Annotated in this window: 112 protein-coding genes and 2 pseudogenes (2 of these 114 running past the window's edge); 56 read left to right on the top strand and 58 right to left on the bottom strand. The window is 72.6% G+C overall.

The genetic code is table 11. The annotated features are described in order from the left end of the window. Positions 1 to 214, bottom strand: the 5' portion of a protein-coding gene (locus tag ACMXN5_RS29590; protein WP_439677809.1) for a HipA family kinase. It extends 620 nt beyond the left edge of the window; 214 of the gene's 834 nt are visible here — the first part of the coding sequence; it begins with the start codon at positions 212 to 214; its stop codon lies beyond the left edge, outside the window. A 74-nt stretch (positions 215 to 288) separates the two neighbouring features. Here ACMXN5_RS29590 and ACMXN5_RS29585 point away from each other — a divergent pair, with 74 nt between their 5' ends. From ACMXN5_RS29585 to ACMXN5_RS29555, 7 genes and pseudogenes are all read left to right on the top strand, one after another. Further along, positions 289 to 1092, top strand: coding sequence for an ATP-grasp domain-containing protein (locus ACMXN5_RS29585; protein ID WP_439677808.1), 804 nt, complete (start codon positions 289 to 291; stop codon positions 1090 to 1092). 108 nt (positions 1093 to 1200) lie between these two features. Then, positions 1201 to 1695 carry a MarR family winged helix-turn-helix transcriptional regulator gene (locus ACMXN5_RS29580; protein WP_439677807.1) on the top strand — a complete coding sequence of 165 codons (495 nt, stop codon included), beginning with the start codon at positions 1201 to 1203 and terminating at the stop codon, positions 1693 to 1695. 81 nt (positions 1696 to 1776) lie between these two features. Next, positions 1777 to 2760, top strand: a complete 984-nt coding sequence (locus ACMXN5_RS29575) for an SDR family oxidoreductase (RefSeq protein WP_439677806.1) — start codon at positions 1777 to 1779, stop codon at positions 2758 to 2760. Between the two features lie 371 nt (positions 2761 to 3131). Next, a pseudogene (locus tag ACMXN5_RS29570) lies at positions 3132 to 3494 on the top strand (NUDIX hydrolase); the annotation flags it as partial. Positions 3495 to 3548: 54 nt separating this feature from the next. After that, a complete protein-coding gene (locus ACMXN5_RS29565; RefSeq protein WP_439677805.1) occupies positions 3549 to 4079 on the top strand; it encodes a flavoprotein in 531 nt (176 codons plus the stop codon). 67 nt (positions 4080 to 4146) lie between these two features. Beyond that, positions 4147 to 4425, top strand: coding sequence for a hypothetical protein (locus ACMXN5_RS29560; RefSeq protein WP_439677804.1), 279 nt, complete (start codon positions 4147 to 4149; stop codon positions 4423 to 4425). Between the two features lie 93 nt (positions 4426 to 4518). After that, complete coding sequence (locus ACMXN5_RS29555; protein WP_439677803.1) at positions 4519 to 4662, top strand: hypothetical protein; 144 nt, start codon at positions 4519 to 4521, stop codon at positions 4660 to 4662. Between the two features lie 190 nt (positions 4663 to 4852). Here ACMXN5_RS29555 and ACMXN5_RS29550 read toward each other — a convergent pair whose 3' ends face one another. Beyond that, positions 4853 to 6091, bottom strand: a complete 1239-nt coding sequence (locus ACMXN5_RS29550; protein ID WP_439677802.1) for a cytochrome P450 — start codon at positions 6089 to 6091, stop codon at positions 4853 to 4855. 138 nt (positions 6092 to 6229) lie between these two features. Beyond that, positions 6230 to 6808: a TetR/AcrR family transcriptional regulator gene (locus tag ACMXN5_RS29545; protein WP_380028738.1), complete on the bottom strand. Its 579-nt coding sequence runs from the start codon at positions 6806 to 6808 to the stop codon at positions 6230 to 6232. A gap of 264 nt (positions 6809 to 7072) precedes the next feature. Between ACMXN5_RS29545 and ACMXN5_RS29540 the strand changes: the two genes are divergently transcribed. After that, positions 7073 to 7678 (top strand): hypothetical protein, encoded by a 606-nt coding sequence (locus ACMXN5_RS29540; RefSeq protein WP_439677801.1) that lies wholly within the window; start codon positions 7073 to 7075, stop codon positions 7676 to 7678. Positions 7679 to 7694: 16 nt separating this feature from the next. On the opposite strand, the gene ACMXN5_RS29535 is transcribed toward ACMXN5_RS29540, so the two are convergent. Both ACMXN5_RS29535 and ACMXN5_RS29530 read right to left on the bottom strand, forming a co-directional pair. Then, positions 7695 to 8177, bottom strand: a complete 483-nt coding sequence (locus ACMXN5_RS29535) for an NUDIX domain-containing protein (RefSeq protein ID WP_439677800.1) — start codon at positions 8175 to 8177, stop codon at positions 7695 to 7697. A gap of 94 nt (positions 8178 to 8271) precedes the next feature. Continuing rightward, positions 8272 to 8838: a TetR/AcrR family transcriptional regulator gene (locus tag ACMXN5_RS29530; protein ID WP_439677799.1), complete on the bottom strand. Its 567-nt coding sequence runs from the start codon at positions 8836 to 8838 to the stop codon at positions 8272 to 8274. 226 nt (positions 8839 to 9064) lie between these two features. Here ACMXN5_RS29530 and ACMXN5_RS29525 point away from each other — a divergent pair, with 226 nt between their 5' ends. Further along, positions 9065 to 9979, top strand: a complete 915-nt coding sequence (locus ACMXN5_RS29525; RefSeq protein WP_439677798.1) for a TIGR03620 family F420-dependent LLM class oxidoreductase — start codon at positions 9065 to 9067, stop codon at positions 9977 to 9979. Positions 9980 to 10004: 25 nt separating this feature from the next. On the opposite strand, the gene ACMXN5_RS29520 is transcribed toward ACMXN5_RS29525, so the two are convergent. From ACMXN5_RS29520 to ACMXN5_RS29505, 4 genes are all read right to left on the bottom strand, one after another. Further along, entirely contained in the window at positions 10005 to 10307 is a 303-nt protein-coding gene (locus ACMXN5_RS29520) for a hypothetical protein (RefSeq protein WP_439677797.1), read from the bottom strand. Positions 10308 to 10528: 221 nt separating this feature from the next. After that, on the bottom strand, positions 10529 to 11179 hold the full coding sequence (locus ACMXN5_RS29515; protein WP_439677796.1) for a hypothetical protein: 651 nt from the start codon (positions 11177 to 11179) through the stop codon (positions 10529 to 10531). After that, positions 11176 to 11892, bottom strand: coding sequence for a 2OG-Fe(II) oxygenase (locus ACMXN5_RS29510; protein WP_439677795.1), 717 nt, complete (start codon positions 11890 to 11892; stop codon positions 11176 to 11178). The genes ACMXN5_RS29515 and ACMXN5_RS29510 overlap by 4 nt, the downstream gene beginning before the upstream one ends. Continuing rightward, positions 11889 to 12395 carry a methylated-DNA--[protein]-cysteine S-methyltransferase gene (locus tag ACMXN5_RS29505; protein WP_439678115.1) on the bottom strand — a complete coding sequence of 169 codons (507 nt, stop codon included), beginning with the start codon at positions 12393 to 12395 and terminating at the stop codon, positions 11889 to 11891. Before ACMXN5_RS29505 ends, ACMXN5_RS29510 begins: the two co-directional genes overlap by 4 nt. 249 nt (positions 12396 to 12644) lie before the next feature. Between ACMXN5_RS29505 and ACMXN5_RS29500 the strand changes: the two genes are divergently transcribed. Further along, positions 12645 to 13196, top strand: a complete 552-nt coding sequence (locus ACMXN5_RS29500) for a GNAT family N-acetyltransferase (RefSeq protein WP_439677794.1) — start codon at positions 12645 to 12647, stop codon at positions 13194 to 13196. A gap of 139 nt (positions 13197 to 13335) precedes the next feature. After that, positions 13336 to 14547: a serine hydrolase domain-containing protein gene (locus ACMXN5_RS29495; RefSeq protein WP_439677793.1), complete on the top strand. Its 1212-nt coding sequence runs from the start codon at positions 13336 to 13338 to the stop codon at positions 14545 to 14547. A 28-nt stretch (positions 14548 to 14575) separates the two neighbouring features. Here the strand turns inward: ACMXN5_RS29495 and ACMXN5_RS29490 are convergent, their stop codons facing one another. Together ACMXN5_RS29490 and ACMXN5_RS29485 are read right to left on the bottom strand one after the other, a co-directional pair. Continuing rightward, on the bottom strand, positions 14576 to 14911 hold the full coding sequence (locus ACMXN5_RS29490) for a VOC family protein (RefSeq protein ID WP_380001652.1): 336 nt from the start codon (positions 14909 to 14911) through the stop codon (positions 14576 to 14578). A 75-nt stretch (positions 14912 to 14986) separates the two neighbouring features. Further along, a complete protein-coding gene (locus ACMXN5_RS29485; RefSeq protein ID WP_395790337.1) occupies positions 14987 to 15673 on the bottom strand; it encodes a TetR/AcrR family transcriptional regulator in 687 nt (228 codons plus the stop codon). Positions 15674 to 15785: 112 nt separating this feature from the next. On the opposite strand from ACMXN5_RS29485, the gene ACMXN5_RS29480 reads away from it, so the two are divergent. Both ACMXN5_RS29480 and ACMXN5_RS29475 read left to right on the top strand, forming a co-directional pair. After that, positions 15786 to 16421 carry an NAD(P)-dependent oxidoreductase gene (locus tag ACMXN5_RS29480; protein WP_439677792.1) on the top strand — a complete coding sequence of 212 codons (636 nt, stop codon included), beginning with the start codon at positions 15786 to 15788 and terminating at the stop codon, positions 16419 to 16421. Between the two features lie 111 nt (positions 16422 to 16532). Next, entirely contained in the window at positions 16533 to 16916 is a 384-nt protein-coding gene (locus ACMXN5_RS29475) for a DUF488 domain-containing protein (protein ID WP_439677791.1), read from the top strand. Positions 16917 to 16948: 32 nt separating this feature from the next. Here ACMXN5_RS29475 and ACMXN5_RS29470 read toward each other — a convergent pair whose 3' ends face one another. Then, positions 16949 to 18139, bottom strand: coding sequence for an amidohydrolase family protein (locus ACMXN5_RS29470; protein WP_439678114.1), 1191 nt, complete (start codon positions 18137 to 18139; stop codon positions 16949 to 16951). A 105-nt stretch (positions 18140 to 18244) separates the two neighbouring features. Continuing rightward, entirely contained in the window at positions 18245 to 18874 is a 630-nt protein-coding gene (locus tag ACMXN5_RS29465; RefSeq protein WP_439677790.1) for an NADPH-dependent F420 reductase, read from the bottom strand. Positions 18875 to 18980: 106 nt separating this feature from the next. Between ACMXN5_RS29465 and ACMXN5_RS29460 the strand changes: the two genes are divergently transcribed. Then, positions 18981 to 19352, top strand: a complete 372-nt coding sequence (locus ACMXN5_RS29460; protein WP_439677789.1) for a winged helix-turn-helix transcriptional regulator — start codon at positions 18981 to 18983, stop codon at positions 19350 to 19352. A 63-nt stretch (positions 19353 to 19415) separates the two neighbouring features. Here ACMXN5_RS29460 and ACMXN5_RS29455 read toward each other — a convergent pair whose 3' ends face one another. Further along, entirely contained in the window at positions 19416 to 20792 is a 1377-nt protein-coding gene (locus ACMXN5_RS29455; protein WP_439677788.1) for an MFS transporter, read from the bottom strand. Between the two features lie 101 nt (positions 20793 to 20893). Between ACMXN5_RS29455 and ACMXN5_RS29450 the strand changes: the two genes are divergently transcribed. Then, entirely contained in the window at positions 20894 to 21850 is a 957-nt protein-coding gene (locus ACMXN5_RS29450) for a helix-turn-helix transcriptional regulator (RefSeq protein WP_439677787.1), read from the top strand. Between the two features lie 83 nt (positions 21851 to 21933). Here ACMXN5_RS29450 and ACMXN5_RS29445 read toward each other — a convergent pair whose 3' ends face one another. Both ACMXN5_RS29445 and ACMXN5_RS29440 read right to left on the bottom strand, forming a co-directional pair. Further along, a complete protein-coding gene (locus tag ACMXN5_RS29445) occupies positions 21934 to 22731 on the bottom strand; it encodes an exodeoxyribonuclease III (RefSeq protein ID WP_380028773.1) in 798 nt (265 codons plus the stop codon). Between the two features lie 124 nt (positions 22732 to 22855). Then, positions 22856 to 23371, bottom strand: a complete 516-nt coding sequence (locus ACMXN5_RS29440) for an NUDIX domain-containing protein (protein ID WP_439677786.1) — start codon at positions 23369 to 23371, stop codon at positions 22856 to 22858. A gap of 111 nt (positions 23372 to 23482) precedes the next feature. Between ACMXN5_RS29440 and ACMXN5_RS29435 the strand changes: the two genes are divergently transcribed. After that, positions 23483 to 25249, top strand: coding sequence for a VWA domain-containing protein (locus ACMXN5_RS29435; protein WP_439677785.1), 1767 nt, complete (start codon positions 23483 to 23485; stop codon positions 25247 to 25249). Positions 25250 to 25508: 259 nt separating this feature from the next. Further along, entirely contained in the window at positions 25509 to 26501 is a 993-nt protein-coding gene (locus ACMXN5_RS29430) for an asparaginase (RefSeq protein ID WP_439677784.1), read from the top strand. Positions 26502 to 26552: 51 nt separating this feature from the next. Here ACMXN5_RS29430 and ACMXN5_RS29425 read toward each other — a convergent pair whose 3' ends face one another. The 3 genes from ACMXN5_RS29425 to ACMXN5_RS29415 form a co-directional block, all read right to left on the bottom strand. Then, entirely contained in the window at positions 26553 to 27068 is a 516-nt protein-coding gene (locus ACMXN5_RS29425; RefSeq protein WP_439677783.1) for a DUF6228 family protein, read from the bottom strand. 132 nt (positions 27069 to 27200) lie between these two features. Then, positions 27201 to 27779: a S1 RNA-binding domain-containing protein gene (locus ACMXN5_RS29420; RefSeq protein WP_439677782.1), complete on the bottom strand. Its 579-nt coding sequence runs from the start codon at positions 27777 to 27779 to the stop codon at positions 27201 to 27203. 125 nt (positions 27780 to 27904) lie between these two features. Next, positions 27905 to 29590: an ABC-F family ATP-binding cassette domain-containing protein gene (locus ACMXN5_RS29415; protein WP_439677781.1), complete on the bottom strand. Its 1686-nt coding sequence runs from the start codon at positions 29588 to 29590 to the stop codon at positions 27905 to 27907. A gap of 319 nt (positions 29591 to 29909) precedes the next feature. Here ACMXN5_RS29415 and ACMXN5_RS29410 point away from each other — a divergent pair, with 319 nt between their 5' ends. Further along, entirely contained in the window at positions 29910 to 31121 is a 1212-nt protein-coding gene (locus ACMXN5_RS29410; protein ID WP_439677780.1) for an LLM class flavin-dependent oxidoreductase, read from the top strand. Further along, positions 31118 to 31951, top strand: coding sequence for an SDR family NAD(P)-dependent oxidoreductase (locus ACMXN5_RS29405; protein ID WP_439677779.1), 834 nt, complete (start codon positions 31118 to 31120; stop codon positions 31949 to 31951). Before ACMXN5_RS29410 ends, ACMXN5_RS29405 begins: the two co-directional genes overlap by 4 nt. 498 nt (positions 31952 to 32449) lie before the next feature. On the opposite strand, the gene ACMXN5_RS29400 is transcribed toward ACMXN5_RS29405, so the two are convergent. Together ACMXN5_RS29400 and ACMXN5_RS29395 are read right to left on the bottom strand one after the other, a co-directional pair. Continuing rightward, positions 32450 to 33955 carry an MFS transporter gene (locus tag ACMXN5_RS29400; protein WP_439677778.1) on the bottom strand — a complete coding sequence of 502 codons (1506 nt, stop codon included), beginning with the start codon at positions 33953 to 33955 and terminating at the stop codon, positions 32450 to 32452. Between the two features lie 179 nt (positions 33956 to 34134). After that, positions 34135 to 34953, bottom strand: coding sequence for a histidine phosphatase family protein (locus ACMXN5_RS29395; protein ID WP_439677777.1), 819 nt, complete (start codon positions 34951 to 34953; stop codon positions 34135 to 34137). Positions 34954 to 35163: 210 nt separating this feature from the next. Here ACMXN5_RS29395 and ACMXN5_RS29390 point away from each other — a divergent pair, with 210 nt between their 5' ends. The 3 genes from ACMXN5_RS29390 (at position 35164) to ACMXN5_RS29380 (ending at position 37524) form a co-directional block, all read left to right on the top strand. Then, on the top strand, positions 35164 to 36042 hold the full coding sequence (locus ACMXN5_RS29390; RefSeq protein ID WP_439677776.1) for an ATP-grasp domain-containing protein: 879 nt from the start codon (positions 35164 to 35166) through the stop codon (positions 36040 to 36042). A gap of 168 nt (positions 36043 to 36210) precedes the next feature. Then, positions 36211 to 36585 carry a hypothetical protein gene (locus ACMXN5_RS29385; RefSeq protein WP_439677775.1) on the top strand — a complete coding sequence of 125 codons (375 nt, stop codon included), beginning with the start codon at positions 36211 to 36213 and terminating at the stop codon, positions 36583 to 36585. 84 nt (positions 36586 to 36669) lie between these two features. After that, positions 36670 to 37524 carry a hypothetical protein gene (locus tag ACMXN5_RS29380; RefSeq protein WP_439677774.1) on the top strand — a complete coding sequence of 285 codons (855 nt, stop codon included), beginning with the start codon at positions 36670 to 36672 and terminating at the stop codon, positions 37522 to 37524. Between the two features lie 41 nt (positions 37525 to 37565). On the opposite strand, the gene ACMXN5_RS29375 is transcribed toward ACMXN5_RS29380, so the two are convergent. The 3 genes from ACMXN5_RS29375 to ACMXN5_RS29365 all read right to left on the bottom strand — a co-directional run bounded on the left by ACMXN5_RS29375 (position 37566) and on the right by ACMXN5_RS29365 (position 39855). Further along, positions 37566 to 38144, bottom strand: coding sequence for a dihydrofolate reductase family protein (locus ACMXN5_RS29375; RefSeq protein ID WP_439677773.1), 579 nt, complete (start codon positions 38142 to 38144; stop codon positions 37566 to 37568). Between the two features lie 108 nt (positions 38145 to 38252). Further along, positions 38253 to 39296: a phosphotransferase gene (locus tag ACMXN5_RS29370; protein WP_439677772.1), complete on the bottom strand. Its 1044-nt coding sequence runs from the start codon at positions 39294 to 39296 to the stop codon at positions 38253 to 38255. 64 nt (positions 39297 to 39360) lie between these two features. Beyond that, a complete protein-coding gene (locus ACMXN5_RS29365; RefSeq protein WP_439677771.1) occupies positions 39361 to 39855 on the bottom strand; it encodes a hypothetical protein in 495 nt (164 codons plus the stop codon). 274 nt (positions 39856 to 40129) lie between these two features. On the opposite strand from ACMXN5_RS29365, the gene ACMXN5_RS29360 reads away from it, so the two are divergent. Next, entirely contained in the window at positions 40130 to 41440 is a 1311-nt protein-coding gene (locus tag ACMXN5_RS29360; protein ID WP_439677770.1) for an MFS transporter, read from the top strand. Between the two features lie 174 nt (positions 41441 to 41614). Further along, entirely contained in the window at positions 41615 to 42970 is a 1356-nt protein-coding gene (locus ACMXN5_RS29355; protein WP_439677769.1) for an NAD(P)/FAD-dependent oxidoreductase, read from the top strand. 31 nt (positions 42971 to 43001) lie between these two features. On the opposite strand, the gene ACMXN5_RS29350 is transcribed toward ACMXN5_RS29355, so the two are convergent. Next, entirely contained in the window at positions 43002 to 43421 is a 420-nt protein-coding gene (locus tag ACMXN5_RS29350; RefSeq protein ID WP_439677768.1) for an SRPBCC family protein, read from the bottom strand. A 164-nt stretch (positions 43422 to 43585) separates the two neighbouring features. On the opposite strand from ACMXN5_RS29350, the gene ACMXN5_RS29345 reads away from it, so the two are divergent. Continuing rightward, positions 43586 to 44722, top strand: coding sequence for a methyltransferase domain-containing protein (locus tag ACMXN5_RS29345; RefSeq protein ID WP_439677767.1), 1137 nt, complete (start codon positions 43586 to 43588; stop codon positions 44720 to 44722). 34 nt (positions 44723 to 44756) lie between these two features. On the opposite strand, the gene ACMXN5_RS29340 is transcribed toward ACMXN5_RS29345, so the two are convergent. Together ACMXN5_RS29340 and ACMXN5_RS29335 are read right to left on the bottom strand one after the other, a co-directional pair. Then, positions 44757 to 45455, bottom strand: a complete 699-nt coding sequence (locus ACMXN5_RS29340) for a hypothetical protein (protein WP_395790393.1) — start codon at positions 45453 to 45455, stop codon at positions 44757 to 44759. A gap of 329 nt (positions 45456 to 45784) precedes the next feature. Continuing rightward, positions 45785 to 46561 (bottom strand): SDR family oxidoreductase, encoded by a 777-nt coding sequence (locus tag ACMXN5_RS29335; protein ID WP_439677766.1) that lies wholly within the window; start codon positions 46559 to 46561, stop codon positions 45785 to 45787. A gap of 162 nt (positions 46562 to 46723) precedes the next feature. Here ACMXN5_RS29335 and ACMXN5_RS29330 point away from each other — a divergent pair, with 162 nt between their 5' ends. Next, on the top strand, positions 46724 to 47566 hold the full coding sequence (locus ACMXN5_RS29330; protein WP_439677765.1) for a helix-turn-helix transcriptional regulator: 843 nt from the start codon (positions 46724 to 46726) through the stop codon (positions 47564 to 47566). Positions 47567 to 47605: 39 nt separating this feature from the next. On the opposite strand, the gene ACMXN5_RS29325 is transcribed toward ACMXN5_RS29330, so the two are convergent. Beyond that, positions 47606 to 48775 (bottom strand): winged helix DNA-binding domain-containing protein, encoded by a 1170-nt coding sequence (locus tag ACMXN5_RS29325; protein ID WP_439677764.1) that lies wholly within the window; start codon positions 48773 to 48775, stop codon positions 47606 to 47608. Positions 48776 to 49030: 255 nt separating this feature from the next. On the opposite strand from ACMXN5_RS29325, the gene ACMXN5_RS29320 reads away from it, so the two are divergent. After that, entirely contained in the window at positions 49031 to 49465 is a 435-nt protein-coding gene (locus ACMXN5_RS29320; protein WP_439677763.1) for a hypothetical protein, read from the top strand. On the opposite strand, the gene ACMXN5_RS29315 is transcribed toward ACMXN5_RS29320, so the two are convergent. The 4 genes from ACMXN5_RS29315 to ACMXN5_RS29300 all read right to left on the bottom strand — a co-directional run bounded on the left by ACMXN5_RS29315 (position 49402) and on the right by ACMXN5_RS29300 (position 54403). Next, complete coding sequence (locus tag ACMXN5_RS29315) at positions 49402 to 50781, bottom strand: acyltransferase (RefSeq protein ID WP_439677762.1); 1380 nt, start codon at positions 50779 to 50781, stop codon at positions 49402 to 49404. The two genes, ACMXN5_RS29320 and ACMXN5_RS29315, sit on opposite strands and share 64 nt — an antisense overlap. A gap of 322 nt (positions 50782 to 51103) precedes the next feature. Further along, positions 51104 to 52153: a terpene synthase family protein gene (locus ACMXN5_RS29310; protein WP_380001576.1), complete on the bottom strand. Its 1050-nt coding sequence runs from the start codon at positions 52151 to 52153 to the stop codon at positions 51104 to 51106. Continuing rightward, positions 52150 to 53802 carry a prenyltransferase/squalene oxidase repeat-containing protein gene (locus ACMXN5_RS29305; protein WP_439677761.1) on the bottom strand — a complete coding sequence of 551 codons (1653 nt, stop codon included), beginning with the start codon at positions 53800 to 53802 and terminating at the stop codon, positions 52150 to 52152. The genes ACMXN5_RS29310 and ACMXN5_RS29305 overlap by 4 nt, the downstream gene beginning before the upstream one ends. Before the next feature lie 307 nt (positions 53803 to 54109). Beyond that, a complete protein-coding gene (locus tag ACMXN5_RS29300; RefSeq protein ID WP_439677760.1) occupies positions 54110 to 54403 on the bottom strand; it encodes a YciI family protein in 294 nt (97 codons plus the stop codon). 464 nt (positions 54404 to 54867) lie between these two features. On the opposite strand from ACMXN5_RS29300, the gene ACMXN5_RS29295 reads away from it, so the two are divergent. Next, positions 54868 to 55140, top strand: coding sequence for a hypothetical protein (locus ACMXN5_RS29295; protein WP_439677759.1), 273 nt, complete (start codon positions 54868 to 54870; stop codon positions 55138 to 55140). Positions 55141 to 55269: 129 nt separating this feature from the next. Further along, a complete protein-coding gene (locus ACMXN5_RS29290) occupies positions 55270 to 55803 on the top strand; it encodes a DinB family protein (RefSeq protein ID WP_439677758.1) in 534 nt (177 codons plus the stop codon). On the opposite strand, the gene lipB is transcribed toward ACMXN5_RS29290, so the two are convergent. Further along, the gene (lipB, locus tag ACMXN5_RS29285; RefSeq protein WP_439677757.1) at positions 55781 to 56563 is read right to left on the bottom strand and encodes a lipoyl(octanoyl) transferase LipB; all 783 of its coding nucleotides are present in this window, start codon (positions 56561 to 56563) and stop codon (positions 55781 to 55783) included. The genes ACMXN5_RS29290 and lipB overlap by 23 nt on opposite strands. Next, positions 56544 to 57293, bottom strand: a complete 750-nt coding sequence (locus tag ACMXN5_RS29280) for a class I SAM-dependent methyltransferase (RefSeq protein WP_395790416.1) — start codon at positions 57291 to 57293, stop codon at positions 56544 to 56546. The genes lipB and ACMXN5_RS29280 overlap by 20 nt, the downstream gene beginning before the upstream one ends. Positions 57294 to 57575: 282 nt before the next feature. Between ACMXN5_RS29280 and ACMXN5_RS29275 the strand changes: the two genes are divergently transcribed. The 6 genes and pseudogenes from ACMXN5_RS29275 to ACMXN5_RS29250 all read left to right on the top strand — a co-directional run bounded on the left by ACMXN5_RS29275 (position 57576) and on the right by ACMXN5_RS29250 (position 65717). Next, positions 57576 to 58379 carry an enoyl-CoA hydratase gene (locus tag ACMXN5_RS29275; protein WP_439677756.1) on the top strand — a complete coding sequence of 268 codons (804 nt, stop codon included), beginning with the start codon at positions 57576 to 57578 and terminating at the stop codon, positions 58377 to 58379. Positions 58380 to 58671: 292 nt separating this feature from the next. Next, positions 58672 to 61695 (top strand): AAA family ATPase, encoded by a 3024-nt coding sequence (locus tag ACMXN5_RS29270; protein ID WP_439677755.1) that lies wholly within the window; start codon positions 58672 to 58674, stop codon positions 61693 to 61695. Between the two features lie 106 nt (positions 61696 to 61801). Next, positions 61802 to 61936, top strand: a pseudogene (locus ACMXN5_RS29265) (TetR family transcriptional regulator); the annotation flags it as partial. A gap of 258 nt (positions 61937 to 62194) precedes the next feature. After that, the gene (locus tag ACMXN5_RS29260; RefSeq protein ID WP_439677754.1) at positions 62195 to 63100 is read left to right on the top strand and encodes a hypothetical protein; all 906 of its coding nucleotides are present in this window, start codon (positions 62195 to 62197) and stop codon (positions 63098 to 63100) included. A 263-nt stretch (positions 63101 to 63363) separates the two neighbouring features. Beyond that, positions 63364 to 64113 (top strand): response regulator transcription factor, encoded by a 750-nt coding sequence (locus tag ACMXN5_RS29255; protein ID WP_439677753.1) that lies wholly within the window; start codon positions 63364 to 63366, stop codon positions 64111 to 64113. Next, positions 64110 to 65717 carry a sensor histidine kinase gene (locus ACMXN5_RS29250; RefSeq protein WP_439677752.1) on the top strand — a complete coding sequence of 536 codons (1608 nt, stop codon included), beginning with the start codon at positions 64110 to 64112 and terminating at the stop codon, positions 65715 to 65717. The genes ACMXN5_RS29255 and ACMXN5_RS29250 overlap by 4 nt, the downstream gene beginning before the upstream one ends. Before the next feature lie 621 nt (positions 65718 to 66338). Here ACMXN5_RS29250 and ACMXN5_RS29245 read toward each other — a convergent pair. The 3 genes from ACMXN5_RS29245 to ACMXN5_RS29235 form a co-directional block, all read right to left on the bottom strand. Further along, complete coding sequence (locus ACMXN5_RS29245; RefSeq protein ID WP_380001553.1) at positions 66339 to 66983, bottom strand: response regulator transcription factor; 645 nt, start codon at positions 66981 to 66983, stop codon at positions 66339 to 66341. A 56-nt stretch (positions 66984 to 67039) separates the two neighbouring features. Further along, positions 67040 to 68332 (bottom strand): sensor histidine kinase, encoded by a 1293-nt coding sequence (locus ACMXN5_RS29240; RefSeq protein ID WP_439677751.1) that lies wholly within the window; start codon positions 68330 to 68332, stop codon positions 67040 to 67042. Between the two features lie 223 nt (positions 68333 to 68555). After that, positions 68556 to 69863 (bottom strand): aminotransferase class I/II-fold pyridoxal phosphate-dependent enzyme, encoded by a 1308-nt coding sequence (locus tag ACMXN5_RS29235; protein WP_439677750.1) that lies wholly within the window; start codon positions 69861 to 69863, stop codon positions 68556 to 68558. Positions 69864 to 69982: 119 nt separating this feature from the next. Between ACMXN5_RS29235 and ACMXN5_RS29230 the strand changes: the two genes are divergently transcribed. Next, on the top strand, positions 69983 to 70642 hold the full coding sequence (locus ACMXN5_RS29230; protein ID WP_439677749.1) for a pyridoxamine 5'-phosphate oxidase family protein: 660 nt from the start codon (positions 69983 to 69985) through the stop codon (positions 70640 to 70642). Between the two features lie 39 nt (positions 70643 to 70681). Here the strand turns inward: ACMXN5_RS29230 and ACMXN5_RS29225 are convergent, their stop codons facing one another. The 5 genes from ACMXN5_RS29225 to ACMXN5_RS29205 all read right to left on the bottom strand — a co-directional run bounded on the left by ACMXN5_RS29225 (position 70682) and on the right by ACMXN5_RS29205 (position 76232). Beyond that, complete coding sequence (locus ACMXN5_RS29225; protein WP_439677748.1) at positions 70682 to 71359, bottom strand: ABC transporter; 678 nt, start codon at positions 71357 to 71359, stop codon at positions 70682 to 70684. Beyond that, positions 71356 to 72183: an ATP-binding cassette domain-containing protein gene (locus ACMXN5_RS29220; protein ID WP_439677747.1), complete on the bottom strand. Its 828-nt coding sequence runs from the start codon at positions 72181 to 72183 to the stop codon at positions 71356 to 71358. Before ACMXN5_RS29220 ends, ACMXN5_RS29225 begins: the two co-directional genes overlap by 4 nt. Positions 72184 to 72358: 175 nt before the next feature. Then, positions 72359 to 73753, bottom strand: coding sequence for an alpha/beta hydrolase (locus tag ACMXN5_RS29215; RefSeq protein WP_439678113.1), 1395 nt, complete (start codon positions 73751 to 73753; stop codon positions 72359 to 72361). A 522-nt stretch (positions 73754 to 74275) separates the two neighbouring features. Further along, positions 74276 to 75037 carry a group II truncated hemoglobin gene (locus tag ACMXN5_RS29210; RefSeq protein WP_439677746.1) on the bottom strand — a complete coding sequence of 254 codons (762 nt, stop codon included), beginning with the start codon at positions 75035 to 75037 and terminating at the stop codon, positions 74276 to 74278. Between the two features lie 424 nt (positions 75038 to 75461). Then, on the bottom strand, positions 75462 to 76232 hold the full coding sequence (locus ACMXN5_RS29205) for a dienelactone hydrolase family protein (protein WP_439677745.1): 771 nt from the start codon (positions 76230 to 76232) through the stop codon (positions 75462 to 75464). A 206-nt stretch (positions 76233 to 76438) separates the two neighbouring features. Between ACMXN5_RS29205 and ACMXN5_RS29200 the strand changes: the two genes are divergently transcribed. After that, the gene (locus ACMXN5_RS29200) at positions 76439 to 77311 is read left to right on the top strand and encodes a helix-turn-helix transcriptional regulator (protein WP_439677744.1); all 873 of its coding nucleotides are present in this window, start codon (positions 76439 to 76441) and stop codon (positions 77309 to 77311) included. A 30-nt stretch (positions 77312 to 77341) separates the two neighbouring features. Here ACMXN5_RS29200 and ACMXN5_RS29195 read toward each other — a convergent pair whose 3' ends face one another. Beyond that, a complete protein-coding gene (locus ACMXN5_RS29195; RefSeq protein ID WP_439677742.1) occupies positions 77342 to 79012 on the bottom strand; it encodes an amidohydrolase in 1671 nt (556 codons plus the stop codon). Continuing rightward, complete coding sequence (locus tag ACMXN5_RS29190) at positions 79009 to 80550, bottom strand: APC family permease (RefSeq protein WP_439677741.1); 1542 nt, start codon at positions 80548 to 80550, stop codon at positions 79009 to 79011. The genes ACMXN5_RS29195 and ACMXN5_RS29190 overlap by 4 nt, the downstream gene beginning before the upstream one ends. Positions 80551 to 80805: 255 nt before the next feature. Here ACMXN5_RS29190 and ACMXN5_RS29185 point away from each other — a divergent pair, with 255 nt between their 5' ends. Then, entirely contained in the window at positions 80806 to 81438 is a 633-nt protein-coding gene (locus ACMXN5_RS29185) for a TetR/AcrR family transcriptional regulator (protein WP_439678112.1), read from the top strand. 209 nt (positions 81439 to 81647) lie between these two features. Continuing rightward, positions 81648 to 82322: a lysophospholipid acyltransferase family protein gene (locus ACMXN5_RS29180; protein ID WP_439677740.1), complete on the top strand. Its 675-nt coding sequence runs from the start codon at positions 81648 to 81650 to the stop codon at positions 82320 to 82322. On the opposite strand, the gene ACMXN5_RS29175 is transcribed toward ACMXN5_RS29180, so the two are convergent. Continuing rightward, entirely contained in the window at positions 82295 to 82573 is a 279-nt protein-coding gene (locus ACMXN5_RS29175) for a hypothetical protein (RefSeq protein ID WP_439678111.1), read from the bottom strand. The genes ACMXN5_RS29180 and ACMXN5_RS29175 overlap by 28 nt on opposite strands. Here ACMXN5_RS29175 and ACMXN5_RS29170 point away from each other — a divergent pair. Then, entirely contained in the window at positions 82526 to 82729 is a 204-nt protein-coding gene (locus ACMXN5_RS29170) for a hypothetical protein (protein WP_439678126.1), read from the top strand. The genes ACMXN5_RS29175 and ACMXN5_RS29170 overlap by 48 nt on opposite strands. A 110-nt stretch (positions 82730 to 82839) precedes the next feature. Further along, positions 82840 to 83235, top strand: coding sequence for a nuclear transport factor 2 family protein (locus ACMXN5_RS29165; protein ID WP_439677739.1), 396 nt, complete (start codon positions 82840 to 82842; stop codon positions 83233 to 83235). Between the two features lie 32 nt (positions 83236 to 83267). Here the strand turns inward: ACMXN5_RS29165 and ACMXN5_RS29160 are convergent, their stop codons facing one another. Then, a complete protein-coding gene (locus ACMXN5_RS29160) occupies positions 83268 to 84140 on the bottom strand; it encodes a spermidine synthase (RefSeq protein ID WP_395790448.1) in 873 nt (290 codons plus the stop codon). A gap of 155 nt (positions 84141 to 84295) precedes the next feature. Here ACMXN5_RS29160 and ACMXN5_RS29155 point away from each other — a divergent pair, with 155 nt between their 5' ends. From ACMXN5_RS29155 to ACMXN5_RS29145, 3 genes are all read left to right on the top strand, one after another. Next, positions 84296 to 84952: an MBL fold metallo-hydrolase gene (locus ACMXN5_RS29155; protein WP_439677738.1), complete on the top strand. Its 657-nt coding sequence runs from the start codon at positions 84296 to 84298 to the stop codon at positions 84950 to 84952. An 83-nt stretch (positions 84953 to 85035) separates the two neighbouring features. Beyond that, positions 85036 to 85425 (top strand): hypothetical protein, encoded by a 390-nt coding sequence (locus ACMXN5_RS29150; RefSeq protein WP_439677737.1) that lies wholly within the window; start codon positions 85036 to 85038, stop codon positions 85423 to 85425. A gap of 74 nt (positions 85426 to 85499) precedes the next feature. Beyond that, positions 85500 to 86489, top strand: coding sequence for a hypothetical protein (locus ACMXN5_RS29145; protein WP_439677736.1), 990 nt, complete (start codon positions 85500 to 85502; stop codon positions 86487 to 86489). Here the strand turns inward: ACMXN5_RS29145 and ACMXN5_RS29140 are convergent. After that, positions 86455 to 87597, bottom strand: coding sequence for a winged helix DNA-binding domain-containing protein (locus tag ACMXN5_RS29140; RefSeq protein WP_439677735.1), 1143 nt, complete (start codon positions 87595 to 87597; stop codon positions 86455 to 86457). The genes ACMXN5_RS29145 and ACMXN5_RS29140 overlap by 35 nt on opposite strands. 115 nt (positions 87598 to 87712) lie before the next feature. Between ACMXN5_RS29140 and ACMXN5_RS29135 the strand changes: the two genes are divergently transcribed. The 3 genes from ACMXN5_RS29135 (at position 87713) to ACMXN5_RS29125 (ending at position 90795) form a co-directional block, all read left to right on the top strand. After that, entirely contained in the window at positions 87713 to 88297 is a 585-nt protein-coding gene (locus tag ACMXN5_RS29135; RefSeq protein WP_439677734.1) for a TetR/AcrR family transcriptional regulator, read from the top strand. A gap of 153 nt (positions 88298 to 88450) precedes the next feature. Beyond that, positions 88451 to 89956, top strand: coding sequence for an MFS transporter (locus tag ACMXN5_RS29130; RefSeq protein WP_439677733.1), 1506 nt, complete (start codon positions 88451 to 88453; stop codon positions 89954 to 89956). A gap of 77 nt (positions 89957 to 90033) precedes the next feature. Then, positions 90034 to 90795, top strand: a complete 762-nt coding sequence (locus tag ACMXN5_RS29125) for an SDR family NAD(P)-dependent oxidoreductase (RefSeq protein ID WP_439677732.1) — start codon at positions 90034 to 90036, stop codon at positions 90793 to 90795. An 87-nt stretch (positions 90796 to 90882) separates the two neighbouring features. Here the strand turns inward: ACMXN5_RS29125 and ACMXN5_RS29120 are convergent, their stop codons facing one another. Then, a complete protein-coding gene (locus ACMXN5_RS29120) occupies positions 90883 to 91503 on the bottom strand; it encodes a TetR family transcriptional regulator (protein ID WP_439677731.1) in 621 nt (206 codons plus the stop codon). A gap of 134 nt (positions 91504 to 91637) precedes the next feature. Here ACMXN5_RS29120 and ACMXN5_RS29115 point away from each other — a divergent pair, with 134 nt between their 5' ends. Continuing rightward, positions 91638 to 92588 (top strand): zinc-binding dehydrogenase, encoded by a 951-nt coding sequence (locus ACMXN5_RS29115; protein WP_439677730.1) that lies wholly within the window; start codon positions 91638 to 91640, stop codon positions 92586 to 92588. 20 nt (positions 92589 to 92608) lie between these two features. On the opposite strand, the gene ACMXN5_RS29110 is transcribed toward ACMXN5_RS29115, so the two are convergent. Then, complete coding sequence (locus tag ACMXN5_RS29110; RefSeq protein WP_439677729.1) at positions 92609 to 93472, bottom strand: helix-turn-helix transcriptional regulator; 864 nt, start codon at positions 93470 to 93472, stop codon at positions 92609 to 92611. Between the two features lie 145 nt (positions 93473 to 93617). Between ACMXN5_RS29110 and ACMXN5_RS29105 the strand changes: the two genes are divergently transcribed. Further along, positions 93618 to 94094, top strand: coding sequence for a VOC family protein (locus ACMXN5_RS29105; protein ID WP_439677728.1), 477 nt, complete (start codon positions 93618 to 93620; stop codon positions 94092 to 94094). A gap of 8 nt (positions 94095 to 94102) precedes the next feature. Here the strand turns inward: ACMXN5_RS29105 and ACMXN5_RS29100 are convergent, their stop codons facing one another. Further along, on the bottom strand, positions 94103 to 94636 hold the full coding sequence (locus ACMXN5_RS29100) for a DUF6817 domain-containing protein (RefSeq protein WP_439677727.1): 534 nt from the start codon (positions 94634 to 94636) through the stop codon (positions 94103 to 94105). A 248-nt stretch (positions 94637 to 94884) separates the two neighbouring features. Between ACMXN5_RS29100 and ACMXN5_RS29095 the strand changes: the two genes are divergently transcribed. Continuing rightward, a complete protein-coding gene (locus ACMXN5_RS29095) occupies positions 94885 to 95430 on the top strand; it encodes a hypothetical protein (protein ID WP_439677726.1) in 546 nt (181 codons plus the stop codon). A gap of 53 nt (positions 95431 to 95483) precedes the next feature. Here ACMXN5_RS29095 and ACMXN5_RS29090 read toward each other — a convergent pair whose 3' ends face one another. The 3 genes from ACMXN5_RS29090 to ACMXN5_RS29080 form a co-directional block, all read right to left on the bottom strand. After that, positions 95484 to 95906 carry a hypothetical protein gene (locus ACMXN5_RS29090; RefSeq protein WP_380001491.1) on the bottom strand — a complete coding sequence of 141 codons (423 nt, stop codon included), beginning with the start codon at positions 95904 to 95906 and terminating at the stop codon, positions 95484 to 95486. Positions 95907 to 96077: 171 nt separating this feature from the next. After that, the gene (locus ACMXN5_RS29085) at positions 96078 to 96749 is read right to left on the bottom strand and encodes a response regulator transcription factor (protein ID WP_439677725.1); all 672 of its coding nucleotides are present in this window, start codon (positions 96747 to 96749) and stop codon (positions 96078 to 96080) included. Beyond that, a complete protein-coding gene (locus ACMXN5_RS29080; protein ID WP_439677724.1) occupies positions 96746 to 98011 on the bottom strand; it encodes a sensor histidine kinase in 1266 nt (421 codons plus the stop codon). The genes ACMXN5_RS29085 and ACMXN5_RS29080 overlap by 4 nt, the downstream gene beginning before the upstream one ends. 345 nt (positions 98012 to 98356) lie before the next feature. On the opposite strand from ACMXN5_RS29080, the gene ACMXN5_RS29075 reads away from it, so the two are divergent. Further along, the gene (locus tag ACMXN5_RS29075) at positions 98357 to 98650 is read left to right on the top strand and encodes a type II toxin-antitoxin system PemK/MazF family toxin (protein WP_126640024.1); all 294 of its coding nucleotides are present in this window, start codon (positions 98357 to 98359) and stop codon (positions 98648 to 98650) included. A gap of 37 nt (positions 98651 to 98687) precedes the next feature. Here the strand turns inward: ACMXN5_RS29075 and ACMXN5_RS29070 are convergent, their stop codons facing one another. Both ACMXN5_RS29070 and ACMXN5_RS29065 read right to left on the bottom strand, forming a co-directional pair. Beyond that, a complete protein-coding gene (locus tag ACMXN5_RS29070; protein WP_439677723.1) occupies positions 98688 to 99575 on the bottom strand; it encodes a TIGR03854 family LLM class F420-dependent oxidoreductase in 888 nt (295 codons plus the stop codon). A gap of 31 nt (positions 99576 to 99606) precedes the next feature. Continuing rightward, positions 99607 to 100470 (bottom strand): helix-turn-helix domain-containing protein, encoded by an 864-nt coding sequence (locus tag ACMXN5_RS29065; protein WP_439677722.1) that lies wholly within the window; start codon positions 100468 to 100470, stop codon positions 99607 to 99609. Between the two features lie 131 nt (positions 100471 to 100601). Between ACMXN5_RS29065 and ACMXN5_RS29060 the strand changes: the two genes are divergently transcribed. Continuing rightward, the gene (locus ACMXN5_RS29060) at positions 100602 to 101813 is read left to right on the top strand and encodes a cytochrome P450 (RefSeq protein WP_439677721.1); all 1212 of its coding nucleotides are present in this window, start codon (positions 100602 to 100604) and stop codon (positions 101811 to 101813) included. Positions 101814 to 101880: 67 nt separating this feature from the next. On the opposite strand, the gene ACMXN5_RS29055 is transcribed toward ACMXN5_RS29060, so the two are convergent. After that, positions 101881 to 103299 (bottom strand): ATP-binding protein, encoded by a 1419-nt coding sequence (locus ACMXN5_RS29055; RefSeq protein ID WP_380001478.1) that lies wholly within the window; start codon positions 103297 to 103299, stop codon positions 101881 to 101883. Continuing rightward, on the bottom strand, positions 103296 to 105044 hold the full coding sequence (locus ACMXN5_RS29050; RefSeq protein WP_439677720.1) for an FAD-dependent oxidoreductase: 1749 nt from the start codon (positions 105042 to 105044) through the stop codon (positions 103296 to 103298). Before ACMXN5_RS29050 ends, ACMXN5_RS29055 begins: the two co-directional genes overlap by 4 nt. A 209-nt stretch (positions 105045 to 105253) precedes the next feature. Here ACMXN5_RS29050 and ACMXN5_RS29045 point away from each other — a divergent pair, with 209 nt between their 5' ends. From ACMXN5_RS29045 to ACMXN5_RS29035, 3 genes are all read left to right on the top strand, one after another. Further along, entirely contained in the window at positions 105254 to 105451 is a 198-nt protein-coding gene (locus ACMXN5_RS29045; RefSeq protein ID WP_439677719.1) for a hypothetical protein, read from the top strand. Positions 105452 to 105557: 106 nt separating this feature from the next. Next, positions 105558 to 106208, top strand: a complete 651-nt coding sequence (locus tag ACMXN5_RS29040) for an ArsR/SmtB family transcription factor (RefSeq protein ID WP_439677718.1) — start codon at positions 105558 to 105560, stop codon at positions 106206 to 106208. After that, the gene (locus ACMXN5_RS29035) at positions 106205 to 107479 is read left to right on the top strand and encodes an MFS transporter (RefSeq protein ID WP_439677717.1); all 1275 of its coding nucleotides are present in this window, start codon (positions 106205 to 106207) and stop codon (positions 107477 to 107479) included. Before ACMXN5_RS29040 ends, ACMXN5_RS29035 begins: the two co-directional genes overlap by 4 nt. A gap of 85 nt (positions 107480 to 107564) precedes the next feature. Here ACMXN5_RS29035 and ACMXN5_RS29030 read toward each other — a convergent pair whose 3' ends face one another. Next, positions 107565 to 108875: a nitrate/nitrite transporter gene (locus ACMXN5_RS29030; RefSeq protein ID WP_439677716.1), complete on the bottom strand. Its 1311-nt coding sequence runs from the start codon at positions 108873 to 108875 to the stop codon at positions 107565 to 107567. A gap of 297 nt (positions 108876 to 109172) precedes the next feature. Between ACMXN5_RS29030 and ACMXN5_RS29025 the strand changes: the two genes are divergently transcribed. Further along, a protein-coding gene (locus ACMXN5_RS29025) for an FAD-binding oxidoreductase (protein WP_439677715.1) crosses the window boundary here: on the top strand, positions 109173 to 109705 show its 5' end (the start). 895 nt of this gene lie beyond the right edge of the window; only the first 533 of its 1428 coding nucleotides appear in the window; its start codon is at positions 109173 to 109175; its stop codon lies off the right edge, out of view.

The following is a 109705-nucleotide window of genomic DNA, read 5'->3' as shown; positions in this document are numbered from 1 at the left end:
CCACCTCGACCCGGACCAGCGCCGGCACCGGCAGCCCGAGCCGACGCGCCAGTTCGCCCACCACGACCTCGGCGACCAGCACCTTGGGCCCCTGCCCGGCACTGCGGAACTTGACGACGTACGTACCGAGGTCGTCGGCCTCGACGAGCCCGGGCAACGAGCCGCCCTCACGCATGGGCGTGACGTAACGAATGGCATGGACCAGGGGAAGCATGCCCGAAACAATGCCACGCCCTCGACGCCGAAAAACACTCGCCCCGCCGCGCCCGTCCCCGACACCCTGGGCCGATGACCCACACCGACCGCGTCCTGGTCCTGTCCCCGCGCAGCACCGACACCGACCGAGCCCTGGCGAGCGCCGCCCACCGCCGCGACCTGCCGGTACGCCGCCTGCACACCTGGCAGGCGCCGGCCGACCTGATGGGCACGCGGGCGCACCTGTACGCGGGGCCGCTGTTCGCCGACGCGACCGCGCGTGATCTGGACCTGGGTCTGCTGGAGGCGCCGGAGGACTGGTTGGCGCGGCTGCCGGTCGAGCTGACCCGGCGGGAGATCACCGCGACCACGTTGGCGCACGCGTGGACGCTGCGTCGGCCGATGTTCGTCAAGCCGCCGAACGACAAGTCGTTCCCGGCCCGGGTGTACCGGGACGGCACCCAACTGCCGGGCAGCGACGCGGCGGACCCGGACACCGCCGTGCTGCTCAGCGAGACCGTCGTGTTCCGGGCGGAATACCGGCTGTTCTGCCTGGACGGGGCGGTGCACGCGGCGTCGCGGTACGCCGTCGACGGCGACCTCGACATCGCGCCCATCGCGGCGTGCCGGCGCGGTCCGGACGCGCTCGCGTTCGGCGCCGACGTGCTGGCGGCGGCCGGGGCGGACCTGCCCTCGGCGATCGTGGTGGACGTGGGGAGCACCGACGCGGGCTGGGCGGTCGTCGAGGCCAACGCGGCCTGGGCCTCGGGGGGCTACGCGTGCGAGATCGACCGGGTGCTGGACGTGGTGCTGCGCGCCGGTGGGCCGCGCCGGGAACTCGCGGCGCGGGACGCGGCGTTTGTCCGGCACGCCCCCGTCGTTCGGGACCGGGGGTGACGGTTCGGGGCCGGCGGGCGACACGGGGATGAGGGCCGGGCGACGGGTCCGGAGACAATGGGTGTACCCGGGTCCATCAGGATCCCCGCTCCTCGGGACGTGACACGCGTGAGTTCGCCGGAATCCAGCTCGGCGCCGATCGGCGACCTGTTCATGCGCCTGGCCAAGCGCATCCGGATCCGCGCCGGCCGCGAACTCGCCCCGTTGGGCCTGACCCCCGCCCAGGCGCACGCGATGAAGGTGCTCGTGCACGCCGGTGAGCCGCTGCGGATGGCGGACCTCGCCGCGCGCCTGGAGATCGTGCCGCGCTCGGCGACGACGGTGGTGGACGACCTGGCGGCGCGCGGATTGGTCCGGCGCAGCGCCTCGGCGGTGGATCGGCGGGCGACGTTGGTGGAGCCGACGGAGCAGGGGCGCGCCGAGGTGCGTCGGATCCGGGCGATTCGTCAGGGCGCGGGGGCGGCCGTGTTCGACCGGCTCGGCGAGGCGGACCGGGCCGAGCTGCTGCGGCTGTTGCGCCTGCTGGATCGGGAACTGGCCGAGCAGGAGTCGGCGGACCGGGACGGGGCGGGGCATCCGTGCGCGCGCGGGTCGGCGCGGTGAGTGGGGGTGCGGGGGCTCGGGTGATTCTGCCGAGAGCAGAGGGTCCTTCCCGTGGCGGCCGTACGCGGGCAGAGTCTGATCATGAGAACTTTGATCCTGGGTGGTTCCGAATTCGTCGGCCGGGCCCTGACCGACGCCGCGCTCGCCAGGGGATGGGACGTCACCGTATTCAACCGAGGTCGGTACGAACTCCCGCCCGAGGTAAGCCCGTTGGTCGGCGATCGCACCGTCGAGGGCGGTCTGGCGGCGCTGGCCGACGGTGAGTGGGACGTGGTCCTGGACACCTGGAGTGCCGCGCCCAGGGCGGTGCGGGACACGGCCGACCTGCTGGCCGACCGGGTCGGGCGCTATGTGTACATCTCCACGTGCTCGGTGTACGCGGAGCCGACGGCCCCCGGGGCGGGCGAGGAGGCGCCGTTGGTCGAGGGTTCGCCCGACGACGGCGACGTGGCGTACCCGATCGCCAAGCGCGGCGCCGAGGTCGCCATCGAGCGGGCCTTCGGCGATCGGTACGTGCACGCGCGCGCCGGCCTGATCCTGGGCCCGCGCGAGAACATCGGCCGCCTCCCGTGGTGGCTCAACCGGATCGCCCGGGGCGGCCCGGTGGTCGCACCCGGCCCGCGCGAGTCCCCGCTGCAGTTCATCGACGCGCGCGACCTGGCCGAGTGGTCGGTGCACGCCGCCGAGGCGGGCCTGAGCGGCCCGTACAACCTGATCTCGCCGACGGGCCACACCACGATGGGCGAACTGCTCGACCTGTGCGTGCGGGTCACCGGCTCCACCGCCGAACTGCGCTGGATCGACCCGGAGACGATCCTGGCCACCGGCGTCCAGCCGTGGATCGAACTGCCGGTGTGGGTCCCGCCGGGCGAGGACTACAACAGCATCCACCGCCGCGACGTGAGCAAGGCCCTGGCCGCCGGCCTCCGCATCCGCCCGACAGCGGAAACCGTGGCCGACACCTGGACCTGGCTCCGCGCCCTGGGCGGAGTGGCCCCCCAACGCCCCGACCGCCCGGTGGTCGGCCTGCCCCCGGAAAAGGAAGCCGAACTCCTCAAGTCCTGACAGGCCAAGGCGCCGTCGGCAACCCGGACCCGACGGCGCCCCCGGGGTTTCGCGAGCCCACCCCGCGCCCCGAGCCGAAGCGTTGGTACATACCCCGGCGCACCTTGCGGTGTGCCCACAGCCCTTGTGCGCCGGCTACCGATCCCCACTCAGCGAACCTGTCACCCTTCCCGGCACCCTCGCGGCCATCCGCGCGGCCCTCCCCGAAGACCGGCGCGCCGCGTTCGACGAGGAGATCGAAAACACCCCGCCTCGGCAGGTCGCCGCCATCGCGGCCCAGCGAGCCACGCCCCCCGAGACCCGCGCCCGCATCGACGCCGACGCTGCCCGGATCCGATCCGGCGACCTGTCCGGCCTGGTCAACGCCGCGGCGCCATCGGTTCATCACCGACACCTGGGGCTGGGAACTAGCCGCCGGGGTCGTCGAGGAACAGGTGGGCGAGGCGGTCGAGGAAGCCGCCGCGCGGGAAATGTTGGAGGAGACCGGTTGGCGGCCGGGCCCGCTTCGCCACCTGCTCAGCGTCGAGCCTTCGAATGGTCTCTCGAATGCCGTTCACCACGTCTACTGGTCGGACAGCGGCGAGCATGTCGGTGAGCCCGAGGACGCGTTCGAGTCGGATCGGGTCGAGTGGGTGCCACTGAAAGAAGTGCCGGACCTGATCGCGCGCGGGGAGATTCGTTCCGCCAACGCCGTGGCCGCGCTGCTCATGCTGCACCGGCGCCGTGGACTGTGACGCCGGCCCGAGGCGGTGGCGGTGGAAGCCGTGAGGCGCACCTAGGCTTCCCGCATGACGCATCGTGTGCTGTACGTCGTGGCCGGGGCTGCTCCTGCGCTGCGCGAGCTCAGGAGTCTGGTCCTCGCCCTGCGCGAGGGCGCCTGGGACACGTGTGTCACGCTCACCCCGACCGCTGCGGCATGGCTCGACGCGGGCCTCGACGACTTGGCCGCCCTTGCCGGGCGCCCGGTGCGCGCCCGCGAGCGCGGGCCCGACGATCCGCGGCCGTTCCCGGCTGCGGATGCCCTGCTCGCCTGTCCGTTGACGTTCAACAGCCTGAACAAATGGGCGCTCGGCATCTCCGACAACGTCGCCCTCGGCACCCTGAACGAGGCGCTTGGCGCAGGCATCCCGGTGGTCGCCGTACCCTGGTTCAAGAGCGCCCTGGCTGCGCATCCGGCCGCCACCCGGAGCCTGGACACCCTGCGCGCCTGCGGTGTCGACGTGATCCTCGCCAAGGACGGCGCACCGCTCGACGGCCACGACAAACGCGACTGGTCCACGGTAACCAGTCGCCTACCCACCGTCGCCCCAGGCGCATAACCGGCGCGGGCTCCACCCGGGTGCGCCGGCGACCGATCACGACCGCGGCGCTGCCACTCTGGAGCGCATGAGCGACCGACCCGTCATCCACGCCCATCACAACGGCCGGACCATCGAGCTGCCCGGAACCCTTCACGACATTCGCAGCGCCCTCCCCGAACACGAACGCGCCCAGTTCGACCGCGACATCGCCCACGCCCACATCGACAACCTCCCCGCCGTCGCCTCCGCCTGGGCCAAGACACCCGAGATGCGCGCCCACGACGACGCCATCGCGACCCGAGTCGCCGCAGGCGACAACACCGGCCTGTTCAACGCCGACGGCACGCCGGCAGGTGAGACGTGACCAAACCGGGTCCAGTACACCGACGCCGCGCTGACCGGCTACAAGGCCCTGTCCGCCGGAACCCGGCAAGCATTCGACCGGGCCGTCGACGCCATGTCCTACTCCCCGCGCACGCACGGCGACGCCATACGCAACAACCCGGACCGGCGCACCGCCGTCCTCGCCGGGGTGATCACCGAGTACGAGGTCAGCTCCGGCGTCCTCGTCGTCACCATGCTCCACGTCCGCGGATACTGACCCGCACCGCCGGACACCGGCCGCGCCCACCGGCTCGGTGGTTCGGGCCCGGCGGGCGGCTTTGCGCGGATGACGACGGGCGCGCGGGCGCGGGAAGGCGCCGCCCGCTGCTCCCGGGAGCGGGCGGCGCCTGCCATGTTCGGCCGGGTCGGAGGCGGGTTCCGGTGGCCCTCGGCCGAGTCCTGGGCGGTTACTTGGTCGTGTAGTGGACCTGGAGTTCCTTGATGCCGTTGATCCAGGCGTGGCGGAGGCGCCTCGCGTCGGCGGCCTTGGTGATGTCGGGCATCGCGTCGGCGATGGCGTTGAACATCAGGTTGATCTCCATGCGCGCGAGCGAGGCGCCGAGGCAGAAGTGCGGGCCGCCGCCGCCGAAGCCCAGGTGCGGGTTGGGGCTGCGGGTGATGTCGAACTTCGTCGGGTTCTCGAACACGTCCGCGTCGAAGTTGGCCGAGCTGTAGAAGATGCCGACCCGCTGGCCCGCCTTGATCTCCTGGCCGCCGAGCACGGTGTCCTGCGTGGCGGTGCGCTGGAAGGACATCACCGGCGAGGAGTAGCGCACGATCTCGTCCGCCGTGGTCTCCGGGCGCTCCGCCTTGTACAGCTCCCACTGGTCGGGGTTGTCGAAGAACGCCAGCATCCCGTGCGTGATCGCGTTGCGCGTGGTCTCGTTGCCGGCCACGGCCAACAGCAGGACGAAGAAGCCGAATTCGTCGGAGGACAGGCTGCCGTCGGACTCGGCGGTGATCAGCCGGGTGACGATGTCCTGCGCCGGGCACGCCTTGCGCTCCTCGGCCATGCCCATCGAGTACAGCATCAGCTCGGCGGCGGCCTGCGCGCCCGCCTCCTGCGACTCCGCGTACTCGGGGTCGTCGTAGCCGAGCATCTTGTTCGACCACTCGAAGATCTTCCGGCGGTCCTCCTGCGGTACGCCGATCAGTTCCGCGATCGCCTGTAGGGGCAGTTCGCAGGCGACCTCGGTGACGAAGTCGCCCGAGCCCTTGGCCTTGGCGTCCGCCACGATCTGCGCGGCGCGTTCGGTCAGTGCGGCCTGGAGGGCGTTGATCGCCCGGGGCGTGAAGCCGCGCTGGACGATGCTGCGCAGCCGGGTGTGCTCCGGCGGGTCTATGTTGATCATGATGAGCTTCTGCGCGTCGATGTTGGACATGTCCATGCCCTCGGCGAAGCGGATGATCGCGGTGTTCTTGTTCGTCGAGTAGATCTCCGGCTTGGTGGAGACCTCCTTGACGTCCGCGTGCCGGGTGACCAGCCAGTAGCCGTCGTCGCCGAAGTTGGACACCTCGGGCGTCTGCGGGACCCACACCACCGGGGACGTCTTGCGCAGCAGCGCGAACTCGTCGAGCGGGATGCGCGTGGTGTACAGGTCGGGGTCGGTGGGGTCGAAGCCGTGGTCGAGGACCGGACACGTCATGGTGGAACTCCCGTTGCCGGAGGGTGTGCGAGGTCGCCGCGGGATCCGGCCGGGGACGGGTGCCGAACGTCGCGGTGGAGCGGTGGTGCCGTGAAGCGGTGGCGGGGTCGTGCGGTCGTGCGGTGAGCGCGTGCTCGGTCAGACCCCGGCGACCGGGCCCGGCGCCCTGCGGCGCGGGCCCAGGAGCTTGCGGACCACACCGCGCAGGATGCGGCCCAGCTCGTCGTCGGGCAGTTCGGGGAAGGCGGCGACGGCGGAGTAGATGCCACCCATCGCCACCGCCGTCGACACGCGGTATTCGATCGAATCGTCGACGTCGTCGAGGACTTCGCGCACCCGCGCGGTGATCGAGGCGAGCCGGGGCTGAATGGCGGGATGGCGGCCTATCGCGACGTCCCGGTCGAGGATGACGGCGAGGGTGCGATACCGGATGAGGAAGTCGACGTAGCCCTCGAACAGCAGGCGTTGGCGAGCGGTGGTGCCGCGCCTGCTCTCGGCGACCTCCAACACCCGGTCCAGATCGTTCAGGGCCGGGCGCAGCAGGGCGTCGAGCAGTTCGTCCTTGGTCCGGAAGTGGTAGTACAGGGCCGCCTTGGTCACCCCGACACGGTCGGCGATGGCCTGCAGCGAGGTGCCGGCGAAGCCGTGTTCGCCGAACAGCTCCTCTGCCGCCAGGAGCACCCGGTCGTAGGTGTCCTCCGGTGCCGGAATCGCCACGGGTCCCCCTTCCTGTTGGCCATGAACATACGTCGACCTTTGCCAATCGACAAGGCTGATGGACCGTCAATTTTGATCTCGGAGCGGTTGTTCGCAAGGGAATCGGCTTGCCGATCGGCCAGGAGCGAACCCGGACGGGCTGACGATCGGGCCGGTGTGGTGATCACGCGTCGACCGCGACCCGAGCACCCGCCGATCACGCCTCGACCGCACCCGCCCACCCGAAGCGCCCCGCCGCACACGACGTGCCGGTAGGTTGCCGCCATGAGCGACTTCGAGGCCCGCATCGAGGCCGAGCGGCGGCGGTCGGCCGGTCCGGCATCCGGCACCGGCCCGACCTCGCCCGCACGTCGACCCGCCGACTGGGCAGCGATCGCCGAGCGCGTCGAGGCGCTGCTGGCCGCGACGGCCGCCGAGTTCGACCGCCGGGGCATCGCGGCACTACCCGTACTCGGCTACCCGCCGCCCGGAATACGCTCGCGACTCACCGGCCGCCGACCGACCGTCGTGGCCCACCGCCGACCGGTCCGGGACCTGTTCTCGCTCGACCACGCGGGTCGCCCGTTCCTGGAGCGCGACCCGTTCCCGGCCCGGCAGATCTGGCTGCGCACATCGCATCCGGGCCGGGCCAGGACCCTGGAGGCGGCCGTACTGCGCGCCGGCCTGACCCCGGACACCCTCATCCTCGACGAGGGCCCGCCCATCCCCCTCGACCCGGAGGAGGCCGCCCGCGAGGGCCGGTTGGGCGGCCGCTTCGCCGTCGCGGCCGACGGCACCCTGCTGGTGTACCCGACGGCGGCGGACGCCCCACCGATCCCGCTCGTCGAAGCGCTGACGGCGGCCGTGACCGGCGGCGACACGCACCGCTAGCCCACGCCCGCCCGATTCACTCCACGCCCTCGACGTACATCCCCCCACCACTGGCCCGCGCCCGCAGCGCCGCCCGCAGTCGCGCGGCCCGCCCCGCCGGCATCGCCGCCGCGCCCTGATCCGGCGTCAGCAGGTGCCACGCCCGCAACTCGTCGGCTTGGAGCCGGATTTCCCCGATCCGCTCGGCCGTCAACACACCCCCGTCGAACAGCCAGCGCATACCGCCGCGATGCCCGCCCGCCGGCGCCACCCATTGCGCCACGAGCAGGTTCGGCGCACCGTCGAGCACGAGCCCCAACTCCTCGCGCACCTCCCGGACGCAGCCCTCCCACGGCGACTCCCCCGGTTCCAGGATCCCGCCGGGAAACTCCAACCCCGGCTTGTAGTCCGGCTCGACGAGCAGCACCCGCCCCTCGGCATCGAAGAACAACGCCCCCGCGGCGCCGGTGATCCGCACGTCCGCCGCGTCTTTCGCACGCCCAATCGCCTGACTGTCCATGCCCCGCAGTCTGGCCGAGCCGACGGCACGCGCTCCGAGCGGGTCGCCGCGCATCCCACCCGCGTGTTCACCCCGCCACCGGGGCGGCGCGTACTCAGCCGCGCGTCGCCAGCCCGAAAACCACCACGTCGAGCAGCCGGGGCAACCGCTCCGGATCGTCCACCTCACGCTGTTCGTGCGCCCACGCGATCCCGTGCGCGAGGGTGAACAACCCGTCCGTGTCGATGTCGGCGCGCACCTCCCCCACCGCCTGCGCGCGGGTGAGCAGAGCGGCGCCGGCCTCGCGCATCGCATGGCAGGAGGCGTACAACTCCGACGTCTCGTCGGCGAGTGTGGCCATCAGCGTCGCGCTCATCCCCCGGAACGTACCGGCCCCCTCGATCAGCAGCCGCAACCACGTGGCCAGCGCGTCCCGCGCGCCGTCGGCGTCGCGCAACGCCTCGGCCCGCGCGGTGAGGCCGTCGTACCGGTCCCGCACCACCGCCTCGACCAGCGCGTCGCGCGTCGGGAAGTGCCGGTACAGCGTCCCGATCCCGACCCCGGCCCGCCGGGCCAACTCCTCCAGCGACGCGTCGACGCCCTGTTCGCGGAACACCACCCGGGCCTCGGCGAGCAGCCGCTCGTAGTTGCGCCGCGCATCGGCGCGCATCGGCCGGCTCATCGGCACTCCCTCTCGAACGACACCACGATTGTCAAACGGAGCCTGCCTCCATATGGTGGAAGAGGCAAACCGGAGGGCCCCTCCGGAATACCGGGCGGAGCCGTGCCCCAGGGCGGTGCCCTGCCTGAAGGCCGAACCCTGCCCACTGGGCGGAGCCGTGCCACGAGGCCCCGTCGGCGCCGCCCGCGCCCCACCCGCACACCCCGACGAACCGAAACGGAACCCGATGACGCACGACAAGACCGCCCTCGGCCGACTCGGCCTGTGGACCTTCGCGTTCGACGGTCGACCCGCCGGCGCGGTACGCGACGCCGCCGCCGAGATCGAGGCCCTCGGCTACGGCGGCCTGTGGGTCGGCGAGGGCATCGGCCGCGAGGCCACGACGCATGCCCAACTCCTGCTGTCGGCCACGCGTACGCTCCCGGTCGCCACCGGCATCGCGATCATGTCCGAGCGCACCCCGCGCCTGATGGCCGCCGCCGAGGCCACGCTCAACGAGGCGTATCCGGGCCGCTTCGTGCTGGGCCTGGGCGGCCACCGCGCCGCCGGGCAGGCGGACATCCCCGGCATGCCCAAGGCGAACACCGCCCCCGCCGTCGCGGGCGTCGGCGCGTACCTCGACGAGATGGACGCCGCCGTACTCGTCGGCGACCCGCCCGAGCGCCCCGCCCGCCGCGTGCTCGCCGCCCTCGGCCCCGGGATGCTCGCCCTCGCCGGCCGCCGGACCTGGGGCGCGCACACCTACCTGGTCACGGTGGACCACACCGCGCTCGCCCGGGAGACGATGGGCCCGGACCCGTACCTGTCCGTGGCGCTGACCGTGGTCCCTTCCCCGACCGCCGACCACACCCGGGCCCTGGAGGTGGCGCGCGGCTTCGTGGCCGGCTACCAGGCCGCCCGGCACCAGGTGAACAACCTCCGCCGACTCGGCTTCAGCCAGGCCGAACTCGACGGCGAGGGCACACGCGTGGTCGACTCCCTGTTCGCGATCGGCGACACCGAGACCATCGCCAAGCGCATCCGCGAACACCTCGACGCGGGCGCCGACCACGTTTGTCTCCAGATCCTCACCCCGGACCAGGACCGCATCCCGCTCGACGAATGGCGCGAACTGGCGGCGCTGATACCGGAGTTCGCCTGAGCCAGCCGGGCGCTTGCCGGCGCCCCTACCGTGGGGCGTAGACCACGTGCTCGAAGGGCCACCGGGCGGCGAGCCACGCGGACACCTCGTGGTGGAGCGGCGCATCGAGGTCGGCCCGGTCGGCCCGCACCCACGAGCGCACGTTGGTGATCGACGGATCGTCCCGGTCGGGATAGATGTACACACACCCGATGACGTCCTCGACGCCCTCCGCACTCCCGGCGCCGTCCGCGCCCTCGACGGCGAGCACCGTATAGGTGAACCCCACCCGCCGCGCGAAGTCGTCCGTGTGCTTGACCAGGTCGCGCAGGTTGTCCGCCGGGGCCATGCCCTCCGGCGGCGGCCAGTGGCGGCCGGCGAAACCCGGCGTGGCGCGGATGTGGTCGATGCTCGAGGTCCACGCGGCGAGGTCGGCCTCGTTGTGCCGGGCCGCCAGGGGTTCCAGCCGGAAGGACGGCGTGCTCGGCGGCGGGGGATCACGAAGTCGTCGGGGACGAAAGTGCGTTCGGCCATGATCGGAGCGTACGACAGGACGCCGGTGGTCGCGCCCTACTCCTCTCCCACGTCCCTGATCGCATCCGCCAACGACGCGAACGCAAACGTGCGTTCCGGGTCCCAATCGGTACTCCGCACCAACCGCTCCCGCATCCCCGCCCACCCCCGCGCCGCGCCCGCCACCACCCAGGCGTCCGGCGCCTGGGCGGTCAACCGCAGTGCCGGGCGCAGCCACGAGGCGGCCTGTTCGGGCCAGGACACGACGCTCACCACCTCGCCAGGCCAGGCCGCCGCGAGCGCGTGTGCGGCGGCGGTGGACGCGCGGTCCCGGCCGTGTCCGATCGCCAGCGTGCGTCGACCGGCCAACTTCCGGAGCAGGTCGGCCAGTTCCGCCTCGGTGTGCGGAGCGGGCGGGCAGCCCTTCCAGCGGGCGTACTCGGCCGGCAGGCACACCGCGCAGGGCCGGAACCCCGCCGCCACCGCGTCCGCCTCGGTCGCGAAGAAGACCCGGCTCGCCACATAGCCGCCGCGCGCGATCGCCCGCAACGCGCTGCGGCAGTCCAGCCGCCCGTACAGCCGGCCGTTCGTGGTTCCGCCCAGGGTGCCGGGGGTCGCACTGCGGTATGGTTGCCCGTCCGGCCCGATGAGCGTGTACCCGCCACCCGCGCCGGCGGCACCGGCGTTCACGGCACGCACGTCGCTCACGCCGCGTCGTGGAAGACGAGGCCGAGGGTGCGGCGCCGGCCGGAGTGGACCGTGCTGACCCCGTGCCGGATCGGGGCGGCCGACCAGCCCCGGGCCGAGCGGATCGGCCGGTCCCGGGTGGTGAAGACCAGCCCGTGCCCCTGCGGCAGGCTGATCGCGGTCCCGCGCGACTGCGCCCGGAAACGCTGTTCGGCCAACAGGAATTCGCCGCCCGTGTAGTCGACGCCGGGCTCGTCGAGGCCGATCACCACCTGCAGCGGGAAGACCAGATCGCCGTACAGGTCGCGGTGCAACGCGTTCCAGTCCCCCGGCCCGTAGCGCAGCAGGATCGGCGTCGGCCGGGTCTGGCCTGCCGCATGACACATCGTCAGCCACTCGTCCAGGGTGTCCGGCCAGGGTGCCGGCCGGCCCAGCCGTTCCGCCCACGCGCGGGCGATCGGCAGCAGGTGCGGGTAGCAGGACGCGCGCAGTGCCGCGATCGGCTCCGGGACGGGTGCGGCGAAGTAGCGGTACTGCCCGGCGCCGAACCGGTGTCTGGCCATGTCGATCGTGGCCCGGAACAGTTCGGGTCGGTCGTACAGATCCGCGATCTCCCGGCAGGTGTCCGGGTCCAGGATCCGGTGGGTCAGCGCGTGGCCGTGCTCGTCGAGGCGCGCGGCGAGGTCGGTGCCGGTCGCCGGTTCGGCGGCGAAGAGGGTGTCCACGGCGCTCACCCCAGCCGCGCCGGCAGCGCGCCCTCGTGGTCGAGCAGGTACTCCTTGCGGTCGAGCCCGCCGGCGTAGCCGCGCAGCGCGCCGTCCGCGCCGATCACCCGGTGGCACGGGCGGATCAGCAGCAGCGGGTTGGCGCCGATCGCGGTGCCCACCGCGCGAACGCCCGCCCGCGAGGTGCCCACACGTTCGGCGATCGCACCGTACGTGGTCGTGGTGCCGTACGGGATCTCGTCGACCGCGGCCCAGATCCGCTCCTGGAAGGCCGAGCCGCGCGGGGCCAACGGCAGCTCGAAGTCGCGCAGTTCGCCCGCGAAGTAGGCACCGAGTTGGCGCACCGGCTCGGCGAACACGGTCGCGTCGGCCCGCGAGTGGGCGGGCACCCGGGCCCCGCCCTTCTGGCCGGGTACGGACAGCGAGGTCAGCACGACCGTGCCGTCGGCTCGCTCCTCGCCGATCAGCAGCAGCTCGCCGAGCGGGCTGTCGAGGGTGGTGTGGACGGTCATCATGGCACCTTTCGCCAAGACCGCGGCCGCAGGCCGCGAGTACCGATCCCGGTGCGACACCGGGGCTTCCACCACCCACTGTGCGCGATCCGCGGCGCACCGTCCGGCGGGAATCGGACATGGCGTTGAGGCCCGAAGGCACGTCGCGTCGAGGGCCCCGGGAACGTCGCGTCGCGGCCCGATCCGGCGGCCTGCGGAAACCCGAAAATACGTTCCCCGACCCGCCGTCGGATCATGCACGATGGTTCCATGATCGAAACCGACCGCCTCCTGCTCCGCCGCTGGCACGACGACGACCTGCCCGCACTCACCGCGATGAACGCCGACCCCGAGGTGATGCGCTACGTCGGCCGCGGGCTGCCGCTTACCCCCGAAGAGAGCGCAGCGGCCCTGGCCCGCTACGAACGCGACTGGGAGGCACGCGGGTTCGGCCTGTTCGCGATCGAGTTGCGTACGCCCGACCCGGGTCCGGTCGGCACGGTCGTCGGCTGGGCGGGCCTGGCCGTACCGGAGTTCCTGCCGGAGATCCTGCCCGCCGTCGAGATCGGCTGGCGACTGGCCCGGCCGTACTGGGGTCACGGCATCGCCACCGAGGCCGCCGTCGAGGTGCTGCGCTTCGCGTTCGAGTACGCCCGCGTCCCGCGCCTGGTGAGCGTGTGCCACGTCGACAACGCCGCCTCGGCCAACGTGATGACGAAGCTCGGCATGACCGAGGAGCGCCGAACCGTCGTCCCGGGCCGCGAAAATCCGGTCCTGGTCACCGAACTCTCCCGGGGTCGCTACCTGCGCGGCCGGGTCTGACCGCCCGGCGCGTGCCGCTCGCGTCGTCCCGTGCGTCGATGCTCTACTGATGCGCGGCCGGCTCCGGCCACCGCCCGGTCCGATCCGGTGCGATCCGATCCGATCCGATACGAGTGCGCACAACAGGGAGAGTGGCGTCGTGGGTTCTGCTTCGGGTATGCCGCGCTGGGGTCGGACCGTGCCGGCCCTGGCCGGGGCCGCGGCCGGGGCGGTGTGGCTCTGGCGGCATCAGGGCGATCTGATGATGCGGCGTCCGGTGAACGAGTGGACCTTCACCCACATGCACGCGCTGATGCCCAAGACCGTCGTCCCGCGCGCCGCCACGCCGTCCCCGTGGCCGGAGCGGCCCGAGTCGATCGAGGCGACCTACGTCCTCGACCGGGTCGAGCGCCCGCTCGCGGACCTGCACGCGCGCACCTTCACCACGTCGTTCCTGGTGCTGCATCGCGGGGCGATCGTGCACGAGAGCTACCCGGGCCGCTGCGCCGGGCCGGGTGTGCGCTTCCAGGCGTTCTCTCTGACCAAGTCGGTGACCTCGATCCTGGTCGGCATCGCGCTGGCCGAGGGCGCGATCACCAGTCTGCACGACCCGGTCGTGACGTACTGCCCGGACCTGGCCGGGACCGCGTTCGAGGGGCCCACCGTCGAGCAGGTGTCGGACATGTGCAGCGGCGTGGGCGCGGTCGAGGACTGGACCGTCCCGGACAGCGCGATCAACCGCTTCGAACGCGCGGTCACCGGCGGCGGATCGATCCTGGACGTGATCCGCTCGCTGCCGCGGATGAGCCCGCCGGGCACCGCGTTCAACTACTCGACGATCGACACGCAGGTGCTGGGGTGGGTCCTGGAGGGCGCGACGGGGATGCCGATCGCGGACTACGCCGCAAGCCGGCTGTGGTCCCGGATCGGCACCGAGGACGACGCCTACTACTTCCTCACCCGGGCCCGCCCGCGCACCGCGCTCGGCGGCGGCTCGCTCAACGCGAGCACCCGCGACCTGGCCCGGATCGGCCTGCTGATGGCCCGCGACGGCGAGTGGGCGGGCGAGCGGATCGTGCCGAAGGAGTGGGTGGCGCGCGGCCGCGGCCGCGATGTCCCCCACATCGCGGTCGGCGCACTCGGCCCGAGCGGCCGACCGCACTACGGCTATTCGAGCCAGTGGTGGACCCTCGGCGGCGCGCGGCGCGCCTTCACCGGCATCGGCGTCTTCGGCCAATACCTCTACGTGGACCCCGAAGCCGACGTCGTCATCGTCAAGACCAGCGCCTGGCCCTCCGCCGACGACGAGTCCCTGGACCGGGAAACCATCACCGCGTTGCGGGCGGTGGCGGACCACCTGCACCGGGGCTGAGTCCGGGCGCCGCCGGCGGCGCGTCGGGCTACCCCGAGACGCAGAACTCGTTGCCGTCCGGGTCCTGCATGGTGGTCCAGTTCAGCCCGGGCGCGCTGCGATCCCCCACCACCGTGGCGCCGAGCCCGACCAGCCGGTCGACCGCCGCGACGCGGTCGGGGGCGGAGAAGTCGATGTGCAGCCGGTTCTTGCCGACCCGCGGCTCCGGCACCTGCTGGAAGCCGAGGACCAGCGGCTCGGCCGCCACCATGACGAACTCGCCGAAGTCCTGGGCGATCTCCACGCCCAGCGCGTCCGCCCACCAGGCGGCGAGCCGGCCCGCGTCGGCGCAGTCGATCGTGATCATGTGAGGTGTCAGTTCCATGCGCGCACGATATGAGCCGGGGCCGACATCGCGGGCGCACCTCCGCTGCCCGGAGTGTCGCAGCCCGCGCCGACATCAGGTGCGGGCGATGCCGCGCATCAGCGTGCGGGCGGTGCTCGCGGCGAATTCGGCCACGGGCGGGCCGTCCTCGACGCCCATGAAGTGCCGCAGGAACGCCCGCTGGTAGCACGCGCCCAGGAGCAGCGCGGCGGCCGCGTCGGGGTCGGCATCGGGCGCGATCCGGCCCCGATCGCGCTCCACCGCGAGGTAGTCGGCGAGCATGCGCAACGGTACCTGCGGACCGGCGCCGATGCCGCGCAGCGCCTCGCGGTGCCGGTGCAGCAGCGCGGGTTCGGCGAACAGGGACGAGGCGATCGGCATGCTCTCCTCGTAGAACTCCACGGCGCGGCGCACGATCGCCGCCAACCGCCGCTCCACGTCGCCGCCGGCCACGTCCGCACCCGCTCCGGACTCGCCCGTACCGCCCGCCTCGCCCGACTCGACCGCCTCGCCGGAGAGTTGCGCGAGCAGCGGCCCCAGTGGCGGCAGCCGCTCCTGGAGGACCGCGACGAACAGTTCCTCCTTGCCGGTGAAGTGCTTGTACAGCGCGGCCTCCGAGCACCCGGCGGCGCGCGCGATCTCCTTCGTGGTGGTCCGCGCCAGACCGAGCGTACGCATCAGATGCTCGGCGGCGTCGACGATGCGCTGCCGGGTGGGCGCCGGCGCCTGCCGGTCCGCGCCCGAGTGGGGCGAGTGGTGCATCGGGGCGGTCGTCCGTTCGTCGTGGGCGGTCCGGGCCGGGCTTGACGTAGTGGTGAGCAAGTATTCACCATGGAGGGGTGAGTGAACACTCACCCACCTTGGGAGGCAACACATGAGGCTCACCGTTCTCGGCGCGACGGGCACCACCGGCGGACACGTCCTGCGGCAGGCCGCAGCAGCCGGACACAAGATCACGGCCGTGGTGCGGGCGCCGTCCCGGCCCGACTTCGAACACCCGAACATCGACGTCGTCCGGGCCGACGTGACGAATCCGGCCGAGCTGCGCGAGGCGATCGACGGGCACGACGCGGTGCTCTCCGGCATCGGCCCGCGCAACCGCAAGGCCACCGGGATCGCCGCCGCCGCGACCGCCGCGATCATCACCGCGATGGCCGACACGGGCGTGCGGCGCCTGGTGACGATCAGCGCCGCGCCGGTGGGCCCGACACCGTCCGAGGACTCGATCCTCGTCCGCAAGGGCCTGATCCCGATCCTGCGCTCGATGCTCAAGGACGTATACGCGGACCTGGCGGCGGTGGAGGCCGAACTCGCCCGCAGCGACACCGACTGGACCGCGATGCGACCGCCGAAGCTGACCAAGGCGGCCGTCACCGGCGTGTACCGCACGCAGATCGGCGGCAGCGTGCCACGCGGCGCCACGATCGCCCGAGCCGACGTGGCACACGCGATGCTCGCGGTCATCGACGACCCGGCGACCTACCGCCAACCGGTCGGCATCGCGTACTGAACCCGCGCCGAACACGCACACGCGAGCGCACGCGCGGCCCGATGGTGGGACCACCCGGCGGCGGGGTACACGGGGGCATCCGGCACCGACCCCCACCCGGAGGCAGCCACCATGGCCCAGCGCACCACGGCCGGCGGACCCACCATCAGCGTCCGCCGCGTCTACGACCCCGTCGACTCGGACGACGGCCTGCGGGTCCTGGTCGACCGCCTGTGGCCGCGCGGAATCACCAAGGCCGACGCCGAGCTCGACGACTGGGCCAAGGAGTTGACCCCGTCCACCGAGCTGCGCCGCGCGCTGCACGGCGGCAGTCTCACCGAGGCCGAGTTCGGCGCCCGCTACCGCGCCGAACTCGACTCCCCGGCAGCCGAATCCGCCCGCACCGCGCTACTGACCCGAGCCGGCACCGGGCGGGTAACCCTGCTCACCGCCGTCCGCGATCCATCCCACAGCCACGTCCCGGTCCTGATCGCATACCTGACCGAAAAGATCTGAAAGACCTGAAAGACCTGAAAGGTCTGCAAGTCCTAAGCCAGGTCCGCCCAGGTCCCGCCCACCATGACCGCCGTGACGGCGGTGAGTGCCCCGATGTGCCTGACGGGGTCGCCCTCGCACAGCAGCAGGTCGGCGTCGTGGCCCGCGCGGAGGCGGCCCTTGCGGGTGCCGAGGCCCACCGCGTCGGCGGCGAGGGAGGTGGCGGACGCGAGGGCGTCGGTCGCCGTGACGCCGCCGGAGACCAGGTCGGCGACAGCCGCCGGCAGGCTTCCGTGCGGCTTGGCGGCGCTGATTCCCGAGTCCGCTCCGGAGACGATGCGGACCCCGGCGCGGTGGGTGCGGGCCACGTGGGCGAGCCGGACCTCCCGGGTCGCTCCGATGCGCTCCAGCAACTCCCGTGCCGCCGGCGGCGGGAGCGCGTCGGGGTCGGTTCCGAGCGTGGGGCACACGGGGATGCCCCGAGCCGCGAGTCGGTCCAGCAGGTCGTCGGAGATCCGCACGCCCTGCTCGGTCAGGCAGGTCAGGTGCTCGATCCCGTCGGCGTGCGCGGCGAGGGCCTGTTCGACGGCGGGCAGGTTGTGCGCGTGCACCGTCACCGGCAAGCCGGCGGCGTGTGCCTCGTCCACGATCAGGCGCAGCTCCGCCTCGGTGAACTGACAGTGCATCAGATCGGTGCCCGGCGTCATCGTGCCGCCGCTGCCCATCACCTTGACCACGTCCGCCCCGCGCTCGGCCCGCTCGCGCACCGCCGCGCGCAGTTGCTCCGGCCCGCCGGCCTGGGTACCGAATCGCCAACAGTGGCCCCCGGCACTGGTGATCGGCGGCCCCGCGGCCAGGATCGTCGGCACGGCCCGCCCGCCCGGCGCCCGATCGCGCCGGCGCAGCACCGACCAGTCGCGGTCGCCGAGATCACGCACCACGGTCACCCCGACGGCCAGTTCACGCCGGAGCGAGTCCTCGATCACGGCGTCGAGTTCGGTGGCGGAGTACTCGGGCAACCGGTCGAGCGCGCCGTCACGACCGTCGCCGCCGAGGTGGCTGTGCAGGTCGAACAGGCCGGGAAGGATGGTCGCCGTGGGGTGGTCGACCACCTCCCAGCCGTCCGGCACGTGGGCCTCGCCCGGCTCCAGGCCGACGATCCGGCCGTCCGCTACGAAGACCGATACCGGCCCGGGCAGTGCGTGTTCGCCGTCGAAGGCGCGTGCGGCTCGGATCACCAGCATGTCGTTCACGTCCCTTCGGGCCGATCCCTGACACGGCAAACCCTAGGCCCTGTCCGGGACACGGCCGAAGAGACCGGAACACCGACCGGGAGGCACGGGACCGGCCTACCCGTGGGCGTTCTCCGGCAGTGGCAACATCGTCCTCGGGTCCTGGCCCGCGAACCACATGCCGATCACGATCGCCGCGGTCGCCTCCAGGTAGCCCGCCCGGTCCAGGCCGCCGACCGGCAGCGGTACCGATCCGATGTCGGCGACCAGGGTGTGTACCACGGCCAGTGCCGTCGGGTCGTCGCCGCACAGCGGTACGCCGAGGCCGGTGGCGTGCGGGCCCGCCCACACCTCGGCCGCGCCCAGGTGGAACGCCTTGACCACGTGCGCCCGGGGGGCCGCCGCCGCGAGCGCCTCGGCCGCCGCCGGGCCGCCGTCCGTGGTCAACATCAGGCCGCCCGGTCCGGGCACGATCGGGTTCGAGCAGTCGAGGAGGGCCTTGCCGACCAGGCTCGGCGCCAGCGGCGGGACCACCTCCCCGACCGCCGCGTGCCCGACCGCCACCAGCACCGCCTCCCCGTGCCCGGCGGCCTCGGCGAACGTGCCCGCCCGCGCCCCGATCCGCTCGGCGAGCACCCCGGCCCGCTCCGCCGACCGGGCCCCGATCAGCACGTCGTGCCCGGCCCCGACCCACTTGGCCCCCAGCGCCGCCGCCATGTTGCCCGCGCCCAATATTCCGATTCGCATCGCGCTCTCCCCATACGACCTACGACGTGTGCCTTTCCGACTCCACGACGCTAGGCGCGCCGATGCACACCGTTCGGTAAGTGACGGCCGGGTGAGAATGGGTGCCATGACCGAGCACGAAGGCGAGTACGTCGCCGACTGCCGCGCCCGCGTCGCCTTCGACCTGCTCACCAACCGCTGGAACAGCGTGGTCGTCTACGCGCTGGCCGACGGCCCGAGGCGGCCGGGCGCGCTGGCCGCGCGGATCGGCGGGATCAGCGCGAAGGTGCTCACCGAGACGTTGCGCCGGCTCGAATACCACGGCCTGGTCGAGCGCCGTACCTACGCCGAGGCGCCACCGCGCGTCGAGTACGCGCTGACCGACCTCGGCGAATCCCTCCTGGTCCCGTTCCGGGCGCTGGGCGCGTGGTCCCTCGAATACGGCCACCGCGTCCTGGCCGCCCAGGACGCGGCGGAGGCCGCGGCGAACACCGGATAGCACCCGCCGCGGCCCCGACCTCGTCGACGAACACCGGAGGGCACCCCCGCGGCCCCCCGAACCTCACCGACGCAGGCGCGCCGCCGGCACGGTGGTGACCAACACCGTCGCCGCGATCCACAGCGCCGTCACCTCGCCCGCGTGGTGGAAGTCGCCGCCGACCGACAGGTACAGCGTGCCGAACACGGCCACCCCGAGCACCTGGCCGAGCTGGATCATCGTCACCATCAAGCCGGACGCGTCCGACGCCTGCGGCAGCGGCACCCGACGCAGCGCCAACGTCATCACCGGGGCGTACGCCACGCCAAGACCGAAGCTGCCCGCCGCCATCGTGGCCAGCAGTACCGGCAGTGGTTGCCCGGTGCGGAACGTCCACGCGTTGGCCGCGAAGCCGAGCGCGCCGATCGGCATCCCGATCATCGGCAACCGCGGATGCCACGCGGCGGGCAACACCTGCCAGCGCAGCGACACCGTCGCGAACACCAGCGAGGCCGGGATGAAGGTCAACCCCGCCTCCAGCGCCGAGTAGCCCAGGCCGCCCTGGACGTACAGCGCGGTGGAGAACATCAACCCGCCGAACGCCGTCATCGCGAGCAGCAGCGTCACCGCCCCCGGCAGCACCCCGGGCACCCGCAACAACGACGCCGGGATCAGCGGATGCGACGCGCGCCGTTCGACGAATCCGAACAGCACGAACAACACGACGCAGCCGGCCAGGCTCACCCACCCCCAGGTCGGCCAGTCCAACTCGTGCCCCATCACCAGCGGGACGACCAGGGCCAGCAGGGCGGGGGCGAGCAGGGCCAGTCCGGGCAGGTCCAGTCCGCGCGCCGAGGGGATCCCGCCGTCGGGCAGCACCCGCCGCGCAAGCACGTACAGCACGATCCCGACCGGGATGTTGATCAGGAACACCGGCCGCCAGGACAGCCCGAACAGGTCGGCGCTGACCAGGAGTCCGCCGAGCACCTGCCCGGCGACCATGCCGCCGGCGATGGTCGCGGCATAGCGCCCCATCGCCCGGGCCCGGTCGGCCCCGGCGTAGGTCGCCTGGATCAGATTGAGCACCTGGGGCACCATCAGCGCGGCGCCGCCGCCCTGGACGGCGCGGGCCGCGATCAGCGACGTGTCGTCCCAGGCGAGTCCGCACGCCAGCGACGCGGCGGTGAAGACGACCAGGCCGACGCCGAAGACCCGGCGGAAACCGAGCCGTCCGCCGAGCCGGGAGCCGGTGACGATGAGCATCGCGTAGACGATGGTGTAGCCGGAGACGACCAGTTGCAGACCCGCGCCGCTGGTGTCCAGATCGGTACGGATGGTGGGGCCGGCGACGTTGACGACCGACGTGTCGAGCAGGGCCATGAACTGTGCGGTGAGCAACGCCGTCAGCAGGAGCGGATGGGCGCGCCGTGCCGTGGCCGGCGCGGCTGTTGTCGTGGTCATGCAAGGAGCGTGCGGGGGCGGCGATCCTGTTGCCGAGAGCCTGTCGATCCTGGTACCGAGAGCACCTGGCAGCCCGGCGGGAGAGCGGCGAGGATGGCCGCATGAGCACCAACACCGCCAGCCGGCGCACCGAGTTGGGCGCATTCCTGCGCAGTCGGCGCGAGCGCCGCACCCCGGAGGAGGTCGGCCTGCCCCCGGGCCTGCGCCGACGCACGCCGGGGCTGCGCCGCGAGGAGGTGGCGCTGCTCGCCGGGGTGGGGGTGACCTGGTACACCTGGCTCGAACAGGGTCGGCCGATCAACGCGAGCGTCCAGGTGCTGGACGCGGTCGCGCGCACCCTGGGTCTGGACCCGGCCGAGCGCACCCACCTGTACCGCCTCGCGCAGGTGCCCTGGGAGGTCGCGCCGCCGCCGGGGGCGACGCTGCCGGCGGAGATCCAGGAGATCCTGGACACGCTGGTCCCGCATCCGGCGGCGGTGTACAACGCCCGCTACGACGTGTTGGCCTGGAACGGCGCGTACTCCAGGCTGTTTCCGAGCCTGGCCGACATGCCGATCGGGGAGCGCAACGCGATCTGGGCCACGTTCACGTCGCGGGAGACGTGCAATCCGTTCATCGACCGGGCCTTCGAGGAACCGCGCATGGTCGCCGAGTTGCAGACCGCGTTCGCCCGGCACGTCGGTGAGCCGGAGTGGGAGTCGTTCGTCAGCCGACTGACCGACGCCAGCCCGGAGTTCGCCCGATTGTGGGCTCGCCGCGAGGTCAATTCGGGCAGTCGGCACATCAAGCGGCTCCTGCATGTCGCGGTGGGCCGGCTGGATCTCTCGGCCACCCGGTTGCAGTTGAACGTCCCGGAGACCCGGATGATGGTCTACACCCCGGCCGACGACACGACCCGCGCCCGGCTGGCCGAGTTGATGGCGATGCCGGTCACGCCCTGGTGCTGCGACGAATGCCATACGAAGGCCGTGCGGCGGCGCCGCGAAACGCGCCACGGCACGCCGAACGCACCCGGCACGGGCCCGGACCCGATCCCGGAGCCGGCGCGGATGTCGTAGGGGCCGGTCCGCGCGGACGTCAACGGGCAGGCCCGCGCGAATGCCGTGGGGCCGGCCCGGGTGGATGCCGTGGGGACCCCCGCTCAGATGTCGTACGCCACCGTCACCGGCGCGTGATCGGACCAGCGCGCGTCGTAGCTGTCCGCCCGCTCGGTCACCGCCGTGAGCGCCACGTCGGCCAGTTCCGGGGTCGCGACGTGGTAGTCGATCCGCCAGCCGGCGTCGGTGTCGAACGCCTTGCCCCGGTACGACCACCACGAGTACGGCCCGGGGCCCTCGGGGTGGATCCGGCGGACCACGTCGTGCCAGTCGGCCGCGCCGAACAGGTCGGTGAGCCAGGCCCGCTCCTCGGGCAGGAACCCGGACTTCTTGACGTTGCCCTTCCAGTTCTTGATGTCGTGCTCGGTGTGCGCGATGTTCCAGTCCCCGCACACCAGCGACTCGCGCCCGCCGATCGCGGCCGTCGCGCGCATCACCTTCAGGTGCGCGAGCAGGTCGGCCATGAACCGGTTCTTCTCCTCCTGCTTCGGCGTCTCCGCCTCGCCGGTGGGCAGGTACAGGCTGGCCACGGTCACCTTGGGCAGGTCGACCTCGATCCACCGCCCGGACGCGTCGAACTCAGCCGACCCGAAGCCGATCCGGACCGCGCTCGGCCGGATCCGGCTGTACACCGCGACGCCGGCCCGGCCCTTGGCGGTGGCGGGCGCGTAGTAGGCGTACCAGCCCTCGGGGTCGCGGACCTCGTCGCTGAGCTGGTCGGGCGTGGCCCGTACCTCTTGGAGGCACACCACATCGGCCTCGGTGGCGCCCAGCCACTCGGTGAAGCCCTTACCGGCCGCGGCCCGCAGCCCGTTCACGTTGGCGGTGGAGACGGTGATCATCGGTGCAGATTAGCCCGTTTCGACCGGGGGGTGCGGCGGGGGGTAGGCCGGGACCGGCCGTCGGACGCGGCGCGGGGGCGGGGTGGGGTGGGCCCGGCCGGCCGTCGGGCGCGGCGGCCCCCGGTCAGCCGAACAACGTCGCGTGCAGCGGCAGCCAGGCGGCGCCCGGACAGCGGGCGGCGACCTCGACCCGCCCGACCCACTCGGCCGCCCCGCACTCCGAGCCCGACTCCGGGCGGGTGGGCGCGCCCGGGTCCGGCAGCCGCACCGCGTGGAAGGCCTGGAACGCCCGGGCCGGATACCGGTAGCCGGCCGGCGGCGGGTCCGACAGGGTGATCCGCTGGCCGCCGAGCAGCGTCAACCGGTCCGCGTCCAGGCGCAGCCCCGTCTCCTCGGCGAGCTCCCGTGCCGCCGCCAGGGCCGGCGTCTCGCCCGGATCCAGGTGTCCACCCGGCACCTCCCAGCCGCGCCCCGGCCGGTCGACGCGGGTGAGCAACGTACGTCCCAGCGCGTCCACGGCGAACACGAAGCCGGTGGTCACGGTGTAGCCGGCGGGCACCTCGTCGCAGCGCAGCAGTTCCATGCGATGCGCGACGGGGATCCAGCCCACGGTGAGCGATGCCAACACGATCGACGCCATGGGCCCATCCTGGCGGACCGCTTCCCGGCGAGTGCCGGCGGCGTCCTGGTCCGCCCGTACCGAACTCGCGCGAACCGCACCGCAGCTCGGGCGCTGTGGCACGGTGAGGGCATGACGAAGCTCGCCAAGGGAGCGAACGCCCCGCTGTCGACCGGGAATCTGCACGCCACCCTCAGCTGGCGACCGGGTCCGGGCGTGCCGGACGTCGACGTGTCGGCGCTGCTCCTGAACGGCGAACGCCGGGTGGGCGGCGACGCGGACATGGTCTTCTACAACCAGCCGGCCCACCCCTCGGGCGCGGTCGGCCATCGGGGCAAACGGCCCGGCTCCGACACCGTGGCCCTCGACCTGGACCGGGCGCCCGACGACCTGGCAGCGGTGATCCTGGCGGCCTCGGCGGACGGCGGCACGTTCGGCCGGGTGCCGGGCTTGCGGCTGGAGCTGACCGACGCGGCCACCGGCGCCTCGGTGGTCTCGTTCGACATCGACGACGCCACGACGGAGACGGCGTTCGTGTTCGGCGAGGTGTACCGGCGGGCCGGCGGGTGGCGGTTTCGCGCGGTCGGGCAGGGCTACGACTCCGGACTGGCGGGCCTGGCCACGGACTTCGGGATCAGCGTGGCCGCGGAGGAACCTTCGGCGCCCGTGGTCGACCTCAAGAAGCAGCGCCTGATCTCGATGGAGAAGCGGCTCGCCCGCGACGGCCACGACACGCTGCTCTCGCTGACCAAGAAGGCCGCGATCGGTCTGGAGAAGCACGGCCTGGCCGAGCACACCGCGCGCGTCGCGCTGGTTTTGGACATGTCCATCTCGATGGACGAGATGTACGAGAGCGGCCAGGTACAGGCGCTGGCCGAGCGGGTGTTGTCGCTGGCCCTGCGCTTCGACGACGACGGCGAGGTGGACGTGTTCCCGTTCGCGGCCTTCGCCCGGCGGTTCGGCGGCATGGACCTCGACAACTATCGGGGGCGGGTGGCGACCGTGTACGCCGAGGCCGACGTGGGCCCGTGGACCGACTACGGCGAGGCGATGCGCGCGGTGCGGGAGTACTACTTCGGCTCCGGCGAACCACGGTCGACACCGCTGCCCGCGGCCGCGCCGCCCGAGCCGCCGGTGTTCGTGATGTTCGTGACGGACGGCGCGACGAGCGAGGAGGACGCGGCCCGCGAGCACATCCGCTCCTCCGGTTACGAGCCGGTGTTCTGGCAGTTCATGGCGATCGGCGAGCCGGACGAGTTCGAGTTCCTGGCCGAATTGGACGACCTGTCCGGCCGCTTCCTCGACAACACGGCCTATTTCACGGTCGCCGACCTGAACAGCCTGAGCGACGACGAACTCTTCGAGCGACTGGTGGGCCAGTACCCGCAATGGCTCGCCGCGGCCCGGAGCCGGGGCCTTATTCGCCGACCACGGCCGGCGGTGTTGTCCGCCTCGCGTTCGCCCAGGTCAGGGCGTTGTCGTAGGTGTCCCGGCGGACCCCCCTTAGAGGACCTTAGGAGACCTTGGACCGCCTTACGTCGGCTTAGGCCGGCTCGGATCGGCTTAGGCATCCGGGGGGCGACGGATCCCCGGATAGATGCGGCATCCGCCTCATGCCCCGACCCCCACTGGGGCGCGAAGCTGTTACCACGAGCCGGGGAGACCGGGTCGAAACAGCAGAAGGTGGACACAGTGATCGAGTACGAGCTTTACAAGAACCGTCAGCAGGAGCTTCTCGCCGTCGCCGGTCGGGACCGGATGGTCGTGGCGGCCCTGCGCAGCCGGCGCGCCGCCGCCAAGGCCCGTCGGGCCGAGCGGGTGCAGCAGGAGGCGGTACAGAGCGCCGCGGCGATCGAGTCGCTGCGCATGCGTCGGAACCTGCAGCTGCTCACCCGGTGACGGCGGCGATGACCCCCGACCCGCAGGCCGGCCCGACCGCACGATGTCGAATCCGGCCCGAGGAGCGGCACCGTCGCACGACGGCACCGAGAAGCACCCGGCGACCCCGAGTGGACATACGTCCCTCGGGGTCGTTTCACGTGTGCCCCCGATCGCCGAGACCTCCGCCGACGGGCGATCCGGCGAGTCGGGCCGCTCCTCGGCGCGGGCGGATACCGTGTCGGGGTCCATCGCAGTGATCCACGGGAAGGTCCGACCGATGCACGTCGCGCTGTTCACACTCGGGGGCACGATCGCCATGGCGGGCACCGACGGGTCCGCCACCGGCCCGGTGGTGAACCGGCTCACCGGCGCCGACCTGACCGCCGCCGTCCCCGGCCTGACCGAGTCGGGCGTGCGGTTGCACGTAGCGGACGTCCGGGCCGTACCCAGCGCCGACCTGACCTTCGCCCGGATCCTCGACGTGGTCGCCGCCGGATCGCGCGCGGTCGCCGAGGGCGCGGCGGGCATCGTGGTCACCCAGGGCACCGACACCCTGGAGGAGACCGCCTACCTGGTCGACCTCGTGTGGCCGCACCCGGAGCCGTTCGTCCTTACCGGGGCGATGCGCAACCCGACCCTGGCGGGCCCCGACGGGCCGGCCAACCTGCTCGCCGCCGTGCGGGTCGCGGCGGCCGAACCGGCGCGCGGGCTCGGCGCGTTGGTGGTCCTGGGCGACGAGATCCACGCCGCGCGCCGGGTCCGCAAGACGCACAGCAGCAGCACGAGCGCATTCGCCTCGCCCGACACCGGGCCGCTGGGCCGGGTGGTCGAGGAGCGGGTCCGGATCCTGACCGCTCCCCCGCGACACAGCCCGCTGCCGACGCCCTCGGCCGATGCGCTGGCCGAGGCCCGCGTGGCGCTGTACCCGGCCACGTTCGACGACGACGGCGCGCTGCTCGCGGGCCTCCCGGGCAGCCATCGCGGGCTGGTGGTGGCCGGATTCGGCGTCGGCCACGTCTCGTCGGCGCTCGCCCCGACGCTGGGTGCGCTCGCCGAACACATCCCGGTCGTGCTGACCTCGCGCACGGGGGCCGGCCCCGTGCTGCGCCACACCTACGGCGCGATCGGTTCGGAGACCGACCTTCAACGCCGCGGCCTGCTCGACGGCGGCCTGCTCGACCCGTACAAGGCCCGCGTACTGCTGCGCCTGCTCCTCGCATCGGGCGCGGACCACTCGACGATCACGGCGGCCTTCGCCGAGCACGGCTGAGCGGGGCGGGCACGAGGGACGGACGGCCCGTATCGGCCGAGTGCGGCGCCGTCACCCTCCCGCGCCGGCAAGGAAGTGCCTGACGTCGGCCGCCAGCACCGACAACTGCTCCCCCGCCGCCAACACCGTCGTCGCCGAGGCCGTCCACCGGCCGTCGGCGCTCCGCCACGGACGCAGTTCCCAGGTGAGTTCCACCCGGCCCCCCGACCGGAACACCGCCTTGACGGTCAGATCCCGATCGTCCGTACGCCAGGTCCGCTCACCGTCCCACCCCCCGAAGTCCCGGGCGAGGTCGGTCAGAAAGCCGTCGATCTCGGTCGCCTCACCACTCCAACCCACCACCCGCTCCAGGCGGGCGGCCAGCCCCGGCCCACACAACTCGACGGTGTAGTTCACCAGTCGCGACGCCGGGGAGTGCGCGACGGCGACCTCGTCGTCCGGACTGAACGCGTCCCGAAGACATATCCGGGTATCCCGGTCGTCGGCACACCGAACAACCACGTCGCGCGCGGCGCTCGACTCGTTCGGCTCGTTCGTTTCATTCGCCGCGTCGAAGTGGGGATGCATCCGCCGAACCGTAGGGCAGACCACCCGCCCCCGTCATTCCGGTTACCCCGAAGCCCGACCCGGACGGGGACCTTGCCCCCGCGCCGCGTGGGCGCGGCGGTCCCGACCTGCGGACCGCCGCGCCCACGCGGGTCACCGGGGTTGTGCATCACCTGCCGGCGGCGGGCCGGAGGCCGCGGGCAGCGTCAGCGCGACGCGGCGGCGGACCAGGTCCATGTCCAGGATTTCCACCCGCAACACGTCGCCTTCGCGGCGGATGGACTCCGGCGAATCGGCCGCGTTCTCCGGGAGTTCCGCGTTGTGCAGCAGACCCTCGATGCCGTCGGCGATGCGTACGAACGCGCCGAACGGGACCACCTTGGTGACCGTCCCCGACAGGGTCCGGCCTCTGGTGTGGGTTGCCGCGAACTCTTGCCACGGGTCGGGCAGGAGTGCCTTCAGCGACAGGGAGACGCGTTGTCGGTCGAGGTCGACGTCCAGGATTTCGACGCTGAGTTCGTCGCCGACCGAGGCGAGCTCCGAGGGATGGGAAAAGTGCTTCCAGGAGAGTTCGGCGACGCTGATCAAGCCGTCCACTCCGCCGATGTCGACGAAGACGCCGAAGTTCACGATCGCGGAAACGATGCCGGTCCTGATCTCGCCCCGACGCAGACCGCGCAGGACGTGGAGCCGGGCTGCTTCACTGATTTCTTCTCGGTTGTGGCCCGTCATCTACCGGGCTCGCAGGGAATCATCACGTCCGGGACCGTACCCCCAGCAGGCACGATTCGTCCACCGTCGACCGGGGCGGGCCGCGAACTCCCTTGCCCGCCCCGGGACTTGGTTTACTTTTCGACTCAGGTCCGGGCGCGTTCCACGCGGCCCTCGTCCCATACCGGGCCGTCGGTTTCGCGGACTCGGCCGTCTTGGCCGAAGACCATGAAGCGGTCGAACGACGAGGCGAACCAGCGGTCGTGGGTGACGGCCAGGACCGTGCCGTCGAATGCCTCCAAGGCGTCCTGGAGGGCCTCGGCCGAGACCAGGTCCAGGTTGTCCGTCGGCTCGTCGAGCAGCAGCAGGTTGGCACCGGAGAGTTCGAGCAACAGCACCTGGAATCGGGCCTGTTGGCCGCCGGACAGGGTGTCGAACGGCTGCTCCGCGCCATAGGCCAGCTCGTACCGGTCGAGCACCCTGGCCGCGCCCTCCCGGCCCAGGCCGCTGCGATGTTCGTCGCCCCGGCCGAGGATGTCGACCAGGGTCTTGCCCGCGAACTCCGGATGGTCGTGCGTCTGCGCGAACCACCCGGGTCGCACCCGCGCGCCGAGCCGGGCCCGACCCGTGTGTGCGACCGGCGCGATCACCGTGTCGCCGACCGGTTCGTGCTCGGCCTCCGGGTCTGTGCCGCCGGCCGCGAGGAGTCGCAGGAAGTGCGACTTGCCCGAGCCGTTCGAGCCGAGCACCGCCACCCGGTCGCCGTACCAGATCTCCGTGTCGAACGGCTGCATCAGGCCGGTCAGTTCCAGTGCTTCCGCGACCACCGCACGCTTGCCGGTGCGCGATCCGCGCAACCGCATCTTCACGTCCTGCTCGCGCGGGATGTTCTGCGGCGGGCCGATCTCCTCGAACTTGCGCAGTCGGGTCCGGGCCGCCTGCAACCGCGAGGCCAGGCCGTCGTTGTACGCCGCCTTGGTCTTATACATCAGGACCAACGCCTTGAGCTTGGCGTGCTCTTCGTCCCACCTGCGGCCCAACTCCTCGAAGCGCTCGAACCGCGCGCGCCGGGCCTCGTGGTAGGTGGCGAACGAACCCCCGTGGATCCACACCGTGTTGCCCGCCGCGCCGAGTTCGATCGTGACGATGCGGTCGGCCGCGCGGGCGAGCAGTTCGCGGTCGTGCGAGACCAGCAGGACCGACTTCTGGCTGTCCCGCAGCGACTGCTCCAGCCAGCGCTTGCCGGGTACGTCGAGGTAGTTGTCCGGCTCGTCGAGGATCAGCACCTGGTCCGGCCCGCGCAGCAGCGCCTCCAGGGCCAGCCGCTTCTGCTCGCCGCCGGACAGCGTGCGCACCTCGCGCCACTTCGCGATGTCGTAGGTCGTGCCGAGCGCCGCCTGGCAACACTGGTCCCACGCCGGCTCGATGTCGTAGCCGCCGGCGTCCCCGAACTCGGCCAGCGCGCCGGCGTAGCGCATCTGGTGCTTCTCGTCGTCGTGCTCCATCAGCGCGAGTTCGGCGTCGTCGACGGCGCGCATCGCGTCGCGGATCCGCGGCGGGGCCAGCGAGACCAGCAGGTCGCGCACGGTGGACGCGTCCCGGATCCGCCCGACGAACTGCGGCATGATGCCGAGCCCGCCCGTGCGGGCCACCGCGCCGCCGTCCGGTTTCAGCTCACCCGTGATGATCCGCAGCAGCGTGGTCTTGCCCGCGCCGTTCGCGCCGATCAGCGCCACGGTGCTGCCGTCGCCGACCCGGAAGCTCACGTCATCGAGCAGCACACGTCCATCCGGCAAGGTGAATGAGATGGCGTTGACATCGATGTAGCCCATGGCGTGCGCGCGTCCTTCGTCCTGCGGTCGGGGTGGAGCGGTCGGGGGTGAGCGGTCGGAGTGGATCCGGGGTGACATCCCTTACTACCGGCTCGGCGCCGGACGGGCCAATACATTTCGGGCTCCGTCACCACCGTGGCGCCTCTGGGCCGCGCTCCGTACCCGATCGAGCGACCGACCCACCCGCCGACCGGCGCCCGACTCGGGACACCCTTTTCGCATAGTGCGTCTCTTGCTTCGCGCATCGCGTCATGGAACGTTGACGGCCGACCGGTTTCCGGCCGGTCGTCCGCTCCCCCCGTCCAGTCAAGGAGTCGCAGTGGCGCACACGGAAGCGCAGCAGATCGCCCGACAGGTGGCCCTCGGCGAGCGCGGTCCGCTGAGGTTCGGGGTGTTCCTGGCCCCGTTCCATCAGGCGGGACGCAATCCGACCCTGCTGCTCGAACAGGATCTGGCCCTGGTCGAACATCTGGACCGGCTCGGCTACGCCGAGGCGTGGATCGGCGAGCACCACTCGGGCGGCTGGGAGATCGTCGCCTCCCCCGAACTGTTCATCGCGAGCGCCGCGGCCCGAACCCGGCACATCCGCCTCGGCACCGGCGTGGTCTCGCTGCCGTACCACCACCCGCTGCACGTCGCGGACCGCATGGTCCTGCTCGACCACCTCACCCGCGGCCGGGTCATGCTCGGCGTCGGTCCCGGCCAACTCGCCTCCGACGCGCACATGCTCGGCATCGACACCGCGCGCCAGCGGGCCATGATGGAGGAATCCCTCGAAGCGATCGTGGCCCTGCTCGCGGGCCGCGAACCGGTGACCCGGGAGAGCGACTGGTTCACCCTGCGCGACGCCCGGCTGCAACTGCGGCCGTACACCCACCCGTCGTTCGAGATCGCCGTCGCCGCGACCTTCTCGCCCGCCGGACCGCGCACCGCCGGCCGGTTCGGCGCGGGCATGCTGTCGATCGCCGCGAGCCAGGAGGGCGGGTTCGACGCGCTCGGCTCGCACTGGGGCATCGCGAACGAGGTGGCCGCACGCCACGGACGGACCATGGACCGGTCCGCGTGGCGGCTGATGGGCATGATGCACATCGCCGAGACCGAGGAGCAGGCGCGCCGCGAGGTCGCGTACGGCCTCGAAGGCATCCAGAACTACCAGGCCAAGGTGCTGCCGGTCCCGCTCGACGCGGACACCCCGCTCGCGCAGCGCATCGATCGGGGCAACACGACCGGTTCGTTCATCTGCGGCACGCCGGAGATGGCGATTCGCCAGATCGAGCGGTTGTGGCAGAAGTCCGGCGGTTTCGGCACCTACCTGTTCATGGGCGCCGACTTCGCCGACCCGGCGGCGACCAGGCGGTCGTACGAGCTGATCGCGCGCGAGGTGATCCCGTACTTCACCGGCGCGGCACACGGCCCGATCGCGTCGCAGGACTGGCAGGTGGGCCTGTCCGAGACCTGGCGGGACCAGACGGCGCAGGCGGTCGGCGGAGCCGTGAAGGACTACGAGAGCTCGAAGGGGGCCTCGACGTGAGCGGGCGGACGAACGGGGTGGGGCCGGCCGGCGGGGGTCGGATCGAGGGCAGGGTCGCGCTGGTGACCGGCGCCGCGGCGGGTATCGGGCGGGCCGTCGCGCGCCGGTTCGTGGCCGAGGGGGCCGTGGTGGTAGCCGGCGACGTGGACGCGGGCGCACTGGCCACGCTCGCCGAGGAGTTGGGCCCGGAGCGCTGCCGCACCCGGTTGTGCGACGTGACGGTCGAGGACGACGTGGCCGCGCTGGTACGGGCCGCCGTGGACGATTTCGGCGGCCTGGACATCGCGGTGGCCAACGCGGGCGGCGGCACCGCGGCCGAACTGGTCGACCACGACTACGCGGCCTGGCGCCGGGTCGTCGACCTGTGCCTGAACGGCGCGTTCCTGACCGTCAAACACGCCGGCCGCGCGATGCGGGCCCGGCCCGGCGGGGGCGGCTCGATCGTCACCATGGCCTCGCTCAACGCGGTCCAGCCGGGCCGGGGCATGGCCGCGTACTGCGCGGCCAAGGCCGGCGTGGTCGCGCTGACCGAGGTGGCGGCGCTGGAGTTGGGGTCGGCGGGCATCCGGGTGAACGCGGTGGCGCCGGGCCTGATCCGCACGCAGGCCACCGCCGGCATGTGGCATGTCCCGGGCGTGGTCGAGGAGTACGTGGCCAACGCCCCGCTGGGCCGCTTCGCCGAACCGGAGGAGGTGGCCGCCGTGGTGCTGTTCCTGGCCTCCGACGAGGCGGGCTTCGTCTCGGGCAGCACGTACGGGGTGGACGGCGGCGCCCGGACCCGCCGCTACCCGGACCTGATCGCGGCACTGGAGCGGCTGCCGGGGACGTGAGCCGGGGTGGGGGCGGGCCGGGGCCCGGCGAAGGCCGAGCGAGCGCCGACCGGGAGCCGATCGGGCGCCGATCGAGGACGGGCCGCGAGCCGATCGAGGACCGGCCGGGGACCGTTCCGACCGGCGCGCACCCTCCCCGCCACATCCGTGATCAAGCGGCTGATCAGGGATGAAACGGATCCCGGGGGTTCCCGTTCCGGTTGCTGACGCAGCGTCAAGTTTCTGTTCGGTAATGGCGCTATCGCCTCCGAATGGTCGTCCGCGCGATCGGTTGGCAGCCTGGTCCGGCCGGGTTCGACCTCTTCGATCCGAGGCGGTTTTCCGGCCTCGAACCCGGGCAACCAAAGGGCACCGAACGGGAGCGGGAGGGGACCTGACACCCCCGATGCGCGACGGCGCACCCCCCACCCCGTGGGTATGAAGGGCGCCGGCGGCCGGGTCCACTCCCCCGTGCCCGGCCGTCGGCCGCCGGCTCTCCACCAAGCGCCCCACGCGGCGTCAGGGCCCCGGCGATTCGGCCCGCGTGGCGATCGGCACACGACCGGTCACCGGCACCGTCCGGGAGCACGCCGCACCGCGCCGACGATGCACGGCGGCAAGCACCGCGACCCCCAGACCGAACAGCACCAGGATCCCCACACTCCCGCGGAAGGCGATCTCCCACCGGGAGTCCGCTCGTTCGTCGCCGAGCAGGGCGAAGAAGACCGAGGTCGCGAGCGCACCGCCGAGCACGCCGCCCATCTCCTGCGCCGTACCGATCACCCCGGACGCGGCGGCCACCCGCCCCGGACCGACCCCCGCGAGCACCGCCGAGGTCAACGGCGCCAGCACCAGGCCCATCCCGGCGCCGGCGCCCAGCAGGCCCATCGGCAACACCGCGACCGTCCCCGTCGCCGACGCGCACCCGGCGACCCCGACCCCCGTCGCCAGCAACAGCGCCCCGGCGGTCGGCAGTCGATCACCGAACCGGCCGTACCACCGCCCGGTCCCGGCCGCCGCGCCCAGAAAGCCGACGTTGATCGACGCGGCCACCGCGCCGGACACCAACGGCCCGTATCCACACCCGAGTTGCAGGTACAACGGCAGGATCGTGGACAACCCCGCCGAGGTCCCGAACAACAACCCGAGCGCGGCCACCCCCACCGGAAAACCCCGCTCCCGAAACACCGTCGGGTCCACCGACGGCCGCCGCCCCGCCCGCACCCGCCCACGCTGCTGCCGCACAAGAACCGCCGTCGCCCCGATCGCCCCCACGATCCACGGCAGTTGCCGCGACACGGACTCCCCGTCGGCACCGCCGCGCAGCAACGCCCAGGCGGCGCAGCCCAGTCCCACCGCGATCAGCGCCGCCCCCACAGGATCGAGCGCCCCTCGGCTCCGGACGGTCGGCCCCGGCGCCGGAACCGAGCGCGGCGTCAGCACCAGCGCCGCCACCCCGAGCGGCACATTGACCAGGAAGCAGGCCCGCCACCCGAGTCCGACCGGATCGGCGGCGATCAGCAGCCCGCCCACCACCTGACCGCTCACCCCCGCCAGCCCGACCGTCGCCCCATATCGCCCGAACGCCCGCGCCCGTTCGGCGCCCATCGGATACAACGCCCCGATCAGCACCAGCACCTGAGGCGCCATCAGCGCCGCCGCCCCGCCCTGCGCGATCCGGCAGCCGACCAGCCCCGCCGCGTCCGCGGCCAGCCCGCAACCCGCGGAGGCGGCCGTGAACAGGGCCACGCCGACCAGGAACACCCGCCGCTGACCGTAGAGTTCGCCCAGTCGCGCGGCGGTGATCAGCCCGGCGGCATAGGCCAGCCCGTACCCGGCGACGATCATCCGCAGTGCGCCGGCCCCCGCGTCGAGGTCACGTTCGATCGCGGGCAGCGCCGCGTTGACGACGAAGAAGTCGAGCGTGGTGACGAGTACCGCGCTCAACAGCACCGGCAGCGCCCACCGCGAACGCCCCGGCGCAGGCGGATGAGGGTTCCCCGGGGCGGGGACGACGGTCGACACGAGAGAGCTCCACTTTCGACGTGCACACACGGCACGGGCGGCACCGGCTGCATGGGCGGTAGGACGACGGCGATTCCGCGACGGAACCGCGCACCCCGATGCAACCGCTCCGCGCGACCCCGCGCCGGCGCATATCGGCCATCACGTTGCCCGCCCGGGCCGGCCCGGCCCGACCGCCCTCAGTGCACGTCGATCCCCCGGAGATGCCGCATGTCGTTGTAGCGGATCCCCCGCAGCCGCCCGTCCCGGGCCCGCCAGCGGGAAATGGACGCGTTGCCCACCGGGTCGGTGCGTACCAACCGGTCGACGTCGGTCTCGGTCAGCCCCTCCAGGACATAACGCAGCATCAGGACGGTCGAGTCGTGTCCCACGATCAGCACATGCGCGCCCGGCGCCTCGTGCCGGAGGTCGGTCAGCAGCGTACGCAGCCGCAGCGCGACATCGGCCAACGATTCGCCGCCGGGCGGACGGTAGTACAGGTCGCCGACCCGCCGCCGCCGCTCGGCCTCGTCCGGGTAGAGCCGTTCGATGGCGTCGGCCGTACGCAGCTCCAGCACGCCCATCTCCCGGTCGCGCAACCGCTCGTCGCGTCGGGGCGGGGGCAACAGCAGGCCCACTCGGGCGGCTTCGCGGGCGATGATCCGCATCGTCGAACGGGCCCGGCGATACGGCGAGACCAGGACCACGTCCGGGGTCTCCCCCCTGAGCGCGAGCCGCCGCCCGACCGCGCCGGCCTGGTCCTCGCCGCGCGCGCTGAGCGCGATGTCGGCGTCGCGCCCGACCACCGACGGGTCGCACTCGCCGTCCCCGTCCGGCTCCTCCGCCTCCCACCCGCCCGCCGTCGGATCCGCCGCGACGCCGGCGGACCGGGCGGCGGCGGAGCGAGCGGCGGAGCGGGCCGCCGCCGCGGCAAAGGCGGCGTTCGCCGTGCTTTCGCCGTGACGTACGGCGACGATCTCGGCCGGCCCGAAGGGCGCGGTGTCCGATGAGCCGACCACGGTGCCCCCAAAGCCTTGTCCCTCTCATCGTTCTCACCCCCGGAGCGGCCCCGAAACGCGCCGGCCCGTCAAACGGCACACCGCGGCGCCGATCACCGCCCACGTCTCCCGCGCCCCGTCCGGCCCGAGCACACACCCGGCCTGGTCATCCCACGGGACACCGCCCGACTTATGTGATCATCAATCCGGGTGTCCGGATAATCTGACCCCATGATCGAACCCCGCGTCGCCCTCGTCACCTGCGCCGAGCTGCCCGATCTCGACCCGGACGACCGTCTGCTCATCGCCCCACTGGCCGCGCACGGCATCGGCGCCGAGGGCGCCGTGTGGAGCGACCCGACGGTGGACTGGGACGCGTACGACCTCGTGGTGCTGCGCTCGGTGTGGGACTACCCGCCGCACCACAAGGCGTTCATCGAGTGGGCCGCGAGCGTGCCGCGCCTGGCCAACCCGGCGGCGGTCGTGACCTGGAACACCGACAAGACCTACCTGCGCGACCTCGCCCGGGCCGGCCTGCCCGTGGTGGAGACGATGTGGCTGGAACCCGACTCGACCGTCACGCTGCCCACCTCCGGGGTGCACGTGGTCAAGCCGGCGATAAGCGCCGGGTCGCGCGACACCGAGCGGTACGACCTGGCCTCCCCCGAGGAACGCGCGCTCGCCGCCGGGCACGCCACCGCCCTGCTCGCCGACGGCCGCACCGTCATGGTCCAGCCGTATCTGGCGGCCGTCGACACCGTCGGTGAGACCGCCCTCGTCTACTTCGACGGCGTCTTCAGCCACGCCGTCCGCAAGGGCCCCATCCTCGACGGCACCGGCGGCGAGTTGATCGACGGCCTGTACAAGGCTGAGACGATCGAGCCGCGCGAGCCCTCCGCCGCCGAACTCGCGGTCGGGGCCCGGGTCCTGACCGAGATCCCGATCTCCCCGCTGCTCTACGCGCGCGTCGACCTGGTCCCGGCCGCCGACGGCACGCCGACCCTGCTCGAACTGGAGCTGACCGAGCCGTCCCTCTTCCTGTCCCACGCCGAAGGCGCCCCCGACCGCCTGGCCGCCGCGATCGTGGCCGCCCTGCACACATACGCATAACCGCGCGCCGACCGCACGTACCGCGGTCGGCGCGTGCCACGGGCCCGGCCACGCCGGTCGGGCCCGCCGAAAATCCGTCGCCGCCCGCCCCCGACCTGCGTAGCGTCGGGACCGGCGGTCGAGGTCACCGCCCGAACCCGACGCACGCGGCGACGGAAAGGCGACGTGATGGATCGGCAGACGCCGCAGGAGCGCAAACGCCTGAGCTACCTGAAGGATCGGCGCAACAGTTACGGCGAGAACGACAAGAGCAGTCGGCGCAACATCCGCCGCAACAAGGCGGCGGTCCGCAGCGCCAACCGCCGCCACGAACACCTGGTGCTCGCCGCCCTGGCCGGCGCGCGCGACGCCGGCGGAGCCGAGGCCGTCGCGGATCGCCTGTACGTCAAGCGCCCCAAGCGGTGGCGCAAGTGGCCGGACCAACCGCTCGCCGAGGCCGTCGAGTACGTCCTCGAACGCCGCGTCCGGCTCGGCATCGACGACGACGGCCGGGCCCGTCGCCGGATCCACCGCATCCACCGCCGCCTCAACCGCCCGAGCTGACCGGACCCGACCGCACACCCGCGCCGGCCGTCCCCCGGCCTGTCGCAACCGGTACGCCCGCGTCGATCGAGGGACGATGGGGCCATGAAGCGCGACATTTCCCTCGAATGGGACAGTGACCCGGGTGCCGACCTCCGGGCCGCGACCGAGGTGTACGCCGCCGCCGGACTCCCGGCGCCGACGGCACCCGCCGACGCCACCGCCCCCGGCGATGCCGGCGATCCCGGCGACCGCATCGGCACGGTGCGCGCGCGCCGTGGCGGGCGGCTGCTCGGCTGGGTGAGCCTGTACGGGAACGGCGAGGCGGGTGTCACCGCCCAGGGTGAGCGCGCCGACCGGCTCGCCCGGCGGCTGGTCCACGGCTCCTACCGCGCGGATCCCGGCGCGACCGCCGAGGAGCGGGCCGCATTCGTATCGATGTACCGCCGAGCCGCCCGGCGGGCCCGCGCCGGCGGCGCGTCGATGCTGCACTGGAGCGGTACCGACACCGGCCCGGAAGGCGACGCCGCCCGCGCCCTCGGCGCCCGTGCCACCGGCGAGATCGCCCGGATCTGGACCGTGGACCCGCGCGGCTGGTGGGCCCCGGGCGGCCTGCCCGCGATCCGCGCCCGCACCCTCCCGCCGCCGCTCGTGGGGCTGATCGGCGAGGGCGCCGAACTCACCGTCGACGTCGCCGACGACCTGGCGTACCTCAACGCCGGCGAGGCGATCACCGCCCCCGGCGTCGCCCCCGACATCCTCGGCGCGCTGGTGGCCGCGCTCGTGGACCTGCTGCGCCGGGAGCGGCCCGACGTCCGCGAGTTGGCCGTGTTCGAATTCGACGGCGACACCGAGGGCGCCGTCCGCCTGGCCCTACCCCTCGCCGGCCTGCGCATCGCACACCGCGTGGTGGACTTCGAACTCCCGCTCACCCAGCCGCCCGACGACCCGACGTCCTGACCACCCGGCGATCGCACCGCGCCCCGCCGGCGCCTTCGCCGTCACGTGCGACTGTACGTCGCCACCGATGTCCCCCCGGCAAGCACCGTCCCACCCGTGCGGGTGAACGCGTGCGCCCCGAACACGCCCGACATCATGGGTATCCCGCTGCCGATCAGAACCGGATAGGTCTTGATCACCAGCTCGTCGATCTCGTCGATCAGACTGCCCGCCAGACGCCCCCCACCGGCCAGCCAGATGCCCTTGCCGGTCGGTTCGGCCTTCAACTCGCGCACCTTGGCGACCGGATCGCCGGCGATCAGGGTCACCGCGGGGTCGAGGGTCTCGGTGATCGTCTCGGTGACCACATAGGTCCGGAGATGGGCGTACGGATTGGGAAGGCCCTCCCGAATACCGGGCTCGTAGGTGCCCCGACCCATCACGACCGTGTCGAAGTGCCGGAACTCCGTGTCCGGAGCGACCCCCACGTGCGGGGCGAGGTGCGTCGGCAACGTCTCCGGATACTCGGCGACCAGGTGTGCCACCACGTCCTCGCCGACCGGGAAGAAGTCGTAGCCGCCGTCCTTGTCGGCGATGAAGCCGTCGATGGTGGTGGCGATGAAGTAGGTGAGCTTTCGCATGCGGTCTCTTTCCGTGGTGCGTTCCGAGCCGGATGACGGCGCGGCAAGATGACTACAGTTATAGTACTTCAGCTGTAGTGGTTCAAGCTTCGATCCGGGAGGATTTCCTCACCAGGGGCGCGAGTCCGGACCCGGCAGCGGGCGCAGTCCCGGCCAGGACGCCAGCAGCCGGCCGCGCAACTCCCGTGCCAGCAGCCCCAGTTCGTGCAACGGCTCGGTCGCGGTGTCGGCCACCACGCCGAGCCGGTGCACCAGTCGCTCGCGGGCCGAGATGTAGCCCCATTCGAAGTCCTGCACCGGCACCCGGTCCAGGTGGTCCACGCTGTCCCGGTGCGCCCGCTCGACCAGCGCGTCGCCCCGGATCAGCCAGCCCGCGCAGGCGTCGGCGACGGACGCCTCCGGGTCGAGGTCGCGGCCGGTGTGCGCCCGCCAGGTCGCCGCGTAGACCGCCTCCACCTCGGCCGCCTGCGGTCCGGGCAGCGACATCGCGCACCAGCACGTGGGGAACCCGATGCGCAGATAGGCCAATTCGACCAGCCCGTCGCCCAGCGCGGCCTGCTCGAAGTCGACGAACCGCACACCGTCGACGGTCCGCAGGTCGTTGCCCGGACACGGATCGCCGTGCAACAGCGCATACCGCCCGGTCGGGTCGAGCCGGGTCAGCAGGGCGGCCAACTCGGCGGCCACGCCCGCCGGGATCGGTGCGTCCAGCGTCGCGGCCAACCGCAGGAACGACTCGGCGTCGGCGGCGGTCGGCGCCCGCCAGGCCGGCAGCGCGTCCGCGTCCGCCGGCCCGGTGAGCGCATGCAGCCGGGCCAACGCCTCGGCGTAGCCGGGCAGCCAGTCGTCGGTCCGCCCGAGGTCGTCCAGATACTCCAGCACCATGACGCACGCGTCGGGATCGGTGGCCAGCACCCGAGGCCCGACCGGCCCCCGCTCGGCCAGCCGCAACCCGGCCACCTCGCGGGCGAAGCGCGCCGACGCGCCGTCCCGATTGTCGCCTCCGTCGGTGATCCGCTTGACGATCGCCCGCTCGCCGCCGAACTCCACCCGCCACACCCGCGAACGCGGGCTGCTGTCCAGCAACTTCACCCGCTTCGGCGCACCCAGGCTCGTCCGCAATTCGTCACCGATCGGCACCCTGAATCTCATGGGTCACACACCTACCCAGGCAACACCCCTCACGCAACCCGACCCGACGACCGCCGGGCCGACCTCAGGGATAGTCGAAGAACCGGATCCACCAGGTCGGCGCGTCCTCGACCGTGTAGTGGTCGGCGAGCCGGCTCGCCCCGTCGTACGTGGTCCGCAGCAGGTCCTCCGGCACGACGGTGTAGCCGAGGTCGTCGAGCGCGGCGGCGACCCGTTCCGTCTCCTCCGGCGCCACGTACGCCGGTGCCGCTCCGACGGGGTGGTCGTCCGGCGCGTCGACCCCGATCACCGCCAAATCGCCGAAGTTGCTCACCACCACGGTGATCCGCCCGATCCCGGACAGCGCGCTCGCGGGCACCACGATCGCCCCGTGCCGACTCGCCGCACCCGCCTCGCCCTCGACCGGGCACCGACAGTCGAAGTCCGCGTCCAGGCGCGCCACGAGCCGGTCGAACCGCTCGCGCGCGGCGTCGGGGTCGTAGTCCGCCGGGGCGGTCAGGTGGTCCGGGTCGTCCAGGGCACGCAACAGCGCCCAGGCGTGCTCGTCGTCCAGTGTCATCCTCAGCCGATCCGTATCCGATGCGCGGCGCCTGCCCGTACCCGACTCCCGGACCACGCACACCCGCGCACACCCGCGCACACTTGGGCCCACCCGACCGCTCGGCCGCCGCCCATACCCACCCGGAGCCGCCGGTGCGATGATCTTTCTTCGCAGCGGTATACACCCCGCCCGAACCGGTTCGCGAGCGCCCCGCCCGGGGCGGGCCGGACTCGTCCGGCACGCTGTGGATCCGTGCACCTCGTCCGATCCCCGATCTGGTGGTGAATCCGGCATGACCGCCCTGGACCCGGCCATACCCGAGTCGGCCCGCCCCGAGTCGGCCGATCCCGTGTCCGCCGACCCCGAGCGGGTCGACCGCTCGGACCTGCAGCGGCGGACCGTCCGTACCCTGATCGCCGCGCAGGTCGTCGGCGGCGTGGGCATGGGTTCGGCGCTGACCGTCGGCGGACTGCTGGCCGAGGACCTGTCCGGGTCCAAGAGCTGGTCCGGCGTGGCCACCACCGCGATCACTTTGGGCGCGGCGTTGTTCGCGCTGCCGATGTCGCGCGCCGCGACCCGGTACGGACGTCGCGTCGCGCTCACCGCCGGCTGGGCGGTCGCGGCGGTCGCGGCCGGCGGGGTGATCCTGGCGGCGGTGCTCGGGTGGTTCCCGCTGCTGATCGTCGCGCTGCTCGTATTCGGCGCGGGGACCGCCGCCAACCTCCAGTCGCGCTACGCGGCGACCGACCTCGCCGACGACGCCGGCCGGGCCCGGGCGTTGTCGGTCGTGGTCTGGTCGACCACCGTCGGCGCGGTCCTGGGGCCCAACCTGAACGAGCCGGGCGCGGTGGTCGGCCGCGCCCTGGACCTGCCGGAGCTGGCCGGTCCGTTCCTGTTCTCGATCGTCTCGTTCGCCGGCGCCGGGATCATCCTGTGGGTGGCGCTGCGCCCGGACCCGCTGCTCGTCGCGCGCGCCGACCTGGGCGACCGGGTGCCGCCCCGGGCCGGTCTGCGCGGGGCGTTCGCGGTGATCCGCCGGGCGCCGCGCGCGCTGCTCGGCCTGGCGACGGTGGCGTTCGGGCACGTGGTGATGGTGTCGGTGATGGCGATGACACCCGTACACATGAAGGACCACGGCACCGCGTTGACCCTGGTCGGGCTGACGATCAGCCTGCATATCGCCGGAATGTACGCATTGTCCCCCGTCGTCGGCTGGGCGGCGGACCGGTTCGGCCGGATCCCGGTGATCGTGGGCGGCCAGTTCGTGCTGCTGCTCGCGGTGTTCACGGCCGGTACCTCGGGCCATTCCACGTGGCGCACCATGGTCGGCCTGATCCTGCTCGGCCTCGGCTGGTCGTGCTGCCTGGTGGCGGGCTCGGCGCTGCTGGCCGAGTCGGTGCCGGCGGGTGAGCGGCCGGGCGTACAGGGCGTGTCGGACCTGCTGATGAACCTGGCCGGCGCGGCGGGTGGCGCGGTCTCCGGATCGGTCCTGGGCATGGCCGGCTACGGCGGCCTCAACCTGGTCGCGGGCCTGCTCACCGCGCCGGTGCTGTGCATGGCGGCCGGCTTCGCGCTCGGTCGCGGTCGCCGCCGAACCGCCTGAGCCCGCCCACGCCGCCGCCCACCGGCGCTCTTCCCGGCCCGTCGCCGCCCGCCGTCGTTCCGCCCCCCGGATGGCCCGTCCCGCTCGTGGCCTCCGCCGCTCGGCCATATGTTTGGACAAAATGTGCCAAATGGTCGCGGGTTTCCTGCCCGGGCCTTCCCGGAAGGGGCAGCCATGGTGCAGCGGGTGGTGGTCGTCGGAGCAGGGTTCGCGGGGTTCGAGACGGTGCGCAGGTTGGAGCGGTCCCTCGGTCCCCGCGAGGCCGAGATCGTGCTGATCAGTCCGATGGACTACATGGTGTACCGCCCGCTGCTGCCGCAGGTCGCGGCCGGGGTGTTGTCCTCGCGTACCACGGCGGTGCCGCTGCACCGGATGTTCGACCGCACGCACGTGCTCCCCGGCGGCGTGATCGGCGTGGACCTGGCCGCGAAGGTCTGCGTGGTGCGCAAGATCTCCGGCGACGTCGGCAACGAGCACTACGACAAGCTGGTCCTGGCCCCGGGCAGCGTCACCCGTACCTTCGACATCCCCGGCCTGACCACCTACGGCCACGGCATGAAGAACCTGGCCGAGGCGGTGTATCTGCGCGACCACGTGATCGCCCAGCTGGAGATCGCCAACTCCAGCACCGATCCGGCCGAGCGCGCCTCGCGCTGCCAGTTCATCGTGGTCGGCGGTGGCTACGCGGGTGTGGAGACCGCCGCGTGCCTGGAGATGTTGACCACCAAGGCGCTGCGGCACTTCCCGCGCCTGGACCCCGCACAGGTGCGCTGGATGATCGTCGACATCGCCCCGCGCCTGCTGCCCGAACTCGGCGAGAACCTGGGCAAGGCCACCCTGCAGATGCTGGCCAAGCGCGGCGTGGACGTGCGGCTCGGGGTCAGCGTGCAGGAGATCACCGAGGACTCGGTCACCCTGACGACGGGTGAGAAGTTGCCGTGCCGCACGCTGGTCTGGACGGCGGGTGTCACCGCGAGCCCGCTGGTCGGCACGCTGGGCACCGAGCTGGTGCGCGGCCGGCTGGCGGTCGCCGCCGATCTGGCCGTGCCCGGGTATCCGGACGTGTTCGCGCTCGGCGACGCCGCGGCCGTTCCGGACCTGGCCAAGGGGGACGGCGCGATCTGCCCGCCCACCGCGCAGTACGCGCACCGCCAGGCCAAGATCGCCGCGGCCAATGTGGTCGCCGCGCTGCGCGGCCAACCGCTGAGCGCGTTCCGGCACAAGGACCTGGGTCTGGTCGTCGACCTCGGCGGCACCCAGGCGGTGGCCCGGCCGCTCGGCTACGAGATGCGCGGCCTGCCCGCGCAGGCGATCACGCGCGGCTACCACCTGCTGACGGTACCGTCGATCCGGGCCCGCACCCGGGTGTTGTCCAACTGGATCCAGCACGCCTTCGCCGGCGACGACCTGGTCCGGCTCGGCTTCATGTCCGACCAGGACGGCCGGATGGGCAACCTGGAGAAGACCGACGCGTACCTGTCCGGCGACGAGATCACCGCGCGCACCGGCTCGCGCGCCGCGCACCCGTAGGCGGGGCCGGGGCGCCCGCCGTGCGCCCCGATCAGGCGTCGCGTTCGGCGCGCTCCTTCAGGCCCTCCGCCTCCATCCGCAGGTAGCGCCGGGTCAGCTTGCCCGCGATCAGGCCGATCAGCGGGGTGAGCAGGCCGCTCTGGCGCAGGATCAGCTCCACCGTGACGCCCTCGTCGACCCGGATGCGGTGGTCGGCGTGGGTGGTCACCCCGCCGCTGCGCGACGTCCAGGTGAACGATCGCCCCGGTTCGCATTCGGTGACCACCCATTGCGTGGCGGGCAGTCGGGGCTGCTTGACCCGGACCCGGCTGCCGACGCCGAACGGCTCCCGGTCCAACCGGCGCACCTCGCTCATGGACGCGGTCCAGGTGGGCCAACGCTCGACGTCCATCAGGATCTCCCAGACCCGCTCGGCCGTCGCCTCGATGCGAATGCTCTCGTGGTAGGTCACCGTGTCCCCATTCCGCCGGCGCACGCGCCGGTCATCGTCGGCCCATCGTCCACACGAGGGGGTGGTGGGACAAGAGGGATGCGTGGGGATCCGGGGGGCGCGCGTGGAGCGGGCCGGGCGCCGTGCGGGGTGCCGACGGGCGCCGAGGTGGGTACACGGGGGCCATGAACGACGAGCGCACGGCGGCCCGGCTGCGGAACGCGCTGGTGGAGCGATTGCGGCTGGGCGGGAGTATCCGCACCGAGGCGGTCGCGAGCGCGATGGCCGAGGTGCCGCGCGAGGTGTTCATGCCCGGCGGCACCTCGCCGGCGCGTGCGTACGAGGACCGCGTGGTGGTGTTGTCGATCGACGCGCGCGGGTTGCCGGACAGTACGGTCAGCCAGCCGGCGATGATCACGCTGATGCTCGAACAGCTGGCCGTGCGGCCCGGGATGCGGGTGCTGGAGATCGGCACGGGCAGCGGCTACAACGCGGCGCTGCTGGCGCATCTGGTGGGGGCGACGGGCGAGGTGGTCAGCGTCGAGGTGTCCGCCGAGTTGGCGGGCGCGGCGGCGCGGCGGTTGGCCGGGCTCGGGATACATGTGGACGTGCGGGCCGGGGACGGCTGGGCCGGCGTCGCGGACCGGGCGCCGTTCGACCGGATCGAGGCCACGGTGGGTGTGCCGGATCTGCCGCCGGCGTGGGTGGAGCAGTTGGCCCCGGACGGGGTGCTGGTCGCGCCGATGTGGTTGCGGCCCGGGTTGGAGTTGGCGATCGCCTGGGAGCGGACCGAGGGCGCGGCGCTGACCAGCGTGTCGGTCGCGCGCTGCGGATTCCTCCAGTTGCGCGGGCCGCACGCCGGTCCGGGGCGCACCCACGCGCTGACCGGCGATCTCGCGGTGATCGGCGAGGATCTGCCGCCGGCCGCGTTGGACGTGCTGCGCGACCTGATCGATCACGGCGCGGTGGACGCGGGTCCGGTGCTCGGCCCGGTGGACGCGCGGCTGACCGGGTTCGCGCTGGCCGAGCCGCGTTCGGTGTTGTTCCTGGGGCATCCGGGCGACGGCACGACGTGGGGGTTGTTCGACCCGGAGCGGCCCGCGCTGGCGGTGTTGATGCGGGATCGCATCCTGGTCTACGGCGATCGGGACGCGGCGGTCGATTTGTACTACGGGGTGGCGGGCGCGCCGGTGGTGGATGCCGACCGGCTGCGGGTCGAGGCGGTTCCGGCGGGTACCGCCTTCCCGCCCGCACCGCGCCCTGACGGGCGGTCGTGGACGGTGGAGCGGGAGCGGTACCACTATCGGCTGACCGAGATGTAGGCCCCGCGCGCCGGTGGGCGAGGTGTTGTCGCGGCTACTGCTGCGGGAGCGCGCGAACGACTTGGCCGAAGCGGGCGGATCCGGTCAGGCTCGCGTGTTCGGGGCCCTTCCACTCGACCTCCAGCTCTTCCAGGATGCCCTCGTGCCACCAGAACATCCCGGTGGACAGGGGCTGTTGGTCCCGGGTCAGGCCCTGTGCGGTCTTCAGTACGAATCCGGCCATGCCCACCGTGCGCTGCGAGTTGAGCGGCAGCGCGAGCAGACCGTTGTCCACCGGCGCGCACACCAGGGCGCCGGCGCGCAGTGGGTCGCCGATCGCCTCGCCGAGGCGGAACAGTTGCGCCGAGCCGGGCCAGCTCTGGCCGAGCAGCGAGTGCAGCGTGGCGCCGGGGGAGATCTCCATCGGCGTGCCGCCGTAGCCCTCCATCCGGAGGTTGGTCGCGCCCTGGAGCCACACGTCCTCGACGGCCATCCCCCAGTGCTGCACCATCGGCGTCTCGATCGTGACCGCGGTGCCGTCCGGCCCCTTCACGCACGCCACGGCGACGATCTCGCCGCGCACGCCCAGCGGCCACACCATGCCCTGCGCGCCGAGGTGCGGGCCGGGACGGCTGATCATCAGCCGCAGATCCTGCCTGATCCGCTCGGGCGGCGCGCTCATCAGGACACCGCGCACGTCCTGTCCCCAGGCGGTGTTCTGCTGATTGCGCGACTGGCGACGAAACAACGCCACGAAAAACTCCTAGCAAGGGGGTGCCGACCGGCCCTGACAAGTCATAGTCAACACCGCCCCCTCAACGCAACATCCCCCGCACACCCCCACCTGCGGCTGAATCGGTAACCGGCCGCGCGACGAACCGTGGCCGGTGGCGCGGCGACGGGCGGCGGGCGAGCCGTGGGGAGCGGGCGCACCGGGCGGTCGGGGCGCGGGCCCCACCCGCCGGCCGCGGGCGGCGCGGCGGCAGCCGTTGGCGCGGTGGGCAACCCCGGCGGACGCCTGGCGGTGGGCCCCGCCGGCCGTCCGCCGTGGGCGGGGGGCGGTCGGTGGTTGGTGGGGTGGGGTCATGCCTGGTGGGTGGGGAGGATGATCAGGTGGCGGAGGTTGATGTGGCGGGGGCGGGTTGTGGTGTACACGATCAGGTCGGCCACGTCGGCCGGGGACAGGGCGCCGATCGTGTCGAACATGGCGCCGAGTTGGCCGGCCTCGCCGAGCGCGGCGTTGTCGATGTGCGAGCCGAGTTCGGTGTCGGTCAGGCCGGGCTCGATGTTGGTGACCCGGACGTCGCGCGGGCCCAGTTCGCTGCGCAGGGACGCCGACAGGTGGGTGAGCGCGGCCTTGGTCGCGCCGTAGACGGCGTAGTTCGGGAAGGTCACGTGCGCGCCGATCGAGGAGACGTCGACCAGGTCCGCCGTGCCGCCGTCGGCCGCCGCGGCGACCAGGTCCGCGGTGAACGCCCGGATGATCCGCAGCGCGCCGGTGACGTTGGTGTCGATCATCCGGGTCCACTCGTCGATCCGGCCGTCGTCGAGCGGGTTGGGCAACATCACCCCGGCCGCGTTGACGACCAGGTCGACGCGGCCCAGCTCGGTCCGGATCCGGGCCGCGCCCGCGTCCACCGAGTCCTGGTCGGTGACGTCGACCGCGACGGCGAGCGCCGTACCGCCGCCGGCCTCGATCTCGGCGGCGAGGTCCTTCAGTCGGTCCTCCCTGCGGGCCAGCAGGGCGACCCGCGCGCCGTTCGCGGCGAGTTGCCGGGCGGTCTCGGCGCCGATGCCGCTGGCGGCCCCGGTGACGACGGCGGTGCGACCGGTGAGCGCGGTGGGTGCGGTGTGGTTCATGGGGGGTCTCCCGGATTGATCCGTACTGCGTGATCTGCTGACTCGGATCACTGTGCCGCCGGGCCGCGCGGACACCCAGAGCACACGTTTACCTGGGTCCGGCGGTACCACCTTCGCGCCCGGTCGCCGCGTCGGGCGAGGGGCCGGCAGTAGAGTCCGATCATGAACACCACGTCCGCCGACACGTCCTTCGAGCAACTGGGCGGGTTTCTGCGCGCCTGCCGCGCCCGGGTCGGGCCCGAGGAGGTCGGCCTGCCCGTGTTCGGCCGCAAGCGGCGGGTGGCGGGTTTGCGGCGCGAGGAGGTGGCGCAGCTCGCCGGCGTGAGCGTCGACTACTACGTGCGCTTGGAGCAGGGCCGCGGACAGCACGTCTCGGACGCCGTGCTGGACGCGATCGGGCGGGCGCTGCGGCTGGATCCGACCGAGTACGCGCACATGTGGGATCTGGCCCGGCCGACCCGGGTGAGTGTGCGTCGGCCGGCGCCCTCGACCGCGCGGCCGGGTGTACAGGTGCTCCTGGACCGGATCGACGCGCCGGCGTTCGTGCTGGGCCGCTGCATGGACGTGGTGGCGTGGAACACGATTGCCGACGCGCTGATGGGGTTGAGCGCGATGGCGCCGCACGCGCGCAACATGGCGCGGCACGCGTTCCTGGCCCCCGACGCGCACACCTTCTATCCCGAGTGGGAGCAGGTCGCCGCCGACACCGTCGGGTATCTGCGCCTGGACGCCGCGCGGCACCCCGGGGACACCCGAATGGCCGCCCTCGTCGAGGAGTTGTCCGCCGGCAACCCGCGCTTCCGCCCGCTGTGGGACGCCCACCAGGTGGCCGAGAAGACGCACGGCACCAAACGCCTGCGCCCCGCCGGCGGCGACCCCGTGGACATCACCTACGAGACGTTGTCCCTGCCCGGGGATCCGGATCTGCTGCTCGTCGTCTACACCACCGGCCCGCGTGCCGAGCCGGTCCGCGCGGAGGCGGGCGCGGCGCTCGGCCGGGCCTGACCGCCGGCCCCGGCCCGGTCCCGTCCGCCCCGGCGCGACCTACGCGCTCAGTTCGCGGTCCAGGGGGACGCGGAATCGCGGAGTGATGTGAGTGCCCTCCAACCACGAGGTGTGCCGGGCCACTTCCGCCTCGATCGCCTTGGTCGCCTCGGGGTCGAGGTCGACCAGGGCGCGCCAGACGAGGTCGCCGTCGGGGCGGGTGGACCAGCCGCCGACCACGCGGCCGTTCCACCAGACGGTCGGGCCGATGTTGCCCATACGGTCGAACAGGTGCTCGCGCAGCGCGGGCGTGATGTACCAGTCGCGGGACTTCCAGCCCATCGGGGTGGCGTCGAGTGCGGGCAGCAGGGCCGCCCACGGCTCGGGGGCCGGCTCGGGCTCCTCGTCGCCGGGCAGCACCCAGCCGGTCGTGCCGTCGTCCAGCCCCACCTCGACGGCCCGGACCGCGGCCAGGGCGTGCCGCACGTCGGCCGTCGTCCAGCCCGTCCACCACTTGAGGTCGTCTGCCGTGCCGGGCCCGAAGGCGGCCAGCCAGCCGCGCACCAACTCGGCCTTCGCCTCGGTTTTTCCGATCTCGGGCAGCGGCGGCATGGTCGTGTAGCGGAAGCGGCTGGAAAGCCACGACCCCTGCGGCTCGGCCCGGACGATCCGGCCCTCGCAGGAGAGGGTGAACAACAATCGCGTGGACACCCCCTGGTTCGCCTCGTACGGCTTGCCCACCGCGACCCGGATCTGGGTGCGCAACAGCGGTACCCGCGCGCCCAGTTCGATCGCGGTGGCCTCGCCCATCCCGGCCAGCGCGGCCACCGTGTCCGCCTCGACCCGCTCCAGCCACGCCTCGTCGTAGCCGCCGGACGCGAGGAACTGCAGCAGCACCCGGCGCTGCGTGACCGCGACCGCGTCGGTGCTGGAACGCTGGACCACGTGAACGAGTTCGCGCGGGACCACGTAGACGGTGCGCCGCATGCCGGGCATCCGCACCAGGCTGCGGTCGGTGTACAACGCCCGCCGGACCTCGGCGACGGACGGTTCGGCCAGGCGCGCGCAGGTGGACACGTACACCGTCGCCGGGTCGGTGGCGTGCAGCAGGAGCACGGACCGGACCGCGTCCTCCGCGTGCGCGGCGCGCGCGCCGGCCGCCAGTCGGTGCCGAGTGCCCAAACGCGCTCGTCGCTGGTCGTCGGTGATCCGTGGCAACGCAGAGGTCATGCGCCGACCATAGGGGTCCGATGTGACATGTGGCCGGGAATCGTACGGCGCGGCGATTCCGGATCGCCTTACCGTGACGGGGTCGGGACACGAAAGAATCAAGCGTCGAGTTTTTCCGGTATCACCGCACGTCCGTGTGAAGGAGTCACCATGCCGTCTGCGGGGTCGTCCCGATTCGATTGGCGTCGCCTGACGCCCGCCCGTCGGGCGCCGAGCGCGGGAGGTCCGCCCCCACCGAAATCCGGGAACAGTCTGGTGATCGGGGCGGTGATCGTCGGGGTGATCGTGATCCTGGTGTGGTGGGTGCTCTCCGGCGACGACGACAAGAACGACAAGAAGAACGCGTCGAGCACCGTGTCGCCCGGCGCGTCCGGGTCGGCGAACCCGTCGGCGAGCGGGACGGCCGTGCCCTCGCCCACCTCGACGGTGAAGATGGCGGTGATCGCGCGCCAGGCGATCGGCCTGGAAATACGCGAGAAGCCGGGCAAGGGCAAGACCATCACCGAGGTGACCGCGGGCACCCAACTGACCGCGACCTGCCGGGCCAAGGGCGCTGCCCCCGTCTACGGCTGGCGCGGTGGCAAGAGCGACCAGTGGGTGCTGGTGACCACGAGTCAGGGCGCGGGTTACGCGCCCGAGGCGTGGTTGGAGACCACGGGGTCGGTGAAGGACCTGCTGCCGATGTGCTGATCGTGCGCACGCCGGGGTGGGCCGGCCGGTGTCGAGCGCCGTACGGTCACCGACGCCGGCCGGCCGCCGCGCATTCGCTCGCGGCCGATCACCCAGGGGGCGACCGGGGTTCGCGCGACCAGCCAGGCGAACCCGGCCGACCCGGCGGCGACCACGGCCACGAGCACGATGGTGTCCACCGCCGGCGACCACGGCAACGCGGCGGCGAATCCGCTCAGTTCCAGCAGCCGCAGGATCATCGGGTGCACGAGGTAGACACCGAAGGCCAGTTGCGCCCCCAGCGCGGCGGCCCGCCGGCCGGGCACGGGTCGGCGGGCCCGTTCCCAGCGGCAGGCCAGGGCGTACAGCGCGATCACCGCGACCGGGCCCCACAGCAGGCTCACCGGCTGGGTGGCCATCGACGCGGTCGCGGTGTCCCGGCCACCGGCGACGGTGTGCCGGTACCACAGCCAGGTCAGCGCGAGCATGCCGAGCGTGCCGGCGCACACGGTCCGGGTGTGCCCGACGATCCACGCGTGGAAGGCGTCCAAGTGCACCGCGGCCAGCGCGCCGGACAGGACGAAGAACCCGTAGGTCGGCAACAACATCCCGCCGTGCGTGCGGTACCACTCCAGCGGGCCGCTCAGTGGGGTGGGGTGGAACAGCACCACCAGCGCGGCGAGTTGCACCGCGGCGGTGACCACGAGCAGCGGCAGATGCCGGCCGGTCGTGACCCGGACCAGCTTGAGCAGGAGCGGGAACAGCACCGCGATCTGGAGCGAGACGAGCAGGAAGTACAGGTGGTACCAGGACCCGCCCCAGACGATGCCGCCGCGCAGGTCGCCCAGCGCGCCGGGCAGGTCGTCGCGGATCCGGGCGTGGTCGCCCAGTGTCCAGTACGCGGTGGACCACAGCAGATACGGCGCGCCGAGCAGCTTGAACCGCCTGCCGAGGAAGGAGCCCACGCGCAGCGGCCGGTGGTACGCGCTGTGGAAGAGCACGAAGGTGCTGACGAAGAAGAACACCGCGCGGGTCGCGTGCAGGACCAGTTGGGTGAAGGCGGGGCCCTCGCCGGGGAACGGGTAGGTCACGCCGATGACATGCACCACGATCACGCACAGGAAGGCGATGTCGCGGATCAGGTCGACCCGGTGCAGGTGGGGTCGGCGGCCGGTCGCGGACGGATCGGTCCGGGCCGTCGGGCCGGGCGGCTCGGCGGGCGGGCGTGGGCCGGCAGAGTCGGCCGGCGGGCGCGCGGCGGCGGCCGTACGGTCCGGGGCGCTCGCCGGGCGGGCGGGTCGGGTGCGCTTGTCGAAGGTGCCGAAGGAGACTGACATCACCGGACGCCTGCCCCGACCACGCCGATCCGCTCACCGCCCGCCCGATGTTTTCCCCGGGGCGCGACCGGCGGTCGCGCCCTCCCCACCGGGTGCGAGCCGGATCGAACCGCAGGACGCGGGGTGCCACAACGCGGAAAGTCCATGTAGGCAGCATGGACGTGCTTCATGAGTGAATGATTAAAGCCGTCCGAGGGTGGCCTTGACGTTGCGTCAGGTTCGGGCAAAACCCGCCGGCGCGCCGCGAGGACCGGGCGCGCCGGGGGGACCATCGGTGGGCTGCGGGGTGGAGCGGTCGGCGCCGCGTTCGGGCCGTCGCCGGTCAGCCGCCCGGGGTCGGATCCGGGACGAACACGGCCCGGTCCCGGTGGAAGGTCATGGTGCCGGCGGTGGAGCCGTCCCAGCCCAGGCCGCCGGGTTCGTAGCGCTTGCTGACGGTGGCCCACCACAGGTTGGACGTCATCACGTGGCCGACCTCGTCGAGATAGGCGCGCATCCCCGGCTCCCCGCCGTGCGGGCCGGCCATGATCCGGTCACGCAGGTCGAGGAACTTGCGTTCGGTGGCGTCGATCAGGCCGCAGATCTTGTTCATCGCCCCTTCGAGGTCGAGCCCTTCGGCCTCGCCGAGGTAGTAGACCAGGTTCACCCGGTCGTCCATGACCAGTTCCTTGCGATAGGAGACCAGGTCGTTGATCAGCGTGTAGCCGTCGATCGCGGTGTCGTGGATGGCCACCATGTCGGCGGTGCGGAACGCCTCCTGGGACAGCGCCACGCCGGGCACGCCCTCCTCGGCGAACCCGAACAACCAGCGCACCCCCAGGCTGTGCCGGCGGTCGTCCATGTACGTGTCGTAGTCGGATATCCCGGCGTCGCGCCAGCTCTCCAACTCCGTGGTGAACCCGTGTGCGAAGTCCTCCATGTAGGAGACGAATCGAATCCAGCGCGCGGGCGGCATGCGCTCGCGCAACCAGGAGAAGTCCTCGCGCAGGGGGGTCGAGCCGTCCCCCCAGCCGAGCAGGTCGGCCATGAAGCGGCCGAAGACGTTGCGGGTGGCGAACGAACTGCCGCCCAGGCCCGCCTTGTCCACGAGACTGTTCTCGATGCCGATCAGATAGTTCATCACCTTGGCCGTGGTCAGCGCGAGTTCGTAGTCGGCGTGCGGAACGGACAACGACACCAGCAGCGTTCCGTCCACGTTCTTGTCTATCCGGGCGGCGTCGCCCGCGTACGCGAAGCCGAGGTGGCGGTGGGCCCACCAGCGGGACTCGCGCATCAGCCGGTCCGTCTCCGGATGGAACGTCATCGGCAACAGGTTCGCGAGCTTCGGCAGGTGGAAGCTGATCGGGAGGTCGACGACGGTCGGTGTGCTCACGCCGGGCTCCTTTCGCCGGTCTGCGTCGGGGTATTCCTGCCCCCACCGCGCGATCCGGCGGAACCGGGCGCGGGGGCACGCAGGGCTGAGGGGTACGCCGACTGCGCGCCGGGGCCCCGCGGGGCGCTCGGGCGGCGCGTCCGGGCGGCCAACCGACTGCCCAGGTGGCCGAGGGCCAGCAGGGTGAAGTGGTCGGCCAGACTGGGGATCACGTACAGGAACGGCCGGGTGCCCAGCATGTCCGGCACCGAGTCGATCCCGCCATCGGCGCGTTGTGCGCTCAACAGGTACTCGACGCCGCGCGCCGCGGGGCGGGCGTCGGCCTGGCGGCACAGCGCGATCAGCGCGTACGCGGTGCTGATCGCGTCGCTGGGGTCGCCGGGTTGTTGGCCCCAGCCGCCGTCGCGGTTCTGCCCCTCGCGCACCGCGGTCAGCGCCCGCTTGACGGTGGCCCGGTAGGCGTCGGGTCCGCACGCGTCGGTGGCGAGGAGGGCGCGGAAGATCGCGTGGTAGCGGCTGCGGCTCCAGTCCGGGTCGAAGGTGCCGTCGGCGTGCTGCGCGGAGGCCAGGAACCGGCGTGCGGCGGTGATGCGTTGCACGTGCCGGGGCGCGCGTACGCTCAGCGCGTTGATCGCGGCCGCGGTCATGCACGCCTCCGAGGGCGCGCCCGCGATGTACGTGGGGAAACCGCCGTCGGGACCCTGGTAGGACCACAGGGCGCGTAAGCCGCGGTCGATCGTGCGCCGGTAGCGCAGCGGGTCGGTGGCGTGCAGGAACTCGATCGCCACCGAGGTGTCGTCGACGTCGGCGAGCGCCGCGGCGTCGGTGTACGACCAGCCGCCGTCCACCCGTTGGCGCGCCGCGAGGTGGTCGCCGATCCGGCGGCGGACCTCCATCGGGGCACCCGACGCGTCCAGCGCGACACCCGCGGTGACCGCGCACCAGGTGTCCGTGTCGGTCACGAACGGCACCCCGCCGTCCACCCGTTGGTGGACCAGCGCCTTGGCCACGCCGTTGACCAGCACACCGTCCAGGTGCGGCCGCCCGACCAGCGCGTGCAGCACCAGGAGGTGCACGAGCAGATTGCCCTCCCAGACCCCCGACGCCTGCTGGGTGTCCACGAGCAGGTGCACCTCGGACTCGGCGATCTCGTCGGCGTGACCGGTCAGATCGGCCGACGCGACCTTGAGCGCGATGGTCTGCACGTGCGCCCACGGGTGCAGGTTCCCGGTGTCGAACGCGCTCGGGTCGAACGCACGCCGGAGCGCGCTCCGGGGTGGGCCGAGCAGGGCCAGCACCGTTTCGAGCAGGACCCGCTTGCGCGCGTTCAGGAACGCCGGCGCCCGCTGTAGGAAGCGGTCGAGCAGGGCGTCCGTGCCGTGTTCGGCAAGGTCGTCGGGGTGGCGTAAAGCGATCGTCGCGAGCAGCCGATCGAGCGGTTCGGCGTCGTCGGGGAGATCGGCGAGGAACCGGGCGACCCGACGGTGGTGGTCAAATTCGATCCCGGTGCGCTCCAGCAGGCGCAGCAGCAGCGCCGATTCGAGCACGCGGCTGCGGCACGGGCTGCGCACCGCCCCGTCGGGTTGCACCGAATCCGCGACCCGGCGACGCAGCCGCGCGGTGGCCACGGGGAGCTCCGGCACGAACATGTCCGCAGGCCACCCCGGCATCCGGGTTTCTCGCACGCGCATCGGTCAGCGCCTCCCCCATACGTCCTGTCGCAAGCTGTGCCGTTGTGTCGGTAGGGCGCCGAGCGGGGGTTGGGGTGACGCGATCGGGGTACTCGGCGCGGAATGCACGCCCCGGCGGATGAGCGTCCCCGTCGCCCGGTCCGGGTGTGTTCCCAACACGAAATCACCCGAAGGTGTGAATGCGGAAGCCTGTACTCGTTTGTTGTCTGAATTAGTGAGTAATCGCCATCAAATGTGCTGGAAATGAACGGCTATTGACTGCACTTCAGGTGGCCGGGAGCAGTCCTTCGAGCCCGGGGGCGGTCCTGGAGGGCGCGAATTCGACAACGTCGTAGGTGGCCGCACCCGCCTTCCGGAAGGGGTCCTCCGCGAGCACGGCGTCGAGCGCGGCCCGGTCGTCGGCGCGGGCCAGGATCACCCCGCCGGTGCGCGGGATGCGACGCCCGGAGGCGAGCAGGGTGCCGTCCGCGTAGTACCGGTCGAGCCATTCGAGGTGGCCGGGCATGAGCGCGTCGATGTCCTCGACGGGGACGACGTAGGTCAGCGTGATCACGAACATGACTCGATCGTAGGGCGTGGCGAGAGGCCGGGTGCGGGCTACCGCGCAAGAGAGCGGGGCGGGATTCGGGCGGATCGCGGGAGGGGGGTCGAGGCGGGACGGGGTATATTGCGGGCCGTTTCGGGGCGTTTCGACACAGCGGCGGTGATTCCGGAACGCGGGGTGGAAGTTCCGCGTGGGGACGGGAATGTCGGGCGGGGAGTGCGGGTTGTAAGGGGCGGTCGGTGAGATCGGTGCCCCCGGGCCCACTCATAGCCACTGCGGACTACCGTTCGGCTGGAGCCGCAGTGAGCCTTTCGCCGCGAGGCGGCCCGTCTCACCGACCGTCTACGTGAGCGGCCCCCGTCGGGTCCGGTCGGCGCGACGAAGGTCGCGGTACCGGGTGCGCGGGGCTCGACTTCGGTCGATCGGGATTGGCCGCTCGACCGTTTCGAAGATCAAGAGGCGTCGATAACGTGACGCTCATGCGCAAGTTCCTGGACATTTTCGGATTGTTCCTGGTCCTCCAGGGCGTCGGTGGGATCGTTCACCACTTCGTCGGTTGGTTCCGGGCCTGGGGACTGCTCGCCCGACAAGCCTTTTTGCACGGCTATCAGCTGCCGGCGAGCTTCGCCCTGATCGTGCTCGGGTTCGTGGTGTGGGTGCTCGGTGAAACGCTTTTTCCCACCGAGGAGGAGAAGCAGAAAAAGGCGTCCTCGAAATCCGCCGTCGAGGATGTACGGCGGAAGGAGCACTGATAAAGGGGTCGACTCGCGTGGCGGGTGTGATCCGGTGGGCCGGGGGTGGCGGCGCACCGCCGGCGCGGGCGCTGGGCCTCGCGGGGAAACGTCTTGTTGGAGCGGGGGTGCGTGGGCCATCCTCGGCGCATGATCATTCCCGAGACCAAGAGTTGGACGTGGGTTCTCGACACGTCCTGTCCCGACTGCGGCCTGGATACCCCGGCCGTTCCGCTCGCCCGGATCCCCGCCCTGACCCGCGCGAACGCCGCCGCGTGGCACGAATTGCTCGTCTCCGGCGGCGACGAGTTGCGGGACCGGCCGAATCCGGACACATGGTCCCCGCTCGAATACGCGTGCCATGTCCGCGACGTCTTCGTGCTGTTCGACGAGCGGCTACGGCTGATGTTGACCCGCGACGCCCCGGATTTCGCAAACTGGGACCAGGACGCGACGGCGATCGAGTCGCGCTACGCCGAGCAGGACCCCGCACGCGTCGCGGCCGACCTCGCGGCGGCGGGCGGCGCCTTGGCCGACGCGTTCGCGGCGGTGGCCGACGACCAGTGGTCGCGTACCGGCAACCGCAGCGACGGCACGGTCTTCACGGTGGAGTCCTTCGCCCGCTACTTCATCCACGACCCGGTCCACCACCTGTGGGACGTCACGGGCGTGCGGGCGGATTGAGCGGCCAAAACCCGTGCGGGGTATCCCCCTCCGTGCGCGGGACGGGCGGGCTCGTCGGGGGACGGCTGGTGAGTTCGCGGAGCAGGGCGTCGGCCACCGCGTCGCGGACCGCCGCCTCGGTCGGGACGGGGCGGCCGGCCTCGGCGGCGAGTTCGGCCAGCGAGGTCATCGTCGTGTCCGGGAGCGCACACGCGGTGAACGTGGTGAACGCGCTCAGGTCGGGGTCGATGTTGAGCGCGAAGCCGTGGCTGCTGACGCCCCGTCGGATCCGCATCCCGATCGACGCGAGCTTGCGGTGGTCCGGGGTCCAGATCCCGACCAGGCTCGGCGCACCCGCCGGGGTCTCGCGCCGTACCGCCGGGAAGCCCAGCGCGTCGAGCGCGGCGAGCAGGCCGTTCTCCACCCTGCGCACCAGGTCGCCCGGGCCCAGGGCGCGGACGTTCACCACCAGGTAGCCGATCAGCTGACCCGGCCCGTGGTAGGTGGCGTGTCCGCCCCGGTCCACCTCGACCAGCGGGATCGGCGAGACCGGGTGCGGCAGGTCCGCGGCGGGGGTACGCGCGCTGTAGGTGATCACCGGGGGGTGGGTGAGCAGGAACAGCCGGTCCGGCGCGGTGCCCCGCTGCCGCTCGGCGACCCAGCGCGCCATCTCGGTCTGCGCGAACGGGTAGGCGAGCCGACCCAGGTCGACCCGGACCGGCGCGCCGTCCTCGTGTACCTGCGGCGACGCCGGTATGCCGTCAGCCGTGTCGATCGACATCCGTGCTCTCCGATCGTTGCCGGTGGTGAGCCGGCCGGTTCTCGGGCCGACGGCGCCAGCGCATCGCGGTCGCGTCGGCCAGGTCGATGAAGTCGGCGTCCGGGAAGACCTCGGCGTAGCGCTCGCGGTACTGCGCGCGGGTGAGGTAGTGGTGGGACATCAGGTGGTCCAGCCAGGCCGTGCCGGTGCGGAAGCGGTACAGCCACCAGGCGTCCCGGACGCGCAGCCGGCGCAGGTCCCGGGCCAGTTCGCGGACGGCGAGGAGCACGTGTTGCCGGCGCGTCACGGCGGGCTCGGTGGCCACGTCGTCGACCAGGACGAGTTCGCCGCCGGGGCGGACCAGCGACCCGAGATGGGTGAGCGCGGCGGTCAGGTCCGGGAGATGGTGCAGCGTGCCGATGCTCAGGACCAGGTCGAAGCCCTCGGCGTGGTGTACGTCCAGCAGCGAGGCGACCTCGTAGCGGACCCGCTCGTGCGACCGGCGAACCCTCGCGACCTCGATCAGCGGCGCGCTCACGTCGGCGGCCACCACCTCGGTATAGGAGCCGGCCAGGGCGAGCGCGTGCCGGCCGGAGCCGCACCCGGCGTCCAGAGCACGGTCCCCGGCGAGTTCGAGATCGGCCAGCCAGTCGCCGAGAGGGTCACACAATCCGGCATACCGGTCGTAGTCGCCCGCGAACGCGTCGAATGATCGGGGATCGGCCTTGAGCGGTTTCATTGACTTGGTCAAGAATGGCTTGCGTGTCCCGAACCACGTACGGGTTCCGAACCATCCATGGGCCCCGATCCGGGCACGCACCGCCGACCGGATCCGCGCCCCGAACCACCGACGCGCCACCGGACGTTCGTCCTCGACCGGCGTGCGGACGCTCGCCCGATCGGCGACCGGACGCGCCACGCCGATCGTCGGCGCCGGGATCGCATCCGCGCTCTTCGGTAGCCCGGTCGCCCGGTCGGACGCCGTGCGACTCGCAGTCCTTCGCCCCTCCATCATGCCGAGGATGACGCCCCCATGTCTTTCGTACTCGTCGACAAGCCCCGCCCCCACGTCACGCTCATCACCCTCAATCGACCGGACCGCATGAACGCCATGGCCTTCGACGTCATGGTCCCCTTCCGTGAGGCTCTGGAAGCAGTGAGTTCCGACAACGATACGCGTGTCGTCATATTGACCGGTGCGGGGAGGGGGTTCTGTTCCGGTGCGGATCTGGAGAATTCCGGACGCATCCCGGGGGTCCAGGGCCTGACTCGGACGAGCATCGCGCGCCGCTCGATGGAGATCCTGGACGACGTGATCCTCGGGCTGCGCCGGCTGCACCAGCCGGTGATCGGCGCGATCAACGGCCCCGCGATCGGCGGCGGTTTCTGCCTCGCCACCGCCACCGACATCCGAATCGCCTCCGACACGGCCTACTTCCGGGCCGCGGGCATCAACAACGGACTGACCGCGAGCGAGCTCGGAATCAGCTATTTGCTCCCCCGGGCGATCGGGTCGTCTCGGGCATTCGAGATCATGTTGTCCGGACGGGACGTGGACGCGACCGAGGCCGAGCGGATCGGACTGGTGTCGCGCGTGGTGCCGGGCGAGCAATTGCTCGACGACGCGTACCGACTCGCCGAGCGCATCATCGGGTTCAGCCGAGTGGGGGTGGAGGTGACGAAACGGTTGCTGTGGTCGGGCCTGGAGGCCGGCAGCATGCACTCGCACATGGATCACGAGGGGCACGCCCAGTTGTACGTCCGGCTGACCACCGAGAACTTCGAGGAGGCCATTCGGGCGCGCCGGGACGGGCGGCGACCGGAGTACCGGGATTGAGGCAGGGATTGAAGCCGGATCGAGGCAGGGATCGAGGCAGCGGTCGAGGCGCCGAAGGGCGATCGCACCGAGGAGTCGGTGGATGTACGGCCGGGCGCGGGCATGGAATCGACGCCGTGTCGGTGTCACATGTCGGTAATTGGTTGGTGCGGACTTCACACGTTGAGTGAATGTTGAACATGTGTTGACCGGGAACGGGCAAGCTCAGGCTCATAGTGCGGCGGCCCGGTCGGATCCGACGGGGCCGCCGGGCACACCACGGGGGTGTGAGCGAGAAGCGAGGAGATTTTCCGTGCCACACGGAAGGAACGACGAACTGGCCGCCGTCACGGCACTGCTGCAACGGACGCGCGCCGGTGACGGCGGAGCCGTCGTGCTGCGCGGGGCCGCGGGGACGGGCAAGACGACGCTCCTGGCCGAGGCGGTGTGGGCGGCCAAGGGCATGACCGTCCTGCGGACGAGCGGACCGCGCGGCGGCGGCGCCCTCCCCTACACGGGCCTGCGCCGACTCCTCGCCACGCTGCACCCGCGCATCGGCCGACTGCCGCACACCAGGGCCCAGGCGCTGCGCACCGCCCTCGGCCTGGCCCCCGGCGCCGCCGACCGCACCGTGGTCGCCGCCGCCGCGTGCTCCCTGATCGCCATCGCGGCCCGCGAACAACCGATCCTGGTCCTGGTCGACGACGCGCACTGGCTCGACGCGGCGTCGGCCGCGGTGGTGGCGTACATCGCGGCCCGCGCGGAGGGGCTGCCGATCGCGGTGCTGCGCGCCACGCGGGAGGGGGCGGGCGCCGCGGCGGAGGGTGCCGAGTCGGATACCGGAGTCGCCGGGGCCGACGGCGCCGCGGGGGCCGGGCTCGTCGAAGCGGATGGGCGGCGGTCGGAGCGGGCCGAAGCGGGGGCGTCCGGTGGGGCGTTCCGAATGGGTGCAGCCGAGTGGGTGAGCGACTCGGGGGCGCGCGGCGCGGCGAAGGGCGCCGAGGACGACCCGGCCGCCACGCGAGGGACCGAGCACGTGGCCGCCGCGGAGTCCGCGGCCGGTCCCGCCGGTTCGCGGGATGCGGACACGGACGAGGCGACTCGTAGGGCCGAACAGGCGACCGACGCCGAAGCCACGACCACCCACGACGGGGCCGCCCCGGCCACGTGTGACGCGGGTAGTTCGTCCCGAGTGGCGGCGGAGGCCACCCGGGACGAACTGCCCGAGGACGCCCGGCAGACGAGCGGGGCAGGGCGGGGAGACGGCGTCGAGGCGCGGACCTGCGACCGGGCGGGTGGCGCCGAAACGGGCGCGCGGGCGGGTGACGCGGCCCGGCGCGACGGCGACTTGGTGGTGGGTGCGGGCGACGGGGCGGCGGCCACGGATGGTCGGCGGGGCGAAGCGGCCGACGGTGACGTGCGGATGGGGCGTCCCGCGAGGGGCGGGGCCGGCGGTGCGGACGGCGTGTTCGCGGCGTCGGCGGCGCGGCGTACGACGGACGGGTCCCGTTCGGGTGTCGGGTTCGAGGCGAACGAGGCTGCCGGGCTGGAGGCTTCGGGCTCGGGCTCGGGCTCCGGCAGCGGTGGGCGGTCGGGGCGGGCCACCGGTACCGACGTCTTCTGGGGTGGCGGTCTCGAGGCCGGCACGGACGCGGACACCCGGAGCTCGGGCGGCGGCACCGGTACCGGCGTCGGGAACGACCGCCGGTCCGAGTCCGCGCGGGCCGCGCGGTCGGGCGTCGACCGTGACCACGATCGGGTGACGGCGGGTACCTCGTCCGGGTCGACCGTCCGGAGCGGCGAGCGATCGGGTGCCGGCCGCGTCGCGAGCGGCGGCGGGCCGGCGGCCGGCCTGCCCGAGGAGGCGCGCCGACTGCTCGCGTTGGCCGCGCTCGAACCGGCCGCCGACCTCGACCAGTTGGCCGTCGCCGGACGGCGCATCGGCATCGGGCGCGGCGCACGACTCGCCCTCCTGCGGGCCGACCTCGTCGACACCACCGAGCACCGGGTGCGCTTCCGCAACGCGTCGGCGCGCGAGGAGGTGCGCCGTTCGCTCAGCGCGGCGGAGCGCCGCTCGCTGCACGGAGCACTGGTCTACGCCGCGAGCGGCGCCCTCGCGTACCGGCGTCCCTGGCATCTGGCCGCGCTCGCCACCGGCCCCGACGCCGATCTCGCCGCGGCCCTGGAGGCCGGCGCGGGCCGTACCCGCCGCGAACTCGGCGCCGGCGCCGCCGCGGCGACGTGGGAGCAGGCCGCCCGGCTCACCGCCGACCGCCCGACCGCCCGCCGCCGCTTCGTCGCCGCCGCGTACGCCGCGTGGGAGGCCGGCTTCCCGGTCCGCGCCCGCACCCTGCTCGACACCGCCGACGCCACCGATGTCGAGGGTGTCGCCGACGAGGGCTCGTCGGCGCACTCCTCCGGTACCGCGATCCGGCTCCGCGCCGCCCTCCGGCACGCGGAAGGACATCGCTCCGAAGCGGGCGCGCTGCTCTTGGACGCGGCCCATGGTCGCGCCGCCCTCCTGCTCGCCGCCACCGGCGCCGCGTGGGAGGCGGGCGACCGCGCCCGCACCAGCCAGGCCCGGACCGCCCTGGCCGCACTCCCCCTCGCCTCCGACGACCCGCTGCGCACCGTGGTCGCCGCGCTCGGCGCCGACGGCGTCTCCCCCGCGATGGTCGCCCCGGCCACCCGGGCCCGGCTGTACGGCCTGGGCATCGCGCTCTGGGAGGTGACCCCGCTCGCGGTCCACGCGGCGGCGACCGACCAGGCGGCGTACGAGGTCCTGCTCGACGAGGCCGCCGTGCTGCGCACCCACGGCGCGCGGGGCGCACTCGCCGCGGCGCTGATGCCACTCGCCGTCGCGGGCGCGCTGTCCGGCCGGGCGGTCGAGGCCGAGACCCACGCCGCCGAGGGCCTGCGCCTGGCCCGCTCCACCGGCCAGGGCACGCTGGCCGCCTGGTTCCTGGCCGCGCTGTCCATGGCCGCGACCACCCAGGGCCGCATCGCCGAGGCCCGCGACGGCGCCTGGCAGGCCCTGCGGCTGACCGGCACGCAGGGCCTGACCCCGGTCGGCGCCTACGCCCTGTACGCCCTCGCCGTCGTCGAACGCGCCGAGGGTCGTACCGAGGCCGCCTGCGAACTCCTCGCCACCGCCCTGGCCGCCCCCGCCGGCGCCCTGATGGAGGTCCGCATCCGCGCCGAGTTGGCGACCGCCGGTCCCAACCGCACCGGCCTCGCCGCCCTGCCCCCACGCCCCACCCACCCCCAACTCCCGGCCCTGACCCTGACCGGCCGCATCCCCCGAACCCCCCAACTGGCCGCCGGCAACGGCGCCTGACCCCACCCCGCTCGGCGGTCCGGCCGGCTCTCGGCCCGGTGGCCGCGGCTCGTCACCGCCACCTACCGGGCGGCGTTCGACCGGGTCGAGGGCGGACCGCCCGACGGCCGAGATCACCTTCGGCCTCGAAGGCGCTCGGGTCGGCACCCGGAACGGCCGCATCGATCGGGCGGGGGAACGGCTGATGCGGATCGTCGAGAAGATCGTGGCTCGGCACCGCGCCACCCCGGCGTGGCCACGGGCCGACCGTCGCGCGTCGTGTGCCCGAGGGGCGAGCCCGCGTCTCGCCGACCCGCCGCGCCGGCCTCCCACCGCGCGGGCGATCCGCTCGTAGGGTGGGTGGCGCAGCGATTTCGCGCGACCTTGATTGCGCCCGGTCCCCGAGGAGAGCGAGAGTGCGCGACGCGACAGCGACGTCTCGCCGGACTTCGCGGCGAGTTCCGTGCGCCGGGTGCGGCGGGGCGGACTTGTTCGCCGGCCACGTGGGTAGATCGTCGGCGTGACCGAACGAGGCGCGATCGAGGACTGGGACACCCGGCTGGGTTGGATGCGCGCGCTCGTTTCGGACGACGAGGTCGCCCATCGCCGCGCACTGGACCGGTATCTGCTGGTGACGCGCGACATGCGCGAGGCGCGCGAGGCCTACGACACCATCGTGTTGCGGGTGCCGCGCTCGGTCTCCGCCGAGGAAGGTGCATGGCGGCGATTTCGCGAAGCGTGGCTGCTCACCCCCGATGCCGCGCTGCTCGCCGATTCGCCCCCGCCCGCCGAGGTCCCGGACTGGGGCGGGTTGCCGTACGCGCTGACCTATCTCGAATGGGAGGCCCGATTCCCCGCCGAGTGGACCCGGCACGCCAAGGTCTGGAGCAGCAAACAGCGCCTGATCCGGCTGCTCGCCGTCCCCGGCCACCACGGCCCGGCCCGGGCCCGGCTGCTCGATCTGGTCGAACTCGTCGTCTACCGGCGACACCGCTGCAAGGACCGCGACTACTCGCGGATCGCCCGCGTGATCGACGGCGACGACCTGCGCGCCCGGCTGGAGAAGGCCCGGGCCTCGGGTGAGTCGTGGACCCGTGACCAGGCGGGCCACGTGTTGTGGCTGCTGCGCAACCCGCAGGTCCCGATCAACCGGACGAACTGGTTCCGGTGGTTGTCCGCGAAGGCCGACGCGGACGACCCGCTCGACATCGGGACGGAAGGCTTCATCGGACACCCGGAGCAATCGCGCCACCGCGAACGCCCGGAAGACCCGGAACACCGCGAGCGCCCGAAGCACCCCGCACCCTCGGAAGACCCCGAACACCCGAACACCCCACCCCCGAACGCGTCTTCGGACCCGCCCCCGAACCCGCCCGACACCCCGCCGAACCCCCCGCCCGCCACCCCTCCCCCCACGCACAGCTGACGCGCCGTCATTCCCGGTACACGGAGCGGCTTCCCGCCATAGGTTGTGCTGCAACATCGGCAACAACCATTCGGGGGCGACATGGGTCGAGCCGACCCGCGCGCGACGCGCCGCGTCGTGATCCGCGACGAAGGTGCGTCCACCGAGACCACCCCGCGACCACCGGCTCCGGGCAACCACCCCTATCCGCACCCGAATTCGTCCCCCCATCCGTACCCGGAGCCCCACGAATCGGGGACTCCCGAAACGGAGGCCGCGATCCGGTGACCGAGGCTCCCGCAACCCCCACCCCGACCACACACCCCACCCCGCCCCACGTCCTGGTCGTCGACGACGACCCCTCCATCCGCCGGGCCCTGGAACGCGGCCTGCGCCTGGCCGGCTATCACGTCACCCTCGCCGCCGACGGCACCCGCGCGCTGGACCTGATCGAGCCGGCCGTGCCCGCCGCCGCCCCGCAGGTCGTGGTCCTGGACGTGGCCATGCCGGGGATCAGCGGCATCGAGGTGTGCGCCCGACTGCGTGCCCGAGGCGCCGCGACCCCCGTCCTGATGTTGTCCGCCCGCGACGAGACCGCCGATCGCATCGCGGGCCTGGAGAGCGGCGCGGACGACTACCTGGTGAAGCCCTTCGATCTGCGCGAACTCGACCTACGGTTACGGGCGTTGCTGCGGCGCAGACCGCCCGGGCCGGTGGGCGACGCGCCGCTGCGGGTCGGCCCGGTCGCGGTGGATGTGTCCGCGCACATCGCCTCCTGCGCGGGCGTCCCGCTCGACCTGACCCGTCGCGAGTTCGCCCTCCTGGAGGTCTTCACCCGCAACCCCGGCCTGGTGCTGACCCGCGATCAACTCCTGGACCGGGTCTGGGGTTACGACTTCGACGTACGCACCGACGTGGTCGACACCTTCGTCAGCTATCTGCGCCGCAAGCTGGAGGCGGACGGTCGGCCGCGCGTGCTGCACACCGTTCGCGGCGTGGGATTCGTGCTTCGGGCCGGCGGCGGTCCCGGATGAAGCTCTCCACCCGCGTCGCGCTGTCGGTCGCCGTCCTGGTGCCCCTGCTCGTACTGGGCGCCGGCACCCTCGTGGTGCACTGGGTCCGGGCCGATCTGTTGGCCCGTCAGGACCAGCAACTCCAGCAGCGCGCCGAGCGGTTGACCCCACCCGCCCGCGCACTGATGCGAACCGACCTGGACGTGCGCCAACAGGCCCTCCGCACCCGCCAGTACCGTGTGCTCAGCATGGCGCTCGACGTGGGTGTGCGGGTGGACACCCCGGACGGGCCGCTGATGGTCGGTCCGCAACCACCGCAGACCACGACGCTGCCCGCCCGTGCGCCGAACCCGGTGACCGTGCACGCCGGTCGGCTCTCGTGGCGGATGGTCACCCGGCCGCTGCCGACCGGGCCGATGTACGTGTTCCTGCCCTCGGGCGAACCCGAGGCGCAGGCCGCGCTGTTGCGTCGGCGGGTCTACGTGGTGACCGCGTTCGCCGTACCGCTGTCCGGACTCGCCGGGCTGGCCGCCGGGACCGCGGCCACCCGGTCGCTGCGCGCGCTGCGCCGGCGCGCGGCCCGGCTGGATCCGGACGACGGCACGCACGAGGCGGTACACGTGGCGTCGGGCGTGGTCGAGGTGGACGAGCTCGGCCGCACCCTCGACGACGTGCTCGGCCGATACGCCGAGCAGACCGCGCGCACCCGCGAAGCCCTGCAGACCGCGCGCTCGTTCGCGGCGACCGTCGACCACGAACTGCGCGGCCCGTTGACCGGGATGCGTACCGATCTGGAGGTGCTGACCACCTATCCGGACCTGGCCGCGGCCGAGCGTGCGGACGTACTCGCCGACCTGTGGGTGGGCCACGAGCGGGTGTTGTCCGTCCTGGCCGCGCTGCGCGCCCTCGCCCAGGGCGACCTGGTGGACGCGACGGCGTTCGAGGCGGTGGAACTGGGCGAGGTGGCACACGCGTCGGCCCGGAGCGCGCCCGCCCACCGGCCCGGCGTCGAACTCCCGGTCGAGATACGGGTGGAGGCGCCGCACGAGGTGGTGGTGTACGGACTCGCCGCGGGGCTGCGGTTGTTGGTGGACAACCTGGTGGGCAACGCACTCGTGCACGGCGCGAGTCGGGTCCTGGTGAAGGTGCTTCCCGGGCTGGACTGCGGCGTGGTGTGCGTGGACGACGACGGGCCCGGGATCGCACCGGAGTTGCGCGACGTGGTGTTCGATCGTTTCCATCGCGGTCCCGGCAGCGGCGGCGCCGGGCTGGGTCTGACCCTGGTCGCCCAGCAGGTGGCGCTGCACGGCGGCCGGGTCACGGTGGGCGTCCCGCCGAGCGGCCGAGGCACCCGGATCGAAGTGGTGCTCCCCCTGCGCGCCGACCCGACCGCCGCCCGCGAACGCGCCTGGCTCGGCGTCCTGGGCCGCGTGCGGGACGAAGGCCGAACGGCGGACCGGGAGAAACCCGAACCCGCGCCCCCACCCCGCGCCGCTCCCACCGCCCCCAGCGTGCCGAAATCCCGATCCGGATCCGGATCCACAGCTCGATCCGGAACGGGTCCCGCCGTGAATTCCCGCTCCCCGACGGCCCATTCACAGGAAACCCACAAGGAACGCCCCTAGCCTCCTGCTACGCCGTGCCCGCCCGGGGTGGGGCGGGCCCGGCGTTTCGGGGAGGCCGCGGATGCCTGAACCCCACCGCAGGCGAGGAACATTCCTCGCCGCCTCGACAACCTCGGGGGCGTTGTGCACCTCGCCCCCCGCGTATGCGGCAACGCCCGGTGGCGGCGGCCACCGGACGACCGCGCAGCCCTCGTGGCACCCGCGCGAGACCGACCTCGGGGCGGTCTCGCGCGGTGTGCCGAACGAGCGGTGAGTCCGGCCGGGTGAGTCGCGGCCTGGCGCTGCCCGGGACGGCGGCGTGCATGCTCGCGGCGGTGATCTCGACCGTCATCGGACTGACCGCGTGCGGCGACGCGACCCAAGGTGGTCCGGGCACGCTCGAGTTGGGGACCACGGGGCCCGCGGCCGCCCCCCGATCCGCCCCGCCGTCCACGTTCGCCTCGCTCGTGTCCGGCCCACGGTACGTCGTTCGCCCCGCACCCGCGGCGGCGGAGATGCCGACGCCCTGAACCTACGGACGGTCCCGTGGGCCGGTGTGGGAAGCGCGGATCCCGGAGGGGGAGATCCGCCCGTCCCACACCGGCCCCGCCCAAGGCACGCACCGGGCCCGTCCGGCGGCGGTTACAGCTGCAGGTAGCGCAACACCGCCATCACCCGTCGGTGATCGGTGTCCGAGGGCGGCAGATCCAGTTTGGTGAAGATGTTGCCGACGTGCTTCTCCACCGCCCGCTCGGTCACCACCATCTTCTTCGCGATCGCCGCGTTGGTGCGTCCCTCGGCCATCAGGCCCAGGACCTCGTGCTCGCGCGGGGTCAGCGTGTTCAGCCCGCCGCTGCGCAGGCCCGCGCCGAACAACTGGGTGACCACCTCGGGGTCCAGCGCGGTGCCACCGGCCGCGACCCGCTCCAGCGCGTCGGTGAAGTCCCGGGTGTCCACCACCCGTTCCTTGAGCAGGTAGCCCACCCCCGCCGCGTTGCCGCCGAGCAGTTGGGCGGCGTAGCGGGTCTCGATGTACTGCGAGAAGACCAGCACGCCGATGCCGGGATGCTCGCGCCGGATGTCGATCGCGGCGCGCAGTCCCTCGTCGGTGTGCGTGGGCGGCATCCGGATGTCGACCACGCACACATCGGGTTTGTGCTCGGCCACCGCCGCCCGCAGCGCGTCGGCGTCGGGGACGGCCGCGGCCACCTCGTGGTCGCGGTCGAGAAGCAGTTGGACGAGGCCGTCCCGCAGGATGGCGGCGTCCTCGGCGATGACGATGCGCATGGGCTCGATCGTCCCATGCCCGAGCCGGCCCCCCGGCCGGCGGCCCGGCGACCGGCTCAGCCGCGGATCGGCAGGTCCACCGTCACCTGGGTCGGCCCGCCGACGGGGCTGTCGATGCGCAGTACGCCGTCCACCGTGCGGGCCCGCTCGACCAGTCCGGTGAGGCCGCTGCCCTTGCCCCCGTGCGCGCCGCCGCGCCCGTTGTCGGTGACCGACAACCGCAGCAGGCCGTCGCGCACGCTCACGTCGACGATCGCGGCGGTCGCGCCCGAGTGGTGCGCGACGTTGGTGAGCAGCTCGGCGGCGCAGAAGTACGCGATGGTCTCGATCGTGGCGGGCGGCCGGACCGGGATGTCGGTGCGCACCTCCACCGGCACCGCGCTGCACGCCGCCAGGGTGGCCAACGCGGCGTCCAGGCCCTGGTCGAGCACCGGCGGGTGGATCCCCCGGGCGAGGTCGCGCAGTTCCACGATCGCCTCCCGGGCGTTGCCGAGCGCGCTGTCCACGAGGGTGCGGGCGCGGTCCACGTCCATCGGGCGCTCGGTGTCCTCGGCGTCGAGCTTCTCCCGGGCCAGGCTCAGGTTCATCGCGAGCGCCACGAGTCGGGCCTGTGCGCCGTCGTGCAGGTCGCGCTCGATCCGGCGCAGCGTGGCGGCCGAGTCGTCGACGGCGATCGCGCGGGTCTCCTCCAGGTCGGCCATGCGCTGGGCGGACTTGCTGGGTCCGAGCAGGGCGGGGATGAGCAGGCGGTCGAGCAGTACGACGCCTCGGACCGCCCACGGCGCGAGCAGCAGGATCAGCACGCCCACCACGGACACGACCAGTTGCAGCGGCAGGGTGTCGAAGTACAGGTCGTTGATCTGGATCCCCGAGTGGTGCACGACGCCGTCGGAGTCGGTGACGTGCGGGTCGAAGGCGGCCATGAGCACCGGGTAGACCAGCAGGACCAGGCCGTTGCCCCAGAACATGCCGGTGACCATCACGATGAGCAGGCCCAGTGGGAGCTTGAGCATGGTGTACGCGACCGCCCGCCAGCCCTCGGCGTTGCCGAGCGCGGATCCGAGCAGCCCGAGCGGTCCCGGCCGGCGTCGGAAGGGTCTCAGCGGCGGTACCTGGACCCCGAGCATGGCCCGGGCCAGGCCGCGGTGCACGCCGCCCCACGCGCGGGCGCCCATCACGAGCAGGGCGAGGAGGGGCAGGCCGATCAGGGTGACGGTCAGGGCGATCCCGAACGCGGCGAGCGTGAAGGCGACGCCGAATCCGAACACCGCGAGCGGGAAGGTGAGGATGGCGTAGCCGAACTCGGCCCATGTTCGTCGGGTGAACGGGGCCTTCAGGAAGGTGGGCATCGGCATCCTCGAAGTGCTGCGGACGTGACGGTGGAGTGTGCCCATGCTCTCCGGCACGGGGACGCGGATGCGAGGGTGACAGCCCCCGACGTCACGGTTCGGTTTGCCCCACCTCCCATCACGGACATTGTGCCGCGTAGCTCCGCGGCGACCGGCCGCCGCACCCCCGGCGCCTCGCCGCGCCGGCTCCCCGTTCGCCGGCCCCGGTCGGCCGCTCCCCCGTTCACCGCCCCGGGCGGGCCGCTCCCGTGTGTACCGCCTCGGCGACCGCGTCGGCCAGCGGGCCGGTCTCCTCGGCGGTGAGCGTGGCCACGGTGATGCGCAGGCCGGGCGGCGAGGTGATGCGGTAGCGCGCGCCGGGGGCCACCACCCATCCCCGGGCGAGCAGGCCGGCGACGGCGGCGGTCTCGTCCCGGACCTCGACCCACACGTTGAAACCGGTGTCGCCCACCGCCCGCACGCCCCGCTCGCGCAGCGCCTCGATCAGCCCGGTCCGGCGCACCCGGTACGCCTCCCGGGCCTCGCGGATGTGCGCGGCGACCTCGGCGGAGGTCCACGCGTGGGCGACCGCGTGCTGGAGCGCGTGGCTGATCCAGCCGGGGCCGAGCCGCTGCCGGCCGAGGATCCGGTCGATGGTGATCGCGTCACCGGCCACCATGGCGCAGCGCAGGTCGGGCCCGTACGCCTTGGAGGCCGAGCGGATGTGCGCCCAGTGGGTGGTGATGCCGGCGAGGGTGTGCAGGTCGCGGCCGGAGATGTCGTTGCCGTGGTCGTCCTCCAGGAGCACGACCCGCGGGTGCGCGGCCAGGATCGGGCGCAGCGCGGCGGCGCGTTCGGCGGACACCGAGGCGCCGGTGGGGTTGTGCGCGCGGGCGGTGACGACGAATGCGCGGGCGCCGGCGCGCAGCGCGTCCTCGGTCGCGACGGGGTCGGGCCCCTGGTCGTCGACGGGGATCGGGCGGGGGGTGAGGTTGAGCGCGCCGAGCAGGTCGAGCAGGTTGCCCCAGCTCGGGTCCTCGACCGCGACCAGGTCGCCGGGGCGCAGGTGTGCGGTGAGCAAACGCTCCATGCCGTCGAGCGCTCCGGAGGTGGCGGCCAGGTGGTCGGTCGGCACGCCCACCGCGTCGAGCACGGTGCGGGCGGCGTCCTCGAACGGCCGGTACAGCGCGCCGTGCACGTACAGGGGTCGCCAGTGGCTCGGCTCGGGGAAGACCGGCGAGGGCAGCAGCGCGGGGTCGGGCTCGCCGGTGGACAGGTCGCGTGCGCCGGGCGGCACGTTCGGGCCCAGGGTGTTGCGCTGGGTGGTGGCCGGGCGGGCCCGGATGCGGGTGCCGGCTCGGCCGTGGGTCTCCACGATGCCGCGTTCGCGCAGGGTGCGGTAGGCGGCGGCGACGGTGTTGGCGTTCACGCCGAGTTCGGCCGCGAGCGTGCGCACGGGCGGCAGCGCGTCGCCGGGGGCGATCTCGCGCGCGTGCAGGTCGCGCTCGACGGATGCGGCGATGTCGGCGGCGGTTCGACCGGTGGTGGCCATGCTTCTCCTGCGTCCTGGGCACATTCCGGGAGGAGGTTATGCCGTTGACAGCCTCCCCAGGTCCGGCTTTATTGTACTACTCCAAAGAGCGTTTTGAACTAGTACAAAGGATCTTCGTGATGGCCGAGTACCCCGTCACCGCCGCCACCGCCCCGAAGCGTCACCGCGACCGCATGCGCTACGACGCCGACGTGGTGCACGCGATCCTGGACGCCGGCTTCATGGCGCACGTCTCGTTCACCGTGGGTGGCCGGCCCCAGCTGATCCCGCTCGCGTTCGGACGCGACGGGGAGCGCCTGTACCTGCACACCTCGAGCGGCGGGCAACTCGCCCTCGCGGCGCGGGCGAGCGGCGCCGAGGGGGTGCCGGTGGCGATCTCGGTCACCCACGTCGACTCTGTGGTGCTCTCTCGTTCGGCGATGCACCACTCGGTGGACTACCGCTGCGTGATCGCGCACGGCCCGCTCGTGCACGTCACCGACACCGACGAACAGCTGCACGCCTACCGGGTGATCATCGACCACCTGGTGCCGGGCCGCGCCGACGACGTACGCGCGCCGAGCCCGAAGGAGAACGCGCAGACCACGGTGTTGCGCCTGGACCTGGAGCAGGTGGCCGCGAAGGTCCGCGACCACGGCCTGGCCGAGGACCCCGACGACCTCGACCTCCCCTACTACGCGGGCGTGGTCCCCCTCACCACCACCCGGGGGCCCATCCGCCCCGACCGCGCCGACCAGGACATCCCGCCCTACCTGGCCACGTGGCTGGGAGCCTCCTGAGCGGGGACGACGCGGGTGGACGCCGCCGCTGACGCCCCGTCAGTCGTGTTCCACCCGGGCGGCGATGCGGCAGGTCAGGGCGATGACGACGACGAATACGCCTGCGGTGACAGCCAGTTGGGTGGTGGGGAGGGTGATTTCGTCGTTTGTGGCGGCGTCGGTGAGCACCTTCAGCACTCGGGCCGCCGGGCTGCCGGGGGTGACCAGGGCGGCGAGGGTGAGCAGCGCCGCGAGGGGGACGGCGTACGCGGCTCGGCGCAACACCGGACGGTTCGTCAGCGCGCCGATCGCGACGCCGGCGAGGATGGTGACGAACTGGGCCATCGCGCCGGCGGCGAGCGCCTCGCCGCGACCGACGCCGTGCGTGGCGTGATGGGCGACGTGGTCCGTGCCGGCGGCGAGCGCGCCGGTGCAGATCGCGGCGAGCAGGCAGGTCAGGGTCAACGCGACGAGCAGCCCGGCCAGGTGCGCGCGCCCGGGCCCGACCGCCGCCGAGGCGGTGTGCCGGGCCGCCGCGGGCTCGACCGTGACGGCCACACGCGTCAGCCACACCGCGGCCGGCATGATCGCGGCCGCCGCCCACGCGAACGAGGACAGCAGCGGATCGCCGCCCGCCACCCCGATACCCATCACCGCGGCGTAGAGCAGGACCGGCGGCACCCATCGATACGAGAGCAGCAGCAGCGCCGCCTGATAGCGCACCACGGCGGAGGTCACGCGCCGTCTCCTTCCCGATGGACCGCCCGGACGCTGATCCCGGGCACGGCGGTGAGCAGATGCCGCAGCAGCGCGTCGGAGTGCGCGGTGCTGCTGTGCAGGCGCACCACGCCGGGCCTGCTCTGCTCGCGGACGGGATCGCCCGGGAGTCGGTCCAGTTCGGGGCTCGGCCCGGTGTCGATGTCGATCAGCACCCGGATCGCCCGGGCCTCGGGGATCGCCGCGACGACCGCGCCCGCCTCGACCCGATAGGTCTCGTACACCTGGTCGGCGAGCCGCCGGGGGTCGTGGTCGACGAAGACCACGGTGGCGCCCGCCTCGATGCGTTCGACCACGCAGTTGTCCAGGACGTCGCGCGAGGGCTGGTCGAGCCCGGTCCACGCCTCGTCCAGGACCAGTAGGTCAGGTTCGGCCAGGAACGCCTGGGCCACCGCCACCTTTTGGCAGGTGCCCTTGGACAACCCGCGCAGCGGCGCGCGTATCTTGTCGGCGAAGCCGAGGCGTTCGGCCCACTCGTCCGCGCGGCGCCGGCTCTCCCGGCCGGTGAGGCCGTGCAGTCGGCCCAGGTGGGTCAGGTACCGCCGGGCGGTGAGCGGCAGTTCGGGCGGGAATCGCTCGGGGACGTAGGCGGCCGAGCCGCGTTCGGTGACGCTGCCGGTGGTCGGCTCGCACACCCCGGCCAGCACCCGCAGGAGGGTGGACTTGCCGCCGCCGTTGCCGCCCTCGACCCGGATCAGCGCGCCGCGCGGCAGATGCAGGTCCACCGCGCGCAACACCCACGGGCCGCGCAGGCCGTACCGCTTGCCGACACCCGTCAGGTGCACCGCCGTCCCCCTTCGCCGAACCTCGGCAGCAGACCTTACGGCAGCACGGGGGCCGGCACATCCCGCGGCCGGCCCGGCACAGGAGCCAACTGCCTTGACCGGCAGGGCGGAACGCGCGGACGGACCCGTCGCCGAGGCGACGGGCCCGTCCTGGTGAACTTTGGTGCGCGGTGCCCTACAGGGCGGTCTTGGAGCCCTTCCGGGCATCCGCCTTCAGCTTGGCCTCGGCCGCGTTGGGGACCGGGTCGGGCTGCTTCTGGCAGATCGCGTCGGCCGGCCCGTGGCCGTTGCCCTTTGGGGTCTTCCCGGTGATCAGGTACTCGTTCAGGTAGTCGTCCAGGCAGGTGCTGCCGCTGAGCGAGATGCCGTGGTTGCGCCCGCCCTGCTCGACCACGAGGGCCGAGTCGCGCAGCAGGCGGTGCATGGTGACGCCGCCCTCGTACGGGGTGGCGGCGTCGTTGGTCGCCTGGAACAGCAGCGTCTTGGGCAACTTGTCGTTGGCGACGTTCACCGGCTTGAGGCTGCTGGTGGGCCAGAACGCGCACGCCGCGTTGAACCAGACGTTGTTCCAGGTCAGGAACGGCGCCTTGGCGTAGGTCTTGACCGCGTCCCGGTGCCAGGTGGCCCAGTCCTTCGGCCACGCCGCGTCCCGGCACTGGGTGGCCAGGTAGCCGCTGTTGATGTTGTCGTTGCCGGGACTGGCCGCCGCCAGGTCCTCGTAGGCGGTACGCAGCGGACCGGTGACGTGGTCGACCGCGTAGCCCGAGAAGCCCTCGGCCAACTCGGCCCAGAAGGCGTCGTTGTAACCGCCCTGCGCGAACGCGTCCTCGAGTTCGGAGGCGCCGACGACACCCTCCGCCGGGGCCTTGGCCAGCGCCGCGCGCATCGAGTACCAGGCCTTCTCGACCTGGGCCGGGTCGGTGCCCAGGCGGTAGTTCGCGTCGTACTTGGCGACCCAGGCGAAGAACGCCTTCATGTTGGCGTCGAACGCCACGTCCTGGGTGAGCTGGCCGCCGTACCAGACGCTGTCCCTGCTCGGGTCGACGATGCTGTCCAGCACCAGGCGCTTGACCCGGCTCGGGAACAGCTTGGCGTAGACCGAGCCGAGGTAGGTGCCGTACGAGTAGCCGAAGTAGCTGATCTGCTTGGCCCCCAGCGCGGCGCGGATCGAGTCCATGTCCGCTGCCTGGGCCGGCGTGTTCATGTACTTCAGGAAGTCGCCGTACTTGTCACCGCACGCCTTGGCGAAGGTGTACACCCGCTTGATGTTGGCGAATTCGTCGCCGAAGTCGTCGGGGACGGTGTTCGGACGCACCGGGTTGTTGAAGCCCGGGATGCAGTCCAGGTGCGGCTCGCTCGCACCGGCGCCGCGGGGGTCGAAGCCGATCACGTCGAACTGCGCGGCCACCTCGGGGCGCAGGTTCTTCGCGACGTAGCCGGCCAGACCGCGGCCGGGCGCGCCGGGACCGCCGGGGTTGACCAGGAGCGGGCCGAGCGACTTGGCGGCGGTGTGCGGAATCCGCGACACCGCGATCGTGATCTTCTGCCCGTCGGGACGGCTGTGGTCCATCGGGACCTGCAACGAACCGCATTCCAGCTTCGGATAATTCGAGCTGCCGCAGTTCTTCCAGGCGATGGGGGTGGACGCGGACTCGGCCGAGGGTGCCGGGGAGTCGTCCGCCAAAGCCGGTGGGGCGAGGGTCAGGAGCCCGCCCACCAGTGTCGTGGCGGCTGCGAACGCGACGAGAGTGTGTCTCTTCACGTGGGTGTTCCTCCATGTGACGGAGCTGTCACGAGTGACATCGACGCCGCAGATGCTGCCGTGCGGAGGACCGATGCGACGAGGGGACGGTCGGTACGGAACGGAAATCCTTGCCAAGGGGAGTGGTTACCGTTACCAAAATTTTGGGTTTGAACCGTGATACGTCCGTTTGGCCGCTTATATCGGCAATCTGATGGGCAGTCAGCCGCCTGCGGACCGTATCCGACGCGCGTAGCGGCGGAGTTGGGTCGGCTCCCGTCCGGGTTCGGGTCGGGCCCTCGTCGGGCCCGACCCGCGATCCCGTCGGCCGTACGCCGGCCGGGCGCGTGCTCAGCCCCGATACGGCGGCGTCTGACCCCAGTCCCAGCGCGGCATGGGTGTTTCGGGCAGCGGCGGCGGGTTGGGGCCGGAGTAGATGATCGCCATCCGGGTGCCCCACTCCAGGTAGTAGGCCAGCACGGCCCGGAATTCCGGGTCGGCGGGCAGTTCCACGTCGTCGGCCGTCTCCAGGAGCAGTGCCACCCAGCGCCGCCGCTGCGTCTCGCCGATCCCCCGGCCCAGGTGCTTCGAGGCCATGTGCCGGTGCCCGCCCAACTCGGTGCTGTAGCGCGCCGGGCCGCCGAACACCTCGGCCAGCCACGACGCGACGTGCTCCGCGTGGTGCGCGTCCATGCCGGCGAACACCGGGGCCAGGATCTCGTCCTTCGCCACCCGCTCGTAGAACGTGGTGAACAACTTCTCGAACGCGGGCGCGCCACCCGCCCACTCGTACAGCGTCGGCGTCGACCCGCCCCGGCCGACCACCTCGGTCACCGCGTAGTGCCGCATCTCCTCGATCGCGGCCACGTACGGTCGGATCGCGGCGAAGAAGGCGGCGAAGTGCGGACCCTTGCGGAAGCCGTTCAGGTGCTCGTCGGCCGAGGTCCAGCGAATCCGCAGGATGTACGCGGACGGCTCCTCCGCGCATCGGCTCAACTCGTAGTCCACACACTCCGGCGCGGCGGCCAGCGACTCGGCCGCGCGGGCGTAGGCGGCCTCGAATTCACCGGACTGCGCCTCGGCGATCGTGTAGCGGATGTATTCGACGATCATGAACGGTCCCCCATGCAGGCGCTGGTTCGATCGCGTCAACCATAGGTTGGAACACCGGCGCGGTGATCATCGACGCGACCCGATTTCGCCGACCGCGTAAGGGCGTAGCGCACGCGCCGGACACCGTGAAGCGCCGAAACCCGTCCCCCGATCCCGCCGGGCGCGACGCGGCGGGATCGGGACGGACGGGTCCCGGGCCGGCCCGGGTTGGCGGGCCGACTGCGGGGTGCGGCGGATCGGACGATGCGCCCCGCAGAGTTCGGCGACGATCTTTTCATACTTACTCGACGCTGCGCCGGTTGCTCCCGCACCGGGTTTGCGGCACCGGCTTTCGGGTGCCGTGGCGCGGTCGATATCGGCACAGCCACGGCAAAGGATGCACTATCCGAAACTCCCCATCCAACCGGTGTGATCGGGAGGGTGGTCATCCGGGCCTCGACGTCTCCCGCAGCAGTGCCACCGTCCGCGACCATGCGTCGGCCGCCGCCTCCGGTCGGTACGTGTCGCGCTCGTCGCAGAAGAACCCGTGCGGGGTGTCCGGGTACAGCACCACCTCGTGCCGCGTACTCGACTGCGCCGACTCGCGGACGATCCGGGCGCGGTCCTCGGCCGTGTACAGGTGGTCGCCCTCGCCGATCAGCACCAACACCGGCGTCCCGTGCCCCGCGATGCGCGGCGTCAGGTCGATCGTCGGCTCCGGCCGGCCCAGCGCGATCTCGCCCGTGGTCAGCCATCCCGGATAAAACGCCACGAGCGCCGCCAACGGCACCTCCGTCGCCGCGTAGTACGCGGTGTGCCCGCCCGCGCTCAACCCCACCATCGCCGTGGGCACATCCCCCTCCGCGCCGAACCGTCGGCCCAGATCCGCGATCGCCGCCTCGGCGTCGGCCCGCACGCCGTCCCGGGTGAGCCCCCCGACCAGCGCGAGACCCCGGGCCCGCCCCTCGGCGTCGGCCGGCAGCTCGATCCGGCGGCCCGCCCGGTGGTAGAAGTCCGGTACCAGCGCCCGGAATCCGAGTCGGGCCAGCCGTTCGGCGACGCCCCGCACGTAGCCGGTGACGCCGAACATCTCGAACCCCACGAGCACGTTCGTATGCGGCCCGGGCCGCGCCGGCCGGGCCAGGTAACCCGACATCGGCTCCGCCGCGCCCGGTACCTCGATCTCGACCCACTCCGTCACGATCTCCACGCTCATCCCCACGCCCCCTCGCCCATCGTCGCGCCGGCCGTGCGCACGATCTTGATCTTGGTCATGGTCCCGACCCTAGATCCGCCCCACACTGGTATCCAGAGACCGCTCTTACCGGTAAAACGGGTACCAGGCTCGCGTCGACGGACCCGGCACCGCCCCACGAGGCGCCCCACCCACGAGGCACCCCCACCCACGAGGAACCCGCCCGCATGCCCCATGTCCCCGACCGACCCGCCCGTGAACTGGCCGACTTCCTGCGCTCGCGCCGCGACCGGCTCCAACCGGCGGACGTCGGCCTGCCCCCCGGCACCCGCCGCCGCACCCGGGGGTTGCGTCGCGAGGAGGTCGCCGGCCTCGCCGCGATCTCGACCACCTACTACACGTTCCTGGAGCAGGGTCGCGACCTCCGCCCGTCCCGCCAGGTCCTGGACGCGCTCGGCGCCGCGCTGCGCCTGGACCCGGCCGAACGGGCGCACCTGATCCGCCTCGCCCACGGCGATCCGTCCCACCGCACACCCGCCGACGGCACGGCCGAGGTGCTCGCCCCCGCCGTCGCCGCGCTGGTCGACCGCCTCGACCCGTACCCGACCTACGTCACCGGGCTCCGCTTCGACGTGCTCGCCGCCAACCGCGCGGCGCGCCTGTTGTGGACCGACTGGTCGCGACTGACGCCCGAGCGGCGCAACATCGTGTGGTGGACGCTGGCCGAGCCCGAGGCCCGCACCCGGCTCGTCGACTGGGCCGCCGAGGCGGCCGGCGCGCTCGCCCGCTTCCGGATGGCCGCCGACCGGCATCCCGACGACCCGGCCTTCGCCGCGCTGATCGCCCGGCTGCGTGCGGCCGGTCCCGAGGCGGACCGGTGGTGGCCCCGGCACGACGTCAACGCGCTGTCCTCGGGCCGCAAACGGCTCGACCACCCGCTGCTCGGCCGGATCGACCTGGAACACGTGGTCCTTCAGGTGGCCGACCACCCGGACCACAAACTGGTCACCTTCACCGCCGACCCGCCGGACCTGGCCCGGATCGCCGCGCTCCTGGACGACGAGCCGACGGCAGGGGCCGCCCCTCACCCACGTGAGTGACAAACCCCCGCCCGGGCCCGCGCCCCCGCCCTACCCCCCGAACACCCGCTCACCACCCACAAACGTCTCCACCACCCGCGTCGACCCGATCTCCCCCACCGCCCCCGCGAACGGATCCCGATCCAACACGACCAGGTCCGCGTGGTTGCCCACCACGATGCTCCCGGTGTCGTCCAGGTGGTTCACATACGCGCTGCCCGCCGTATACGCCGCCAGCGCCGCATGCAGGTCCAACCGCTGCTCCGGGAAGAACACCGGGGCGTCCGACCCGAGCACGCGCCGGTTCACCGCCACATGGATCCCGTGCAGCGGATCGGGGCTGGACACCGGCCAGTCGCTGCCCGCCGCCAACGTCGCGCCGCTGCGCGCCAGTTCGCCGAACGGGTACTGCAACGCGGCCCGCTCCGGGCCCAGGAACGGGATGGTCAGCGTGTCCATCTGCGGCTCGTGCGCGGCCCACAGCGGCTGCATGTTGGCGCTCGCCCCGAGTTCGCGAAAGCGCGGGATGTCGTCCGGGTGCACCACCTGGAGGTGGGCGAGGTGCGGCCGGGTGTCCTTCCGGCCGTTCGCCGCCCGCATCGCCGCGACCGCGTCCAACGCCTCCCGCACCGCGCGGTCGCCCAGCGCGTGGAAGTGCACCTGGAAGTCGTGCGCGTCCAGGGCCGTGACGTAGCCGCGCAGCGCCTCTGGTTCGATGAAGCTGATCCCGCTGTTGTCCGAGGCGCAGCCGCACGAGGTGAGGTACGGGCTGAGCATCGCGGCGGTGAAGTTCTCCGCGACCCCGTCCTGCATGATCTTCACCGTCCGGCAGGACAGCCGGCCGCGGGTGCCCCTCTCGCGCCGCACGAGCAGGTCCTCGATCTGCTCCGCCCCACGATCGCGTTCCCACCACAACGAACCGACGACCCGGGCGGTGAGTTGCCCACGATCCACCGCCGTCAGGTACGCGGAGGTGGCGTCGGTGATGTTGGCGTGCGCGCCCAGGAGCGCGTCCTGCCACGCGGTGACGCCGAGCGAGTGCAGGACCGCCTGGGCCCGCAGCAGCCCGGCGACCTGGTCCTCGGCGGTCGACGGAGGCAGCAGCCGACCGACCAGGTTCGCCGCGCCCTCCTGGAGCACGCCGGTCGGCTCGCCGTCCGCGTCGCGCTCGATCCGCCCGTCGGCCGGGTCGGCGGTGTCGCGGGTGATGCCCGCGAGGCGCAGCGCGAGGCTGTTCGCCCAGGCGCCGTGGTGGTCGCGGTTGGGCAGGTACACCGGCCGGTCGGGGACGATGTCGTCGAGCATCGACCGGTGCGGCAGCCCGCCGGGGAAGGCCTCCATGGACCAGCCGCCGCCGGTGATCCACTCGACGTCGGGATTGGCCTCGGCGTACTCCCGGATCACCCGCCGGTAGTCGGCGGCCGTCTCGTACTCGGACAGGTCGCACTGCCCCATCTCCATGCCGGCGCCCACGGGGTGCACGTGTGCGTCCTGGAACCCGGGGATCAGCAGCCGGCCCGCGAGGTCCACCACCTCGGTGCGGGTCCCGATCAGTTCGCGCACCTCGTCGTGCCCGACCGCGACGATGCGTCCGTCCCGCACGGCGATCGAACTCACCCGTGCGCGCGCACCGTCGACGACGTACACCGGCCCGCCGGTGAAGACCAGGTCGGCGGCCACCGAGGCCGACGCCGGGCGGGTGATGACGGTGGTGGTGCTCATGCGTGTCCCCTGGCCTTGAATGCGTCGAAGTCGGCGGCGTCGTTGTAGCGGTCCATCGGCAGTTCGATCGCGTCGGCGTCGGTGCCGCGACCGGTCTCGAAGTAGGGCGACTTGCGTACGTACTTGGCGTAGGCCGCGAAGCCCAGACCGGTGAGGATCACCGCCATCGGTACGGAGAACATGAACCAGCCGTTGTCGGGGCTGAGTTCGAAGCCGTCGCTCATGGTCAGATAGTCGTAGGAGAGGTACGCCCCGACCCCGAGCAGCACGAGGCCGCTGAGCCCGGGGATGACCACCGCCCGCACCCCCTCGCGCGGATCGGTGCGCAGCGTCGGCCCGAAGCGCACGGCGCACGCGATCGCGGTGAGGCCGTAGTAGAAGGCGACGATCAGGCCGATCGAGTTGACCGCCGCCAGGATCATGTCGTTGAGCTTGGGGATGCCGATCGCCAGGACGGCGGTGCCGGCGGCGATCGCCATGATCAGCACCGTGCCGATCGCCGGCGAACCGAACGTCGGGTGGATCCGGGTCCACACCTTGCCGAGCGTCTGGTCCCGGCCCATCGCCAGCATGCCGCGCGCGGTCGGGATGACCCCGGACTGGAGCGAGGCGACCGCGGAGAAGATCAGCGCCAGCAGCGGCAGGCTCGCCCACGGATCGGCGGCGAGGTGGGCGCCGAGGAAGGTCAGGCCCTGCGGCCCGTTCTCGGTCATCTCGGGCACGGTCATCACCCGCTGGAAGGCGATCGCGCCGAGCAGGAACATGCCCAGCATCACGAACAGCGCGATCAGCCCGCCCCGGGCCGAGTCCTCGGGGTTTTTGGTCTCCTCGGTGACGCTGAAGGCCGCGTCCCAGCCCCAGAAGAAGAAGACCGCGAGTACCAGGCCCTGCGCGAAGTGCGGCGCGGAGTCGATCTCGAACGGGTTGAACCAGGAGAACGAGAACGGCTGCTCGCCGACGGCGATCGCCCAGCAGCAGAAGATCAGCAGCACGCTGTACTCGAAGACGAGCAGGAAGGTCTGAAGCCGGGTGGCCTGGTGTACGCCGGTGACCGCGAGCACGGTCACCACCACGAGTACCACCAGCCCCAGCACCGTGCTGAGCTTGGTCGAGTTCGGATCCAGGGCCAGCCCGGCGAACTCGTGCCACCCCGCCTTGTCGGCGAACTGGAGCAGCACCGAGCCGGTGATCGCGCTGGTATAGGCGAGGAAGATGACCGACCCGGCCAGGGCGACCCAGCCGGTGAGGAAGCCGGACCAGGGGCCGATCGACTTGCCGACCCAGACGTAGCCGCTGCCGCAGTTGGGCTCGACCCGGTTGAGGCGGGCGTACGCGCCGGCGATACCGAGCATGGGCAGGAACGCGATCAGGATGATCACCGGGGTGCTCGACCCGACGGTGGCGGCGAGGCTGCCCATGCCGACGCCGATGCTGGTGGTGGCGGCCGTGCTGGACGCGGCGACCGCGACACCGTCGACGACGCCGAGCGACTTGCGCAGCGCGGGTGGGCCGTCGTCCCGGGGCGGATTCGTTGACATCGGCGCTCCAAGGAGGGCAAGGGCTGATGGAGGGGTGGACGCCGATGAAACAGCCTGTGTCGGAATTACGTCAATGGTGTTGACGTAAGGTGGTCCCGGATGGCGGGCGCGGCTTCGGAGGAGCGGATGGACCGGACAGCCGGGACGAATGCGTCGAACGGGGCAAAGCAAACACAATCGAACAGCTCCGGGCAACCACCTCGGACGGATCGCGTCATGGGCGAGCGCCGTCGGCGCAGGCCGACCAGGTCCGGAGTGGTTTTGTCCGAGGATGTCATCATCGAGTGTGCCGTACGGCTGATCGGCCACCACGGCGCGGAGGCCCTGACCGTCCGCAGACTCGGCGCCGCCCTCGGGTGCGACCCGACCGCCGTCTACCGTTACTTCCGCAGCACCGACGACCTGCTCCTGGCCATCGCCGACTTCCTGATCGGGGAGACGTTGGCCGGCTACCGGCCCGGCCCGGACTGGGTCGCGTCACTGCGCGAACTGGGCATGCGGGTCCGGGACGGCCAACTGCGTCATCCGCGCGTGGCCACCATCGCCGCGGCGCGGGTCACCCGGCGGCACAACGAGTTCCGGGCGGTGGAGCTGGGCGTCTCGCTGCTGCTCTCGGCCGGCTTCTCCCCCGCCGACGCGGCCCGCTACTACCACGCGTTCATCGACACCGTGCTGGCCCACGCGGCACTGGAGGCGTCCTACGCCGCGCTCGCTCCCGAGGTTCGTGAGGCCGACGACCGGTCGTGGGAGGAGACGTACCGCATGTTGCCCGCCGCCGACTATCCGGCCATCGGCGCGGTACGTCCGCACCTGGCGGCGGGGATGTCGGGCAGTCCGTTCGAGGACGTCCTGGACCTGCTGCTCGATTCGCTCGCCCGCCGGGTGTGAATCGGCCCGCACCGGCCCGGCCGCGTGCGTCGCCGCCCGCGCCGCCTCCGCCGCCGGGCAAAAACGGCGGCGGGAAGTGCCACCACCCGTACCGTGACCACCAGCCGACCCTGTGTCAACGGCACAGGTGGGTACACGCGTCGTGAGGGTGCCGCAGACTCGATAAGGTGGCGCGTGTTTTCAGACCTCACCACTCCCACGGGGGATCCGTGCTGATCGACAAGTTCATGCATGGCGTCGTGGCGCCCACCGCGAAGGCGATCTACCGCCCGCGCACCGAGGGCCGCGAGAATGTACCGATGACCGGCCCGGTCATCATCGCCAGCAACCACCTGTCGTTCGTTGACAGCGTCGCGATCCCCGTGGTGATGCCACGCAAGGTGTCGTTCCTCGCCAAGGCCGAATACTTCGACGGCCCCGGGCTCAAGGGCCGGGTCAGCAAGGCCTTCTTCACCGGCATCGGCGCCGTCCCCGTGCCCCGCGGTGCACACAGCGCGGCGAAGGCCGCGCTGGAGACGGCCCTTTCGGTACTGGAGCGCGGCGACGCGTTCGGCATCTACCCCGAGGGCACCCGCTCGCGCGACGGCCGGCTGTACCGGGGCCGGACCGGTGTCGCGTGGCTGGCCCTGGCCGCGCGGTGCCCGGTCGTCCCGGTCGGGATCATCGGCACCGACCGGGTCCAGCCGATCGGCTCGAACATCCCCAAGCTGTCCCCGCGCGTGCTCGCCCGCTTCGGCGAACCGCTCGACTTCTCGCGCCACTACGGGCGGACCGACGTGGCCCGGGCCCGGCGGGAGATCACCGACGAGATCATGGAAGCGATCCAGAAGTTGTCGGGACAGGACTACGCGGGCGTCTACAACGAGACGCCCGCCGAGGTCTGAGCCGACGGGCGCGGGGCGTTGCGGGCGGACCGGAGCGCCGACCGCGCACGGATCCGCGGCCGGCTCGGCGCACGCGGCCTTCCCAGCTCCAGGCGCCGGCCGACACCCGCGGCCTGCGCGGCAGTTCGCCCCGGCCCGTACACCACAGCGGGGTCGCCGCCGCGGTCCCGGCTCGCGTGGACCGGGTGGTCCATCGTGCCCGGGTGCACGTCCGACGTGGCGTCGTCGCCGGGGTAGGCGCCGGCGTCCACGAGGGCCTGGCCCCGGTGCCGCACTGGGCCGGCCGGCACCTCGACCGCCCGCTCACCGTCGACGACCTCGCCCGCCGAGCCGCCGGCCTCCCCCACCACTTCGCCGCCCGCCTCGGCACCTTCCCCGCCGACCACCGCCGCGCCTTCCGCCCCTGACCCGCGCCGGCGACGGCAACGGCGGCGGACCTGGACCCCGGGCCGCCCGAGTGACAGGCTTGACACATCAGCCATTCGTCCTGATTTGTCATGAAAGGCGGCGAAACATCATGGCTGAGCACGCACACGCCGCACTCGTTCGCCGAGGATACGAAGCCTTCTCCGCCGGCGACACGGACACGCTTCGCACCCTGCTGACCTCCGACTGCACACACCACGTCCCGGGCAACCACCCGCTGTCCGGCGACTTCAAGGGCATCGACGCGGTCCTCGGCTACTACGGAAGCCTCGCCACCGAGAGCGACGGCACGTTCCGGGTCGAGTTGCAGCACCTCTTCGTGGACGGCCGGGGCCACGTGATGTCCGTACACCGGGCCACCGCCCGGCGCGCGGACAAGACGCTCGACCAGGCCGGCGGCATCGTCTTCCGCATCGTCGGCGACAAGGTCTCCGACCTCGACGAGTGTGTGGACGACCTGGAGGCGGCGGACGCCTTCTGGGCCTGAGCACCTCCCGCGCCGACCCGCGAACCGGCCCCTCACCCGATCCGGAACGTCCCCCCGGGCGGCGCCGGCGACGCCGTGGCCGTCTCGTCGGTGACCGGCGCCCCGTCCCGCGAGAACACCCGCGCCTCGATGCCGGACAACACCCGGGCCGGCATCTCGTCGCCCGCGGTCCGCCGGGCCAGTGAGGACACCGGCAGCGGCGCCGTGGACGCGACCACGACGAGGTTGCCGAAGCGCCTGCCGCGCAGCACACCCGGCTCGGCCATCAGCGCCACCTCGGGGAACACCGAGCGCAGGGTGGCCACTTGCGCCCGGGAGAAGTCGAGGTCGCCGCCGTCGGCGATGTTGGCCGCGTACACCCCGCCCTGCCGCAGCACCCGGGCCACCTCGACGGCGAACTCGCGCGAGGTCAGGTGCGCGGGTACCTGTGCGCCGCCGAAGACGTCGGCGATGACCAGATCGGCCGAGTCGTCGGGGCGTGCGGTCAACTCCTCGCGGGCGTCGCCCGTCCGTACATCCACCGCCGCCCCGGCCGGCAGCGGCAGGTGTTCCAGGACCAGGGCGACCAGTTCGCCGTCGAGTTCGGCGACCGTCTGCAACGAGCCGGGCCGGGTGGCCGCGATGTAGCGGGGCAGGGTCAGTCCGCCGCCGCCCAGGTGCAGCGCGGCGAGCGGTTCGCCCGGCGCGGCGGCGAGGTCGACGACATGCCCGAGCCGTCGGGTGTACTCGAATTCCAGGTGCTCGGGTTTGTCGAGATCCACGTACGACTGCGGCGAATCGTTCAACGTGAGCAACCACGCGCGGGGCCGGTCGATGTCGGGCATCAGCAACGCCGCGCCGAGATCGGTCGCCCGCCCCACCGGGATCGACTCCGGGGCTTCCTGCTGATCCTGATCGTCGTACATGGATCGATTCTCTCGCAGCCGGGGCACCCTTCCCGCCGCATGCCGGCCCCGCACTTGGCATGATCGACCAGGGCCGCGGCAAGAAGCGTCGGGGACGTATCGCGGCACCGACCGCACGACCCGCAGCAAACCCACCGACCCGGGAGAGCAGAGCCATGCGATTCACCAAGCTCGGTCACGCGTGTGTACGTCTGACCACGCCGCACGGCACCGTCGTGATCGACCCGGGGTCGCTCAGCGACCCCGACGCGATGGTCGGCGCGGATGTCGTCCTGATCACCCACGAGCACTTCGACCACGTGGTCCCCGAAACGCTACGGGCCGCCGCCGCGGCGAACCCGGATCTGGAGGTGTGGACCAACCCGGCCGTGGCCGCGCGGTTCCCCGACCTGGCCGGTCGGATCCACCCGGTCACCCACGGCGACACGTTCGAGATCGGCGGCGCGCAGGGCGTGTCGGTGCACGTGTACGGCGAAAAGCACGCGGTGATCCACCGCGACATCGAGGTCATCGACAACGTCGGCTTCCTGATCGCGGGCGAGGTCTTCCACCCGGGCGACGCGCTCACCGTTCCGGAGGAGACCACGCCCACCCTGCTGGTCCCCGCCGGCGGGCCCTGGCTCGCGCTCCGCGACGCGGCCGACTTCATCCGGGAGGTGGATCCGGCCCGGGCCCTGCTGATCCACGACGGCGTGTTCAACGACACCGGACTGGCCATGACCGAGCGCCTGCTGGGCCAACTCGCGGGCACCGACAGCCGCTCCGTACGACGCCCGGTCGACGGCGAGGGCATCGAGCTCGCGACGGGCTGATCCGCGCACGATCGGCGTACCCGCTTCGTCGCGGCCCCGTCACACTCTGGTACCCGCCCGGGCCCGCGACTACCGTGACGAATATGACCGCCGACGACGGCACTCCCGAGAACCAATGGCCGGTACCCCCGCCGTGGATGTGGGGTTGCCCGGAGTGTGTGCGCCTGTACCGCCGGATGAAACGGGTCCAGGAGGAGACCGACGAGCGACGCCGGAGCGGCGATCGCGGCGTCGATCACGACCCGCTGGACAGCATGATCGGATCCCGGATCCGCCTGGCCCGGCACCTGGTCACGGGCCACCGTGAGCATCTGCCGGACTGGACTCCGGGCTGCGAACGCTGCGCCTGGCACCATCGCATCCTGGACGCCGGCCCCGAACCCCACCATCCGGGCGGCGCCGCCGCGATGGTGGCCGCGGAGCATCGGGCCTTCCACCTGTTCGTCCCGCCCCGAGTGGTCGGGCTGATGTAGGCACCCGTCGCCGCGCCGTCCACCGTAGGGTCGTGGGGTCACTGTGGGCGGGTAGCGGGTGGAGAGAGAGGCGCGTGGATCAGGGACGGGCCGCCGGGGGCCCGGCCGGGGTGGAACCGGGCCTGCCCGGTGGGCACTTCGGGCCGGTGGGCCGGCGTCGACGGGACGCCGCCGAGGCATGGCGGTTGCGGGAGCACACCGCGCGACTGGTGGCCCTGGACACCCGGTTCGGCGCCGGCGAGTTGCTCGGGCCGGCTGTCCGCGCGGCCGACGCGGCGGGGCGGGCCGTCCTGGGCGCGGCCCCGTCCCGGGAGCGGCTCGCCGCCGTGGCGGAGGCGGATCAGCTCGCCGGGTGGCTGGCGTATGACGCCGACCGGCATGCGCTCGCCCGGCGGCTCACCACGCGGGCGGTGCGGACCGCGCGTCTGGCGGGCGACCGCTCCGCCGAGCACTTCGCGCTGTCCCAGCTCGCCATGCAGGCCATCCACCTGCGCCGGCCGGACGTGGCGCTGCGCATCTGCGACGACGTGTTGCGGGACGAACTGCCGCCCGGCGTCCGCACGTTGTTCGTGATGCGCCGGGCCCGCGCGGTCAACCAGTACGGCGAACACGCCGCGGCTCGCCGACTGATCGCCGAGACGTACGGCCGGCATCTCCAGGGTCCCGGCACCCGCGATCCGGCCTGGGCGTGGTGGCTGGACGCCGCCGAGATCACGTGGCACCACGCGATGACGCACGCCGACAACGGGGACTGGACGCGCGCGATCCCCCTGTTCGAGCAGGCCGCCGCGGGGTGGATCCCGGGCAGCCGCACCGCGCACAACGACCACGCGTACCTGCTGCACGCCTTCGCCCGCACCCGCGCCTGGTCCGACGCCGCCGACCTGCTGACCACGCGCGTATTGCCGGCGCAGCGGGGCGTCTCGTCGGCCCGGATCACCCACCTCCTGGCCGACACCGCCCGGCTGTTGCACGTCCCGGGTCGCCGGCCGGCCGGCCGCGATCTGGCCCACGAACTGCGGGCCGGGCTCAGCCGAAGCGCACCTCGGTCGGGTGGGGCGTGACGAACGCGAGCAGCCGGGCCGCCTCCGCCTCCAATTCCTCGCGCGAGGCGGTGTCGATCGGTCGGAACGGTTGCAGTTCGAGGACCAGCGGCATCCCCGAGGCGGCGCCGGCGGCGACCGAACCGGCCGTCACCGGCTTGCCGCCCCGGGTGAGCCGCCAGATGCCCGCGACGAAACCGTCCACCAGGAACGTGGCGCGGACGATGCCGTTCACCGTGAACAGCCGCTTGCGGTCCGGCTCGGAGATGATCCGCGCACGTTCCGCGTGGGACAGCAGCGCGTTGTCGAACTCCGGCAGGAAGCGCGGCGGCGCGGGCGTGTCCTCGGCCGGCAGCGGCGCGTCGGGGACGTCGTACAACACCCGGCCCGCCTCGTCGCGATGGACCACCAGGTTCGGCCGCAGCCGCTCGACCACCTCGCGCAGCCGGCCGAGGCCGGACCAGGCCTGCACGTCGGCGACGGTGGCCGGGCCGAACGCCGCCAGGTAGCGCAACACCATCGCGTCGGGCGCGGTGTCCGTACCGAGCGGGCGGCCGAGCCAGTGCTCGGCGGTGGTGCACGCGGACTGCCCGCCGCGCCCCCACAGCGCGCGCGGCGGCACCTGGACCAGCGCCGCCTGACTGCGCAGCGCGTGCGCCAGCGCCGCCGGGTTCTCGTCGGGGAACCGTTCGCCGAGCGCGAGCCCGAGTTCCTTGGCGGTGAGCGCCCGCTCGACCAGCAACTCGCGGCCGGCGGCGACGAGTTTCCCGACGTCGATGGTGGACTCGCCCAGCCCGTGCTGGGAGTTGCGGTACAGGTCCGCGTCGTAGATCGGCTGCACCACCGGCCGCAGCGCGAGGCAGTCGGCGGCCGTCACGAGGTGCACCGTGCCGCGCATCAGCCCGACCCGGACCACCCGACGATCGGTCAGCGCGTCCGCCAGGTCGGCGGGAGCGAACTCGGCGAGCCGGGTCCACAACCCGACGTAGGGCGGATGCGGGGCCTGCGCCTGCATGCCGACCAGGTGGGTGATCGCCGCCTCGGCCGAGATCGACTGCCGCCGCGCCAACAACTGACGTTCGAGCAGGGCGCGGTTGAGCCGACGGACGCTGAGCGTGGTGATCTCCATGCCCGCAGACTAGAAGCGAATGCGGTCGAAAGCTTGCCGCAATGTCCCCGGTGCCCGGCCCGTCAAGCGAATCCTTTCTTGACCGACCATTCTCGAATGGCCTAGAGTCACGTCCGTGGCCAGGACCAAGGAATTCGATCCCGACGCCGCCTTGCAGTCCGCGCTCGAACTGTTCTGGGAGCGCGGCTACGAGGCGACCTCCATGGCGGACATCGTGGCGCGCCTCGGCATCGCCCGGGCGAGCATCTACGCGACGTTCGGCAACAAACACGACCTCTACCTCGCGGCGCTCGACCGCTACCGCGAGGCGCGCAATCCCGAGCTGTTCGAGGAGTTGTCCCAGCCCGGTCCGGTACTGCCGGCCGTTCGGGCGCTGGTCGAGCGGTTCGCCCGTCAGGCGTCCGAGGAGCCGACCCGGCTGCGCGGTTGTTTCCTGACCAACACCGCCGCCGAACTGGCCGCGCACGACGCGCGCGCGGCGCGGATCGTCGAGTGCGGCTGGAATCAGATGGAGACCAATCTGACCCTCGCGCTCACCCGGGCCCGGGCCCAGGGCGAGCTGGGTCCGGACCGGGATCCGCAGGCTCTGGCCCGCTTCCTGCTGGTGGTCCTCCAGGGGATTCGCGTGGTCGGCAAGGCCGGCCCCGACGCACACCGCCTGCGCGACGCGACGCGGCAGGCGCTGAGCCTGCTCGACTGATCCGGGCGGGGCGCGCGGGGAACCTCGTGGGCAGCCGGGCGAGACCTGCCCGCCGTGATGCGCTCCGTCACGCACTGAGGCATGCCCTGCATCATGCCCTCAATCAAGAACGATCGATCCGAAAAGACTGTCGGCGGCAAGGGGGGAATCGACATGACCAGCATCGGGATCGGCAACAAACCCGACCGCGCGCTCGGCCGCTCGACCGACCGAGCGCCCGGCGCCCGGGGCGGCGGGGCCTCGGCCGCCGGCGCGTTCGCGCTGCTCGGCACCGTGCAGGCCACGCTGATCTTCACGATCACCATCATCGGCGTGCCGCTGCCCGACATCGGCCGCGAGTTCGGCCTCGGTTCGGCGGATCTGGTGTTGCTCAGCGCCGCCTACGGGCTGCCGTTCAGCGGGTTGTTGCTGTTCGGCGGGCGGCTCGCGGACCGGTACGGCGGGCGCCCGATGTTCACCGCGGGCCTGGTCGTCTTCGGCCTGACCTCGGCGGTCGCCGCGTTCGCGCCGAACTTCGCGGTTCTGGTCGCGGTGCGCTTCGGGCAGGGGCTCGGGGCAGCGCTCACCGCGCCCGCCGCGATGGCCGTGCTGCGCGCGGTACATCCCGAACCGGGCGCGTACCGGCGGGCGATGGCGACCTGGGGCGGCCTGTCCGTCCTGGGCGCCGCCACCGGCAACCTGGCCTCGGGCGTGCTCACCACGTGGGTGTCCTGGCGCTGGATGTTCGCCGTACCGGTCGCCGTCGCCGCGCTCGGGCTGCTGCTTGCGCCCTCACGGCTGCCCCGCGCGTCCGTGCCGGCGTCGCGACGCCGCCCCGGCCTCGATCCGCTCGGCGCGGTCCTGGCCACGATCGGCATCACGCTCGCGGGCTACGGACTGACCGTCACCGGCGACCACGCCTGGACGTCGACCGCCGTCCTCCTCCCGCTCGGCGCCGGCGTGGTCCTGCTCGCCGCGTTCCTGGCGGTCGAGCGCCGGGTGGCCGATCCGCTGCTGCCCCCGGGCTTCGTCCGTGATCGGCGCCGGATCCTCGGCCTGATCGGGGTGTTGCTCGCGGCCACCAGTACGGGTTTGATCAGCTTCCTGATCTCGCTCTACCTCCAGCGGGAACACGGCTGGTCGCCGCTCGCGACGGCCGGCGCGTTCGTCCCGTTCACCGTCGCCCTGATCGGGGCGGGCCGGGCGGCCGGACCGCTGATCGGGCGGTACGGTCCCGTCCGCGCCACCGCGGCCGGGCTGGTCGTGGGTGCCGCCGGGTTGTTCCTGCTCGCCCGGATCGACCACCCGAGCCGCTACCCCGTCGACCTGCTGCCCGGCCTGGTGCTGCTCCCGATCGGCGCCGCCCTCGTCTTCGCGGGCACCGCCGTGCTGACCACCAGGGACGTACCCGCCCACCGGGCGGGCCTGGCCGGCGGCGTCCTCAACACCGCGATGGAACTCGGCCCCACCGTCGGCCTGGCCGCGCTGATGTCGGTGGCCGCCACGCGGACCGACCCGATCCGCGGCTACGCCTGGGCCTTCGGCACCGCCGGAGTCGTCTTCCTGCTGACCGCGGTGGCGGCGGCGGTCCTGGTCCGGGACGGGGGTCCGGACCAGGACGGCGGTCGGGGCCAGGAGCGGGACAGCGAGCAGGCCCGAAACCCCGACCGCGCCCCGTAGTTCACCACCGAACCCGACCATCCCCCGCCCACCGACCCACCATCACCGCACCACCACACACCTCGGGAGACACCACCATGTCCGCACGTTTCACCGCCAAGACCGTCCTCGTCACCGGCGCCGGCTCCGGTGCCGGCCGGGCGATCGCGCTCGCCTTCGCCCGTGAGGGTGCCGCGGTCGTGGTCGCGGGGCGCAGCGCCGCGCCGCTGGAGGAGACCGTCCGGCTGATCGAGGCCGACGGCGGGCGCGGCGCGGCCGTCACCGCCGACGTGACCGACTCGACGAGCGTGGCCGCGCTCGTCGCCCGCACCGTCGAACTCTTCGGCGGCCTCGACGTCGCGGTCAACAACGCCGGCGCGATCGTCGGCGTGGGTCCGCTCGCCGACCTCGACGAGGCCGACTTCCGGGCCACCCTGGACATCAACGTGACCGGCACGTGGTTGTCCATGAAGCACGAGATCGGCCACATGCGAGCCAACGGCGGCGGCGCGATCGTCAACATCTCGTCCAACCTCGGTGCGCACGGCCGACTGGCCAACCTCGGCGCCTACGTCACCTCGAAGGCCGCGGTCAGCGCGCTCACCCGCAACGCCGCGCTCGACCACATCGGCGACGGTGTACGGATCAACGCGGTCAGCCCCGGCCCGCTGGACACCTCGATGTCGCTGCGCAGCGGCGAGACCGAGGCCGAGCGGTCGGACCGGATGAAGGCGCAGAACCCGTCCGGCCGGGTCGGCGACCTCGCCGAACTCGCCGCCGCCGTGCTGTACCTGGCCTCGGACGAGGCGGGCTTCGCGGTGGGCACCGACCTCGTCCTCGACGGCGGCGCCACCGCCTGACCGGCGGATTCACCCCCTCCGGCCCGGCCGCCGTCCTCCGACGCGCGCCCGGGCCGGCTCGGCGTTTCGATGGCGATCGTGTCGGGTTCAGGCCGAGGTCGTCGGGATCGCCAGTTCCAGACTCGCCGGGATCGCCGCGAAGGCCCGCTCCAGGTGCCCGGCCAACCCCGGTCCGGCGCCCCTCGCGGTCCACTCCCGCTGCGCCCAGTGCCACGCCGCGAGCATCGTGTCGAGCGGCAGATGCAACAGGATCCGCTCCGGCGCGTCCGGGCCGAGCCGGTCGGCGAGCGTATCCACCACCGCGTCGGTGGTGTCCGCGCAGAACCGCAGGCTGAGCGCGTTCAGCGCGGGGGTGGCGTCGGCGATCCGCCGGCTGGCGGCGAAGCGGTCCGCCCAGTCCGCCGGCATGGCGCCGAGGGTCTCCGTGAGGGCGTCCTGATAGATCGTCAGGACGCGTCCCGCCAATGGGCGTTCGGCCAGGTCGACGAGATAGGCGGTCCACAGCTCGCGCTCGGGGGCGAGGGCCACGTCCTCCTTGGACGCGAAGGTGCGAAAGAACGTGCGCTTGGAGACCTCCACCGCGCCGACGATCTCGTCGAGCGTCGTCGCGTCGAAGCCCTTGGTGGTGAACAACTCCAGGGCGGCCGCGGCCAACGCCTGCCGCGTGCGCAGCTTCTTGCGTTCCCGCAGCGGCAGTTCGGTGGTCATGATCCCACTCTACCCACACATGCCCATCGGTCGCCAAAGCCCCTTGTAAGCAAATGCCACTCAGTGGCACAGTGGGTCGCGGCGAGCCCCCACCCGGGCTCGGCAGTCCGGCCCGCACCAGCCTCGGAGTCACCATGCGCGCCCTTGTCATCGACCACGCCGTCGCGTCACATCTCACCCTGGCCGAGGTGCCCGACCCCGAGCCCGCCCCGGACGAGGCGCTGATTCGGGTCCGGGCGATCTCGATCAACGCGGGTGAGGTGCTCTTCGCGGTGCCGTCCGGGGCGAACGGCACGATCCCCGGCTGGGACGCGGCCGGCGTCGTGGAGCGCGCCGCCGCGGACGGGTCGGGCCCCGCGGTGGGCACCCCCGTGGCCACGCTCGGCGGGGACGGCGCCTGGGCCGAACTGCGTGCCGTACCGACGCGACAGTTGGGCGTGATGCCCGCCGACCTGCCCATGGCGTCGGCCGCGGCACTGCCCGTGGCGGCCCTGTCCGCCCTGCGCACCCTGCGCCGGATGGGCCCGATCCTGGGTCGGCGCGTGCTGATCACCGGCGCGGGCGGCGGGGTGGGCCGGTTCGCCGTACAACTGGCCGCGCGCGGCGGCGCCGAGGTGGTCGCGGCCACCGGGGAACCGGCCCGGGTCGACGAACTGCGCGCGCTGGGCGCGGCCGAGGTGCTGACGGGGGGCCTGCCGTACGAGACGGCCCCCGTGTACGGCGTCCTGGACAACGTCGGCGGGCCGCATCTGACCGCCGCCCACGACCTGTTGGCCTCCGGCGGCACGCTCGTCGCGCTCGGCCATTCCACGGGCGAGGGCGAACAGTTCGCATTCGGCGCGCTGTTCGGCGACGCGGGCCGGCACAACCGCTCGATCGTCACCTATTTCCTGCTCGACGACCTCGCGGGCGTCGACGCCGACCTCACCTGGCTCGCCACCCGAACCGCACACGGCGACCTCGACCCACAGATCGCGTGGCGCGGCTCCTGGACCGACATCGCCGAGGCGGCGACCCTGCTGAGCGACCGCAAACTCGGCGGCAAGGCGGTGTTGACCGTGACCGACGACCCCACGGCGGCGTGAACGGCCGAACACCGAGCGGGCTACCCCTCCAAGCCACGGACCCCCAGGACGGCGTGTCCGTCGAATCCGGCTTCCGTTCCCGCCCGGCCGGCCATGTGCGCGATCGTCTCGGCGTCGACGGGCGTGCCCACCAGCACCGTCGCCTCCGGCGCCTCGGCCGGTGTCAGCAGGGACATCGCGAACCGCGGCGACACGCCGCGAACCGGCCGGGTCGCCACCGTCCTGGGCGCGAACACCCCGACCGCCCGGCAGTCCCACCATGGCGCCAAGTCCGGGCGCGCCGACCGCAGTTCGGCGACGATTTCGGCGCCGCGCGGCTGTTCGGCGCGGGTGCGCAGGTGGCGCACGAGGTCGAGGGCGATCGCCTCGTGCGCGGGGAAGTGCGCACGGTACGCGGGGTCGGTCAGCAACATCGACAGCAGGTTGCGGCGCTCGGCCGGCATCTCGGCCGGGTCGGGCGCGATCACCCGCCAGGCGTGGTTCCAGGCCACCAGGTCCAACGCGGGATCCAATACCAGCGCCGGACTGATCGGCCAGCCCTCGACCATCGCCCGCAGTGCGTCGACCGGCATCGGGCCCGGCTCGGCCGGCACGTGGAAGCCGGCCAGTTCCAGGACGTGCCGGTGGGCGTCGGCGTCCAGGCGCAGCGTGCGCGCCACCGCTTCGAGCACCTGCCGCGAGGTGTCCACCCGGCCCTGCTCCAGCCACGTGTACCAGGCCACGCCCACCCCGGACAGCGCGGCGACCTCCTCGCGGCGCAGCCCGGGGGTGCGGCGGCGCGGCGAGCGGGGCAGCCCGATGTCCTCGGGGGCGAGCAGTTCGCGGTGCGCGCGCAGGAACGCGCCCAACTCGTGCCGGTGATCGTGCTCGTCCCGAATGCCCATCGGCCCAGCCTATGACCGCCGCTCACCGTATAAGCCGGAGCCTGGCTCGACGCCGGGGGCGGCGCGAGGGTGGTGGACGTACCGACGCACACCGCCGGGCGGCGCCGCCGAGGGCCGCCGGCCATCCGTAAAGGAACCGTTCCCGATGACCGACACACCCGTCACCGTCCCCGCATGGACCGAGGGCGCGCCCACCGACCCCACCGCGGACATCATGTGGCGCCGCAGCAACGACTCGTCCACGCTGACCACGCCGCGCGCGTTCATCCGCGTCTTCGTAGAGCCCGGCGGCCTGGAGGCGGCCGCCGGGTTCTACGAGGAACTCCAGGGCGTGGAGCGCGACATGTGGTTCACCTTCCGCGAGTTCGGCATCGCCCTCGCCGCGGTCGGCGGCTTCCTGCTGATCGAGGGCGAGCCGGCCACGGTGGAGCGGTTCCGATCCACCACCGGCACCCTCCTGGTGCCCGAGCTGGCGCCCTACCTGGACCGCCTGGCCGCGGCCGGAGCCGAGATCACCGAGGCGCCGCGCCGTGTCCCGACCGGATCCGGGTTCACCGCGCGGCACGCCGACGGCACCCTGGTGGAGTACGTCGAGCACCGTCCGACGGCGGACGGCCGCTGACCCGTCCGCTACCCGGTGTGCGCGGCGCGGTCGCCGAGCACCCGTTCGCACTCGTCCCGGGCGGCGGTGCTGAGCAGGGGGCGAAAGCCCGCCAGCAGGTCCCGGAGGCCCGCGCCGTAGCGGTCGCGGGCCTCCGGGCCGACCCTGACGATGTCGAGTTCGTTGGCCGCGGTCAGTTCGGCGAAGTCGCGGCGTTCGGCCTCGGCGGGCAGGTAGGTCCGGCCGGTGAAGCGGTCCCGGAACGGGCCGTCGACCAGGGTGGGGTGGCTGGTGGCCCGGTCGCAGCTCGCGTAGAAGTAGACGATGCGCTCGGCGTCCACGCCGATCCGGCCGGCCAGTTCCGCGCGGCGGTCCAGCGGGAGCAGGTGGGGGGCGAAGCCGTCCGTGCCGTAGAACGCGTGACACAGGCCGGCCGTACGCAGTGCCGGTCGCGCGCCCCAGGAGTCGAGCAGCGCCTCGACCCGGGTCAGGTGGGCCAGCAGCGTTCCGCCGGGATGTTCGATGCGGTCCGCGCCGAGCATCCGGATGTAGTCGACGATCATGTGCACCCCTTGCCATGTAATGGGTCGGCGCCGGTTGTCCGGTGGCCGCCCGATGACGTCGGGGCAAACGATAGCGCTGACGGACCGTCAGATCACAGCACCTCGGTCATACACCTTGCGAACAGGCGCTCGGGCCGCGTCCCACGACGCCACGGGTGATCGACCTGCCGGGAATGCCTGCGCGGGCGTCCGCTTTGTGGATAGGGATGGATCGGAAGCGGTAACGAACGAGTACGGAGATCTGCATCGTGGGACCCGATCAGTTCTGTCTGGTGTTGTTGCGACGCATGGGCGATTACCAGCCCGATCTGGTCGCCGATGCCGTCCGCGAGTTGGAGTTCACCCGGGCCCGGATGCGCGAGGTGAACGCGCAGTGGCAGCGCATGGTGCGCAGCCGGGCGGTCGGCGGCCCCGGGCGCGCCTATCGGGCCGCACTGGGCGAACCGCACGGACGCACCCAACGCGCGATCGGGGATCTCACCGCCGAGGCGCAGTGGTGGACGTTGCCGCTGTGGCCGGAGTTGCGTTTCGAGATCCTGACCGGCCCCGACGGTCGGGTCTGGCAGGAGTGGCTGGTTCGCGCCGACCCCACCACGACCCCGCCCGCCGAAACGGTGGCGGACCTGCGCCCCTGGGACTTCGTGATCGCCGACGTCGCGGCGGCCTTCCCGACCCTGCGCCACACCGAGGGCTCCGCGCCCGGTCGCTGGGCGAGCGTGATCACCGAGAACGGCGTCGAGCACCGCGTCGACTTCACCTGGGGCCTGCTCCAGAACGTCACCCGCCTCGACTGAGCGGGTGCCCCGGCTCACCGGTGGCGTGCCGCCGCGCGCAGCGCCCCCGCGCGCTACAGGCGCGGGAGGCGCATCCGGGTGAGGCGGCCGCCCTCCACGGGCGCGGCGTCCGTGGTGCGCACGGCCAGGGAGCGGTAGGTGCCGGGGACCGTGGCCACCCAGAAGCGGTCGGCGAAGATCGTCGCGGGCGCCTGGAGCACGAAGCGGCCTCGGCGGAACTCGATCCGCGGCGGCACGCCGTCCTCGGGCAGCACGCCCCACGCCAGTGCCCAGGCCGGCTCGCGGCGGGCCGAGCGCAGCGCGCCGCGCAGCAGCGTCGGCGCCAGGGTGGAACCGGCCACCGCCACGTCGATCAGGCGGTAGCCCGCGTATACCTCCAGCGCGGGGCGGCCCCGCGAGCCCCGGCCCACCCGCATCGTGCAGTCGCTGAGCCGCAGATACAGTTCGGCGGTCGTGTGCTGCATAACGTCGGTCATGGCGCCCCCGTTCGAAGCCCCCGACGGGTCAGTCCCCTCGGGCCACACCAGGATTCGCCTTCGGGGTACTTCGCCGCATCGGCTGTACGAACCGTTTCCGCGTCACCGTCTACTCCCCCTGTAGGACGGAGTTATTGCTCGTCACTCCCCCGAGCGAGCGAGGCGCGCGATTCAGGCGGCGCCGGGCACGGCCAGTCCGGTCTCGTAGGCACAGATCACCGCGTGCACCCGGTCGCGCAGGCCGAGCTTGCCCAGGATGCTGCTGACGTGCGTCTTCACCGTATGTTCGCTGACCACGAGGGCCTCGGCGATCTCCGCGTTGGACATCCCGAGGGCCAGGCAGCGCATCGTCTCGCGCTCACGCGTGGTCAACACGGCCAACCGCTCGAAGGGTTGGGGCTGCTGCTCCGTACGGGGTAGTCGGCGCGTGTAGTCGGCGATCAGTCGCCGGGTCACCGACGGCGCGAGCAGTGCCTCGCCGCTCGCCACCATGCGCACCGCGTGCACCAGGTCGTCGCGCCGTACGTCCTTGAGCAGGAACCCGGCCGCGCCCGCGTAGAGCGCGTCGTAGACGTACTCGTCGACGTCGAACGTGGTCAGCATGACGATCCGACACGCCGGCGCCTCGGCGGACACCACCCGGGCCGCCTCGATGCCGTCCATCCGCGGCATCCGGATGTCCAGGAGCAGTACGTCGGGCCGGTGCGCGCGCACCGCCTCGATCGCCGCCACCCCGTCGCCCGCCTCGGCCACCACCGAGATGTCGGACTGCGCGTCCAGGATCATCGCGAAGCCGCTGCGCACCAGTCCCTGGTCGTCGGCGACCACCACCTTGATCGTCATCGCACCACCCGCGTCGGGTCGAGCGGGATGCGCAGCGCGACCTCGAACCCGGGCCCGGTCACCCGCGGTCCGACCACCACGCTGCCCCCGCACGCGCTGGCCCGCTCGCGGATGCCGATCAGCCCGTGGCCCCCGCCCGGACGCGGCCGACCGCCCCGCCCGTCGTCGGTGATGGTGATCCCCATCGTGTCCTCGCCCCATTCGAGTCGTACGGTCACCGTCGTGGCCTGCGCGTGCCGGACCGCGTTGGTCAGCGCCTCCTGGACCACACGGTACGCGGCGATCTCCGCGTCGGAGCGCAGCGGTCGACGCTCGCCGACGCTCTCGTAGACCACCTTCAGATCGGTCCGCCCGACCTCGGCGACCAGGTCGGCGATATTGGCCACGGTGGGCTGCGGCGCCCGGGCCCCGGCCTCCGCGTCGTCCTTGAGTGTGCCCAGGATGCGCCGGAGTTGGACCATCGCGTCGCGCCCGGCGTCGGCGATCGCGTCGAACGCCGCCTCCGCGCGGGCCGGATCGCTGCGCACCACCACCGGACCGGCCTCGGCCTGCACGGTCATCAGGCTCACCGCGTGCGCGAGGATGTCGTGCATGTCCCGGGCGATCCTGGCCCGTTCGCGGGCGGCGGCCCGGGCCACCTCGGCGTCGGCGCGCCGGATCTCCAGGTCGCGCTCGTGCTCCAGTCGCCGGGTGCGCTCCTCGATCTCGGCGATATAGGCGGTGCGGTGCCGGGTGGCCAACCCGAAGGCGGCGGCGGCGGTCAGCGTCAGGATGTCCAAGGTGGCCTGTTGCGGCGGCTGGTTCTTGGCGAACTCCACCATCAGCGTGATCGGCAGGGCCAGCACCGCGACGGCGATCCGCTCCCAGTGCCGACCGAGCGAGAAGACCGTGTAGATGGCGATCGTCATGCCGAACTGGAAGGACTGGCCGGGCCGATGGTGCAGCGAGGCCGGTACCGCGAACAGCGCGACCACACACGCGACCACGAACGGCTGCCGGCGCCGCCAGATCAGCGGGATCGCGGTCCCGCTGAGCAGGAGGAACCCGAGCCGGTACGGCGAGCGCAGGTAGATCAGGAACGGCAGCGACACCAGGAACTGCACCAGCAGCGCGATCATGACGTCGAGCAGTTGCGGATCGATCCGCCGCATCAGGTCGCGGGTGTGCCGGGCGCGGTCGCGGACGTGCCGGTCGGCGTCGCGCGCGGCGTGGTGATCGAGGCAGGGATGATCGGCGTCGTGCGCGGCGAGGTGGTCGGACATACGGCGTACTCCTGGGTGGGCGTCCCCGACAGTGTCGCGGTTGCGCGTTCGGCGGCGCTTCGCTCTCGCGAGGGATCTGCCCACCCGGGGTGGGGCGGCGCGGCGGGGCCGCTCGGGTAACGATCGAATCCGTGCGCCGGCGGCGAACGCGCACCCCGTTGGCGATTCGCTTGCCGTCGCGTCTGGTACGACTGGGGGCATGGCTACCGGCAACCGCTTCGTCTCCGACCGCGACCGTTCGACGCCGGCGGCCCGGTGCGGCCGGCCGGCGGGTGCGGTCGCGCGCACATTCGGCCGCCGAAAAAGTGCGGGGGCGCGGCCGTGCGGCCACTGAGGCGGGGCCAGGTGTGGACGATTCCCACCGTCGGCCGCGAACGCACCTTCATGATCGTGCAGAACGACCACGTCGCAGCGCTGCATCCGGGCGCGGCGTTGTGCGCGCTGGTGGACACCATCGGCGACCGCCGCGAGTCGCTGGTCACGGTGCGGATCACCAGCCCGGTCGAGGGTGTGGTGCTCGCTCCGGACCTGTATACGTCGCGGCATCACCGCTTCGAGCAGGGCACGTATCTGGGTGACGTCGGGCCGGAGGAAATGGAGCAGGTGGACGTGGCGTTGCGGGCCGTTCTGGGGTTGTGAGCAGCGGGGTGCCGATGTCCGGACGCGGCAGGCTCGTTCAGGTCTCCAGCGGCTTCAACTCGGCGGCGAACGCGGCCAGGAACGTGGTCCACGAGCGCGGTGTCGTGGCGGGGCGGATCACGAACTTGCTCACCCCGGCCGCCGCGTAGCGCCCGATCAACGTGCGCGCGGCGGCCCATCCGGTGGGCACCAACTCGGCGATGTCCACGTCGGGTCGCCGCCGGCGCAACGCGCCGAAGTCGCGGCCCGGTTCGTCCTCGAACGCGACGATCAGGCTCATCCCGTAGTGGTCGTCGTCGACGGTACGCCCGGCCTGTACCGCGGCGGCCTCGATCGTGCGTCGCGCCTCGGCGGCCTCGTCGGGGGTCAGCGCCGCGCCGAGCCATCCGTCGCCGAGCCGACCCACCCGGCGCAACGACCGCGGTCCGCCGCCGCCCAGCCACAGGTCCAGGGGGCTGGCCGGGCGCGGGCCGATGGTGACGTGGTCGAGGGTGTGGTACTTGCCCTCGAACGAGACGTCCTCCCCTTCGAGCAGCAGCCGCACGACGGTCAGCGCCTCGTCCATCACCTCGCCGCGCGGCCCCGGGATCGGGAACAGCGGCCGCTCGCGCGCGGTCGCGTGCTGCACGCCGAACACCGGCAGGATCCGGCCCGGCGCGAGCGCGGCCAGGGTCGCCAACTCCTTGGCCACCGCGACCGGGTTGCGTCCCGGCAGTACGGTCACCCCACTGCCGAGCTTCAGGCGCGAGGTACGGCCGGCCGCGTAGCCGATGCCGACGAGGGGGTCGGGCAGGTCGCCGCCGAGCAGGTCGGGCAACCACAGCGAATCGACCCCGAGTTGCTCCATGTGCACGACCAGGTCGCCGAACGTGACGGGGTCGGCGGGGTCGCGCGGCCCGAGGCCGACGCCGATGCGCAATTTCATGGGCCAAGCCAAGCCCGGATGCCGGACCCGGTCAAGGAAGGCTCGGCCCGGCGGCCGACAACCGCTCCGCCGCGGCGCGCAACTCGGTGATGTAGCCGCGGCGTTCGGTCGGGCCTACGGCGGCCCGCAGCGGGCCGATCTGGAGTTCGTGGGTGGGCCGACCGTGCGCGTCCCGTACCGGCGCGGCCAGATGGCTCAGCGGCAGCGTGCGATCCGAGGTCAACTCGGCGTCGGTGTAGGCGTGTGCGCTGATCGCGGCGAGTTGGTCGAGCACTCGGGCGCGCAGTTCGGCCCGTCCGGGGTGTTCGTCCAACAGGCCCACCACGTCCCGCAGTACCGGCAACAACTCGGCCGAGTCGCGGCGCGGTCGCCACGCGGCCACGCCATGCGCGCGGATCGTGTCCAGCACCGGGGCCGACTCGGGTGCGTGCGCGAGCCAGGCGGTACGTTCGGCGGCCGGCCGCCAGGGCATCACCGCGGCGCCGGCGGGCGGGCGCAGCGGCAGCCGGGTGCCCACCTCGATCCCGGCCGGCACCCGACCCGGTCCCGGCTCGACCGCGACGAACACCACCTGATCGACGCCGACCAGCGACAGGGCCACCCCGCACCCGACCCGCGTCGCGAGTTCGGCCAACACCTCCGCCGCGGCGGCCGGCAGCCGTACCCGGGCCCGGACCGCGTCGGCGACGGCGAGCAGTCCGGCGCCCAGCGTGTACAGCCGATCCGGCCCGCGCAGCACCCAGCCGGGCGCTTCCAGGGCGGCGAGCACCGCGGTCGCGGTGGACCGGTTCAGGTCGAGCCGGGCCGCCACCTCGGACACGCTCAACCCGCGTGGCGCGGCGGCCAGCAACTCGACGACGGCCACGACCCGTTCGGTGGGCGGTGACGCGACCACGGGCACCCCTTGCTCCGGTCGGACGACATCCCTAGAGTCAACGAATATACGTCACTTCGACGACGAATATTCGTCACCCGGTCACACCGACGGGCTGCCGTCGTCGCCGGAGCTTCGGCCGAGGAGGCTGGATGCCCATCGACCCGTTCGACCCCCGCGCGCCCTTCGACATCGAAGGCCACGACTTCGCCTTCGACGACATCCCCGACCTGCACGGCGTGCTCGCCACCGCGCGGGCGCGCAAGCCGTACGCCGTCGTGCCGTTCCTGGGGACCAGGGCGCTGCTGTTGCTGACCCACGACCTGGTGACCGCCGCGTTCAAGGACGAGGATGCCTTTCCCGCGTCCGCGATCTACGCCGCCACCACCGAACCCGTGCTCGGCCACACCATCCAGTGCATGCGCGGCGCGGAGCACCGGATCAACCGCAAGCTCGTGGTGCCGGCCTTTCGACGTCGGGTGGTCACCGAGCAGGTCGAGGCGATCCTGGAACCGCTCGCCCACGAGCTGGTCGACGGCTTCGCGGCGCGCGGCGAGGCCGACCTGGTCGCCGAGTTCACCCACGGCTACCCGGTCCGGGTGATCACCCGGCTGCTCGGGCTCCCCATGGACGACGAGGAGCGCTTCCGGCGCTGGGCGGTCGACCTGTTCCACTTCCCGATGGCGCCGGAGGCGGCCGAGCGCGCGTCGCGCGAGTTCACCGAGTACGTGACGCCGATCGTCGCGCGTCGGCGGCGGGATCCCGGCGACGACCTGCTCTCCACCCTCGCGTGCACCGAGGCGGAGGGGCGTCGGCTCACCGACGAGGAGATTCTGTCCTTCCTGCGGCTGCTCTTCCCGGCGGGCGCCGACACCACCTATCTGGGCCTGGGCAACGCCCTGTTCGCCCTGCTCACCCATCCCGAGCAATTGTCCCGGACACTCGCGGACCCGGATACCGAACTCGAGTGGGTGGTCGAGGAGGCGCTGCGCTGGGAGCCGCCGGTGGGCCTGCTGCCGAGGATGTGCCCCGCTCCGGTGTCCGACTGGCAGGGCCTCGGCCTCGACATCCCGGCGGAGACCCCACTGATCTTCGCGATCACCGCCGCGAATCGGGACCCGGCCCGGTATCCCGATCCCGACGTGTTCGACATCGGCCGCCGTATGCGCGCCACACTCGCCTTCGGCGACGGACCGCACGTATGCCTGGGCACGTGGTTGGCACTCGCCGAAATCCGAGCCGCCCTGAAGGTTCTCCTCGAACGCCTACCGAAACTGCGACTCACCGCACCCACCCGGGTACGCGGCCTGCTCGGCACGGCGCTACGCGGCCCGGAGTCCCTACCGGTCCGCTTCGGACGCTGAACCGGCGCGCACCCGTCCCCTGTCGGCCGGCAACCGGTATCCGGCGACGTGGTGCGGCCGGCGTGCGCTATCGCGGCAGGGTGATGCGGAAGGTGGTGCGGCCCGGTTCGGAGTCGACGGTGAGCGTGCCGTCGTGGCGTTGCACGATGATGCGGTACGAGATGTCGAGGCCCAGGCCGGTGCCCTCGCCCAGGGCCTTGGTGGTGAAGAACGGTTCGAAGATCCGGTCCTGGATGTCGGGCGCTATGCCTGGGCCGCTGTCCTCGATCTCGACCACCACCGACGCGGTGTCGGCGCGGGCGCGCAGGGTCAGCGTGCCCTTGCCGCCCATCGCGTCTGCGGCGTTGTCGATCAGGTTGGTCCACACCTGGTTCAACTCGGCCGGATACGCCTGGATCCTGGGCAGGTCCTCGGCGTACTCGCGCTCGACCCGGATGTCGCGCAGCGGGCCGGCCAGCATGGCCACCGTGCTGTCCAGGCCCTTGCGCAGGTCGGTCTCCTGGTAGGGGGCCCGGTCCATCTGGGTGTACTGTCCGGCGGCGGCGAGCAGATCGGTGATCCGGCCCAGCGCGTCGGCGACCTCGTCGAGCAGCGCCTCGCCCTCCAGGTTGGCCGCGAGCCAGGTCAGTCCTGGGCGCGCCGCCGCACCGAGCGCCGTGCCCGCGTCCCGGGCCCAGTCCTCGTACAGGCCGACGTTGACGAACGACGGCGCCGTCTCGTACGCGTCCGGCAGGTCCAAGTCCTCGAAGATCTCGGCCACTTCGTCGGTCCGGTCGGCGAACTCCAGCGGCCGCAGCCTGGGCGGCTCCACCTCCCGTCGGGCCAACACCTCGGCCTGGAGCCGGTCCAGCGCCTCCAGCGCGTCGGCGGCGGCGCCGCAGCGGGCCAGTTCGGCCCGGGCCCGGCGCAACTCCCCCAGCCGGGTGCGCAGGTTCGCCGCGGCTCGCTCGGCCGCCGCGGCCGGGTTGCCCAGTTCGTGGGTGAGCCCGGCGGTGAGCGTGCCGAGCGCGACCATACGCTCGCGCTGCCCGACCGCCGATCCGGTCCGGCGCCCGCCCAGGAACATGCCCGCGACCAGGTGCGCGGCCATCGGGAACCACTCGGTGAAGGCCTGCGCCAACTGGGCGGCCGGCAGCACGAAGAAGGTCGAATCGACGTGTGTGCGCGCGGTGTTGCCGTACGCGTGCACCGCCGGGGTCGCGCCCTCGCCGTCCAGGGCCAGTGCCGCGCCGACGTAGGCGCCGCGCATCGACGAGCGGTGCACCTCCAACTCACCGCCGCGCACCGTACGGTTCATCGTGACCTCGCCGGTGAGCAGCACGAAGAAGCACTCGCCGGGATCGCCCTCGTGGTAAAGCGTGGTGTTCGCCGGGAACGCCTTGACCTTGCCGTGCGCGCACAGCCAGTTCAGATGTTCGTCGGGCAACTTCTCGAACAGGAACAGGGTGCGCAGCTCCTCCGGCGGCAACACGTCGCACACGCTCATCGTGATCCCTCCGTCGCCGGGGTGCGGGTGTCGGCCGGGGTCGCCGCGGCGCCCGGCCCGCCCGGATCCTCGCCCGGCTTCCGGGTGTCCAGGGTGTCCAGATAGCGGTGCACGAGCATCACCGTCATCGCGCCCTCCCCGACCGCCGAGGCGACCCGCTTGACCGAGGCCGCGCGCGAGTCGCCCGCGGCGAACACCCCGGGCACCGCCGTCTCCTGGACGAACGGCGGGCGACTCCAGCCGTCGAGTTCGCCGTCGCAGTCGTCGAGCAGTTCGCCGCCGGTGAGGATGTAGCCGTCCCGGTCGCGCCGCACGCCGCTGCCGTCCAGCCACCCGGTGCGGGGGCTGGCGCCGATGAAGACGAACAACCACGACGCGGGCACGGTCTCCTCCGTGCCCGAGTCCCGGTCGCGCAGGGTGAGTTCGCGCAGTCGCCCGGTGCCGTGCGCCCGGGAGACCTCGGTGCGGACCCGGACCTCGACGTTGGGGATCTGCTCCAACTGCTCGATCAGGTAGTGCGACATGGACGCCTCCAGGCCCGCGCCGCGCACCAGGATGATGACCCTGCGGGCGTAGCGGGAGAAGAACACCGCCGCCTGCCCGGCCGAGTTGGCCGCGCCGACGATGTACACGTCCTGGTCGCGGGTGTCGGGCCCGGTGGTCAGTGCGGCGCCGTAGTACACGCCGCGGTCGGTCAATTCGGCCAGGCCCGGCGCGTCCAGGGTGCGGTAGGACACCCCGGTGGCGAGCACGACCGCGTGTCCCCGGGCGACGACGTCGCCGTCGCAGGAGATGGTGCGCACGTCGCCGTCCACGTGCAGACCGGTCACGTCGCGTGTACTGACTATCTCCGCGCCGAACTTGAGCGCCTGGCGGCGGGCGCGGCCGATGAACTGCGAGCCGGAGATGCCGTCGGGGAAGCCGAGGTAGTTCTCGATCCGCGAACTCTGCCCGGCCTGGCCGCCGGTGGCCTGGCGCTCCACGAGCAGCGTGCGCAGCCCCTCGCTGGCCGCGTACACCGCGGCCCCCAGGCCGGCCGGGCCGCCGCCGACGATCACCACGTCGTACAGGTCGTCGGACGCGGTCACCGACAGGCCGACGTACTCGGCCAGTTCGCCCTTGGACGGGCCGCGCAGCACGGTCGAGTCGGGGGCGATGACCACCGGCACGTCGGCCTCGGTGGTGCCGGTCTCGCGCAGCAGCCGGCGCGCCTCGGCCTGGCCGACGTCGTACCAGCGATACGGCACGCCGTTGTTGGCGAGGAAGTCGCGCAGCTCGAACGACGGCGCGGAAAAGCGCGCGCCGATCACCGTGGCCCAGCTCTCGTCCGGCACCGGCGCGGTCTCCCACGCGGTGATCAGCGAGTCGAGCACGGGGTAGAGCCGTTCCTCCGGTGGATCCCACGGCTTGAGCAGGTAGTGGTCGATGTCGACGTCGTTGATCGCCCGGATCGCGGCCCCGGTGTCCGCGTAGGCGGTGAGCAGCACCCGTTTCGCGCGTGGGTACCGGTGTGCGGCCTGTTCCAGGAAGGCCACGCCGTCCATCTGCGGCATGCGCTGGTCGGCGATCAGCACCGCGACCTGCTCGCCGCGCTCGTGCAGCTCGGCCAGCGCCTCCAGGGCCTGTGCACCGGATTCGGCGCGGACGATCCGGTGCCGGTCGCCGTACTGTCGCCGCAGGTCGCGGGCCACCGCACGGGAAACGGCCGGGTCGTCGTCGACGGTCAGCAGGACGGGCTTGTCCACGGTTTTCCTCACGGGCCTGGAGTGGTTGCACAAATGGGGACCACTGCCCGGTACCGGCCTCGGCCATGCGCCGGGCAGCGCGTGCGCCACGTTATCCCGTATCCGAAATCCGCAGCCGGGGAGTTCGGGGCCGGCCCCGGTGGCGACACCTTCGGCGAAGTCGGGCGCTTTGCCTGTCGGTCCACCACGAACATGCCTAACGTGGCGCTATGTCCGAGAAACGACGCCGCCCGCAGCGCGAGACCGTACAGGCCCTCGTCGGGGTGACGGTGATCGTGATCGGCCTGCTGGTGACCCTCGTCCTGCACCTGACCCACGACTCGCACGACCCGGAGCCGAGCCCGAGCCCGCTCCCGACCGCCACCGCGCCGCCGGCCTCCCCGTCGGTGGCGGCGGCCGGACATTAGCCGCGGCGCCGAGGAGGCAGCACGGGAGCCAAGATTCGCAGAGAGTTCTCTGCAAAAGATGCAGAGAACCCTTTGCAGAGAACTCTCTGCGTAATACCGTGGGCGTGTGAACCACTCCCGCCGGCGGATCGACGCCCGCAGCCTGCGCGCCCTCGCCCACCCCCTACGCATGCGCCTGCTCGAAATGTTGCGCCTCGACGGCCCCGCGACGGGGACCCACCTGGCCGCCCGCGTCGGCGAGAGCACCGGGACGGTCAGCTGGCACCTGCGCCATCTCGCCGAACACGGCTTCATCGAGGACGCCCCGGACCGCGGCACCCGCCGCGAGCGCTGGTGGCGCGCCGTGGTCGACCCGAGCGACCTGCGCACCACGGATTTCCGCACGGACCCGGAGACCCGGGGCGCACTCGATGTCTACATGCGCGAGTCCTTCCGACAGCAGGGTGAGCGTCTGATCGAATCCTTCGGCGACGCCGAGGAAATGGGCCCCGAGTGGGTGAACGCCCGCACCGCCTCGGACTGGAGCGGTGTACGACTGACCGCCGACCAACTGGCCGAACTCAACCGTCGGGTCGTCGATCTGATCCACCAGGCCACCCGCGGCCCCGAACAACCGGGCGCCGCGACGGTCGTGCTCCAGTTCCATTCCTTCCCGCGTCGACCCAAGGACTCGACGACGTCGACGGAGTCGGCCGAGTCGCTCCGAACCACCACCCAACCGGATCCCCCCACCGAACCCGACGAGGACTCCTCATGAGCGGCCTGCTGCACCGCCATCACGATTTCCGCCTCCTGTGGTTCGGCGAGACCACCGGCAAGTTCGGCGCATCGGTGACCGGCGTGGCGATGCCGCTGATCGCGATCTCGACCCTGGACGCGAGCACCTTCGAGATCGGCCTGCTCAGTGCCGCGGCCTGGCTGCCGTGGTTGCTGATCGGTCTGCCGGTCGGCGTCTGGGTGGACCGGATGGCCCGCCGCCCGATCATGCTCGCGGCCGCGGCGTCCTCCTTCGCCCTGTTCCTGGCGGTACCGGCGGCGCACCGGGCGGGCCTGCTCAGCATCGGTCTGCTGCTGACCGTCACGCTGGCGACGGGGGTGTCGGCGGTGTTCTTCCAAACCGCGTATACCGCCTACCTGCCCGGCATCCTCACCCCGGCCGACCAGGCCGAGGGCAACAGCAAACTGCACGGAAGCGCGTCCGCGGCGCAGATCGCCGGGGTCGGCGCGGGCGGCCTGATCGCCCAGGCCGCGGGCGCCGTGAACGGCATGTTCGTCAACGCGGGCACGTTCCTGACCTCGTTCGTCTGCCTGTTCCGCATCCGCCACCGGGAGCCGGCACAGGTCGTACCCACACACGCGGAGCGTTCGCTGCTCCGGGAAATCGGCGAGGGACTGCGACTGGTCGCACACGACCCGTGGCTGCGTACGTTCGCCCTCTTCGGTGGCACGTCCAATCTCGGCCTGGTCGGCCTCCAGTCGATGCAACTGGTTTTCCTGATCCGCACGGTCGGCGTCGGCGAGGGCACGGCCGGCGCCCTGGTCGCGGCGGGCGCGCTCGGCGGCGTCGCGGGCGCGTTCGTCTCCCGCCGCGTGTCGTCGCGGATCGGCACGGCCCGCGCGTTCCTGCTCTTCGAAATCGGCGTGTCGAGCCTGGTTCTGCTGATCCCGCTGACCACCACCGGGGTAGGCCTGAGCGTGTTCGTCTGCGGCTCGTTCGCGATGTCCGGCGGAGTCGTGGCCGGCAATGTGATCAAGTCGAGCTTCCAACAGCAGTATTGCCCGCCGCGGTTGCTCGGCCGCATCACCGCGAGCATGCAATTCGTCAACTACGGCACCATCCCGCTCGGCGCGGTGCTGGCCGGTGCGCTGGGCTCGGCGGTCGGGGTCCGTACCACCATGTGGGTCATGGCCGCGGCCATCCCGGCCGCCGGCTCGGTCCTCCTGGTGTCCCCGGTGCGCCGCTGCCGCGACCTGCCGGCGAGCGTCCGAGCCGTCGCCGGCTCCAAGGAGCCACGCACGGTGGCCTGACCAGGGGGCGATCACCCCGACGGGGCGGCCGGCACCGGAAGTTCCGGCGGCCGGTCGCCCCGGGCCCGGCGGGTCCGGGACCCGGTCAGATCCGGGCGGATCGACGCCCCGCCGACCGCAGATACACCGCCCACGTGAGCACCAGGCAAAACGCGTAGTACCCCAGGAACGCCAGATAGGCGGCGTCCCCGCGCCCGGAATTCAGAAACGACTCGCGAAACGCGATGTTGACCAGAACCCCGCCCAGCGCGCCGACCGCCCCCGCGATACCCATCAACGCCCCCGAAGCACGCCGCGCGGCCGGTCCCGGGCCGAGTCTGACCGCGAATATCGCGGGGATCATCTTGTACGCCGAGCCGTTGCCCAAACCGCTGAACACGAACAGCAGCACGAATCCGGCCAGGAACAGACCGAGCGATTCCTGCCGCGAGGCGACATAGACCACGAAAGCGGCGCCGGCCATCGCGACGAAATTCCAGAACGTCACCCGCGCCCCGCCCCACCGGTCGGCGAGCAATCCGCCGACCGGACGCACCAGCGAGCCGAGCAGCGGCCCGAGAAAGGTCAGATAGGCGGCCTTGACCGGCGTCGCGAACTCGGCGTGGAACTGCACCTGCAATACCTGCCCGAAGGCGAAACCGAATCCGATGAACGACCCGAACGTGCCGATATACAGCAGCGACATCACCCACGTGTGCGGATCCCGCGTCACCTCCCGCATCGCGCCCTTGTCGTTGCGCAACGACGGGAGGTTGTCCATGTACCGCGCCGAGAGCACCGCGGCGAGCACGATCAGCGGGATGTACACCGCGAGCAGCAGCCGTGGATGCTCGGCGCCGGCCGTCGCCAGCACGGCCAGTCCGACCAGTTGCACGGCCGGCACCCCGAGGTTGCCGCCACCGGCGTTGACCCCCAGTGCCCACCCCTTCAACCGCTGCGGGTAGAACGCGTTGATATTGGCCATCGACGAGGCGAAGTTGCCGCCCCCGACGCCGGCAATCGCCGAGACCACGAGCAGCGTGCGATACGAGACGCCGGGCTCCAGCACGATCGCGATGGACATCGTCGGCGCCAGCAGCAACAGCGCACTCGCCACGGTCCAGTTCCGCCCGCCGAAACGAGCGACCGCGAAGGTGTAGGGAATCCGCATCGCCGCGCCGACGAGCGTCGGTACGGCGGTCAGCGTGAACTTCTGCGCGGGGTCGAACCCGTACTCGGGCCCGAGGAAGAGCACGATGACCGACCACAAGCTCCATACGGAGAAGCCGATGTGCTCCGACAGCACCGAGAACACCAGGTTGCGCCGGGCGATTCGAGCGCCCACCCGATCCCAGAATGCCTCGTCCTCGGGCCGCCAGTCGTCGAGCGGCCGATCGCTCCCGGCCGGTGCACTCACGGTTGTCGTCGTTGTCGTCACGGGAACCTACCTGTCCGGAAGGGCATCAGAACCGACGTCCCGTGACGGTAGAAACCCCAGGTTTCCACACAACGCGCCCGCCGCCTCAACGACGCTACATCTCGCTCAACACCCCGATCCCGGGCTGTGAGAATCCGTCGAGCGAGCGTCGCGGATCGCCCGGCGCCCACGGCTCGTGCCCGCCTACCTGACACTCACCCGACTACTTGACGGCCACTCGGCCGGTTTCGGGAGAGAGTGGGACGCGCATCGGCCGCCCGAGATCAGGAGTCACCCGTGACCGCGACCAACGCCCCCTCCCCCGCTCCCGAGCACGACTCCGAGTTCGCCGTCGCGGTCAAGGCCCTGAACACGCACCTGTCCGGCACCGCGCTCACCCCCGAGGACCCCGGCTACGACACCGAACGCACCGGATTCCAGACGGCCTTCCGACAGCGACCGGCGCTGATCGTGGCCGCCGCCCGCGCCGAGGACGTGCGGCTCGCCGTCGAGTTCGCCCGCACGCACGCGCTGCGCGTGTCGGTCCAGGCCACCGGACACGCGCCCGCCGACGCCGCGCCCGGGGGCCTGCTGATCTCCACCCGCCGGATGGCCGAGGTAAGCGTCGACCCGACCGCCCGGACCGCCCGGGCCCAGGCCGGCGCCCGCTGGGAGGCCGTGGTCGCCGCGAGCACCCCGCACGGGCTCGCCCCGCTCAACGGCTCGGCGCCGCACGTCGGCGTGGTCGCCTACACCCTCGGCGGCGGCCTGAGCCTGCTCGCCCGCGAGTACGGCTACGCGGCCGACCACGTCCGCGCGATCGACGTCGT

The organism is Embleya australiensis (assembly GCF_051903075.1).
Lineage (GTDB): Bacteria > Actinomycetota > Actinomycetes > Streptomycetales > Streptomycetaceae > Embleya.
This window is presented reverse-complemented; position numbering and strand designations above follow the sequence as displayed.

Bases quoted from the DNA above. Each gene is read 5' to 3' on its own strand.
- ACMXN5_RS29585 (WP_439677808.1), top strand. From the start codon at position 289: ATGACCCACACCGACCGCGTCCTGGTCCTGTCCCCGCGCAGCACCGAC.
- ACMXN5_RS29575 (WP_439677806.1), top strand. From the start codon at position 1,777: ATGAGAACTTTGATCCTGGGTGGTTCCGAATTCGTCGGCCGGGCCCTG.
- ACMXN5_RS29565 (WP_439677805.1), top strand. From the start codon at position 3,549: ATGACGCATCGTGTGCTGTACGTCGTGGCCGGGGCTGCTCCTGCGCTG.
- ACMXN5_RS29560 (WP_439677804.1), top strand. From the start codon at position 4,147: ATGAGCGACCGACCCGTCATCCACGCCCATCACAACGGCCGGACCATC.
- ACMXN5_RS29555 (WP_439677803.1), top strand. From the start codon at position 4,519: ATGTCCTACTCCCCGCGCACGCACGGCGACGCCATACGCAACAACCCG.
- ACMXN5_RS29550 (WP_439677802.1), bottom strand. From the start codon at position 6,091: ATGACGTGTCCGGTCCTCGACCACGGCTTCGACCCCACCGACCCCGAC.
- ACMXN5_RS29540 (WP_439677801.1), top strand. From the start codon at position 7,073: ATGAGCGACTTCGAGGCCCGCATCGAGGCCGAGCGGCGGCGGTCGGCC.
- ACMXN5_RS29535 (WP_439677800.1), bottom strand. From the start codon at position 8,177: ATGGACAGTCAGGCGATTGGGCGTGCGAAAGACGCGGCGGACGTGCGG.
- ACMXN5_RS29530 (WP_439677799.1), bottom strand. From the start codon at position 8,838: ATGAGCCGGCCGATGCGCGCCGATGCGCGGCGCAACTACGAGCGGCTG.
- ACMXN5_RS29525 (WP_439677798.1), top strand. From the start codon at position 9,065: ATGACGCACGACAAGACCGCCCTCGGCCGACTCGGCCTGTGGACCTTC.
- ACMXN5_RS29520 (WP_439677797.1), bottom strand. From the start codon at position 10,307: ATGGCCCCGGCGGACAACCTGCGCGACCTGGTCAAGCACACGGACGAC.
- ACMXN5_RS29505 (WP_439678115.1), bottom strand. From the start codon at position 12,395: ATGACCGTCCACACCACCCTCGACAGCCCGCTCGGCGAGCTGCTGCTG.
- ACMXN5_RS29500 (WP_439677794.1), top strand. From the start codon at position 12,645: ATGATCGAAACCGACCGCCTCCTGCTCCGCCGCTGGCACGACGACGAC.
- ACMXN5_RS29490 (WP_380001652.1), bottom strand. From the start codon at position 14,911: ATGGAACTGACACCTCACATGATCACGATCGACTGCGCCGACGCGGGC.
- ACMXN5_RS29485 (WP_395790337.1), bottom strand. From the start codon at position 15,673: ATGCACCACTCGCCCCACTCGGGCGCGGACCGGCAGGCGCCGGCGCCC.
- ACMXN5_RS29480 (WP_439677792.1), top strand. From the start codon at position 15,786: ATGAGGCTCACCGTTCTCGGCGCGACGGGCACCACCGGCGGACACGTC.
- ACMXN5_RS29475 (WP_439677791.1), top strand. From the start codon at position 16,533: ATGGCCCAGCGCACCACGGCCGGCGGACCCACCATCAGCGTCCGCCGC.
- ACMXN5_RS29470 (WP_439678114.1), bottom strand. From the start codon at position 18,139: ATGCTGGTGATCCGAGCCGCACGCGCCTTCGACGGCGAACACGCACTG.
- ACMXN5_RS29465 (WP_439677790.1), bottom strand. From the start codon at position 18,874: ATGCGAATCGGAATATTGGGCGCGGGCAACATGGCGGCGGCGCTGGGG.
- ACMXN5_RS29460 (WP_439677789.1), top strand. From the start codon at position 18,981: ATGACCGAGCACGAAGGCGAGTACGTCGCCGACTGCCGCGCCCGCGTC.
- ACMXN5_RS29455 (WP_439677788.1), bottom strand. From the start codon at position 20,792: ATGACCACGACAACAGCCGCGCCGGCCACGGCACGGCGCGCCCATCCG.
- ACMXN5_RS29450 (WP_439677787.1), top strand. From the start codon at position 20,894: ATGAGCACCAACACCGCCAGCCGGCGCACCGAGTTGGGCGCATTCCTG.
- ACMXN5_RS29445 (WP_380028773.1), bottom strand. From the start codon at position 22,731: ATGATCACCGTCTCCACCGCCAACGTGAACGGGCTGCGGGCCGCGGCC.
- ACMXN5_RS29440 (WP_439677786.1), bottom strand. From the start codon at position 23,371: ATGGCGTCGATCGTGTTGGCATCGCTCACCGTGGGCTGGATCCCCGTC.
- ACMXN5_RS29435 (WP_439677785.1), top strand. From the start codon at position 23,483: ATGACGAAGCTCGCCAAGGGAGCGAACGCCCCGCTGTCGACCGGGAAT.
- ACMXN5_RS29430 (WP_439677784.1), top strand. From the start codon at position 25,509: ATGCACGTCGCGCTGTTCACACTCGGGGGCACGATCGCCATGGCGGGC.
- ACMXN5_RS29425 (WP_439677783.1), bottom strand. From the start codon at position 27,068: ATGCATCCCCACTTCGACGCGGCGAATGAAACGAACGAGCCGAACGAG.
- ACMXN5_RS29420 (WP_439677782.1), bottom strand. From the start codon at position 27,779: ATGACGGGCCACAACCGAGAAGAAATCAGTGAAGCAGCCCGGCTCCAC.
- ACMXN5_RS29415 (WP_439677781.1), bottom strand. From the start codon at position 29,590: ATGGGCTACATCGATGTCAACGCCATCTCATTCACCTTGCCGGATGGA.
- ACMXN5_RS29390 (WP_439677776.1), top strand. From the start codon at position 35,164: ATGATCGAACCCCGCGTCGCCCTCGTCACCTGCGCCGAGCTGCCCGAT.
- ACMXN5_RS29385 (WP_439677775.1), top strand. From the start codon at position 36,211: ATGGATCGGCAGACGCCGCAGGAGCGCAAACGCCTGAGCTACCTGAAG.
- ACMXN5_RS29380 (WP_439677774.1), top strand. From the start codon at position 36,670: ATGAAGCGCGACATTTCCCTCGAATGGGACAGTGACCCGGGTGCCGAC.
- ACMXN5_RS29375 (WP_439677773.1), bottom strand. From the start codon at position 38,144: ATGCGAAAGCTCACCTACTTCATCGCCACCACCATCGACGGCTTCATC.
- ACMXN5_RS29370 (WP_439677772.1), bottom strand. From the start codon at position 39,296: ATGAGATTCAGGGTGCCGATCGGTGACGAATTGCGGACGAGCCTGGGT.
- ACMXN5_RS29365 (WP_439677771.1), bottom strand. From the start codon at position 39,855: ATGACACTGGACGACGAGCACGCCTGGGCGCTGTTGCGTGCCCTGGAC.
- ACMXN5_RS29360 (WP_439677770.1), top strand. From the start codon at position 40,130: ATGACCGCCCTGGACCCGGCCATACCCGAGTCGGCCCGCCCCGAGTCG.
- ACMXN5_RS29355 (WP_439677769.1), top strand. From the start codon at position 41,615: ATGGTGCAGCGGGTGGTGGTCGTCGGAGCAGGGTTCGCGGGGTTCGAG.
- ACMXN5_RS29345 (WP_439677767.1), top strand. From the start codon at position 43,586: ATGAACGACGAGCGCACGGCGGCCCGGCTGCGGAACGCGCTGGTGGAG.
- ACMXN5_RS29335 (WP_439677766.1), bottom strand. From the start codon at position 46,561: ATGAACCACACCGCACCCACCGCGCTCACCGGTCGCACCGCCGTCGTC.
- ACMXN5_RS29330 (WP_439677765.1), top strand. From the start codon at position 46,724: ATGAACACCACGTCCGCCGACACGTCCTTCGAGCAACTGGGCGGGTTT.
- ACMXN5_RS29325 (WP_439677764.1), bottom strand. From the start codon at position 48,775: ATGACCTCTGCGTTGCCACGGATCACCGACGACCAGCGACGAGCGCGT.
- ACMXN5_RS29315 (WP_439677762.1), bottom strand. From the start codon at position 50,781: ATGTCAGTCTCCTTCGGCACCTTCGACAAGCGCACCCGACCCGCCCGC.
- ACMXN5_RS29305 (WP_439677761.1), bottom strand. From the start codon at position 53,802: ATGTTCGTGCCGGAGCTCCCCGTGGCCACCGCGCGGCTGCGTCGCCGG.
- ACMXN5_RS29300 (WP_439677760.1), bottom strand. From the start codon at position 54,403: ATGTTCGTGATCACGCTGACCTACGTCGTCCCCGTCGAGGACATCGAC.
- ACMXN5_RS29295 (WP_439677759.1), top strand. From the start codon at position 54,868: ATGCGCAAGTTCCTGGACATTTTCGGATTGTTCCTGGTCCTCCAGGGC.
- ACMXN5_RS29290 (WP_439677758.1), top strand. From the start codon at position 55,270: ATGATCATTCCCGAGACCAAGAGTTGGACGTGGGTTCTCGACACGTCC.
- lipB (WP_439677757.1), bottom strand. From the start codon at position 56,563: ATGTCGATCGACACGGCTGACGGCATACCGGCGTCGCCGCAGGTACAC.
- ACMXN5_RS29275 (WP_439677756.1), top strand. From the start codon at position 57,576: ATGTCTTTCGTACTCGTCGACAAGCCCCGCCCCCACGTCACGCTCATC.
- ACMXN5_RS29250 (WP_439677752.1), top strand. From the start codon at position 64,110: ATGAAGCTCTCCACCCGCGTCGCGCTGTCGGTCGCCGTCCTGGTGCCC.
- ACMXN5_RS29245 (WP_380001553.1), bottom strand. From the start codon at position 66,983: ATGCGCATCGTCATCGCCGAGGACGCCGCCATCCTGCGGGACGGCCTC.
- ACMXN5_RS29240 (WP_439677751.1), bottom strand. From the start codon at position 68,332: ATGCCCACCTTCCTGAAGGCCCCGTTCACCCGACGAACATGGGCCGAG.
- ACMXN5_RS29235 (WP_439677750.1), bottom strand. From the start codon at position 69,863: ATGGCCACCACCGGTCGAACCGCCGCCGACATCGCCGCATCCGTCGAG.
- ACMXN5_RS29230 (WP_439677749.1), top strand. From the start codon at position 69,983: ATGGCCGAGTACCCCGTCACCGCCGCCACCGCCCCGAAGCGTCACCGC.
- ACMXN5_RS29215 (WP_439678113.1), bottom strand. From the start codon at position 73,753: ATGGACCACAGCCGTCCCGACGGGCAGAAGATCACGATCGCGGTGTCG.
- ACMXN5_RS29210 (WP_439677746.1), bottom strand. From the start codon at position 75,037: ATGATCGTCGAATACATCCGCTACACGATCGCCGAGGCGCAGTCCGGT.
- ACMXN5_RS29205 (WP_439677745.1), bottom strand. From the start codon at position 76,232: ATGAGCGTGGAGATCGTGACGGAGTGGGTCGAGATCGAGGTACCGGGC.
- ACMXN5_RS29200 (WP_439677744.1), top strand. From the start codon at position 76,439: ATGCCCCATGTCCCCGACCGACCCGCCCGTGAACTGGCCGACTTCCTG.
- ACMXN5_RS29195 (WP_439677742.1), bottom strand. From the start codon at position 79,012: ATGAGCACCACCACCGTCATCACCCGCCCGGCGTCGGCCTCGGTGGCC.
- ACMXN5_RS29190 (WP_439677741.1), bottom strand. From the start codon at position 80,550: ATGTCAACGAATCCGCCCCGGGACGACGGCCCACCCGCGCTGCGCAAG.
- ACMXN5_RS29165 (WP_439677739.1), top strand. From the start codon at position 82,840: ATGGCTGAGCACGCACACGCCGCACTCGTTCGCCGAGGATACGAAGCC.
- ACMXN5_RS29160 (WP_395790448.1), bottom strand. From the start codon at position 84,140: ATGTACGACGATCAGGATCAGCAGGAAGCCCCGGAGTCGATCCCGGTG.
- ACMXN5_RS29155 (WP_439677738.1), top strand. From the start codon at position 84,296: ATGCGATTCACCAAGCTCGGTCACGCGTGTGTACGTCTGACCACGCCG.
- ACMXN5_RS29150 (WP_439677737.1), top strand. From the start codon at position 85,036: ATGACCGCCGACGACGGCACTCCCGAGAACCAATGGCCGGTACCCCCG.
- ACMXN5_RS29140 (WP_439677735.1), bottom strand. From the start codon at position 87,597: ATGGAGATCACCACGCTCAGCGTCCGTCGGCTCAACCGCGCCCTGCTC.
- ACMXN5_RS29130 (WP_439677733.1), top strand. From the start codon at position 88,451: ATGACCAGCATCGGGATCGGCAACAAACCCGACCGCGCGCTCGGCCGC.
- ACMXN5_RS29125 (WP_439677732.1), top strand. From the start codon at position 90,034: ATGTCCGCACGTTTCACCGCCAAGACCGTCCTCGTCACCGGCGCCGGC.
- ACMXN5_RS29120 (WP_439677731.1), bottom strand. From the start codon at position 91,503: ATGACCACCGAACTGCCGCTGCGGGAACGCAAGAAGCTGCGCACGCGG.
- ACMXN5_RS29115 (WP_439677730.1), top strand. From the start codon at position 91,638: ATGCGCGCCCTTGTCATCGACCACGCCGTCGCGTCACATCTCACCCTG.
- ACMXN5_RS29110 (WP_439677729.1), bottom strand. From the start codon at position 93,472: ATGGGCATTCGGGACGAGCACGATCACCGGCACGAGTTGGGCGCGTTC.
- ACMXN5_RS29105 (WP_439677728.1), top strand. From the start codon at position 93,618: ATGACCGACACACCCGTCACCGTCCCCGCATGGACCGAGGGCGCGCCC.
- ACMXN5_RS29100 (WP_439677727.1), bottom strand. From the start codon at position 94,636: ATGATCGTCGACTACATCCGGATGCTCGGCGCGGACCGCATCGAACAT.
- ACMXN5_RS29090 (WP_380001491.1), bottom strand. From the start codon at position 95,906: ATGACCGACGTTATGCAGCACACGACCGCCGAACTGTATCTGCGGCTC.
- ACMXN5_RS29085 (WP_439677725.1), bottom strand. From the start codon at position 96,749: ATGACGATCAAGGTGGTGGTCGCCGACGACCAGGGACTGGTGCGCAGC.
- ACMXN5_RS29080 (WP_439677724.1), bottom strand. From the start codon at position 98,011: ATGTCCGACCACCTCGCCGCGCACGACGCCGATCATCCCTGCCTCGAT.
- ACMXN5_RS29070 (WP_439677723.1), bottom strand. From the start codon at position 99,575: ATGAAATTGCGCATCGGCGTCGGCCTCGGGCCGCGCGACCCCGCCGAC.
- ACMXN5_RS29060 (WP_439677721.1), top strand. From the start codon at position 100,602: ATGCCCATCGACCCGTTCGACCCCCGCGCGCCCTTCGACATCGAAGGC.
- ACMXN5_RS29055 (WP_380001478.1), bottom strand. From the start codon at position 103,299: ATGAGCGTGTGCGACGTGTTGCCGCCGGAGGAGCTGCGCACCCTGTTC.
- ACMXN5_RS29045 (WP_439677719.1), top strand. From the start codon at position 105,254: ATGTCCGAGAAACGACGCCGCCCGCAGCGCGAGACCGTACAGGCCCTC.
- ACMXN5_RS29035 (WP_439677717.1), top strand. From the start codon at position 106,205: ATGAGCGGCCTGCTGCACCGCCATCACGATTTCCGCCTCCTGTGGTTC.